Source organism: Bacillus sp. BF2-3, from assembly GCF_008368795.1.
GTDB classification, from domain to species: Bacteria; Bacillota; Bacilli; order Bacillales; family Bacillaceae_G; genus Bacillus_A; species Bacillus_A cereus.
Genome location: NZ_QOSA01000044.1, coordinates 1 through 106,308, shown reverse-complemented (window position 1 = coordinate 106,308; position 106,308 = coordinate 1). Strand labels below are relative to the sequence as shown.

The following is a 106,308-nucleotide window of genomic DNA, read 5'->3' as shown; positions in this document are numbered from 1 at the left end:
GGCTCGGTAGCTCAGTCGGTAGAGCAGAGGACTGAAAATCCTCGTGTCGGCGGTTCGATTCCGTCCCGAGCCACCATTTTTTTTATGCCGGCTTAGCTCAATTGGTAGAGCAACTGACTTGTAATCAGTAGGTTGGGGGTTCAAGTCCTCTAGCCGGCATCATTTAGGGGCATAGTTTAAAGGTAGAACTGAGGTCTCCAAAACCTCCAGTGTGGGTTCGATTCCTACTGCCCCTGTAAAGTATATGGGCCTATAGCTCAGCTGGTTAGAGCGCACGCCTGATAAGCGTGAGGTCGATGGTTCGAGTCCATTTAGGCCCACCATATATTATTCCGCAGTAGCTCAGTGGTAGAGCTATCGGCTGTTAACCGATCGGTCGTAGGTTCGAGTCCTACCTGCGGAGCCATGGCCCGTTGGTCAAGTGGTTAAGACACCGCCCTTTCACGGCGGTAACACGGGTTCGAATCCCGTACGGGTCATACAAAAAAGAGTCAGCATTATGCTGGCTCTTTTTTATTTTGTTAATCCTTTTTATTACGTTACTTTCCAGAAATAAATAAAGGAATTTTGGAAAAGCTATGGTATGTATAAAAAGGAGGAAATCATAATGACACGAGTGAGAGACTTAATGAGTACCCATATTGTACATTGTACACCGCTAGACAATGTATATGAGGCAGCTGTAAAAATGAAGGAAGAATCGATTGGATTAATTCCTGTTGTTGAAAATGAGCAAGTTGTTGGGCTTGTTACTGATCGTGATTTAGTCGTTCGAGGGATTGCTGAAAAACATCCTGGATCTAATAAGATTACAAATGTAATGACAACAAATATTATCTCAGTTTCTCCAAATGATTCTATTGAAAAAGCTACAGAGCTAATGGCACAGCATCAAATTAGACGATTACCAGTAGTTGATAGTGGTCAACTTATTGGCATGTTAGCACTAGGAGATTTAGCTATAAGGGAATCAGCAGATGATCAAGCTGGATTTGCCTTGAGCGAAATCTCAGAGCGTACAGAGTAAATTGAAACTTTCATTAACCGAGAGTTTAATGGTCACTCATAAAGAGCTAAATTATATATAAATTTCAGATACATTATTCTAGTATATATGGATTAAACTAATATGTTAGCGTGATGTATCTGAGACATTATATAATAAGTATGTGGTTAATAATTTCGACATTTTTTTAAAATTTGTTATTCTTAATTTTTAATAAGAGAAAAGATGATATACTGATAGATATAAGTATTATGAGAGATTTTGAATATAACAATATTAATTTTTAGTGGTGCGATAATAAATTAATATTTCCTACATAGATGAAAAGGGAAGGGGAATTATATGAAGGCTGTACAGGGCGATCCAAATTGGAATTTGGTTACAGATACATATATAGAACCAAATAATTTCGCTGAATTATTTTCTTTGCTTGTACCTTGTCACCCAAAAGGTGAGGGGAAAGAACGAACTATATTAGTATGGAAAGAGAAAGAATTTTATAAAGAAGAAAATTTAGCGGCATTTATCGTATATGGCATGAATAAAGCAAAGAAATTACCGCAGTTTCATAAAGATGAAATTCCAACTTTAGTGCGTATTCTTCGCTTATGCCAAGAGATTGGTTGGTATGAAGAGGCAAATGATTTTATGATAGCGCAAGGATTAGCTGAGTTTGTTCATACTTCATTGGAATATGAAACATGGGATCTTTTGACGCAATCAGTTGCTTTAAATTATTTAATTATTAAATATCGTATAGGTGAATTGACAGATAGGGATATTGAAATTTGGGATAGAGTTAAATTTAATGAGAAGTGTATAACCGATTGTAAACATTTATTATCTCATAAAGAAGTATTGGAATTTACATTCTTTTATATGTGCAAGAGAGCGAAATCATTATCAAAAGAGCAATTAAATAGTGATATGATGAGTTTAGCAATGTATTGTAATACTTTTGTATATGATTTGTATACACATGATTTATTACGGAAATATCGTAAGTGTACAGATTTCCTATCATATTATGGACCTAGTCAGGCAGTTTTAGCATGTCAAAGAGCTGTATTATCTCAAATTTCCGATCGCTTAGACCCATTAAAGACAACGCATGTAGATGATTATTTATATGTGATGAAAGAAATGATGGAGCATATGACGATAGGAGTAATGGATCGATATGGTCATTTTATTGGAAAGCTACTATCTTATGTGCCATTTTTCGAAATGATACAAGTTCCACAGCATGCATATTATTGTGAAGAATTACTGTATATTTGTAAGGGCATTGAATATAAAGAAGAAACACTACGCAATTATATATTTATACAATTACATGATTGTTTACCATCATTTTTTAGGCTATTTCTTAAAAATAAGCGTTACGCAACGATTCATGATATTCTTTTCTATTGGTGCGATGACGAACAACGAATGAGCTTAGAGAAAAAATATAATCTGAGCTTTATTTATGAAAAATATGCTTGTGGATAAACAATATTTTCGATATGAAAAATTAATATAAATTAAAAAGGATCTCCAGTTTATGTGAGATCCTTTTTTGTTAGTAAAACAAGGAGAAAGTGATTAAGACAAGAAACAACATTCCATATAGGAGAAGTTGTGCAGTATAACTTCCTTGTATACCAAAAAAAGTATTGGCTTTCTTATACAAATGCAATATGTATTTTATTGGAGCATCTTTGAAAGATTGGTACACAGGGTCTCCTCTTTCTAAGCTTCTTGTTTTTGTTTTTGGTTATAAGGGACATTAATATATCTAGCTACAAATAATAAAACAGCCATAAAGAATACTGGAAATACAGTAGATAAATAAAAGCCATTACTAATTATATTTGTTATGAGAGCACTCAAAAGAAAAATAGCATTATAAATATGGGCAATTTTTTGTTTTAGTTGCACTTGAAATGATTCCATCATAATTTCTAATGCAACAAAAGCAATAATAATAGATAAAAATACAATGTTTGTATTGTAAATGATTAAACAACAGATTAAACCTAAAAAGGCTACGTATTCAATTATAAGAGGTATATTGCGTGGCATACAATTTACCTAACTAAATATGGCAGTGGATTTACTGCATTTGTTTTTTCAAAATTCCATTCTCCATTATGTAATTCAAAATGAAGATGTTGCCCGTATGAATGACCTGTGTTTCCCATATGACCTATTAATTGTCCAGTTTGTACTTGATCACCAGCTTGTACAGTGCGATCCTTCATATGAGCATAAACAGTTGTATATAATTTCCCATTGATTTGATGCGCAATGAAAACAACATTGCCATAGCTAGCTGAATAATAAGATTTCACAACTTTACCTGCAGCAGCAGCTTGGATAGAGACGTTTCCTGGAGCGGCAATATCTATACCATAATGCATTTGTTCCCAGCGTATATCAAAGGTTGAGCTAATTCTTCCTTGAGCGGGGAATTTGAAAGCAGCTGGAATTGATGAAGGCTGATCTGTTTTAGCTTGTGGTTGATTTTGTACTACATAGTGTTTTGCTACATATCCGTATCCTGTGCCAAAACGAATTTTATACCAAGTACCTACAGTTTCTACTACTTGTACTTGAGTACCGTTTTGTAATGAACCGAGTAGAGCGCTACTTGTACTAGCGGTGCTACGTACATTTAGATTAGGTGTTGCAACAGTATATTTTGTATTATTTTGAACGGTGATTCCTTTTACTAAGGGTTGTGAACCATTAGAGATGAATGCTTTTTGTACGTAACCTGTTTGGCCATTATGTGATATTTTATACCATTCGCCTTGATCTTCTTGAACGGTAATAAACTTACCATTTGGTAATACATCTAAAATGGAAGATTCTAAATTAGGTTCAGAGCGAACGTTTAATGCATTAGCATTAACGATGTATTGATCATTAGATTGAAGTTTGTTTTTTAGTAAAATAGCATCTTTTTGTACATAACCTACTTTATTATGAACAGATACTTTATACCAACTATTAGTTGTTTCAATGATGTTCACTTTTGTATTAAAGCGAATTGTATCAATTGATGTGCTTTTTACGTTATCTTCTGTATGTAATGCTACTTGATCGACTTTGACATACCCAGTTTTAATATTAGATAATTGTTCAGCGTTTGCTTTTTGTACATTTGTTTCACCCATAGAAGGAAGTAAAGAAGCAATCGCTACAGTAGTTGCTGTTAAAGCAGTAGCTTTCATATTCATGGAATAGAGACCTCCTCTAGTTGTATAGTTGTAATTTTATTATAGTATAAAGATATAATATAGTGGGGGTATTCACATAAATGTAATATGAAATCAATATAAAAATAAATTTTTTGAGGATAATGATTCCTTTTTATACAATTAATTGGGGTTTTATTTTCTAAAATAGAATGTATGTATTGTATAATTTTGATATTATGTTGATAATTAAGAAAATTAAAAAAGTTGATGATGTCTTATTAGGGTGTTATACTGACAGTGATAATTTTATAGTTTGCTAGGAGAGCTGGTGTTGCCAGCTGAGAGTAGGCCGTAAGCCTTTGATCCTTTTTATTACCTGATCTAGATTATGCTAGCGTAGGGAAGCAATTCGGACACTAACAATGAGTCCCCGTTTCTTTACGTATAGAAACGGGGCTTTTTTATTTGAAAATTTCATATTGAAACCACTAGGGGTGCTTGACTTGCTGAGAGAGGAATAATCCTTAACCCTTACAACACCTGATCTAGGTAATACTAGCGAAGGGAAGTGGAACATCGAATAAATGTATAACTTTATTTGCTGTAACCACTTCTTATATATAGAAGTGGTTTTTTATTTAGATACATATATTGAAAGGGGATAGAGAAATGAAATTTTGCGATAGATTATTAGAAACTGTGCAACCGGTTTGGGAGATGAGTCATAATCATCCGTTTGTAGTGGGTATGGGAGATGGCACGTTAGAAAAAGATAAATTTCAGTATTATATTATTCAAGATTATTTATATCTGCTAGATTATGCAAAGTTATATGCGATTGGTGTTGTAAAAGCAACGAATCCACAAGTAATGGGAAAGTTCGCTGAACAAATTGATGGTATATTAAATGGCGAAATGACAATCCATAAACAATATGCAAAAAGACTTGGAATTTCTATAGAGGAGATAGAGTCTGCGAAACCATCTGCTAAAAATTTAGCTTATACAAATTACATGATGTCTGTATCTCAAAATGGCACACTTGCGGAATTAATAGCAGCGCTTCTTCCATGTATGTGGAGCTATTGGGAAATTGGAAAGCGTTTAAATGATATTCCTGGAGCAAGAGATCATGAGTTTTTTGGTGAGTGGATTCAAGGATATAGTTCGGAAGAATACGGTAATCTTTGTATTTGGTTAATAGATTTATTAAATGAAATGGCAGTTGGAAAGTCTGAGAAAGAACTAGAAAGATTAGAGGAGATCTTCTTATATTCCAGTCGATTTGAATATTTATTCTGGGATATGTCCTATCGTAAGGAGATGTGGGGATTTGAGGAGCAAGAACATACTACAGTTTCATAATGTTTCTTTTCATTACGATGAGAAACCAATCATCCATGAATTAAATGCTTCTATACATGAGAAAGAGTTTGTCAGTATTATCGGACCGAGTGGATGTGGAAAAAGTACTTTATTTCGCCTTATTACAGGTCTAGAAAAGGTAAGTACTGGACAGATAGAACTGACAGAAACAAAGAACCATCCTGTAGGATATATGCCGCAAAAAGATATGCTTTTGCCGTGGAGAACAATTATTGAGAATGCTGCCCTGCCGCTAGAGTGCCAAGGTGTACAGAAGAAAGAAGCAGAAGTAAAGGCAAAGGAACTGTTACATAAATTTGGTTTGCAAGGGTATGAGAAAAAATATCCGAAAGATTTATCTGGTGGTATGAGACAACGTGTATCTTTTATTCGAACTTTATTAACAGGCGGGGAGATATTGCTGTTAGATGAACCGTTTAGTGCGTTGGATGCTTTAACGAAGGCCTCTTTGCAAGAATGGTTGTTTGAACAATGGCAAGAGTGGGAAAAAACAATTTTATTCATTACTCATGATGTTGAAGAAGCGTTATTTCTTTCAAACAGAGTTTTAGTAGTGGAACAGCAGCCGATAACGACTTTGACTGAGCGGACTGTACCGCTTGATCATAACAGAACACGAAAAGATTTATATAAACCGGAAGTATTAGCGCTGAAAGATGAGCTTCTTAGTATGTTACAAAGGCAGGTACTTGTGTGATGAACCGATTGAAAGAATTAGTTCCTGCTATTACACTTTCTAGTATTTTACTAGCTGTGTGGGAAATAGGAGCAAGAATTGTAGATGAGATGTACATTTTACCGTCACCTTCTGCGATTTTAATGAAGATATGGAAACTAAAAGACATATTATTTACAGTTCATTTACCTGCAACGTTATACGTCGTTTTAATAGGTGTTGTTATCTCTATCGTATTAGGTGTAGGGCTAGCGATGTTAATGAATGCGAGTACATGGATGGAGAGAGCATTTTATCCATTATTAGTTGCTTCACAAACGATTCCGATTACTGCGCTTGCTCCGCTATTTGTTTTATGGTTTGGATATACAATTTGGAGTAAGGTTGTTGTCACAGTTTTAATTACGTTTTTCCCAATTGCGGTCAATACGTATGATGGACTGCGTAGTACGAAAAAAGAATGGGAGGAGCTCTTAGTTACATATGGAGCAACAAAAAGAGATATTTTTCTTAAATTAAAGTTGCCGTCTGCTCTTCCTTATTTTTTCTCAGCTTTAAAAATTGCAGTTCCGCTTAGTGTTATCGGAGCAGCAATTGGAGAATGGCTCGGTGCACAAGCTGGGCTTGGATATTTCAGTAAGAGAATGATGACGCAGTTAGATGGAGCTGGCGTATTTGCACCTATTGTATTGTTATCATTATTAGCTATTTTCTTCGTCGTAATTATTTCCATATTAGAAAAGAAATTCATTAGTTGGAGGAAGCATTCATGAAATTTTTAAAGCACATCTTTGTGTTTACATTATTAATTGCAATAATTGCAGGATGTTCGAGTAATTCAGCATCAGACAAAAGTAAAAAAGAGAAAGAAATAACAGTCATGTTAGATTGGTATCCAAATGCGGTACATAGCTTTATCTATGCAGCAATTGAAAAAGGATACTTTAAAGAAGAAGGTGTAAAGGTAAATATTAAATTCCCTTCTAATCCGACTGATCCATTAACGCTGGCAGCAGCAGGGAAGGTGACAGTTGGCTTGTATTATCAGCCAGATGTTGTTATGGCGAAAGCGAATGAGCAAATTCCAGTGAAATCAATTGGGGCTGTCGTACGTTCACCATTAAATCATGTTGTATCACTGAAATCAGCGGGCATTCAATCACCGAAAGATTTAGAAGGAAAAACAGTAGGATACTCTGGAACACCATTAAGTGAGATGTATTTAAAAACGATGGTAAAAGAAGCTGGTGGTAATCCTGATACAGTGAAAGTAGTAGATGTTGGCTTTGATTTAGTACCAGCATTAATTACGAAGAAAGTAGATGCGGTAACAGGGGCATACATTAACCATGAAGTACCTGTTATGCGTCATGAAGGCAATGAACCAGCGTACTTTAATCCAGCTGATTACGGAGTACCAAACTATCATGAGCTTGTGTTTGTAACAGGTGATAAAACGTTGAAAAAAGATAAAGAGGCGTTGCAAGCTTTCTTACGTGGTACGAAAAAAGGCTATGATTTCATGAAGAAAAACCCAGATGAAGCATTGAATATTTTATTAAATCATCAAGAAAAAGAAAACTTCCCACTTGTGCCAGAAGTTGAAAAGGAAAGTATGAAAATTTTATTAGAGAAGATGGAAACGAAAGATGAGCCATTCTTATCAGATTCAAAAGAATCTTGGGAGAAACAAAATAAGTGGCTGAAGGACAAAGGAATGACGAAAGAAACCGTCCCAGCCGATGAATTATTCGAAAATATTTTAAAGTAGGCGAATGAATATGAAAAATGAGCTCCACGTAATCTCAAATGGCCATATGCCATTCGAAGAGTTAGTGAATGTAGCGATGCAAATTGAGAGTGAGATTGATTATTTGCATATTCGTGAGCGTGAGAAGAGTACGAAGGAATTATATGAAGGTGTGGAAAGTCTATTAATGGAGGGCTTTCCAGCTTCTAAAATTGTCATAAACGATCGAATTGATATTGCAATTTTATTAAATATTCCTCGTGTTCAACTAGGATATCGAAGTACAGATGTAAAGTCAGTGAAAGAAAAGTTTTCGTATTTGCATGTCGGTTATTCTGTGCATTCGCTAGATGAAGCAATAGTAGCTTTTAAAAATGGAGCGGATTCACTCGTTTATGGCCATGTATTTCCGACAGATTGTAAAAAAGGTGTGCCAGCGAGAGGGCTTGAAGAAATTTCAGACATTGCAAGGTGTTTATCTATACCGATTACAGCAATTGGAGGAATTACCCCAGAAAACACAGTGGATGTTCTTACTAACGGTGTAAGCGGTATAGCAGTTATGTCTGGAATTGTAAGTAGTAGTAACCCGTATAGCAAAGCGAAATCTTATAAGGAATCAATAAGAAAGTGGGCGGAAAAACATGTGTGAGAAGTATGATGTAGCGATTATTGGTGGTGGTGTAATTGGTAGTTCAGTTGCACATTTTCTAGCAGAAAGAGGACATAAAGTAGCGATTGTGGAGAAGCAAAGTATTGCATCGGAAGCTTCAAAAGCAGCTGCTGGTTTACTTGGTGTTCAGGCAGAATGGGATGCGTATGATCCGCTATTTGAACTTGCTAGAGAAAGCCGAGCTATATTTCCACAACTTGCAGCAGTTTTACGTGAAAAGACGGGTGTTGATATTGGATATGAAGAAAAAGGAATTTATCGTATTGCTCAAAATGAAGATGAGAAGGAAAGAATTCTTCACATTATGGATTGGCAGCAGAAAACAGGTGAAGATTCTTATTTTCTAACGGGAGACCATGTGCGGGAAAAAGAGCCATATCTATCCGAATCTATTATAGGAGCAGTATATTATCCGAAAGACGGTCATGTTATTGCACCAGAGCTTACGAAAGCATTCGCACATTCTGCAGCGATTTCCGGTGCTGATATATATGAACAGACAGAAGTATTTGATATCCGTATTGAAAATAATAAAGTGACTGGAGTTATTACAAGTGAAGGTATTGTCACATGTGAGAAAGTCGTTATTGCAGGAGGTTCATGGAGCACGAAGTTACTCAGTTATTTTCACCGCGATTGGGGTACATATCCAGTTAAAGGAGAAGTGGTTGCGGTAAGAAGTAGAAAACAACTTTTAAAAGCACCTATTTTTCAAGAAAGATTTTACATTACTCCAAAGCGCGGTGGACGTTACGTAATTGGGGCAACAATGAAGCCACATACGTTCAATAAAACTGTGCAGCCAGAAAGTATAACTTCTATATTAGAGCGTGCTTATACAATATTGCCAGCTTTAAAAGAAGCAGAATGGGAAAGCACGTGGGCAGGATTAAGACCACAATCGAATCATGAAGCTCCTTATATGGGAGAGCATGAAGAAATAAAAGGTTTATATGCTTGCACGGGCCATTATCGAAACGGTATTTTATTAAGTCCTATTTCTGGCCAATATATGGCTGATTTAATAGAAGGAAAGCAAGAGAATCATTTGCTAGATTCATTGCTTTCTAGAAGAGTTTAGAAAGGGGATGGAAGTTTGAATTTAAAAATTAATGGTAACCAAATTGAAGTGCCAGCGAGTGTAAAAACAGTAGCTGAGCTACTTACACATTTAGAGCTAGATAACAGAATTGTTGTAGTAGAGCGTAATAAAGATATTTTACAAAAAGATAATCATACAGATACATCTGTTTTTGATGGAGACCAAATTGAGATTGTAACTTTCGTAGGAGGCGGTTGATTATGTTAAACATTGGACCATTTTCATTTCATTCTAGACTTTTATTAGGAACAGGTAAATTCCCTGATTTTGACGTACAGCAAAAGGCAATTGACGTTTCTGAAGCTGAAATTTTAACGTTTGCAGTACGTCGTATGGATATCTTTGATGCAAAGCAACCTAATTTATTAGAGAAACTTGATGTGAAAAAATATACGTTATTACCAAATACAGCAGGAGCAAAAAACGCTGAAGAGGCTGTTCGTATTGCAAAATTAGCAAAAGCTTCTGGGCTTTGTGACATGATAAAGGTAGAAGTTATTGGTGATGATAGAACGTTATTACCTGATCCGGTAGAAACATTAAAGGCATCTGAAATGTTACTGGAAGAAGGATTTATCGTACTTCCGTATACATCTGATGATGTTGTATTAGCACGTAAATTACAAGAGCTTGGCGTGCATGCGATTATGCCAGGAGCATCTCCAATCGGATCAGGACTTGGTATTGTAAATCCATTAAATTTGAGCTTCATTATTGAACAAGCGACAGTACCAGTTATCGTTGATGCCGGTATTGGTAGCCCAGCTGATGCGGCATTTGCAATGGGATTAGGAGCAGATGGCGTGTTATTAAATACAGCTGTATCAGGAGCAAAAGATCCTATTAAAATGGCACAAGCAATGAAATTAAGTATTGAAGCAGGCCGTTTAGGATTTGAAGCAGGTCGCATTGCACGTAAGCGTTGTGCAACTGCAAGTAGTCCTTTAGAAGGAATGAGCGTAGTTGAATAATCGATATTCTCGCCAAGAACTATTTTCTCCAATTGGAGAAGAAGGACAGCAAAAGATAAGAGAAAAGCATGTGCTTATTATCGGTGCAGGTGCATTAGGTAGTGCAAATGCAGAGATGTTTGTAAGAGCAGGTGTTGGCAAGATAACAATTGTTGACCGTGATTATGTAGATTGGAGTAATTTACAAAGACAACAATTGTATGCAGAGAGCGACGTAAAGAATAATCTTCCAAAAGCTATAGCGGCTAAAAAACGTTTAGAAGAGATTAATAGTGATGTAACAATAGAAGCTCTCGTTCAAGATGTAACAGCTGAAGAGCTAGAAGAACTTGTTATAAATGTTGATGTAATTATTGATGCGACTGATAATTTCGAAACGCGCTTTATTGTAAATGATATATCACAAAAATATTCTATTCCATGGATTTACGGTGCATGTGTAGGTAGTTACGGTCTTTCTTACACAATCCTTCCTAGTAAAACACCATGTTTATCATGTTTATTACAGTCGATTCCGCTTGGCGGGGCAACATGTGATACAGCGGGTATTATATCACCTGCTGTATCTCTTGTCGTTTCTCATCAAGTAACAGAAGCTCTTAAACTGTTAGTAGAAGATTACGAATCACTTCGAGATGGGCTTGTATCGTTTGATATGTGGAAGAATGAGTATTTATGTATGAATGTGCAAAAACTTCGCCAGCATAATTGTCCTTCATGCGGAGAGAATGCATTATATCCGTATTTAAATAAAGAAAACACATCAAAAACAGCAGTTTTATGCGGGCGAAATACAGTTCAAATTAGACCACCTCATAAAGATGAAATGAATTTTGAACAATATAAAGAGTTGTTGGAAGGTCGTGTAAATGATTTAAATATAAATCCATATTTACTATCATTTTCTGTTGAAGACAAGAGGTTAGTAGCCTTTAAAGATGGCCGTGTGCTCGTACATGGAACGAAAGATATAAGCGAAGCAAAAACAATTTATCATCGCTATTTTGGATAGAAAAGGATGAGTGGGATGAAAGTGAATAAAGCTTTAACAATTGCAGGGTCTGATAGCGGCGGCGGTGCTGGAATTCAGGCAGATTTAAAAACATTCCAAGAGCTTGGTGTATACGGAATGACGGCTATTACGGCAATTACTGCTCAAAACACGCTTGGCGTTCAAGGGGTATATCCTGTTCCGTTAGAAGGTATTACAGAACAGCTGAATTCAATTGGTACGGATTTAACACCAGATGCAGTGAAACTAGGAATGTTATTTAGTAGTGAAATAATTCAAATTGTTGCAGAACAAATTAAAAAATTTGGCTGGAATAATATTGTGCTAGATCCCGTTATGATCGCAAAAGGCGGTGCATCATTATTACAGCAAGAAGCAGTTCATGCATTAAAAGAATATTTATTACCAGTAGCAACCGTTATAACACCGAATGTTCCAGAAGCAGAAGTGTTAACTGGGGTGGAGATTCATAATGTTGAAGATAGTAAGGAAGCTGCAAAAGTATTGCACGAAGTAGGTGCTAAATATGTGCTTATGAAGGGCGGACATGCAGAATATCAAGGTAATGAAGTAATTGATTTCCTCTTTGATGGAGAAGAATTTATTGAGTTTAGAAGCGAGCGAATTCCTTCAAAGCAAACGCACGGAAGTGGGTGCACATTTGCTTCAGCGGTTACAGCAGGACTTGCGAAAGGATACTCAATTGAAGATGCTGTTCAAGAAGCAAAACGATTTATTAGTATAGCAATTGAAGAGCCATTGAATATTGGTAGTGGTCATGGACCAACGAATCATTTTGCGTATAAAGTGAATAGAACGCGTGTATAGATAAGTGAAAAGCCAGTTTTATAACTGGCTTTTTTTCTGTTTACTTTTTCAAAATACAGGAGTAATATATCAGCCAGAATATATTTTTTTGTAAACGCTGAGTCCAATTATATGGAGCGGAGGAACCAATTTGTGCAGTGTCACTAGGGGTGAATCTTTCAAATTTGAAAGTAGGGCTACTCTCAAAGCCCGAATCCGACAGCTAACTTCGTAAGCGTCTTGAGAGAGGACGGTGCCATGATGGATACATCACTTCATCGATCTGATTAGTATAGGGGAATATCAATCTATGTTTGATTTCTTTTATACTAAGGAGGATGAGGTACATGGAACTAACACTTATTTGTGTTGGAGAAGAAAGTAAGGTAAATAGTTTAAGAGATCTAGTTGCATTTCAACATGAGTTAGTTATTTTTACAGCAAATGAAGAGGTAGCGGCTGAAGTTAGGAATTGTGGGTTTGATTGGACTTATAGTTGTAGTAAGGAGCAGGATTTTACTAGTATTTGTGAGTGTATTAAGAAGGTCATTTTACTAGGGGATGAGCTTCCAATCGTTAGTTTCTTCACAGAACACATTCGTTTTTCTTTTCAAGCACCTATTACTGTTGTTACAAGGAATAAACGATATCCAGCGAGGCTCTATGAAACCATTGGAGCTAAGTTTGTCGTGTTTACAAATTGTGATAATATTTCTTTTTTATTTTTTGAATAGGGCGGGGGAAGAAATGATGAAGGTACTATTACTTGGAGATATAGCAAATCGTTGGGCAGTATCGGTAGAGCGAGTTCAAGAATTGGTCCAGATTGATCCCCTTTTTCCAGGGCCATATATTATATTACCATCAAAAGATGCTTTGTATTTAGAGATGGATATTACCGAGTATGAGCAGCTACATGCAGAATTGACACAAGTTTATATTCGTGGGAGAAATTTACGTGCATTTTTACGAGGAGAATAAAGGTTGAATAAAAAAGAGCGAATGCTGAGTGCAACAAGCTATGCACTTCATGTCATTCGCTCTTTTTATTTCATATTTAAAAGGTCATTTTTAAGAAAAGAAAAGAGAAATAAAGAAAATAGATGAAATAACAGTAATAATCTTCAATGTAAGCGTTTAAATGAATGTAAATATTATTATTTTCAGTAATTTACCCCTTTACAAGTGAAATATAGAGGAGTATATTTACTCTCATAAATCATTCATAAAATTTCCAAAAAAACCTAAAATCGCTGAGTTCCAGAAATGGAGCGGGGGAACCAATTTTGTGCATCGTCACTTGGGGTGAATCTTTCAGTTTTGAAAGTAGGGCTACTCTTTAGGCCCGAATCCGACAGCTAACCTCGTAAGCGTTTAGAGAGGAGGTTTACTTTTTGTTGTTCATTTTTTGAACACTGAGTAGAGCTCAGTGTTCTTTTTTAATATTTAAATGGTAAATTTTAACAAAAAGAGAGGGATAGTTATGTTAGATGTTGTAATGGTCGGGATTTTTATTTTATTAGTTGCATCGATGGCAAGTCTTGCAAGTTGGTCAGATAAAGTTGTGAAAGAAGGAAAGCAATCATGATGATTGTCTTATCGGTTATTGTCGCAGCAATTACAGTGTATTTAGTGTATGCATTATTAAATCCAGAGAAGTTTTAATTAGGGGGAATCATTCATTATGATTTGGGTTGCAGTCATTATTACAATGCTCTTGTTTATTTTAGTAGCAAAGCCAACGGGGATTTATTTAGAAAAAGCTTTTCAAGGTAGCAAAACGTTAGATAAAGTATTCGGGCCTTTTGAAAAACTTATTTTTAAAATTACGGGTGTAAAAGCATACAATCAAACGTGGAAACAGTACGCATTATCATTAGTTTTATTAAATGGATTTATGATCGTTGTCGTATACTTCATTTTCAGATTACAAGGTGTGCTGCCACTAAATCCAGCGCATATTGAAGGGATGGAGCCTACGCTCGCTTTTAATACAGCAATTAGTTTTATGGCTGATACAAACTTACAGCATTATAGCGGTGAAAATGGTTTATCTTATTTATCACAATTAATCGGAATTACATTTTTAATGTTTGCGGCACCAGCAACGACATTAGCGCTCGTTATGGCTTTTATAAGAGGACTTGCTGGAAAAGAACTTGGTAACTTTTTCGTTGATTTTACGAGAGCGTTAACGAGAGTGTTTCTTCCTATTGCATTTATTGCGGCACTAGTTTTTGTCGCACTTGGCGTACCACAAACGTTAGATGGGGCGGTTACAGCACAAACGATTGAAGGTGCAAAGCAAAGTATTTTACGTGGACCTGTTGCATCATTCGTTTCCATTAAGGAACTTGGAAATAACGGCGGTGGATTTTTCGGAGCAAACTCTACGCATCCTTTCGAAAATCCAGGACAAATGAGTAATATTTTGCAAATGATGCTTATGATGTTATTACCAACAGCACTTCCATTTACGTACGGACGAATGGTCGGAAATAAAAAACAAGGCCGCATCCTTTTCGTGTCACTATTTATGGTATTTTTACTAGGGTTTATAACGATTACGACATCTGAACTAAACGGGAACCCGGCATTAAATGGAATGGGTATCGAACATGTACAAGGAAGTACAGAAGGGAAAGAAGTACGATTTGGAACAGTATTTTCTTCACTATACGCAACGGTAACGACAGCTGCTGAAACAGGCGCTGTTAATACGATGCATGATACGTTAACACCAATTGGCGGTTTAGTTCCGCTTGTAAATATGATGTTAAATACTGTGTATGGCGGCGTTGGAGCAGGTTTTGTAAACATTATTATGTATGCAATTATCGCGGTGTTTATATCTGGGTTAATGGTTGGACGGACACCAGAGTTTTTAGGTAAAAAGATTGAAGGTAAGGAAATGAAATTAATCGCGGTCACGATTTTATTTCATCCATTGCTCATTTTAGGATTTTCGGCATTAGCTCTTTCAACAAATTTAGGGACGGATGCTATTTCTCATTCCGGTTTCCACGGTTTGACGCAAGTGGTATATGAATATACATCGTCAGCTGCGAATAACGGATCTGGATTTGAAGGATTAGGAGATAATACACCGTTTTGGAATATTACGACTGGTTTAGTTATGTTTTTAGGACGTTACTTCAGTTTAATTACGATGCTAGCTGTGGCAGCTTCATTGAAAGAAAAAACGGTAGTGCCAGAAACAGTCGGAACGTTCCGTACAGATAATAGTTTATTTGGTGGCATCTTCATCGGAACAATTGTAATTGTCGGTGCATTAACATTCTTCCCGATGTTAGTACTCGGTCCAATTGCAGAATTTCTTACATTGAAGTAATGGAGGGTAAATGATGAGACCGGTAGTAGTAAAAGAAAAACAATTAAATGAGTCACAAATACATGCTGTAGAAGATGAAGTTAGACAAGCGAAAACGATGGATCGTGATATCGTAACACATGCGATGAAGCAATCCGTTGCGAAATTGAATCCGAAAGTCATGATAAAGAATCCGATTATGTTCGTTGTGGAAATTGGATTTATCATTACGTTCATTTTATCTTTTCTTCCAAGTAGTTCTAGTAGTATACCAGGATGGTTTAATATAACAGTTTCTCTCATTCTATTATTTACAGTTTTATTTGCGAATTTTGCAGAAGCATTAGCAGAAGGTCGTGGTAAAGCGCAAGCCGATTCTTTAAAGCAGTCGAAGAAAGATGTGTTTGCAAATGTAGTAAAAGAAAATGGAGACATTGTCCAAGTTTCAGCAACTGATCTTAGAAAAGGTGACGTTGTTATCGTAAAACAAGGAGAAATGATTCCAAGTGATGGCGAAGTAATCAAAGGATTAGCATCTGTAGATGAATCTGCAATTACAGGTGAATCAGCTCCTGTTATAAAAGAAGCAGGCGGTGATTTTTGTTCCGTAACAGGTGGAACGATGGTCGTAAGTGATGAAATTACAATTGTCATTACGAGTAATCCTGGTGAATCATTTATCGATAAAATGATTTCTTTAGTAGAAGGAGCTGCTCGTCAAAAAACGCCGAATGAGATTGCTTTAAATACAGTATTAACGAGCTTAACTCTTATTTTCTTAATCGTCGTTGTGACGTTGCCGATTTTTACAAATTATTTAGGTTTTCAAATTGATACTGCTGTACTTGTAGCGTTGTTAGTATGTTTAATTCCAACGACAATTGGTGGTTTGCTATCAGCGATTGGTATTGCGGGGATGGATCGGGTGACAAAATTTAACGTGCTAGCGATGTCAGGGAAAGCAGTAGAAGCTGCGGGCGATATTAATACAATTATTTTAGATAAAACAGGTACAATTACTTTTGGGAACCGAATGGCTCATACATTATTGCCTGTAGGAAATGAAACGATTGAGCAAGTTGGAAAGTGGGCCGCTATTAGTTCTGTTTTAGATGAAACACCAGAAGGTCGATCTGTTATCGAGTATGTGCAGGGAAAATCTATATCATATAATAGAGAACTTGCAGAACAAGGTGAGTTTGTTCCGTTTAAAGCAGAAACGAGAATGAGTGGTGTTGATTTACAAGACGGAACGAAAGTGAGAAAAGGTGCTGTAGGTGCCGTTATTGAATGGGTTGAGTCACAAGGCGGAACAATTCCGAAAGATGTAAATCAAAAAGCAGACTTAATTTCAAAAGAGGGCGGAACACCACTTGTAGTTGCAGTAGATAATCGTATTTACGGTTTAATTTATTTAAAGGATACAGTAAAAACGGGTATGCGTGAGCGTTTTGAACAGTTACGCCAAATGGGGATTAAAACGGTTATGTGTACAGGTGATAATCCGTTAACAGCAGCAACCATTGCAAAAGAAGCTGGAGTAGATGAATTCGTTGCCGAGTGTAAACCGGAAGATAAAATTGCTGTCATTAAAGCAGAGCAAGATAAAGGGAAACTTGTAGCGATGACAGGTGATGGTACAAATGATGCTCCAGCATTAGCACAGGCGGACGTTGGATTAGCGATGAACAGTGGTACGACAGCAGCGAAAGAAGCGGCAAACATGATTGATCTAGACTCGAATCCAACGAAAATTATTGAGGTTGTAGGAATCGGTAAGCAATTGTTAATGACGCGAGGTGCTTTAACGACGTTTAGTATTGCGAATGATATAGCAAAATATTTTGCAATCATTCCAGCAATGTTTACACTTGCGATTCCGCAAATGGAGGCATTGAACATTATGAAATTAACATCACCACTGTCAGCGATTTTATCAGCATTAATATTTAACGCTGTTATTATTCCATTACTCATTCCGTTAGCGATGAAAGGTATTGCATATAAACCGATGAGTTCTAATGCATTGCTTAGCCGAAACTTACTTATTTATGGGCTTGGCGGAGTTATCGTTCCGTTCATTGGAATTAAAGTAATTGATATAATTGTCGGCTTGTTCATATAAGGAAGAGGGGAAAAAGATGGAGAAGAAACAAAGTATACTATCACCAATTATCCGTATTACTTTTACATTTCTAGTGTTGTGCGGACTTGTATACCCGCTTATTGTTACTGGTATTGCACAAGCCGTGATGAAGGATAATGCGGATGGAAGTCTAATATATAATGATAAAAATGAAGTGATTGGTTCTAAATTAATCGGGCAAAACTTCACGGATCCACGTTATTTTCAAGGGCGTGTTTCTAGTATTGAATATAAGGCTGAAGCATCTGGTTCAAATAACTATGCACCATCTAATCCAGATTTAGAGAAGCGAGTAGAGAAAAGTATTGAAGAGTGGAAGAAACAAAATCCGAGCGTTCCAGTTACAGAAGTACCGATTGATTTAGTGACAAATTCAGGTTCAGGGCTTGATCCTGATATTAGTCCGAAGGCAGCTTCTGTGCAGGTGGATCGCATATCGAAATTAACGAATATTCCGAAAGAAAAACTTAATCAATTGATTAAAGATCAAACAGAAGGTGCTGCGCTTGGTTTATTTGGAGAGACCCGCGTAAACGTCTTAAAGCTAAATTTGGCATTACAGGAATTAATGAAATAGTAACAGTGCTACCTCAATCTAACGGATTGAGGTAGCGTTGTTTCGAATGAAAGGTAGTGTTTATTTTGTATGCAGATGATTATGAACCGAAGTTTCAAAGGCGAACGCCAGAGGAATATTTAGAATATATTCGTCAGCAAAATCGCGGAAAGTTAAAGTTATATGTAGGAGCAGCTCCAGGCGTAGGAAAAAGTTATAAAATGCTCTTTGATGCAAGGGAAATGAAAAAAGATGGAATTGATATTGTAATTGGTTTAATTGAAACGCATGGAAGAAAAGAGACGGAAGAAGCAATTGCTGATTTAGAAAAAGTTCCTTTGAAAGAAATACAGTATAAAGGAAAGGTATTTTATGAGCTTGATGTGGAAGGAATAAAAAAACGCGCGCCGCAAGTAGTCGTAGTGGATGAACTTGCGCATAGTAATGTTCCTGGTTCTAAGCATAAAAAACGTTATATGGATGTGCAGGAATTGTTAGAGGCTGGTATATCGGTATTATCAGCTTTTAATATTCAACATTTAGAAAGTGTTCATGATATTGTAGCTCAAATTACGAATGTAAAAGTAAGAGAACGAGTTCCAGATTTTATTTTACAAAAAGCAAATGAAATTCAGCTCGTTGATGCAACACCGGAAGTACTTCGGAAGAGGTTAATAGACGGAAAGATATATAAAGAAGAAAAAATTCAGCAAAGCTTACAAAATTTCTTTACGCTTAATAATTTAGGAGCACTTAGGGAATTATCGCTTCGTGAAGTCGCTGACGATATGGACGAAAAGATTAGTCAAACAGTGATAGAACCAATCGGAGTGAAAGAAAAAATTCTCGTTTGTGTACAATACAGTTCAACAGCGGAGAAATTAATAAGACGGGGATGGCGCATGGCTGATCGGTTAAACGCTGAATTGTACGTATTAAACGTTGAGAGGGAAAATATAGATTCTATTTCAGCTGGAAAAAAGCAGACGATTGAAGAGTGGAAGTTGCTAACGAATCAATTTGATGCAAGTTTTGTATTAGAGGAAGCAAAGGGAAGAAAGCCAGCAGATGTTATTATTGAAGTGGCAAAAAGATTACAGGTGACGCAAATTTTACTTGGACAATCGGCTAGAACAAGGTGGGAAGAAATACGAAAAGGCTCTATTGTAAATGAAATTATGAGACAAACAAAGTATATTGATATTCATATTGTTGCGGATCAAAGAGGATAAATAGAGCCGACCTTTTTTGGGGCTCTATTTTGCTTTTTGTACAGAATGAAAACTTAGCATTTTCATTGTATATAAGATTACAAGTAAAAACATAATTGCACCTAGGAAGAAAATCCAAAAGTAATTTTGGTTAAATAAAAGAAATCCACCTATAAGTGGCCCTGTGCCCATACCAAGATAGCGGATGAAGTTGTACATACCGATAGCTGTTGCGCGTTCTTGTACGAATTCTTCTGTTAATAAAGTAGTGTGAGTTGGCATAGAAAGTCCCATACTAAAACCGTACAAAGATGTAACGATAATGATGAATGGGATATTGATGTTATATGTGAAAGAGAATAAAACGACACATATAACATTGAAGAAACTCGTAATAAATAAAGCTTGCTTTGTTGTGAGGCGTTTTTGCAAAAACTTGTAGCAAAAACTTCCTAGCATGATAGAAAGAGACATTGGTACAAACATAAGACCAATTTTATCTACAGTTAAATGAAATGAATTTGTTAAAATACTCGGTAAAAAAACGAGAAAGCAAAAGTAAATACAAAATTGAATGAAGCCAATAAGAGTAATAGAAAATCCAGTTTTATTTTTTAAGATAAGAGAGTAATTCTTTTGTGCTTTAGATTGTTTAATTATATTTGGCTTTGTTTCTGGGAGTAGTGAAATGTTTATAATTAATAAGATAATGCCAAGTGTAGATAAAAAGAGAAATACAGATAAGTGACCATTTATACTGCCAAGATAACCACCTATGAGAGGAGCCATTGCAGGTGCGAGGGCAAGTAACATTTGGTATAGGCTCATCGCTTCTCCGCGTTCTTTTCCTTCAAATAAATCGCCGATAATCGTTGCTGAAACTACAGGTATAGCCGCTATTCCTATAGCTTGAACAGCTCTAAAAAAGAGAAATAAATAAATGTTTGCCGAAAAGGCACATCCGATTGAACCAATTGTACTAATGACTAAACTAGGGATAAGGACAGATTTTCTCCCTTTTGTATCAATTAAAGGTCCATATACGAGCTGCATAATTGCAAGAACGAATGTGAAAAGTGAAACTGTTACATTTACAAGATAAAGAGAAGTGTGAAAAGAATTTTGAATCATCGGTAAGATAGGTGTGTAAATATTTTGAGCGAAGGAACCGAGTAAGGCACTAATACAGACAACATATAAAATGAAAGTTAGTTTAGATTTTTTCATCTTGTTAACCTCCTTGTATTTTGGTTTCCTTGGAAACTAAATTTATTTTAACATGATTTTCTCACTTGTAAAGATGAAAAAATAATTTTAAAATGGTATATAGTTAAATTGTTTCTTTGGAAACTTAGGAGGCGAACGGATTGAAGCATACAACGAAGCAAATGGAAATACTGTCGGACATTCGTACACTTTTGCATAAAAAAGAAGAACATTTAAAACGACAAAACGAGAAGTTTCTTCGTGAGACAGGTGTAAGTAGTATGTCTTTATCTGAGTTACATGTAATCGAATGTATCGGAAAAAATGGTTTGATGAATGTAACGGCAATTACGACAGAAATGGGCATGACGAAGGGAGCAATCTCTAAAATTTGTACAAAGTTGTTTCAAAAGCAATTCGTTGAGAAGCTGCAAATGTTAGATAATCAAAAAGAAATCTTCTTCAGCTTAACGGAGAGTGGGAATGAAATATATAAAGCTCATGAAAAATTGCATAAGCAAGCTGAAGAAAAGTGGTTGTTACTTTTAGATGGATATACGAAAGAAGAGCAAGACTTTATTCAAAGGTTTATAAAGGATGTCTCCGGTCATTTGGAAATATAATTGGAAGAAAAAACTCCTTTTTCTCAAGTCTTTTAAATATAATTTCTGAAAGAACTCATATATAATAGAAAAAGATACTTAACATGGTGAATAATTAAAGAGTCAATATATATAGAGGAGAGAGTAACATGCTTGAAAATACGGGGTTAGTATTAGAAGGCGGCGGTATGCGTGGTGTATACACGGGCGGGATATTAGAATACTTTATGGAACAAGATTTATATTTTCCATATGTAATCGGTGTATCAGCTGGTGCTTGTCATGCAGCGTCGTATCTTTCCAGACAAAGAAATAGAAATAAAACGGTCAATATTGATTATGCATCACATCCGAAATATTTATCGTATAAAAACTTATGGAGAAAACGTCAGCTATTTGATATGGATTTCATTTTCCACGAAATTCCAGAAAAGCATGTGCCGTTTGATTTTGAAACATACTTTAATAGCCCGGAACGTTTCCTTGTAGGAACGACGGATTGTGAAACAGGGCAATCTGTTTATTTTGAAAAAGAAGGAACGAATGATGATGCGCTAAATTTATTACAAGCGTCTAGTTCATTGCCTTTCATTGCACCAGTAGTAAATTACCGCGGTAAACAACTGTTAGATGGCGGGATTTCTGATCCAATTCCAGTTCGTAAAGCGCAAGAGGATGGATTTAAAAAATCAGTCGTTATTTTAACGAGAAATCATGGCTACGCGAAGAAAAAATCAAAGTTTGGATGGATTGCAGCGAAAGCTTATAAAAAATATCCGAACCTTGTTAACACGATGCTGAATCGTTATGAAGTGTATAATGAAACACTTCACTATATTGAAAAAGAAGAACAAGCTGGCAATTTATTTGTTATTCGCCCAGAAGTGCCGCTTCAAGTAGATCGTATGGAAAAAGATACAGCAAAACTACAAAATTTATACGAGCAAGGCTATGAAGATGCAAAGAGGCAATTTGCAGATTTGCAGGCGTTCTTGCAAAAATAATAATTAGGCTGTGGAGATGGAGTTCTCTGCAGTCTTTTTATATTGCTTTTAAAAAAGGAAAATAGAGCATCGAATTTCGATGCTCTACTTTTTATGTATAAAAAAATCCCTCTTTATGAGAGATTTTAATGTGGTAAGAATATCAATTGATAAGCAAACAAAATTCCAAATACATACACAAGTGGGTGAACAGCACGGAATTTACCTTTTGCCACTTTCATAAGTGGGTATGAAATAAATCCAAGTGCGATACCTGTTGCGATACTTGATGTAAGTGGCATGCTTAAGATTACTAAAAATGCTGGGAATGCTTCATCAAATGCGTCCCAATCGATGTGGCGAACTGAGCCCATCATAAGACTACCAACGATAATTAATGATGGAGCAGTAATAGCTGATACACCAGAAACAGCACTTACTAATGGTCCGAAGAATGCTGCTAATGCGAATAGAACAGCTACTGTAACAGTTGTTAAACCAGTACGACCACCAGCTGCAACACCAGCAGATGATTCAATGTAAGCTGTTGATGGTGTCGTTCCGAACATAGAACCAATAGTTGCTGAGAATGAGTCAGATAGAAGAGCTCGTCCTGCTTTTGGAAGCTTTCCGTCTTTCATAAATCCACCTTGTTGTGCAACGCCAAGTAATGTACCTGTTGTATCGAATAGTGTAACAAGGAAGAATGAGAATACAACGCCGTATAATCCGTAGTTAATTACGTCAGATACAGCAGTAATTGGATTTGAAACGATAATTCCTTCTGGTAAACCAGGCATTGATGTAACACCGTTTGAGAATGATAATTGTCCCGTGAAGAAAGCGATAATACCAGTTAATAGCATCCCGATAAATAGTGCGCCATTTACATTTAAAGACATAAGGACAATTGTAATTCCAAGTCCAGCTAATGCTAGTAGTACTGGAGCAGAGTGAAGATCACCAAGTCCAACTAAGTTTGCATCATTTTTTGTAACGATACCTGTTAAACGTAAACCGATAAAGGCGATAAATAGCCCGATACCAGCAGTAATTGCATGTTTTAAGTTTTCAGGAATTGCTTCCATTAATTTTGTACGGAAAGATGTAAATGATAGCAAAATTAAAATCATACCTGCTACGAATACAGCAGAGAATGCAATTGCGAAAGTCATGCCTTCATGCGCTTTTACAACAGAGTAAGAGAAGTAAGCATTTAATCCCATACCTGGCGCGATTGCGATTGGTAAGTTTGTAAAGATTGCCATAAATAATGTTCCGACAACAGCAGCGATAATTGTTGCTGTAAATGCTTGTTCAAATGGAACACCTGCATCTCCAAGGATAACAGGGTTTACGACAATGATATATGCCATTGTTAAGAAGGTAATAATACCTGCCATAATTTCAGTTTTAATAGAAGTTTTATGTTTTGAAAGGTTAAACATATAAACATCCTTTCTGTTTACGAATAATTTTCACAACAGTTATATATAATATTCGTTTTTTATCTATTTTGCAATAGTTTTGCATAAAAAGTTTATAACAATTCATATTTTGTGTCTTAAATTCGAATATTAATCGTAAAACGATGTGTGAATTTCAGCTTTTTATTGTGCACATGCTAAGGAAAAGGAGTTGAAAGCAGCTATGCCACAGCAAAAAAACTTTATAACAATGCCTGCGCAACATCAAAATAAGCAGCCAGGTATTGAATCATTAATGAGCCCCCTTCCGCAGTTTGAAGATGCAAACTATAAAGGAAGTGAAAAGTTAAAAGGGAAGAATGTGTTAATTACAGGAGGAGATAGCGGAATTGGACGAGCAGTTTCCATCGCTTTTGCAAAAGAGGGAGCAAATGTTGCGATTGCTTATTTAGATGAGGAAGAAGATGCAAATGAGACGAAACAACGTGTTGAAAAAGAAGGTGTAAAGTGTGTATTGTTGCCGGGGGATTTGAGTAATGAACAGCATTGTAAAGATATTGTGGAAGAAACCGCCCGGCAGTTAGGTAGTTTAAATATTTTAGTGAATAACGTTGCACAGCAATATCCGCAGCAAGGGCTAGAGTATATTACAGCAGAACAGCTAGAAAAAACATTTCGTATTAATATTTTTTCTTATTTTCACGTTACGAAAGCAGCCCTTTCTCATTTGAAGAAAGGGGATGTCATTATAAATACGGCATCTATCGTTGCATATGAAGGAAATGAAACGTTAATTGATTATTCCGCAACGAAAGGAGCAATCGTAGCTTTTACAAGATCACTTTCTCAATCGTTAGTGCAAAAAGGGATTCGGGTAAATGGTGTTGCACCAGGCCCGATTTGGACACCGCTTATTCCATCGAGCTTTGATGAGAAGAAAGTCTCTCAGTTTGGGAGCAATGTCCCGATGCAACGGCCTGGTCAACCATATGAATTAGCGCCGGCATACGTATACTTGGCATCTGGTGATTCATCCTATGTTACTGGGCAAATGATACATGTAAATGGGGGCGTTATTGTAAATGGATAGTTTTCATTTATAAGAGCAAAGTAATGTTAATTCCACTTATTATAGGGAGCGCTAGGGGGGATATAGCTGAAAAAGTTATGTTTCATCATACTATTATTTTTCATCCTACCGGTTAGTGCTTTTGCTAATACAGATCATTTAATATTAGTAAATCTTACGACGAACCAGTTGTCTTTTTTTGAAAATGGAAATTACACAAAAACATTTCCAGTAACGACTGGAAGAGATCGTACACCTACGCCTGAAGGTAATTTTTGTATTATAACTAAATTTAAAAATAAAGAATACCATCGAAAAAAAATACCTGGGGGTGCACCGAATAACCCTCTTGGTACGAGGTGGCTTGGACTAGATAAGAATGAATATGCAATTCACGGGACGAACCGGGAATGGACGATTGGAAGTAGGGAATCAAATGGCTGTATTCGTATGCATGACAGGGATATACAATGGTTATATGACCGAGTACAATTACAAACAAAAGTAATCATTTCTCGTTTTCATACGAGCCCCGAATATGAAGCGAATAAACTTGGTTATCGCGTTGTGAGCTGGAATGGTCGAAAAATAGAAAAAGAACAAATTGGAGTACTTACGTTAGTAGACCGCGCGGATATATATTGGCAAGAACCAAATGGACAGTTAACGAAAGTGAAAACGGTATTGCCAAATGAAAGATATCCAGTGTACTCAAAACGAAAAGATGGAATATATTATATAGGAAACAATTCGTATATTATAGATGAAACAGGAGAGAAAGTTCGTTACGAGCAAATTCCTTCTTCGATTTTAAGTAATATATATAAACGGAAATACAATGTTCCGTAATGGCTACCGTATTATAGACGGTAGCTTATTTATACTTGGAGTTTAACTGCAACTATTGTATTTTGCTGAATATAATACAGTACAGATAGGGGGCGGTTATATTATGAAAAGTGAATTTGCGTTTAAAGTTTTCTTAGTAACGACCTGTTTATTTATCGTGTATTTATATGCGTTTCTCGTCTTTTCTTTTTATGTTCCATATGTTGATTTAATATTATTCTTCGGATTTATTTGGGCGTTTGTGAAAGCGAGGGAAGGAGAGAAGAGTATATATCGGCGCATTACCCTATGCGGGACGGCCGTTCTCGTTATTTTGTACTTTTTTATTATGCATGATTTTTGGAGAGGAATGTAAAAAAAGCATACGATTAATCGTATGCTTTTATATCTGTTAATGATGGAAGAGAGGCAATTGCACCGTAATTTGTACATGTGATAGCGCCTACTTTATTTGCAAAGGAGATAAATGCTGTTAAGTCTTTGAAATGATACGAAAGTGTATGTTCACTTTGGGCAATCTGATATAACATTGCTCCAACGAAAGCGTCACCAGCACCAGTTGTATCGACTTGTTGAATGGAAATAGAAGAGACAATAGTTTGACCTTCATTTGTCGCAAGAAGGGTACCGTCTTTTCCAAGTGTAATAGCTACTACTTTTGCGCCATAATTTAATAATTTGAGTGCAGCTTGTTGTAAATCACTCTCTTTAGAGAGCATAGTAGCTTCCTCTTGACTTACTTTTACGAAGTGTGCATGTTTTATAAAGGTTAGACAATCTTGAGAGAATTGTTCTGTATTTGTAATGAGTGCACTTCGATAATTTGGATCAAAAGAAATGAAATGGCCTTTATCTTTCGCATATTGTAACAACTGAAAATACGTTTCTTTTAATGGGCTTGATAGTAAAGCTGTCGCTGAACCGAAATGTATTAAATCATTCGTTTGTATTTTTGTTAAATCAATGCTATTGAATTGATATTCACCATCTGCACCACGCATAAAAGTAAAATCACGTTCGCCATCTTGATCGATGGATACGAATGCAAGTGTTGTTTGTTTATCTTTTATGAGCATGGATGTATCGACTTGCGCACGCTGTAAAGTTTGTTCAAGAAACTCACCAAATGGGTCGTTTCCTACTTGCCCCATAAATGTAGCGTGTCCACCTAATTTTGTAATCGCAGCAGCAACGTTAGCGGGTGCTCCACCAGCTTTTTTTTCGAAATCTGAACCGTTTACTAAAGAAACATTAGTATTTCGGCACACAAAATCAATTAATAGTTCACCTATACAAAAGACATTTCTCATACAATCCCTCTTTTCAGCTTATATTGTGTGATGGTAAAGTTTAGTTTTGCATCTGAAAAGATTGCGATATGATGTTTCATGTCTTTTCGAGGAAAAACTCGGGACGTAAAGACTGTTGAACCATCGTATAAGAAAATTTCCACGATGCTTTTATCTACAAATATTTGTAGTTCTATCGTATCTTGAATATCGATTTTTTTACAGCGTTCAAATCCATATTCTCCGCCAAATTGATGGTAGAAGTTGCCCCTGTCTATAGAAATAGTACCTTGTTCCCGATTAAATGTAATGGGGAAACATTCCTCCTCATTGTGGAAGAGAGAAAGACCAAAACGTTTTGCATCTTCTGTTTTAAGTGTAACAATTAATTCATAGGAGTCTTCATCATCAAGCGTTGATAATACATTTAATCCAGCTGTTATATCTCCTGAAATGTCTTTTTTTGTTGTTCGTAGTTTTGTTAATTCTGAAACTGGTTTTTGTTTTAAGATGTTATCTTCTAATGTTAATTCACGTGGAAGTGTTAGGCAATGAGCCCACATATAATCATCAGAAGGATATGTGATTTCACTTGATCCTGCCCAAGCAAATAATAGGCGACGACTAGTAGAGTCTTCTAAAGTTTGAGGGGCATAAAAATCGAACCCTTTATCAGCTTCGTAATAGGAATCAACATGGAAATATAAATTTTTAATATCGAAATGGCCTATAGCATAAACGACATTGTATACATTGTGAAAGTTTTCTCCGTCTTTTTCAATTCCTTGCGGTGAAAAGAGAAGTACATCTTTCCCTGATAATTGGAAGTAATCGGGGCATTCCCACATAAATCCGAATTCTTTTAAGTTTGTTGTAATTTCGCCTTGGAAATGCCAATTGTATAGGTCTTGTGATTTGTATAGTAATAGAGTTCCTGTTTTATTTTCACGTTGGGCACCGAGTAACATATAGTACATATCATTATGTTTCCAGACTTTTGGATCACGTACATGTTTTGTATATCCGTCAGGAATTATATCAATAACAGGATTATTACTATATTTCGTCATCGTATATTGTGAATCCATTGTTGCCATACATTGTTTTGCATCACGGGAATCATCAGGCTTTTTTATATTCCCTGTATAAAGTAGATGAAGAAGGCCATCTTTTACGATAGCACTACCAGAATATGCACCGTGTGATTCATAGCTTTCAGTAGGGATGATGGCTACAGGCATACGCTCCCAGTTAATAAGGTCTTTTGACCTCACATGCCCCCAATGCTTCATTCCATGAATGGGACCAAATGGATACCACTGATAAAAAACGTGATATTCATCATTGTAGTATGATACACCGTTAGGATCATTAATTAATCCAAATGGTGGGTGGATATGATAAATTGGTTTCCATGAATCTTGGTTTGCAATTTCATATAAAGAATGTAATTCGTCTTTATTAGATTGCAGTATTGTTTTATATTTTGACATAGGTTTTCACCCCGTTATTATTTACTTTCTTTATATAAAATGAATGTGGCAACAAAAGCAGTGATAACTGCAATAGCGAAACCAATTATATAGTGAATCATGTTCATCATGCCAAGAGGTGCAACAATTGTAAGCATCGGAATACCTGTTAAACCGTATGCATTAGCCGCTACTTGCATCCAAACAACGTAAGCGCCTCCAATTGCGCCGCCAATAGCTGCTGCAATAAATGGTTTACCAAGTTTTAAATTGACACCAAAAATAGCTGGTTCTGTAATTCCTAAAAATGCTGAAGCTGCTGCTGGAATTGCAATTTCTTTCGTTTTTTTGTTTTTTGTTTTGAAATAGACAGCTAAAGTAGCACCGCCCTGTGCAACGTTCGCCATTGACCAAATAGGGAGTAAGAAATTGACACCGATATCTTTATTTGCGAGTAAGCCCGCTTCAATAGCGTGGAAGCTATGATGTAAGCCAGTAAGAACAATTGTTGAATACAACCCACCGAATATAAGTCCAGCTACTGGTCCTGCAAATTGATAAATTGTATTTAAAAGGTACGTAATGCCGTCACCGATTTTATATCCAATTGGTCCGATAATAATAAGTGATAAAAAGCCAGTTATAATAATTGTTAAGAATGGTGTAACTAATAAATCTAAAGAGTTCGGAACACGTTTTCGAAGTTCTTTTTCAATTGTACTCATAACATATACACATAATAAAATAGGTAAAACAGTACCTTGATAGCCAATCATATCAATATCCATACCAAGGAAATGTAAAACTGTGGGTTTTGCATTTGAAAGAGTCCAAGGATTTGTTAAGCTTGGGTGAGTTAATATACCACCAACAACTGCACCTAAGAAAATGTTTCCACCAAATTCTTTAGCGGCACTAACTCCAATTAAAATGGGTAAAATGATGAAAGCTGCACTTGAGAACATATCAAGTAATTGGATAAGTGAGTGATCTCCAGGAACTAATTTAAACGCTTTCAACATTCCGAGTAGACCCATAAGTAAACCGCTTGCAACGATAGCTGGAATAATTGGAACAAAAATATTAGATAGTGTCTTTGCTAGGCGGGCGATAGGATTCATTTTTTTCTTAGGTATATCGTTTGATGTTGTAGAATCTAGTTCGGCTATTCCAATTAGTTTTGAGAATTCATCATATACTTTGTTTACTATGCCAGTTCCAAAAATAATTTGATATTGCTCGGTCGTTGCAAAAGCACCTTTTACTCCATCGATGTTTTCGATTTCTGCAGCGTTTATTTTCGTATCATCCTTTAATATAAGACGAAGGCGAGTCGCGCAATGTGTGGCACGAACAATGTTTTCCTTTCCACCAATATTCTGTATTACTTGAGTTGCAATTTGTTTCATATCCATAAAAATTCCCCCTTACTATAAATTCTCTTTTATGGAACCGGTTCCGTAATAAGTTAAAATAAAAAACAGGGAAATGATGTTGAAAATCCTGTTTTTAAAATGTGGAACCGGTTTTAATTTTATTATAGAGTGCCTTTATATTTTGTCAACGCTTTCTTGGATTTTTAATGTATAACGGGAGTGTAATATTTTTGGTATAGTTTTGTTTTCAACAAGCTGTGAAAGAGAAGTGGCAGCAAGCTTTCCAGCATACTCATAGTCAAACGCAATTGTCGTTAAACTAGGGTGTACCATTTCTGAAATATCATATCCACCGAATCCTGTTACAGAAATATCACCTGGTACAGAAAGAGAGTGGGAGTGAATGACTTTCATTGCGCCAAGAGCGATGTTATCTGTAGCACATACGATAAGAGTTGGGCGATTATTATCTAAAATATGTTGTACTTGTTTCATGGCATCTTCTATGCGGAAAGTTGTTTCGTAATATGAAACGTTGCAAGTCGGTTCTAAATTTTCAATTGCTTTTTGAAAACCATTTTTTCGATTTATTCCAACAGAAATATCATCTTTTTCTATCCCTAAATAGGCAATATGTCGATGGCCTTGCGATAAAACGTATGCCCCTAACTCATAAGCTGCATCATAATCATCGTGAACGAGGCAATATTGATCTTTATATTCTTGCCCGACGAATAAAATAGGGATGTTTGAATTAGCCATAATTTTTTGATGTTCATTCGTCAATGTTTTTGTTAATAAAATAATGCCAGCTACCTTTTGTTTTATAAAGTTTTCAATTGCTTGTATTTCAGTTCCGGTTGTTTGATTTGCATTTGCTACAAGCATTTGATAGTTATTTTCCTGTAATGTTTTATCGATCCCGATAAGTGTTTTCATTGTAGCGAAGGAGTCTAATCGGGGGATGATGACACCAATTAAATTTGTTGTTTTTGCTTTTAAACTTTGAGCAAATGTATTGGGAGAGAAATTTGTTTCTTGAATAATACCTTCGATTTTAAGTTTTGTTTTATCACTTACATATCCGCCGTTTAAGTAACGAGAGACTGTGCTTTTTGCAACTCCAGCCAATTTGGCGATATCTGCAATTGTTTTAGCCATAGTATTTCACCTTCGTATTCATAAAAATGTTAACTTTATTATAGGGAGAATTAGAGATGACGTAAACAAGAAGAGGGAAAGAAAAAACCACCTCACGTATATGAGGTGGAATAATTGTTAATATCTAGGCTTAAATGTATGACAACAAGTCTCTACACTCGTTGCTACAGAACTTTCTAGCGTCTCGTTTGTTAAAACTGCAGCTGTATATGAATCATTTTCAGTTTGACCAGTTTCATCTGCATCAGGCTGAACGATGATCGCACTTGCTTGACAAAAGTTACCTTGTCCCCAAAAAGAACAGTTGGAAACAGAACATCTTACTTCTGGCATAAAACCCCCTCCTTATAGATTAGTGTGGGATTTTACGCCCATTTCATGTGTAGAAGGAGTTTCCTTTTCTAATTACTTTTTCGTTTGTTCAAGCCATTCTTTTAATTTGTCTTTCGGCTGTTCACCGCTAATACGGCTCACTTCTTTGCCATCTTTAAAATGAATGATTGTTGGTGTACCTTGAATTTTATATTCATCCCAAGGAGCATCTAATTTTTCAATATCCATAACTTTCATATCAACGTTCAAGTCTTTAGCCATTGGCACTACGACAGGAGATAATTTTTGGCAATGAACGCAAGATGTTTGATAAAAGTATACTGTTTCTTCTTTTTTCTCTTTTAAGTTCTTTTGAAGATCTGAAAGAGAAATTTTATTTGTGTAGTAGTCAGGACCATCTGTTTGACTACCAGTAGCATTATCAATTTTTTGGCTAGTTGAAGCGTTTTTTTCTTCCATTTGTGTTACAGCGAAAATTGCCGCAAACAAGGCGATAATAATACCACCAAATATAAGCATTTTTTTCATTCTTTCATCTCCTTATTTGTTTTTGATGACAATAAAGCTACAAACAGCGATTGTAATAAAGCCGATAAGTGCTAAAAACGGGATTGTCACAAAACCGAACCAGTTTATGTATTCTCCCGTACATGGTACACGTCCACAAGCTGCCCCAGCAGCTGAAAATGCTGCGACTTTTTGAATTGCATAGTGATATAAAGAAATACAAGCACCAATAGTTGCGATTGGTAAAGAATAACTTGCAATGCGATAATCTTTCTTTGCTACAGCGATACCAAGCCATAAAACGAATGGATACATAAAAATACGTTGATACCAACAAAGAACACAAGGCTCAAATTTCATGATTTCGGAAAAGTACAGACTTCCTAGTGTAGCGATAAAAGAAGCTCCCCATGCGGTAAGTAAAGCATATTCTTGCTTTTTTTCTCGTCCCATATTTTATACCTCTCTTATAATAGTTACATACTAAATTATAGTATGAAGTAGTATGGAAAAGAAAGAAAAAATATGTTTATCAATAAAAGTTTTATAAGGAGAAACTTTTATTGATATAAACATTTTAAAAAAGCGCCATTCTCCGGAAGAGAATAGCGCTATATTTTACATTTGAATTTGTTCTACTTCTTCTACATGCGACTTTTGGGATGCGTGGTCAATATATTGAAATAGGAGCTGCAATTGTTTATCAACTTCTGGAAGTTCTTTACTGTATTGATAAGCGTGTAAAAAATGCTCAATACGTTTAGAAAATAATTGATCGTTCGTTTGAACCATGAGAACGAGTAATTTATCCCAATTACAGCAATACGTGTAATAGAGAGCTTTATCATAGTCGTTATATGTTTGCACTGTGTACCCTCCTTACCGAGAGTTATATATAGTGTGTGATAAGTAAGGGGAAATACACTTGAAAGAATTTGTTAAGAAAAAAAGTGAATGAAAAGAAAAAACGAGGAGTTTCCTCGTTTTTTAAGCTTTTGGCATTGGCGTAGGTGTTGGTTTGCCATAGCCTTCTTTGTATTTATTATCGATATAGTTACGAATTTCAAGCGTTGATTTTCCTTTTTGTTTCATGGAAGCAGATTCAACTGCGATTTCTAGGCAATTGACGCAAGTCGTTGCATGGGAGTCCCAAACAACTTCACCATTCTTTTTAATTTCACGAATAAAGCAGTTTTTATTATTTTTATGTCCTACACTTTCACCGCAACCACAATAGCATGGAATCCAATCTAATAGTTCTGCATTTTGTCCAGCGACAGTGTAGATATCTTTCATTTGTGGATCAAGCTTGTCTAGGAAGGTAGGAAGTGTGTCGACTCCTTTTGTTTTCTCTTGAATGTCAGCTTGCTGAGTGTGCGATGCGTGGTCATGTTCTTCTTTTTTTGATTCAGAAGATTTTTGGTCATTTGTACTAGTACTTCCGCATCCAGCAAGAATTAAGCTTAGTACTGCAAGTAAAGAAAATACATACTTTTTCATTCGCTTGTCCCCTTTACAAATGTATTAATCAAATTGTATCAGACTAAGGGACACCTAGGGAGAAGTTTTTTTTGAACGATTTTTGAAGTACCATCTTAGTGAATGAAACAAAAATAAAATTGGGATATAAGCGTATACAATATATAAACCCGCTTGAGATAGTACGGTATTTAATGTGTTGATACTTTCACGGTTTGTGAAAAGTAGAGAAGCTGAAAATATGATGAAAATAAAAAACGGTAATGTAAATTTAAATGAAATATGAAAGGAACGCTTCATCGTTTGACATGATGACCAAATGGTTAAGCAGAGGTTTGGTAAAATAATTAAAAACCAAACGAAAATAATAATATATTCAAAGCGCTGGATAAAAGGAACTTTAATTATTTTTAACATCGTTAAAGTAGGCCAAATAGTACGGTTTAATTGTCCCTCGCTGTAATACATAAAAGATACGATAGCTAAAACTACATAAATTAAGGTGCTAAAAGCAATTCCAGCATGGGCCCATCGCTTTAAAGATTTTCCTTTTTCAATAAAGGGATAAAAGATAAGAATTGTTTCAAACCCCAGAAATTCCAATGCGGATTGTTTTGCAGATATAAGCATGTCAAAAGGTGAATGTGTAAAAATAGGTAAAATATTACGAAAATGAGCATATTTCATTGGATAGATTAAAAAGAATACAACGAAAATAGGAAGAACAATACCCCAAAAACATATCCCTGTCACAGAACGGAAGCCACCTTTTATAATGTAGTAAGTGACTAATAAAAACATAAGCGTAAGTTTCCATAACTTAATGGTAGGGAAAATCCAAACTTGTATCACTTCCATATACGTACGAAGAACCGTAAGGCAAAATAATAAGCAATAAAGAGTGAAAATTACAGAAAATATAGAGCCAACCCATTTTCCAAAGGTTGTTGTATGAATGCTAATTAAATCTCCGTCTTTTTCAAGCATTTTTAACATACAAAACAGCACAATATGAGTTGCAATTCCCGCAATAATAAGAGAAATCCAGGCATCATAACCAGCGTTTTTTAAAATTACACGTTGATATCCGAGAATTCCTATACCAATCTGGAGAGAATGCAATAAAATAAATGCAAAATATGGAGAGACTGTCTTTGTTTTATTCATTGTATTCATTGCTTATTTCACCTCACTATTCTCCGATTCCAGATTGTACAATATTAAGATCTAAATTTACATCCACCGCTACATTTTTATACATATTTCGAATTTGTGTTATATTCCATTTTCTCGTATGGCTTCTAATTTCATCTCGTATTCCTAAAGGATCAATTTCCTTTTCTTGAAATTGTTTTATTAGATCTTCACAGTCTTTTTCAACATTTCGTTCAATTTGTTTTTTTATATAGTTGATATTTGTTTCTTTTCTTAAATCAATCCAATTAGGAGAGTTTTTAATTAATCCATTTAATTTTAAATGGATTTTTACTTTTGGTATGTCGCCAGTTTGATCTATATTATACTTATTTTCCCCAGCTAAGTTTTGTATAACAACCATACCTTTATGTTTATCCTTTTTTATCGCTGCTTCGTAACGTCCATTTTTCGTAGGATTAATAAGTAATTTTGCTAAAACAGAATGTCTTTTATCCGTATACATGACGACTTTATCGCCTTTTAAAAAGGCAAGCCCTTTGACAGCGACAGAATGATTATCGTCCATTTTAATATAAGGAACATAGGCATCACATACGGAAGAGTAATAATTATATAAAAAAGTGTTTAATTCGGTTTGTGGAATGTTTTCATTTCTTATATTTTGTTCGAGTAAATCAGCAATATATAAAGACCCATTTTTTTTTCCGTAATTTAAAAGCTCTTCAGCTGATCCATCTACAATTGCTAGTTGTACATCACGCCCGATATTTGGGTCACGTTGTAAGTTAGTAATAATCTCTCCCATTCCGCGTTCTCCTAGAGCTTTTCCAAATAGGACGACACGCATTTGACCTACAACGACATTGTGAGGAGATTTTGCATTTAATCGTGAAGCGATTGTCTCAAGTGAACGGGCAGATGTTGATTGCGTTTCTGGTTTAGACTTTACACCATGTGTGTACTCTGGGAATAGAATAGTTCCTTGGAATCTTTTCTTTTTTGTGATGTCAAATCCAGCGATATGAATAATACGCTGCGTATCCACTATATAGGTTTGTGTACAGCCAGTTTGTAAAATGAAGAAGATAATGATAATAAGGTGCAATAAAAATTTTTTCATTCATTCTCACCATCACGTTTTTGCTTCGCTTTGTTTGGATTATAGCGCCATTTTGATTTTGGTCTAAGAAAAGAAGGTCTTTGAGCTGTTTGACTAAATGGTAATCGAAGAAAACCTTCTGCTGTACCTAAACCACGAAATGGATATAAAGGTAATAAATAAGGTGATCCAAGTGATTTTAATTTAATTAAATGAGCTAAAATAAATACAAATCCGACAATAAGACCTAATCCTCCGAATGCACCGGCTAAAAGAATAAGTGGAAAGCGTAATAACCGGATAGTAGAAGACATCTTTACGGTCGGTGTTGTGAAAGATGCAAGAGCGGATAAAGCAACTGCAATTAATAAAATTGTACTAGTCAAAGCTGCCTCCACGGATGCTTGGCCAATTACAATCCCCCCAACAATACCAATCGTTTGTCCGACTTTTGTCGGTAAACGCGCTCCAGCTTCACGAAGCAATTCAATTGTAATTTCTAAAAAGAGTGCTTCTAGAATGGGAGGGAAAGGTACGTTAGCTCTCGAGAAAATAATAGGACCTAGTAAATCAGCTGGAATCATTTGATAATGATATGTTAAAGCCGCTGTATAAATAGCGGAGGAAAAAAGAGAAAATATAGCTCCGAAAAAACGAATAATACGAAAGAACGATCCAATCATCCACGGTAAATAATAATCTTCTGGTGAAATGAAAAAATCCAGTAACGTTGTTGGTCCTGATAAAGCATATGGAGAGCCATCTGTTAAAATTAAAACTTCCCCGTTAATTAATGCAAATACAGCTCGATCTAATCGTTCTGTAGGTAATAGAACTGGAAAAGGTGAATTGCTATTATCACTAATAAATTGCTCAATCATAGTTGAATCAAACGGGACATCAAAGTCAATGTCTTCTAGCCGTTGTATTGCGGTGTTGATAAATTGTTCATTTGTAATTCCTTCTATATAAGCAACTGCTACTTTCGTTTTTGACATAGATCCGACGGTAACTTCTTTAAAAATGAGTTGCTCCGTTACGATATTTCGGCGTAATAAGTGGATATTTGTATCAAGGTTTTCAACGAAACCGATTTTAGGCCCGATTACGCTATACTCATTTTCTGTATCGTTATATAATCGTGTTCCTAAAACAGTACTTTCGGCACGAATTAAAGCATATTGATCAGGATTCGAATTGTTTTTTAAGCGTATTAAAATATATCCACCTAATAATTTCTCACGAATATCATCAATAGAAGGGGAGGTAATAATGTCTTCAATAGAGACGATATTACATAAATCAGAGATGTTTTGGATTTGTTCCGATTCCTTTTTTAGAGGAGTTAAAATGAATTGTTTAATAATAAGTGCTTCCACGACAGATTTATAATAAAACAAGCACAATGTTTCATTTTCAAGTACGTTATGAGAAACAAAGTCGCTTGATTCTTTCATGGTTTGTATAAATTCTGGAATAGAACAAAGTGTTTTTGTATTAGTCTTTTTTGATTTTTTAGATGATAAACCGAACATTTTCTCACCCCTAACTTACATCATTTACTTGTGTTAGTTTTTGGGAAAGACGGGAATTTATACTTAAAAATTGAAAGTTCATAAAGAAAAGGAAGAGTGGTGAATGCCTCTTCCTTTTTAGCATTTTAATTTGTTTTTTGTTCTTTAATAGACTTCACTAATTTCATCATTTCCGCTCGTATATCTTCTCTTTTTACATTTAATTTTTCGGCAATTTGTTTAATGTCCATTCCATCTTTTTTCATCTTTAATACATCATCAAGAGGAGTATTGCTTTTTTGAGAGATGATTGTTAACACAGTAAGATGACGCAATTTGATGTTATATTCTTTCGTTTTTTGCTTTAGCTGATCCGGTGTGGATTTTTGCATAGTTGCTAACTGTTGTAGCAGTGCTTGCTTTGTTTCTTTATTCATATGATGCTTTTTCAGCTTACTTGGATCTATACCGAAATGCTCGGCTGTTTTCTCCCAAGATTTATTTTGCTTATAGTAAGCTAAAACATCTTTTATTTCTTTATTACTAATTCTTGCAATATGAGCAGCTTTCCAAATTTCATGTTTGTTATAGCCGAGTTTTTCTAGCGATTGTATTTCTTCATCTGAAATTGGTTTATGGTGATGCATTGTTACTTCTTTTGGGGTGGCAGCGGAAGCGGGGAAGATAATTGCTCCGCATAATAATGCTGCCATAGTCATACTTACCGCGATTTTTTTGTACATGTAAACTCCTCCTAGATGGGTAATGTAGAAAACTGTACACATATCATTTCCATAAAATGTGAAATACTTGTGAACAAGTTAAGTTTTTTTATTCACAGCATGGAATGACGTTTTTAGAAGTTTTCCAACATAAAACATTGATTAATAGTAAAAAACTAAGGTATAATCGAAATTGAAAATCAATATCAATACTAATGATAAACTTATACATATAGATAAAAATAAGGGAGAGATAAATATGACTACATATACTTCCATCGCTAATGTGATTAAAGAAAGACGCTCTGTTCGTACATTTACAGACAAAGCAGTAGAAAAAGATTTATTAATTGAACTATTAAACGACGCAACATGGGCACCAAATCATAAGCGCCGTGAACCATGGAATTGTAAACTATACATCGGAGAAGGCCGCAAGAAATTAGTAGATGCGGTATTAAACTCTTTCACGGAAGAAGAAAGAGCGAAACGCGGTAAAATTTTATCAGATCGTTTCTTAAGCACGCCTGCACAAATCGTTGTATATATAAATGAAGATCCACGTCAAATTCAACGTGATGAAGATTACGCTGCAACATGTGCATTTATGCAAAACTTCCAACTTCTTGCTTGGGAACGTGGATTAGGTTGCGTTTGGAAATCAGGCGGATTAAACTACAATCCATTATTTATAGAAGGAATCGGTTTAACAAGAGGCCAACGTATCGTTGGAATTCTTCATATCGGCTATTTCGATAAAGCACCAGAAGGAAAAGCTCGTACTCCGATTACGGAGAAGATGGAGATTATTGAAGGTTAATAGATGAGACATTCTCGTTTTTGCGGGGGTGTCTTTTTATTATGCAATCAATCCTCATGAAAGCTTGTTCTTCATCATACACTTTCTTAAGGGAAAGTGTAAGGAGGGAAAATAATGAGAGCAAGTGACGATAAAGCACTGCAATATGCGATTGCGGAAATTACGGAAATTGCGACTGGATTTGGGCTTGATTTTTATCCGATGCGTTATGAAATATGTCCAGCAGAAATTATTTATACATTTGGTGCATATGGGATGCCGACAAGGTTTTCACATTGGAGTTTTGGAAAACAATTTTTCAGAATGAAATTACAATACGATTTAGGACTTAGTAAAATATACGAACTCGTTATTAACTCTGATCCATGTTACGCCTTTTTATTAGATACGAACTCTTTAATTCAAAACAAATTAATTGTAGCGCACGTTTTAGCACACTGTGATTTCTTCAAAAATAATATTCGTTTTTCAAATACGAAGCGAGATATGGTAGAGAGTATGGCGGCAACAGCGGACCGTGTGAAAGCGTATGAGCATAAGTACGGAAAGGCAGAGGTAGAAACATTTTTAGATGCCGTACTTGCCATTCAAGAGCATATTGATCCGTCGCTTATGCGTCCGAAGCTCGCATGGAGTATTGATGATTTAGAAGATGAAGAAGTAGAAAAGAAAAAGGTGTCGCAATACGATGATTTATGGAATTTAGATAATCGCAATAAAAAGCAGGAACGTTCTAATGTGCGTAAAAAGAAGAAAATTCCACCACAACCAGAGAAAGATTTACTGCTCTTTATTGAAGAATATAGCCGTGAGTTAGAAGATTGGCAGCGTGATATATTAACGATGATGCGCGAAGAAATGTTATATTTTTGGCCACAGCTTGAAACGAAAATCATGAACGAAGGCTGGGCATCCTACTGGCATCAACGCATACTTCGTGAAATGGACTTAACCTCTGATGAAGCTATTGAATTTGCGAAATTAAATGCAGGTGTTGTACAGCCATCAAAAACAAGTATTAATCCATACTACCTAGGTATTAAAATCTTTGAAGATATTGAAGAACGGTACAACAATCCAACAGAAGAAATGAAACGACGAGGCGTAAAACCAGGATCTGGTCGTGATAAAATGTTTGAAGTACGCGAAATTGAATGGGACGTATCGTTCCTAAGAAACTACTTAAATAAAGATCTTGTTATGCGAGAAGATATGTACTTATTCCAGCGCCAAGGAAAAGAATATAAAGTCATAGATAAAGAATGGGAAAATGTGCGTGATCAACTCGTAAATATGCGGACAAATGGTGGGTTCCCGTACTTAGTAGTAGAAGATGGAGACTACTTAAAGAATGGAGAATTATACATTAAACATAGTTATGAAGGAATCGAGCTCGATTTGAAATACTTAGAAAAGGTATTACCATATCTTCATCAACTATGGGGAAGAACGGTGCATATGGAGTCGATTGTGGAGAGTAAGGGCGTTGTGTTTTCTTATGATGGGAAGATGGTGCATCGGAAGTATGTGTGAGGGGAAGAACGGACATAGGATACTGTGTCCGTTCTTTTTTATTTAAAATAGGAAAAATATGCTATTCTTGAAAAAAGGGAGTTACATAGAGAAATGGAGAGATTCAAATGGGCAAAGTAGGGGTATGTAAGGTGGATATTACGCCGCCTATAGGTATTGATTTTGTCGGATACCATAGAGAGACAGGAATAAATAATATTGAAGAATGTATTTATGGAACGGTTTTTGTATTTGAAAAAGATGAAATGAAAACTGTGTTTATAAGTATTGATAATATTGGAATGTTAGTAGAAGATACGAATATGATTCGTGAGCGAGTAGCAAGTAGGCTTCATGTGCCATTTGAGCGAATAACTGTTGTTTATACACATACACACTCTGGGCCGGAAACAGTCGGTGATCATCCTTTAGTAAAGTCGTATAAAACGATTTTAGTAAATAATGTAGTGCATGGTGCTGTTACTGCGAATAACAACTTGAAGCTATGTGAAGTTGGCTGGGGTGTTACGACAAGTGATATTGGGGTAAATCGAAGAGAGAGAACATCTGATGGAAGAGCGAAGATGGGAACAAATATAGATGGTGTTGTAGATAAGCGAATTGGTATGTTAGCAATAAGAGATGCTGAAACGAAGGAGTTATCTGGAATTTTAGTATTTTGTACTGCGCATCCTAATGTTTTAAAAGGTGATAGTGATGAATTATCAGCTGATTATCCTGGAATGACGAGAGAGATTTTAGAGCAGATAGTGAACTGCCCTGTTATTATCGTTCAAGGTGCCGCTGGAAATGTGAATGCGAAGTACCGCGGTTCAAGTGAAGCGTTAAAACAAATGGCCTATTTACTTAGTGGACATGTATTAATGATGTTGCCAACAGTTACATATAGCTCAATTGTAAATTTAAGGACAGTTTCGAGTATGATGCAAATGAAGTTGAAGGATATTCCTGAATTTGATGAGATACGAAGCATGGCTCGATTAGCCGAGAAGCAGTGGGGCGTGAATACGGATGAATGGCTTACTATCGTTTTAGAGAAATATGAGCAAGGTATTCGGCGGTTAAGTATTGATTTAGAAGTGCAGTTATTTCAAGTTAATGATGGTATGTTTTCAGGTTTACCGATGGAACCTTTTTCGGAAACGGCATTAGAAGTGAAAGAGAATCTTCAAAATGAATTAGCTTTCTTTGGTGGATATACGAATGGATATATTGGTTATTTACCAACGAAGGAAGAATTCTTATATGGTGGGTATGAAGTGGAATTAAGCCCTGTTGTGTATGGACCGGTTACGAATTTATTGATACCACCGGGGGAGAATACTGCGGAGTTGGTTGTGAAGAGAGTTATGGAATTATATAACGCGTAAAAAATATATTCAGTAGAATAAAATTTAAAGAAATTAATGATTTTTAATACATCTGTAGAAAACGAATCCATTTTGAAGAAGATGAATCAAAATGGATTCGTTTTTTGTTTACCAGACAGGTCGTATATTTGATGATAATTTCTCTGTATTTTCTTTAGTAACGAATGTTGTTAAATCCTCTTTCAGTATTTGCATTCGTTCTATACCTATGTTTTCAATCCATCGCTGTTCTATTTCAGCTACTATTTCTTCTTTTGCTTTCATTACTGACAAACCACGTTCGGTTAAAACGATGATTTTACCTCTTTTATCAGTAGGGTGTGTTTTGCGTGTAACGTAGCCATTACTCTCAAGAGAATCCACCATTTTACTTACAGCTTGTTTGGAAATCCCCAAATACTCAGCTAGCTCTATACCAGTTGCCCCATTAGGAAGGATGCGTTTGAACATAAAACCATGTGCTGGCCTAATATCTTCAAATCCTAATTCACTTAATTTGTCATGTAGCTCATTGATTAATGTACTAAATGATAATGATAAAAGCGATGTAAGATCTAACTCGTTAAATGTTTGATCCATGTATATAACCTCCGCACTTGTAGTCAATTAAGTTGACTATATGTAATACCTATTGTACTATACATAATATAGTCAATCAAATTGACTATATTATGTCGGTAGAACAAATAATGATTTATATAATATAGAATCAATGGAGGTTTCACATGGTTAATATCGTGAAAATTAGAGGGAGTGTATTTGCACCGTATGCATCGCTGGAACCTATTAAGGACCCTGCAACAGGAAGAGTGTTTGAATATGCTGGAGATGCACGTGAGTTTACACCACAAGCTGTGAACACAAAGCGTTCAAGGTTAGAACAAGAAGTGAATATTGATTTTTATAAAAGAGAAATTTTCACATATGCAGATGCTTGTATCGTCACCGTGAAGATTACAAATTCAGATGGCTCAATTGAGTGTCAAAAGGGAGAAACAAGTACAGAAAACATTGTATGTACAAATATTGTATGGAGTGAAGATGAAGTTTCATTTGAAATGAGAGCAAGTGCAAGTAATCCTTTAAACGCAGCAGCACCTGCAGCTGATTATTTTTTGACTATACGAGCTAATGAAAGTGGCACTGTGAATATTGAAGGTGTACATGATGGTTTCCCTTGCTATGAATTTTATAAACAAGTAGATTTTGGTTCGTTTGAATTGATATACACACATGATTTCAGAAAAACGGATGATACCCCAGCAGCACTAGCTGGAGAGATGGAATATAGCTTTAAAACGACAGTCTAAACATAAATATAGCGCTATTTTTTAGAAGGAAATAGAAAAGTAAAAGAGAAATCTATTGGTTTTAGGATTGAAATTATGGTCTGTTTTATTTAATAAGCATTCAGCATCTAAAATAAAATTATAGAGGTGTTTCTTATGACTAATATCGTGAAAATTAGAGCCAGTGTATTTATTCCAATGTCTTGGACTGAGGCTAAGAAGGATATGGAAACAGAAAAAGTAATTCAATTCGAAGGTGATTCACGTGAATTCACACCGTATGCGGTAAATGCGATGCGCTCTAGAGTTGAGCAAGAGGTAGTAGTTGATTTCTATAAAGAAGAAGTGTTTTCATATGCGAACACGGGTATTACGACCGAGAAGATTACAAGTCCAGATGGTTCTGTGAGTAAAAGAACAGGGAAAGCAAGTACAGAAAATATTGTGTGCACTGATATCACATGGAATTCTGAGGGTGTGCAATTCAAAATGAGTGCGAGTGCAAGTAATCCATTAAATGTATATGCACCTCCTGTGGATTATGTATTAAATGTATGTGTGAAACAGGATGGTAGTATTGATATTCAAGGGGAGCATGATGGATTCCCTTGTTTTGAATTTTATAAGCAAGTAGATTTCGGTTCATTTGAAAAAATATATACACATGATTTTAGAGAAACTGGTGATACAGCGGCAGCCCTAGGCGGGAACATGGAGTATAGTTTTACAAAGAGATTATAGGAAGTATGATAATAGAACGATGGATTGATTCATTCGTAAAGAACTTGGAAATATCTAAGTTCTTTTTTTGTTTCAAATTTGTGAAAGACATATTGATTGAAATTAAATTTTTTATAATTTATTATATACCCGTACAGGTATATGTTTTGTATGTGTGATATATGAGGGAATTAAATAATAAATAGTATGGAGGTTTGACATATGTCCAGAAAAATAGTTGTAGTAGGCGGAGTTGCTGGCGGGGCATCAGTAGCTGCAAGGCTTCGTCGTTTAAGTGAGGAAGATGAAATTATTATGGTTGAACGCGGTGAATACATTTCGTTCGCAAACTGTGGATTGCCATATTATATTGGCGGTGTCATTACAGAAAGACAAAAGTTATTAGTACAAACTGTTGAAAGGATGTCAAAACGTTTTAATTTAGATATACGTGTATTGAGTGAAGTTGTAAAGATTAATAAAGAAGAGAAAACAATTACGATAAAGAATGTAACTACAGATGAAACATATAACGAGGAATATGATGTTTTGATTCTTTCACCAGGGGCGAAACCAATTGTTCCACCTATTCCGGGCATTGAAGAAGCGAAGGCGTTGTTTACGTTACGAAATGTACCTGATACAGATCGTATAAAAGCGTATATTGATGAGAAGAAACCACGTCATGCGACGGTTATTGGTGGAGGATTTATTGGAGTGGAAATGGTTGAGAATTTAAGAGAACGCGGGATTGAGGTTACTCTTGTAGAGATGGCAAATCAAGTGATGCCACCAATTGATTACGAAATGGCGGCATATGTACATGAGCATATGAAGGTGCACAATGTTGAGCTTGTTTTTGAAGATGGTGTAGATGCGTTAGAAGAGAATGGGACTGTTGTACGTTTAAAAAGTGGCTCAGTTATAAAAACAGATATGATTATTTTAGCAATTGGTGTACAACCAGAGAGTAGTTTAGCGAAAGATGCAGGATTAGCATTGGGAGTTAGAGGAACGATAAAGGTAAATGAGAAATTTCAAACATCTGACCCATATGTATATGCAATTGGTGATGCGATTGAAGTGAAAGATTTTGTTACAGAAACAGAAACGATGATTCCTTTAGCGTGGCCCGCTAATCGTCAAGGTCGCATGTTAGCAGATATTATTCATGGCCATACAGATTCTTTATATAAAGGTACAATGGGAACTTCTGTGGCTAAAGTTTTTGATTTAACAGTTGCTTCGACTGGGGTAAATGAGAAAATATTAAAACGATTAAATATACCCTATGAGGTAGTACATGTACAGGCAAATTCTCATGCAGGATACTATCCAAATGCTACGCCAGTGCTAATAAAATTAATTTTTAATAAAGATAGCGGAAAAATTTACGGAGCACAGGCTTTAGGGCGTGATGGAGTAGATAAGCGTATCGATGTTATTGCAACGGCAATGAAGGCAAATTTAACTGTAATCGATTTACCAGATTTAGAATTATCATATGCCCCGCCGTATTCTTCTGCAAAAGATCCAGTAAACATGGTGGGGTATGCCGCAAGTAATATAGTAGATGGCTTTGTGGACACAGTGCAATGGCATGAAATAGATCACATTGTTGAAAATGGTGGGTACCTTATTGATGTTCGAGAGCCTAATGAACTAAAACAAGGAATGATTAAAGGCTCTATTAATATTCCGTTAGATGAATTACGTGATCGATTGGATGAAGTGCCAATGGACAAAGAAATATATATCACTTGTCAACTTGGTATGAGAGGGTATGTTGCAGCGCGTATGTTAATGGAAAAAGGATATAAGGTAAAGAATGTAGATGGTGGTTTTAAATTGTATGGGACAGTATTGCCAGAACGTGTTGTATATTGATATTTTTCATTTTCTATTTCAAGATTTAGTGGAAGATGAAAACTTATAGATTAAGGTTTTACTTTTTGTTTTGCGAACATATAAGGCGAAAAATAAAAATAGGGGTTTACAAAATACCCTATAGGGTATAATATATTGTCATAGGTTATAAATAGTGACATAATGGTAATGAGGTGATTATAGGATGGAATATAATCAAGATATGAAAAATAGATTGAAACGTATTGAAGGTCAAGTTCGTGGTGTGCTTCGTATGATGGAAGAAGGAAAAGATTGCCGAGAGGTTATTACACAGTTAACGGCATCTCGTTCTGCCCTTGATCGTACAATTGGGCTCGTTGTTGGAACGAATTTAGAGCAATGTTTGCGTGAACAGTTTGAAAGTGGAAATGGTTCAAATGAAGAGTTAATTAAAGAAGCTGTTCAATTACTTGTAAAAAGCCGATAATCTGTCAAACGTAAGTGTTGACAGATTTTCAAAAACGTTTTAATATACCCATACAGGTATATGTATATGAATTGTGGAGGAATCGATTATGAGTATAAAAGTGGATATGAGTTTAGATTGTAAAGGTTTGGCTTGTCCGATGCCTATTGTGAAAACGAAGAAGGCGATAGAAGGATTGGCACCAGGGCAAGTGATTGAAGTTAAGGCAACAGATAAAGGATCTACGGTAGATATAAAAAGTTGGGCGAGTAAAGTAGGACATCAATATATCGGGACGAAACACGAGGGTGATGTATTGGTGCATTATGTTAGGAAAGCAAACGAGCATGAAGTGAATGAAGTTGTGAAATATCCACATACAATTACGAATGCAGAATTACAGTCTATATTGTCTCATGGAGAAGAGAGCATTGTATTAGATGTTCGCGAAGCAGCGGAATTTGCTTTTGGCCATATTCCATCTGCCATTTCGATACCATTAGGTGAATTAGACAGCGCAGTGTTAGATGAGACGAAGCAAATTTATGTTATTTGTCGAACTGGTAACCGCAGTGATGTGGCTTGCCAAATGTTGAAAGAGAAAGGTTATGCAAATGTGAAAAATGTCATTCCTGGTATGTTAGGGTGGCAAGGAAATGTGGAGAAATAAAATTTTTTAAACAAAAATATACCTATGGGGGTAATTGAATGGACATTAAGATGTTACAAGCAAAAGATGTTGCAGAGAAAGTTTTATTCGGAGAGTTATTCATTTTAGATGTTCGTAATGAGACGGATTATGAAGATTGGAAAATTGAAGGGAAGCAAGTTTCTTCTATTAATAAACCTTATTTTGATTTGTTAGATGGTGTAGATCATATTGTCAGTGAACTACCTAAAGATAAAGATGTTTTAGTAGTATGTGCAAAAGAAGGGTCTTCTATATTTGTGGCAGAGCAATTAACAGAGGCTGGATTAGAAAATATTTATTATTTAGCTGGTGGCATGAAGGCTTGGAGTGAATATGTAAAGCCTATAAAAGTTGGAGATTTAAAAAATGGTGGAAGTATGTATCAGTTTAACCGCCTAGGAAAAGGCTGTTTATCTTATATGGTCGTTTCAAATGGTGAAGCAGCAGTTATTGATGCAGTAAGAACAGCCGAGGCATATGAAGAATTTGCGAAAGAGCATGGCGTTACGATTACGAATGTAATGGATACACATTTACATGCAGACCATATTTCCGGAGGACGTAAGTTAGCGGAAAAGGTAGGTGGTACGTATTGGTTACCACCAAAAGATGCAGAGGAAGTTGTTTTCTCATACGAATCGCTTGTTGAAGGATCTGTTATTACGGTGGGGGGTACTAAAATTGTAATTGACGCATTATACTCACCAGGGCATACGATTGGAAGTACGTCATTCATTGTAGATGATTCTTATTTATTATCAGGCGATATTTTATTTGTAGATTCAATTGGGCGTCCTGATCTTGCTGGTAAGGCTGAAGATTGGGTGAGTGATTTACGTAATACTTTGTATAGCCGATATAAAGAGCTATCTCAAAATTTAGTTGTGTTACCGGCTCATTATTCAAAAATAAGTGAAATGAACGAAAGTGGTATTGTTAGTGCAAAATTAAAAGATTTATTTGAGCATAATGCAGGATTAAATATTGAGGATGAGGGAGAGTTCCGTAAAGTTGTAACAGAAAACTTACCACCTCAGCCAAATGCATATGAAGAAATTCGTCAAACCAATATGGGTAAAATTCACCCAAGCGTGGATAAAGAGCGTGAAATGGAGATTGGTCCAAATCGTTGTGCAGTGCACGAATAATGAAATAAATAAAAAATGGAGGAATTGATGATGAATATAAAACAAGTATTAGATGCGAAAGGTTTAGCATGTCCAATGCCGATTGTAAGAACAAAGAGAGCAATGGATACTTTGCAAACTGGAGAAGTGTTAGAAATACATGTAACGGATAAAGGGTCAGTTAAGGATATTCCAGCGTGGGCAAATAAATGTGGCCATGACATCGTAAAGCTTGAAGAAGAAGGCGATGTGCTGAAGTTTTGGATTAGGAAGGCGTAGTGAAGCAATAGTTTTGTAAATATAGAGAGGTTGGTTATATGAACACAATATTAAGTACGCTTTTCATTGTACTTGCTGCATGGTTTGTTATTTCACGATTTTTACCAGTGAAAGGTGTTCAAAATATAAATGGCAAAGAATTGAAAAGTATAGTGGGGAAAAAGGGGAAGTATTTTATTGATGTCCGTACAGTAGGTGAATATAGAGGGAATCATATGAAAGGCTTTCAAAATATCCCCCTAAATGATCTAGCAAGTAAGGCGAATCAATTAGATAAGAATAAGGAAGTAATCGTTATTTGCCAAAGTGGAATGAGAAGTAAGCAAGCAGCAATGGTATTGAAAAAACTAGGGTTTCAGCAAGTAATAAATGTTTCAGGCGGGATGAATAGTTTGTGAGGAGGAAATTTAAAATGAAAGAAATGACTACAAAAGAATTAGAAGAAAAATTGTTGCGTAAAGAAGTGGTAAATATTGTGGATGTACGTGAAGTAGAAGAAGTAGCTGAAGGGAAAATTCCAGAAGCATGTAATATTCCACTAGGACTATTAGAGTTTCGTATGCATGAATTAAATAAAAATCAGGAATATATTATCGTTTGTCGTTCAGGCGGGAGAAGTGCAAGAGCTGTTCAATTTTTAGAAAGTTACGGTTTTCAAGTAATCAATGTGGTAGGTGGTATGTTAGCTTGGGAAGGAAAAGTAGAATAGGGAGAAACAATTTTTTATAAATAAAAAAATACCCCTGTAGGTAATTGGAGGGAGAACAATATGGAACAACAGAAGAAAACAACAATCGTTTTATTTAGCGGAGATTATGATAAAGCAATGGCTGCTTATATTATTGCAAATGGTGCAGCGGCGTATGATCAAGAGGTAACTATTTTTCATACTTTCTGGGGATTAAATGCTTTAAGGAAAGATGAATATGTGAATGTAAAGAAAACATTTATAGAAAAAGTATTTGGAAGAATGATGCCACGCGGTGCTGATAAGATGGGGTTATCCAAAATGAATTTTGCTGGTATGGGACCAAAGATGATTAAAGGCATTATGAAAAAACATAATGCAATGCCTTTGCCAGATTTAATTGATTTGGCAAAAGAACAGGGGATTAAACTTGTAGCTTGTCAAATGACAGTAGATTTATTAGGGTTAAAAGAGGAAGAGATTATGGAAGGGGTAGAGTTTGCAGGTGTAGGGGCATATTTAGCAGATGCTTCGGATGGGAATGTAAACTTATTCATTTAATCACCTTCTTTTTAGAAGGAGGGGGATGTAAGGTGAGTGGAGTATTATTACTTTTTATAATTGGGTTTATAGGATCGTTTATATCAGGAATGGTTGGAATTGGCGGTGCAATTATTAATTATCCGATGATCTTATATATTCCAGTATTGTTAGGATTTACTGGCTATACGTCACATGAAGTGAGCGGTATTACAGCAGTACAAGTATTCTTTGCAACTTTTGCAGGTGCCTGGGCATATCGGAAAAGTACTGATATGAATAAAATGTTAGTTGTGTATATGGGAGCTAGTATATTAATAGGAAGTTTTATAGGAAGTTTTAGTGCAAATCTATTAGATGAACACGCTGTAAATGTTGTTTATACAGTATTGGCGACCATTGCAGCTATGATGATGTTTGTACCGAAGAAAAATAATAGTGGAGCAGTTAAGTATAATAAATGGTTAGCAAGTGTGTTAGCGTTTATTGTAGGAGGTGTTTCGGGCATTATTGGAGCTGGAGGTGCGTTTCTTTTAGTTCCTATTATGCTAGTTATTTTAAAATTACCATTGCGCATGACGATAGCGACATCTATCGCTATTACGTTTATTTCCTCAGTAGGGATTACGACTGGAAAAGTGATTACTGGACAAGTAGTTATCATTCCAGCTCTAATTATTGCGGTTGCAAGTATATTTGCTGCGCCACTTGGAGCGCGAGTCGGGAAGAGGATAAATCAAAAAGTACTACAATATATGTTATCGATTTTAATTGTCGGCACTGCTATTAAGATGTGGATTGATATGATATCGAAATAAAAGGATGGGCTGCTTGCAGCCCATCCTTTTATTTATGCCCAAATAACTTTCATTAAGTTTTTATATTCGTCATTTGCTAATTTATATAGCATTCTCGTATGTTCAAAGACAAGTGCTGGATTAAAGTTTGGTTCTGAGAATGCAAGAGATGTTGAAATATCAATTGCATTTTGCTTATTTAATGTGAATTTTGCAAAGCGATAAGATGTATTTAATTCATTGATGACATGTAAAATATCATTTGTTGATGTTGCATCAGGTACGTGAGCAACATTGAAGCAGTATATATCCACCGTAGGATGTTCGTTTTGGAAAGCAGCGATAAGTTGAATTTTTGCGCCAGCTTCAGTCTCTAATCCTACTGAAAAATGAACAGAGCCATCATTTTCATCTATATTTTCTTCCATGTATATATCGTTGGATTTTAAGTAGTCTTTAAAATCTGAGATGTTATGTTTTACTGCAGCTTTCATATGTATGAGCCCCCTGATAATTGGAATAGATTGCTACTATTTATTATAATTTAAAAATATTAAAAAAGATAGTTAGAAAGTTCTGATTTTTAATTCTGAAGAAATAAAAAGAAGCCGTACTCTACCTCCATAGAGTACGGCTTCTTTACTATTCATTGTCGTTAGACGATGTTTCTGTATCTTCACTGCTATTTTTGTTCTTATTTTTCACTTCATTGTTACTTGATTCGCGTTCACTTGAATTTTCAGACTTAGATTCTTTTGTCTTTTTCGAATCAGAGTCTGAGTCAGACTTTGTATATGCAGGTAGCCCAAGATGAGTACGAAGTTCATTTGTAACATTAGCTAATTCTTTTTTATCTGGATTGTAGTAGTAAGTTCGACCACCACCAGCAGATTTGCTACAAGTATCGTCACCTTTTGCCATATAGCAATCATCACCTTGGATTTGTAATTTCTCAATTTCCGAATCCGATCCATATTTATAGAATGAAAGCATATCATCAAATGTTAAGTTTGTAACGAATTGGCCGTTAATATCATCAATGATGTTGCCAACTTTTGTTACAGAACCAACACTTGTTAGTTTCTTTAAAATAGCCTCGATAACGAGTTGTTGACGTTGTCCACGCATTGCATCACTATCGATGTGTCTTGTTCTAGCAAGAGCAAGAGCTTCTTCGCCATTTAGCTTTTGAACACCTTTTTCTAGGTGAATAGCCTCAGCATTATCATTGCTATCTTGCTCAGTAAATTCAACTGGTACATCAACTTCAACACCGCCCAAGTCATCGACGATTTTTATAAATGATTTAAAGTTGAATTTTACAAAATAATCGACAGGAACATTCATTAATTTTTCAACTGCATCAATGCTTGCTTGTGGTCCACCATTTTTTCCGTTTTTAGCAGAACCGAATGCATGAGCATGTGTAATTTTATCTTTTTTCTTTTCTATTGGAATATAAGTATATGTGTCACGTGGGATACTTAATAGTTTAACAGTTTTGCTATCTTTATTAAATGTTGCAAGTAAAAGCGCGTCTGTTCTTATAGCTTCACCATATTCTTTTCCACGGACATCGCTTTCATCAACACCCATTATTAAAACAGAGACATTGTTTGTAATAGGTTTTACAGCCTTATCACGTAAATCAGATTTATCACCGCGTGCTAAATCGTGTGCGGCATTTCGAACAGCAGAAGATGCTTTATTTACTAAAAACCAAGTATAACCGCCGCCTATTAATAAAACGAATAGTATAGCGCTTATAATAATTTTTATTTTTTTCTTATTTTTTTTCGGTTTATTGCGTGTATTTTCTTGCAAAGATGGGTTTTGCTCCATTTCCTGTACTCCTTCATTTGGATTGAAATACGACACTCATATCCACTTATTATAATGAAATTTAGCGAAAAAAAACATTACAAAACATTTACATTTCGTAAAAATTCAATATATTTATAAAAAGTCAGATTTTCTATATTATATTTTTGAGATGTAGAATAAGTATAAGTTGTTTTAGTAGAAATGAAAATATATATTGTGAGAAAGTGATAGAGAAGTAAGATTTGTTGAAATATAGCCAAGAAGAGATGAGTAAGCTTACTTATTTCTTCTATATAATAAAGAAGAATTTGACGGATAAAGGAGAGAGCATAATGAATCATACATCATTCCGAGCAATCGTTGTGAACGAAAAGGAAAATCATCAGTTTGTAAGAAAAGTTGTTGAGAGAGAAGTAAGTAGTTTACCTGAGGGAGACGTATTCATACAAGTTCATTATTCTTCATTAAATTATAAAGATGCTCTTTCAGCTACTGGTAATAAGGGTGTTACGAGAACATATCCTCATACGCCAGGAATTGATGCTGCAGGAGTGGTTGTGAGTAGTGAAGATGCTACCATTAAAGCAGGAGATCAAGTTATTGTAACGGGATATGACTTAGGTATGAATACCTCTGGTGGTTTCGGAGAATATATTTGCGTGCCATCATCTTGGGTCGTGCCTTTACCAGAAGGAATGTCATTAAAGGAAAGTATGATGTATGGGACAGCAGGTTTTACTGCGGCTTTGTCGGTATATAAGCTTATTGGAGCAGGAGTCAAGCCTAGTATGGGAGATGTTTTAGTAACGGGTGCTACAGGCGGCGTAGGGAGTGTAGCTGTTAGTATATTAAGTAAGCTAGGGTTTAACGTAGTAGGAGCGACAGGAAAAATGGAAGAGGAAGATATGCTACTACGTCTAGGAGCGAAAAAGGTGATTCATCGCGCGGAATTGAATGATGAATCAGGAAGACCGATGTTAAAAGGGATATACGCGGGAGTTATCGATACTGTAGGTGGACATATGCTAGAAACAGCTTTAAAAACAGTAAAGTATGGTGGTTGTGTAACGACATGCGGTAATGTGGCAGGCCAGGAACTACAAACAACGGTATATCCGTTTATTTTACGAGGTATAAGCCTTTTAGGGATAGATTCCGTGCAATGCCCAGTAGATGTGAGAAGAGATGTTTGGACGCTTTTAGCGAAAGAATGGGGAAATAAAGAGTTACTATCTTATACAGAAGAATGTACATTAGAAGAATTAGAGAAGAAGTTTGCACTTATATTGCAAGGAAAGTTAAAAGGAAGAACAGTTGTTAAAATATAATGAAAAAAGAGACGCTTAAGTTAGCGTCTCTTTCTTATTATAATGATTGTTTTAGATTGATTTTTCCTTGTTCACCTAAAACACCGTCAGCGATATTTACAGCGTGATCGCCAATGCGTTCTAAGTTACTTACCATATCGACGAAGATGATACTTGCATCACCTGAACAGCTGCGTTCGTTTAGACGTAATACGTGACGTTTACGAAGAACACGTTCCATTTGGTCGATTTTGCGTTCTTTGGCAATAACAGTTTGAGCTAGTTCAGTATCGAAGTTTGTTAAAGCTTCAACTGAGTCTTGCAGTGTTGAAATTGTTAACTCAAGCATTTCGTTTAATTCAGCTAATGCTTCATCTGATAGTGAAACACGGTTTGAAATTTGGAAATCTACAAGTTCTACAAGGTTTTCTACATGATCACCGACACGTTCAATATCTCCAACAACACCTGCTAAAACAGAATGTTTTTCAGAATCCGTAGGTGAAAGTGGCTTTTCTGATAGTAAAACTAAATACTCGGTAATTTTTTTATCTAAATTGTTAATAGCTCCTTCTAATTGAGTAGCCATGTTTGCGTGTTTTTTGTCTTGTGTATTTAAAAATTGATTTGCTTCTTTTAATCCATGTAATGAGAACTCAGCCATACGGATAATCTCTTTTTGAGCTTCAGTTAAAGCGATGGCTGGAGATTGTTCAATAAAGATTGGATTTAAATGTTGTGGTTTGAAGTCAATCGCTGCATCTTCACCACGAATAATTTTTGTTACGATCCATGCTAACACTGCAATGAACGGGAATTGAATGATTGTATTTGTTACGTTAAATGTTCCGTGTGCAAATGCAATAGTCATTTCTGGATTCAAGTTTAATGATGTTTGGAAATATTGAATTAAACTTGTAAATGGTATTAATAAAATTGTAAAGATAATTGTACCGATAATATTAAAGATAACGTGAACTAATGCTGCACGTCTTGCTGCAATTGAAGTACCGATTGCTGCTAATACAGCTGTAATTGTTGTACCGATGTTATCACCGAATAATACAGGAAGAGCTGCTTGTAAATCGATTGCACCTTGACCGAATAGTTCTTGTAAAATACCGATTGTTGCACTTGAACTTTGTACAATTAAAGTAAAGACTGTACCGACAACAATTCCTAAAATTGGATTATCACTCATGCTCACTGTTAATTCTTGGAATGATTCTAAAGAACGAAGAGGTTTCATACCTGCGCTCATTAATTCTAAACCGAAGAATAACATACCAAAACCGAATACAACTTGACCTACAGAATGTACTTTTTTATTTTTAAAGAAGAATAGTAAGATTGCTCCAACTGCCATAACTGGGAGAGCATATTCTCCGATTTTAATTCCGATAATAAATGCAGTAACTGTCGTACCGATGTTTGCACCCATAATAACACCGATTGCTTGTCTTAATGTCATAAATCCGGCACTTACAAGTCCGACTGTTAAAGCGGTTGTTCCTGAACTGGATTGGATTAATACAGTAACTAACATACCTGCTAGTACACCCATAAGTGGGTTTGTTGTAAAACGATCTAGAATATCGCGAAGACGATCTCCAGCTGCTTGTTGCAGTCCATCGCCCATGTATTTAATCCCGAATAAGAAAATACCTAATCCACCAATGAACTGGAAGATCATATCTTGAACATTATATTCCACGCATTCCACTCCTTAAATTTCATGTACGATGTAATTATTAACTGAACCTTGAGTCACTGTAAACGGTTTGCTAGTAAAATTTACACTAAATTTACAAAGGGAATAAAAGTTTACAATCCCTTAAAGAAACAACTGCATTTCATTGGTTTTTATCTTGTATAAATCTTAATTTTGTAAAGAAATCACACTTTTTAGAATAATGTTGTTCAGTCGAATATCAAGGAAAGCGTCTGCAAGTTCATCGTATATTTTTTGATGAACGTTAAAAAAATATGTAGGGAAATGCATGTAGTTTTAGAACAGCAAAATGAGGGAAAACAATTCTTTTAACATGATAAAAAAGCCACTGAATTATCCAGCAGCTTTTTCCGTGTTTTTATCGCCATGCTTTTGTTTTCTTATGCTTGTAATGTAAATGAAGAGAAAAGCAATAAGTAATAGAGAGGAGTAACGATATACAGTTGCATAGTTTGTAAAATGAGCAATAAATCCAAATATAATCGCTCCAGCGCCGATTCCAAGGTCAAATGCGGAGAAGAATGTAGCCGTTGCTACGCCGCGTCGATGCGGTGCTACGCGGTCAATCATCCATGCTTGTAGTGCAGGTTGGATCGCTCCAAAACCACTTCCGTAACATGCTGCAGCAATAATTAAGCTCGGAATTGTCGTCGTATACGACAATAAAATAATACCTGTAAACGTTATAATAACTCCCGGAATAATGACGAATGTATGGCCTTTTGCATCATATAGCTTTCCAGAGAATGGACGAGTTACAGCGATTGCTAGTGCGTTACATAAAAAGAAGAGGCTAATATCAGCTATGCCGACTTCTGTAGCAAATAGTGTGATAAAACTTCCGATTCCTCCGTACATTAATGTAATACATAATATTAATAATGAAGGAAGTAAAGCTTTACGCTCAATAAATCCATCGAGAAAAGTACTAGATGATTGTTGTGGAGGCTGTTTCGTTTTTTGGATTTGAAGTAGTTTCGTTAATATTAATGAAACAATTGTGCACGATAATGCACATAAAAAAAGAATTGTGAAGTTATATGTTTGCATAAGCCATAGTCCGATAAGTGGACCGAGGGCCATTGCAATTGTTCCAGAAAGGCCAAAATATCCCATGCCTTCTCCGCGGCGAGCTGAGGGAATTAAATCAGAAACGACAGTTCCATATGTAGTCGTTGTAATACCGAAACCAGCTCCGTGCAAAATACGAACAGCAAGCAAGAGAAAAATAGTTGAGGCGAAAAGGTAACTGCCCATAGCGAGTAAACAGATAGCAGTACCGATCATTAAAATGATTTTTTTATTGAATTTTTGCAAGGCGTTCCCAGTTAGCGGTCTAACAAAAAGTGCCGCAACGGTAAACATGCCGACAACAAATCCGATATTTGAACTTGTGCCACCAATTTCTTTCACATAAACAGGTAAGGTTGGAATTAACATTTGAAACCCTAAAAACATACATAAGTTTGCAAAAATTAAAGCAACAAACTCTTTTGTCCATAACGGTTCTCGTTTTACGAGTATTGCTTCTCCCATATATTCATCCCCTATATAAAATTTTCTCTTTTCTTTCGAGTATATGTATTGGCCAATGCAACAGTCAAGGAAGGTGTCTTGAAAACGGATAACAATTTTTAAGGTGAAAAACTGACAAATTTGTGTAAAGGCTACACAACTATGAAAAAAAGATGTAAAGTATAGATGTATAGACTTGTAGGTGTTAAGAATGATAGAAATTGTTTTTTCTTTAAAGAAAGCGGATTCAAAGGAGTAGTGAACAAGAAGGGGATATATACTTTTTCACTACATATATTTGAAAAGGTTTACAATATGATGAAGAAAGAGGCGTGTACATATGAGACGATTAGGTATTTCTATTTATCCAGAACATTCAACAGTAGAGAAAGATAAGGAGTATTTAACATTAGCAAGTAAATATGGGTTTACACGTGTGTTCACATGTTTATTATCTGTGGATGGAGAAAAAGAGAAAATTATTGAAGAATTTAAAGAAACGATCTCACATGCGAATGCATTAGGGTTCCAAGTATTAGTGGATATTAGTCCATCTGTTTTTGAACAATTAGGTATTTCGTATAATGATTTATCATTCTTCCATGAATTGGGTGCGTACGGTATTCGTTTAGATGTTGGTTTTTCAGGATTAGAAGAATCAATTATGACTTATAATCCGTATGGTTTGAAAATTGAGATTAATATGAGCAATGGTACGAAGTATGTAGATAACATTATGAGTCATAGACCAAATCGTGAAAATTTAATTGGTTGTCATAATTTTTATCCGCATCGTTATTCAGGGTTATCATACGATCATTTCATTAAATGCTCGAAACAATTTAAAGATTACGGTATGAGAACGGCTGCTTTTATTTCATCATTTGATGCAACATATGGACCTTGGCCAGTAACAGAAGGGTTATGTACATTAGAGCAGCATCGTGAATTACCGATGACAACACAGGCGAAACATTTATTCGCGACGGAATTAATTGATGATGTTATTATTGCAAACGCATATGCGTCAGAAGAAGAATTACAAGCACTAGGTGCATTAAATAAAGAGAAACAAACATTTGATATAGAAATATATGATACAACGACAGAACTAGAAAGAATTATCGTATTAAACGAACCACATTTTTATCGCGGAGATGTATCTGAATATATGATTCGTTCTACACAAAGTCGTGTGAAATATAAAAAAGAAGAGTTTAAACCTCATAATACGCGTGAAATTAAGCGTGGGGATTTATTAATTGATAATGAACAATATGGTCAGTATAAAGGCGAATTACAAATTGCATTAAAAGATATGGTGAATACAGGAAAAACAAATGTAGTTGGTCGAATTGTAGAAGAAGAGATTTTCTTACTAGACTATTTACAAGCATGGGATAAATTCGGATTTACATTAAAGAAATAGAGAGAATATAAAGGGGAAAAACTACTGATTTCAGCAGCTTTTCCCCCTTTATATATAAAGAGCGAGAGGAAGAGCTATGACAAAGGTGCATCAGCGATTAATTTCCATTTTAGAGGAATTTTTAGAAGAGAAATCGATGTTAAATCGAGCTTTTTTAGCGGGCCGTTTACATGTATCGACGAAGACGATTCAAAAGGATATAAAATTATTAAATGATATATTGGAAGAAAATGGAGCGAAAATCGAATCGCAAAGAGGGACTGGGTACGAATTAGAAATTATACAAAAGAAGAAATTTGAAGACTTTTGTGTGAGTCTATTTCAAAAACAGACGGAAAAGATCCCAACTTCTTATGAAGAAAGAATAGCGTACATTCTGCAGCGTGTTTTAATGACAGAGGGATATGTGAAGCTTTCAGAATTAGCGGAAGAGATGTATGTGAGCAAATCAACGGTCAATTTAATTATGAAAGATGTTACAGATATATGTGGTCGCTATAAATTACAAATTGAGAAGAGACCGTATTATGGTATACGTATTGTTGGAGAGGAATTTAATATTCGTTCTTGTTTATCACAATATGGTTTACCGCGTTATGACCATACTCCGTTTCATGAGCAATTTGAGCAGACGGAGACATATTTATCGCTACCGCATATATCACTCATTCGTTCAATTATATTAAAGTATATTGAAGGCGGAACAATATATTTATCTGATATAGAAATTGATAATTTAGTCATTCATATTGCAATCGCATTAAAGCGTTGTCAAAGTCAACATTATATGAAAGGACTGCATGCGGAGCAATCAGAACTTATAATAAAGAAAGAATATACAATTGCGAAGCAGATTTTAGGAGATTTAGAGAAAGCGTTAAAATTTTCATTTCCAGAAGAAGAAGTATTATATGTGACGATGCATTTATTAAGTACTGCTGTTACAACGAGAAATCGCTATGAAAATATAGAAGAGCTATTAGGGAAAGATATATATGCATTTATGCAACATATTCTTTTTAAAGTAGCGGAAGAACGGAATCTTATTTTTTATTATGATGAAGAATTATTATTTGGATTTGGTATTCATTTAAAAACGTTATTAAATCGTTTGAAGTATAAGTTAAATACGAGAAATCCTCTTTTGGCAGAAGTGAAAAAGAATTATCCGTATGCTTTTGAAATTGCGGTTCTCGTTGGAGATATCATTGGTGAATATACGGGTGAATCGATCCCTGAAAGTGAAATTGGTTATATTGCAATTCACTTCGGTGGAGCTATGAGCCGTTTGCAGGAGCAAAATCAAAAGAAAAGATGCTTATTAGTTTGTGCGACTGGTCAAGGAAGTGCCCAACTATTAAAATATAAAATTTTATCACAGTTCCGAGATAAATTAGAGATTGTAGGTATTACAGGCTATTATCAATTGAAAGTAGAAGATCTTTATAAAGAAAAAATAGAGTGTATTATTAGTACGATTCATATACCGAGTGGCTTGCCTGTTCCAGTTATAAAAGTGAATTCAATATTTGATGATAAAGAGATTAAATCGATTGGTCAGCGGTTGTTTACGCATGTGAATACTAGTGTGCAGCCTTATATTAAGGAAGATTTAATCTTTTTAAATTATAGTGCTTCTACGAAAGAGGATGTTATTCAGTTTTTATGTGAGAAAGCTGCTGAGAAACGCTATGTACCAGAAAACTTTTATGCTTCTGTTATGGAAAGAGAAAATACGTCTCCGACAGCGGTTGGGAATTCAGTTGCAATCCCGCATCCGATGCAGTTATTAAGTGAGGAAACTTTTTTGATGTTTTGCACACTTGAAAAGGCTGTTGATTGGGGAGATAAAAAAGTACAAGTAATTATTTTATTTAGTGTAAAGCGCAATAATAATGAAGATTTGCAAAGGCTTTATGATTTTTTATATGATATTATGTCTAGTCAAACTACGATAGAGAAACTTACTCAGACCGAGGTAATTGAAGATTTTCAAGAGATTTTATTATCATTTTGAAAAAGTATATAAAAACTTCCGTTACATAACGGAAGTTTTTTATGTTTAATTGTATGCGTTTTCATAATAAGATGGAAATATAGAAAACATATAGCTTGGGGGAATTTAAAATGGCTGATATGCAAACTCCATTTGCGTTAATTTTACATGGTGGCAATGCGAGAAGTGCGGCGCTTGAAGCAATTGCTTTTGCAAGACAAGGAGATTTCGGGAATGCCGGTGAAAAGATGAAACTTGCTAGTGAGGAAATTTCAGCAGCGCATCGTATTCAAACGGATTTAATTCAAGAAGAGGCAAGAGGAAATCATGCAGAAATTAGTTTACTGTTGGTGCACGCACAAGATCATTTAATGAATGCAATTACAGTGAAAGAACTGGCTGAAGAATTTATTGCTCTTCATAAACGAGTAGAAGAGAAAGTGACCGTATAAGATGTACATTTTATTATGTTGTGCAGCAGGTATGTCAACGAGTATGGTCGTAAGAAAAATGCAAGAAGAGGCAAAGAAACAGGGGAAGAATTATAAAATTAAGGCAGTTGATTCAGAACTAGTGAAGCTTGAAATTAAGGAAGCCGATGTCGTTTTAATTGGCCCACAGGTGAAATATTTATTTCCAGCTGTAGAGTTTCTTGCAAATTCATACAATATACCAGTTGCGATTATAGACCAACGAGATTATGGCATGTGTGATGGTTTGAAGGTGCTTAAGCAAGCAGAACAATTAGCTTTAGCATAATTATATCTTTTTAAATATAAACATTATAATGTTATAAAGTTTATTTCGTTCTTTTATAGTAGAGAGAAAGAGGAGGGCTATTGATGAATGGGTTTATGAGTTTTATGGAACAAAAGATTATGCCAACAACGCAAAAGATTGCAGGACAACGACATTTATTAGCAATTCGAAACGGGGTTATTTCTACATTACCGTTAACGATCGTCGGATCATTTTTTGTTATCTTTTTAAATTTACCAATTGATGCATATATGGAATGGATCGCACCGTTTCGCCATATTTTAGATATTCCATTCCGATTTACAGTAGGACTAATGGCGTTATACGCAGCGTTTGGTGTAGGGGCTTCGCTCGCGAACTTTTATCAGCTCAATCAGTTAAGTGCAGGGTTATTATCTGTACTCGCCTTTTTACTAGCATCAGTTGAACCAATTCAAATTACGAAAGCTGTACCAGGTGTTATTGATGCAGGGAGATATATTTCAGTAGGAACATTAAGTGCAACGTCTTTATTCGGCGCAATTGTTACAGCATTAATTGCAGTAGAAATTTATCATTTTATGATTAAGCATAATATCTCGATTAAATTACCAGATAGTGTACCACCAGCAGTTTCAAATTCGTTTGCAGCATTAATTCCAACATTAGCAGTTATTCTTTTATTCTGGGGCATTCGCTACGGTTTGAAATTTGATGTGAATACAACGATCACATATTTAATCGCACCATTAAAATCAGTATTAGTAGGAAATAATTTATTCGGTGGTTTATTAACAGTATTCTTAATCGTGTTTTTCTGGTCATTCGGTATACATGGACCAGCGATTTTAGGACCAATTATTCGTCCGATGTGGGATTCAGCAATTCTTGAAAATATGGAAGTATTCACGGCTACAGGAAATGCACATCAGTTACCAAACTTATTTACAGAGCAATTTATTCAATGGTTCGTATGGATTGGCGGATCAGGCTCAACGTTAGCTTTAGTAATTATGTTTATGTTCTCTAAATCTAAGTTCCTAAAAGAGTTAGGTAGATTATCATTCGTACCAGGTTTATTCAATATTAACGAACCAATTATTTTTGGGGCACCGATTGTAATGAACCCAATTCTAATTATTCCGTTCGTTATTACACCGTTAGTGACAACGACAGTATCATATTTTGCAGTTGTTTCAGGTATGATTCCACTTATGATGGCGAAACTGCCATTTACGATGTTAGCACCAATTGCAGCGGTAATTAGTACGGACTGGACAATTATGGCTGGTGTACTGGTACTTGTTAACTTTGTCATCTCATTCGTTATTTACTATCCATTCTTCAAAATGTATGAGAAACAACAATTAGCAGGAGAGGAGAAAACAGAATGCTCGGAGCAATTATCATCTTAATTACATTCGTGGTCGGACAGTGTATTGCCCATTATTCGAAATGGGTACAAAGTAAATCTTTATTAGTGTTACTACTAGTATCAGTTTTATTTATCGGTTGTTCAATGGGTGCATATGTAATGTTAGGATTGCAATCACCGTACGTAATTATTGTACCGACAATTTTATGTGCAACGTGTTTATCTGCAAAATATAGATTTACGAGCATGGCATTAATACAACGTGTGAAGGAGATGCAAAAGCATGGAGCGTAAATTAGGAATTTCACTTTATCCAGAACATTCAACGAAAGAAAAAGATATGGCTTATATTTCCGCAGCGGCACGACACGGTTTCTCAAGAATATTTACTTGTTTGTTATCTGTGAATCGTCCGAAAGAAGAAATTGTAGCTGAATTTAAAGAGATTATCAATCACGCAAAAGATAACAATATGGAAGTTATTTTAGATGTAGCTCCAGCTGTGTTTGATCAGCTTGGTATTAGTTATAGCGATCTATCATTTTTCGCAGAATTAGGCGCAGACGGTATTCGTTTAGATGTAGGTTTTGACGGATTAACGGAAGCGAAAATGACGAATAATCCGTACGGTTTAAAAATTGAGTTAAATGTAAGTAACGATATTGCGTACTTAGAAAATATTCTTTCGCATCAAGCGAATAAATCAGCTTTAATTGGTTGCCATAATTTTTATCCGCAAAAATTCACTGGTCTTCCATACGATTATTTCATTCACTGTAGTGAACGCTTTAAAAAGCATGGTATTCGCAGTGCAGCCTTTATTACATCACATGTCGCAAACATCGGTCCATGGGATATTAACGATGGATTATGTACATTAGAAGAGCATCGTAATTTACCAATTGAAGTACAAGCGAAGCATTTATGGGCAACAGGGTTAATTGATGATGTGATTATCGGAAATGCTTATGCGAGTGAGGAAGAGTTAGAGAAACTAGGAAACTTAAATCGCTACATGTTACAGCTAAAAGTGCACTTTGTAGACGAAGCGACTGAAGTAGAGAAGAGAGCTACGCTGCAAGAATTACACGTAAGGCGCGGCGACATAACAGAGTATATGGTACGTTCTACAGAAGTACGTAAAAAGTACAAAGATTATGACTTCCCAGTGCGTGAAAGTGTGCTGCAGGAAAGAGGGCAAGTTGTAATTGGAAACAATTCATTTGGTAAGTATAAAGGTGAACTGCAAATCATTCTGAAAGAAATGCCGATAGATGAACGGAAAAATATTGTCGGTACAATTGCAGAAGAGGAGTTATTCTTACTAGATTATGTAGGAGCTTGGACGCAGTTTACTTGTGTGGAATAGGGAAGATAGGGGGCGTTCCAAATTTTGGACCGCCTTTTTAATATTAAAGTACTTTTAACGTCAAAATTTGTCGGTAAATCGATATCTCTTGTCGAATCGTTGATATATTATAAGTTACGATAGATATATTCGAAAAATCGTTGATATATTGTAGGTTACGATAGATATATTTGAAAAATCGTTGATATAATTTCATTTACTATGTCATTTTTCAGTAGTTTAATAGAGTAAAAAAAGAGCCAGTCTCATCGTTGAGACTGGCTCTTTTTTTACTAACTAGTTTAATACTTTAACTGTAACTGTTTTACGTCCCCAGCTACTTGATGAACCTTTATCTGGCATTAAAACGTCGATTTTATTACCTTTAATAGCTCCACCAGTATCACCAGCGATTGCTACTCCGTAACCTTCAACCCATACTTTTGAACCTAATGGAATGACACTTGGATCAACTGCAATTAGTTTCATGTTTGGATTAGCTGTTAAGTTGTGGCCTAAAGCTGATTTTACTTGGTCGCCTGCTTTATAACCATTTTCAAGTGGATCTGCTGTGTAAGCTGTTGCTACAACACGTAACTCACGAGAAGATGATGGTGCACTTGTTTCAGTTTCTTTTGCAACAGGTTGTTGTGTAGCTGGTTTTTGAGCTTTAGCCGCTTCTTGAGCCTTAGCCGCTTCACGAGCTTCAGCTGCTTCTTGAGCCTTAGCTGCTTCACGAGCTTCAGCTGCCTCTTGAGCTTTAGCTGCTTCACGAGCTTTAGCTGCTTCTTGAGCCTTAGCCGCTGCTTGAGCTTCAGCATCTGCTTGAGCTTTAGCTGCTTCACGAGCTTTAGCTGCCTCTTGAGCTTTAACTTCTGCTTGAGCTTCAGCATCTGCCTGAGCTTTAGCTGCTTCTTGAGCCTTAGCTGCTTCACGAGCTTTAGCCGCTTCTTGAGCTTTAACTTCTGCTTGAGCTTCAGCTGCTTCGCGAGCTTTAGTTGCTTCCACTGCTTTAGCTTTTGCTTGAGTTTCAGCTACTTCCTGAGCTTTAGCTGCTTCACGAACTTTAGCTGTATCTTGAACTGTAGTCGTTTTTTCAACTTTAGCTACTGGTTGAACTTTAACTGGTGCTTTACCTGTTAAGTAAGGAACATGAACATAAGCTGTTTTTCCGTTATATTCAAATTGAATCCAATCATTTTGTACTTGGTGTGTTGTTTCAATTACATCATCTTTTTTCAACTTACCAAGAATCTCTGAGTCTGTGTTTGCCCCAGCACGTACGTTTAATACGTTTGCTGTTACGTAGTAAGTGTCTTTTGTATAGTCAGCGCTTATGAAAGCTTCTTTACCGCTATTCAATTGAACTTTTGACCAACCATTTTCTGTATGTAAAACATTTACTTTATATCCATCTAATAATTTTCCTACAACTTTTGATTCAGTAGTTGGGTTTTCTCGTACGTTTAGTACGTCAGTCGATACGATTGTTTCTGCTTTAGCAGATGTTGTGAAAATCCCAAGACCAAAAACCGCTGCTGTTGCTATACCCATAAATTTTTTCATAATAGCCTCCATTGCATTTGTTTTCGTTGACCTCATTATAGCAACCATTATTTTCTTATTTGCGAAAAACATAAAATTACAAAGCTTTCGTAACGGGGCATTAATATTCTGTAACAATTCCATAAATATCCTGATAGCGCTTCCTTGTTGTTTTTTGGCGTATTAGGGCATATGAAACACAAAATGAGTAGTATTTCAATTACTGTAACGTTAATAGTGTTACAGTAATATTTCTTGATGATATCTATAGCGTTACAAAAATAGCTTATTTTACTGTTTGAATGGAAATTTAGTTATGAAACGATAATCTTTTTAGGCGTGAAAATATATAAATGAGGTGAAATTTAATAAAATATCGATATAATTGTTACAAAATCAGTCGAAGTATGGAAAAAATTACGCCTTGATTTTCGTCTGTTACATAGTATTTTTGCAATAATAGAATTAGATAATAGCCTTAGTACCTATAAATAATGAAGAGTATTAGAATGGTAGTTGTAACGTGAAACATATATAATAGAAGAAACTCAATTTAGTAGATAAATAAAAAACGCAGGAGTGTAAACTCCTACGTTTTTGTTTATTCATATCGTAAACATTCAATTGGATCCAGTTTGGCAGCTTTGTTAGCTGGTAGTAAACCGAATAGTATACCGATTAACATAGATAGGGCAACGGAGATAAGTCCTAGTTTTAGTGAAACGACAAGTGGCCATCCTGCAAACATTGCGACAATCCATGCGAAGAAGATTCCAAGCATAAATCCGACAAAACCACCAAGTGCTGTTAAAATACAAGCTTCGATTAAGAATTGCATTAATACTTTACCACGTGTTGCACCTAATGCTTTACGGATACCAATTTCACGTGTACGCTCTGTTACAGATACTAGCATAATGTTCATTACACCAATACCACCTACAAGTAAGGAAATAGCAGCAATACCACCGAATACACTTTTTAATATACCTGTGAAGCTATCAATTTCTTTTAAGAATTCTTGTGGATCTGGTACTTCAAATTTACCTGAATGCTCTGGTTTTTTTGCTTCATTTAATGATTTTACAACTGCTTCTTGAACAGTTTCCTTATCTTGACCAGGAGCAATTTTTACCGTTACAGAATCGTAGTTGTTTTTCCCGAATAGTACAGGCCAGTTTTCTGCTGAAATGACACCTTCTTTAAATGTCATGCCACCCATCATTGCTTTTATTGAATATACGCCAACTACTTTGTATGGTGTACCTTTTATATCTACATATAAGTTTGGTTCCCATGAAGAATATAATTTATCAAAAGCATCTGTATTTAATACAATTGTGTGTTCAGGTCTGTCTAAATCAGCTGCTGTTAAAAATCTGCCGTGCTCAAGTTTGAATTTAGATGTATCTTCAAAATAATCACCTTTTGCACCGGTAATATCAAGATCTAATTCTTTTTTTCCTGCATATACTTTTTCTTTTCCTTTTACATCTGGATAAACTTCTTGCACACCAGAAATTTTGGATATACTTTCATACATGCTTGAGGAAATTTTGCCGTCCATATCTGAGTAATCTTCTGTCTTATAATTTACAGAAAACTGATCTTTTTTTTCATTCCCGATTTGTTCGCGGAACTTTGCGTTTGTTCCATCCCCAATCGAGATAATAGTAATGATGGCACTAACCCCAATAATAATACCTAACATCGTTAAGATAGAACGCATTTTATGAGCAAAGATAGAGGAAAGGGCCATGCGTATATTTTCACTCGTATTCAAAATTAACCTCTCCAATCTTGGACGATATTTCCGTCACGAATTACAATTTGACGTGCTGCAGCTTCCCCGATTTCACGGTCATGGGTAATCATAATGATTGTTGAGCCTTGTTTATTTAATTCGTAAAAGAGGTCCATAATTTGTGTACTTGTTTTCGTATCAAGTGCTCCCGTCGGTTCATCGGCTAAAATGAATTTCGGGTTATTTACGATTGCGCGGGCAACGGCGACACGTTGCTTTTGACCACCGGATAATTCGTTCGGTAAGTGAGTAGCGCGATCAGCTAAACCGACTTTTGTTAAAGCGGCTAATGAGCGCTCGCGTCTTTCTTTTTTATCGACTCCAGCGTAAATAAGAGGTAGTTCTACATTTTGAAGCGCTGTAAGTCTCGGTAATAACATGAAGTTTTGGAATACGAATCCGATCTCTTTATTACGTACGTGTGCAAGTTCTGTTTCAGTCATGTTTGAAATATTTTGACCGGCTAGTTCGTACGTACCTGTCGTCGGTTTATCTAAGCAACCGATAATGTTCATTAGTGTTGATTTACCAGAACCAGAAGGTCCCATAATTGAAGTGAATTCTCCTTGGTTCAGTGTTACGTCAATTCCGTGTAATATTTGAACGGACTCTGCACCATTTTGGAAGGATTTCGTGATGCCTTTTAAGTTAATCACTGGGCGACAACCTCCATACCATCTTTTAAGTCTTTTTCAGGTTTAGAGATAATTTCCTCTCCTTTTTTCACTCCAGAAACTTTTGCTTCGCTATCAGTCTCGAATTCAACAGTAACTGCTTGTTCTTTCGCCTTACCGTCTTTTACAACGAAGACAACATTTTTGTCACCTTTTTTCACGATACTGCTTTTCGGAACAATTGTACCAGTTGCTTCGCCAGATTTACTTGTTACGTAAACGTGGAAGCCGTTTTGTAATTCGTCACTATTATCTAATGTGACAGCGAATTGATAGTTAGAAACAGTTTTATTTTCATCCATGCTCTTTAATGGTGTAGAACCGATTTCTGTTACTTTTCCTGTCCAAGTCTTACCAGCGACAGTTTTTGATGAAACAGTTACTTCTTGCCCAACTTTCATACTAGCAAGCTCATATTCAGAAATTTGACCTTTTACTTTAAATTGACCAGCGTGACGAAGAGTAATTCCGCTCATACCTGTTTTTTCGTCAGCAGTTTTTACGATATCATCAATTACGCCATCAGCAGGACTTGTTACAGAAAGATTGTTTACTTTCTCTTTTGCTGCTTTAATCATTTCATCAGCTTTTTCAACTTCAAACTTTTTCATTTCAATTTGTGATTCTAATTGCCCAACTTCGGCTTCTGATGCTTTTAATGCTTCAGCAGGAAGGCCTGCATTTTTATCTTTTTGTAATTTTTGTTTCGCTACATCAATTTGTTTTTGGAGCAACGTTACTTCTTTTTGTGCGATTTTCTTTTGCATTTCTGCTTCTGTTACACCTTGTTTCGCAGTCGGATCATTGTATTTAAATAGAAGCTGACCTTTTTTCACTTCATCGCCTTTTTTCACAGCTAATTCATATGTTCCTTTTGTTGGATCGAATGAAATAGTTTCAATTCCATTTGGAATAACTTCGCCACCAAATTTTTGCGCGTTTTGGATTTGTTTTTCGGTTACTTTATATCCGCTATATGCCATTGCTACATCTGAACCGCCACCAGCAAATGCAAAGTATGATCCAGCTGCAATTCCGATTGCTACTACACTAGTAATTAACACTTTATTTTTCTTCTTCATCTATTTATCACCTTTTCGTTCGTTTTAGTATCTACATTAAGTATAGAAGAGGTAAAGAATCTGACAAATCGTTTTAGCTTACAATAACCTTACAGTTTTGTAAGGTATGAATATGTAAATGTAAGGTAGAGGTTGTCCTAGTGTAAGCAAATGAATTGACTCGTCGTTTCTTTCTTACAATAATATTGTATGGAGGAAAGGAGGAAGGAAGATGGAAGCTTATTTTAGCGCACACCCATTAAAACCATTTATTCCATACTCAAGGCAACATGCCCTTATATTATTTATTATGTTGGTGGGGATATTTTTTCTGTATCAATACCAAGATGTATTACGTCAAAGTGAGTGGAATATAACGGTTCGATATGCAATTGCATTTTTATTTATAGGTAGTGAAATTGGGCTTCATATGTGGGAGTGGAAAGCGGGGATTTTTGAGCTAGCTACTTCATTACCGTTTGAATTATGTACGATTAGTTTATTATTAGCGTCGATTATGATCGTAACGAAAAGTTACCGCATATATGAGATTGTATTTTTCACGGGAATTATTGGTGCATCACAAGCTATTTTAACGCCAAACTTGCAGTATGCTTTTCCGCATTTTCGTTTCATTGAATATTTTATCGCGCATATATTGCTCATTTGGGCACCACTCTTTATGACTTGGGTGGAAGGCTATAGACCGACCTTGCAATCTATTAAGCGTACGATGATATTTTTAAACATATTGATTCCGCTTGTTTCGTTTGTGAATTATAAAACAGGCGGTAATTATATGTTTTTAGCTCATAAGCCAGAAACAGCTTCATTACTCGATATGTTAGGACCGCATCCTTACTATATTATTTCATTAGAACTCGCAGTGCTTATTGGGTGTTTTATTTTGTATATGCCGTTTGCAAAAAGAGAAAGGCATGCGCATAAAGAATCACTAGGATCATAACCTAGTGATTTTTTATGTTTGAATATTTACAATTCAGAAAATTAAGAATAAAATTAGAGAGTAAAATATAAAGAGAGAGAAGGGAAAACGTGGTCAAAAAAGTTTTTCTGAATGGGATGGAAGTGACAATTCAATTTATTATTTCGATTTTGGGGATTATTATGTTAGGGGCTCTGCCGAAATTGTTTTATGGATTTAAGCTGGATGTATCAAAGTACATACAGAGTTTAAAAGAAGTGTTTGTGAACTTAATGGATATTTCAAATTTGCAATATGTGAAAGGTAAATTTTTATTTCCGCAACTGTTCGTCCATTATAAAGAAACGATTATTATTTTTTTAGCTGCTTTTTTTATTTCATTATTTGTAGCATTTTGTATTGTTTATGTAATTATGAGTAGTTCACCGCGTATACAACATCGAATTAAATCATTTCTTATCTTCCTAGAATCTATTCCAGATATCCTTCTTATTTTAGTATCACAAATTTTAGTTATATGGTTTTTTAAACAAACAGGTTTTTTACCTTTTCAAATTGCTTCAATTGGAGGCGAGTCAATTAGAGGATTGCCGATACTTTGTTTGAGCATCCCGACTACGATTATGTTTGTAAAAATGGTCGTGCTTCGTTTTGAAAATGAACTAGAAAAAGATTATGTACTATTTGCTAAGGCGAAAGGGCTGGGGCGCTTTCATATTTTAAATCGTCATATTTTACGAAATGTGTTGCTTAGTACATTATTCTTTGCGAAAACGAATATCTTTTTTATGTTATCTAATTTATATATTATAGAATGGATTTTTAATACGGGTGGTATTTTTATGTTTTTGAAATCTTATTTTGGTATTAGAGTTGAGGTTTTCATCGTTAGTGTGCTTCTTATATATATTCCGATTTTTATTTTATTTAAATTGTTTCATTATCTCATTCCGGCTGCGATGAAGGAGAGATTATAATATGTGGACGTATATAAAACGTGATAAAAGATTTTGGATAAGCATTGGGTTTCTTCTCCTATTAGTTCTTTTGAGCATCGGAAATACGTTATGGAATGATGGACATATTAGACAAGTTACATTGCAATATGATGCGGATGAAAATCCACAAGTGCCACCGTTTTCACCTTCATTCCAATTTTTACTCGGGACAGATCGGAAAGGATACGACCTTTTACATTTAGTTATTGAAGGCGCGAAGTGGACGATTGGTATATCTATTTTAATTGCGGCACTTAGAATGGTAATAGGTGTGTTTTTCGGTGTCGTACTCGGAACGTATATAAAAAGAGGATTTTCAAAAATTGAGGCTTTCTTTGATAGTTTTACAGTTATTCCGACAGTTATGATTGCGTATTTTTTTCTTCAATTTGCAAATGCATTTGGAAGCGGGGAGGAAACAACAACCTTTTTTGAAAGGGCTTCGTTTCAAGTTGTCTTACTTGTAATGCTTGTAATGCCAGTTATTGCACTGTATGTTGCGAAGGAAGTTCGTAAATTGCGAACGGAGGAATTTGTTGATGCCGCACGCATATTAGGTGGATCGAGAAGACATATTGTTATAAAGCATCTTTTCCCGCACCTTTATATGACGTTTATACTTGTATTTTTTCAGCAGTTTACGCAGACTCTTACTATTTTACTGCACTTAGGGTTACTAGAAATATTCTTTGGCGGAACGGTTAAGTTTTTAGGACCGATAGAAGAAATAGAATCTTACACACATGAATGGTCAGGGCTAATTGGAGTCTATTTTAGATCTTTAACAGTGCATCCATGGATTCCTCTCGTCCCAATTACATTTTTCGGGCTTACCATTTTTTCAGGAAATATGATTGTAAAAAGTCTAGAAGAGGCGATGTTGAAAGTTCGATTAGGGGGAGAGATAAAGAAGGAAGTTGTAGAAGAGGAACAATCTGCTGTACAGTCAAAGGAAGAGTTGTTTACGTTTAAACATACGATGTGAAGAGAAAAAGAAGCAAGCATGGATTTCATGCTTGCTTCTTTTTACTTTGCAGAAACTTCACCTTCAGCTTCTGTTTGCGGAATAAAGTATCCGATTATACCACCAATTATTGCTGGAACGATCCAGCCGATTCCTAAGTTATAAAAAGGAATCGTGTGTACGATATTAGCGATAAAACTTGGTATCATTCCCACATTATCAAGTGCATGAATACAGCTAATAATGAATGCTGCGATCATTGCTCCGATGTAGACAGAAGGTTTACGTTTCGTATATTTATCGATAAATGATACGAAAATTAAAATGATTGTAATTGGGTACAAAATAATTAATACAGGTAGTGTGATTTTAATTAATAAGCTTAATCCTAAGTTTGAAATAACGAAACTAAAGATACAAACGTATAGTACGAGCTTTTTGTAAGAAACATTTGTTAATACTGTTGCGAAATAGTTGGCGAATGCACTTACAACACCAATTGCTGTTGTTAAACAAGCGAAGATAATGGCGATACTTAATAAAACATTACCGCTTGTCCCAAAGAATTGGTACATAACAGTTGCTAATAGTTGACCACCGTTCTCGAATTGTCCCAAGTTTCCGTTTGAAGCTCCGATATAACCGAGTAAGAAGTAAACAATTGTTAAGAATAGAGCAGCGATACTTCCGCAAATGATTGTATATTTCGCGATAGATTTCTTCTCTTGTATACCGTTTTGACGAATTGCATTTACAACAATTGTTGATAGTACGAGAGCGCCAATTGCATCTAACGTTAAAAATCCTTCAAGAAATCCTTTGAAAAACGGGATGTCTTTATAGTCACCGATAGGCTCTGCAAACGTTCCTGGTGAAAGAATCGCTTTTGTTGCCATAATTGCAATAATTACAAGTAAAATTGGCGTTAATATTTTACCAATATGATCTACTAGCTTGGATGGATTTAATGATAAGAAGTAAACGACTGTAAAGAAAATCGCACTAAAAACTAACATAGAATACCATTGATCTGGGAAAAGTGGTGCAATCCCAATTTCATAAGATACAGATCCAGTTCGTGGAATAACAAATAGTGGGCCGATTGAAAGATAAATAATGATAGCGAATACTGCTGCGAATTTTGGATGAACACGGCTCGCTAAAGTGTTAAAACTACCACCAGCAAGGGCAACAGCAACGATAGCAAGTAAAGATAAACCGACGTCTGTAATAATAAACCCTGTAATGGAAACCCACATATTTTCTCCGGAAGAAAGGCCAAGAAGGGGCGGGAAAATCATATTACCAGCACCGAAGAAAACTGCGAAGAGTAATAAACTAATCGAAAGTATTTGCGCTGGTTTCAAAGTTGTACGCATATAAAGAAAATCCTCCTAATGAGTATTTTTGTCGAAAATTCAAATAATTTGTCGAGTAACTGTTATTATTTTAAAGGTCTGATGACTAGAAAGCAATAGGGAATTTTGAAAAAATTAAAAAATAATGCATTAAATCGAATAAATATACTATTTGTATGTTTAATAGGAAGGATTTAACTTTTAACGTAAAAAAAACACATATCGCTAGGATACGTGTATTAAAAATATATTTTTCTATCGCGTTCTTCTTTTAAAATTTCAACCGCTTCTCGGAAACGTTGTGAATGGACAATTTCTCGTTCGCGTAAAAAGCGTAAACTGTCATTTATGTCGGGATCGTCAGATTGGTTGATAAGCCATTGATATGTGGCACGCGCTTTTTCTTCAGCCGCAATATCTTCGTATAGGTCGGCAATTGGATCACCTTTAGCTTGTATATAGGTTGCAGTAAATGGAACACCAGCTGCGTTATGGTAATGAAGTGCGCTGTCATGATCGACGTAATGAGGGTCGAGACCAGCTGCCTTCATCTGTTCAGGAGTCGCATCTTTTGTCAGCTTATAAACCATTGTAGCAATCATTTCAAGATGCGCAAATTCTTCTGTACCAATATCGGTAAGGAGGCCAATGACTTTATCCGGGATTGTATAACGCTGATTTAAGTAACGTAGTGCAGCAGCTAATTCTCCATCTGCACCACCGTATTGCTCAATTAATAATTTTGCAAGTGCTGGATTACAAGTTCCTACTTTAACAGGGTATTGTAATTTTTTTTCATAAATCCACATAGTTTCTCTCCTTTATATTTGCCATGGCCAAGGACCTTTGCTCCATTCCCAAGGGGCATTAGAATAGCTATTTCCATACTGTTGAAGCGGTCCATATTTTTCTTCCATCTGTTGTTTTAATACTCTTCGTTTATAGGAAAAATCATTAAATTGGTTAATAGCTGCTGTATCGTCTGGGTGGGTGTCTAAGTAAAGGGTTAGTTCAACTAATACAAAGTCTAATTCTTGGAGATTCTCTAAAAGTCGATAATACTCTTCTGGTAGTGGCTGGTTCACGTCAGTAGTCACCGCCCTTTTTTATAAGGATTTTCGTAATAATCATAAAAGATAGGCCATAAGGTTCCTTTTTGTAGTGCTTCTTTCGGTGAGAATTGTGGTAAATTTGGCGGTTGAAAACCTAAATATAAATTAGGAGGGGTAGAGTAATATTTTTTACCAATAGGAGGACAAGGATCTTGAGGACTATGATATGGCACATATGATTTCATATATTTATCCATTAATAAACCTCCCTATATTCTTCATCACTACGTATTGTATTCAGACATAATAGGCCTTTATGACACATATAAAAAAGTAATAGGTACGGGGGGAATGAATGTGGAGAATGTGAAACAATTCATTGTATTGGAAGTGAAAAACTTAAAGGAAACTTTGTATTTTTATGAAGGGATTTTAGGAATCAAGCCTAGTTTAGAAAGACCCCAATTAGATGTAACAGGGGTTTGGTATGATGCTGATTCAATGAGAGTTAGTTTTGTAATGAATCGTAGTTTGGGTGGGCGTGAGAAGAGTGTTACGGATTCGGTTGATGTACTAATGTTTTCAATTTCTAACATAGAGAACTTAAAGAAGAGGTTAGTGTTTTATAAAATTGCATATACAGAAAACAAAAGTGAGAAGAGTATTGTAGTACAAGACCCAGATGGATATAAAATTCAAGTGATAGAGAAGGACGAATAAACGGAGGGGATTTAGTGGAGAGGAATTATGAAGAAAGTGCATTGTTTGAGCATCAATTTTGGCTAAAGGTGCTTACTGATCATTCGCAATTTTTACTTGATGCATTAGCTCCGAAGGAAAAAGAGGATATAAAAAAGGCCACTTATTTTGTTGAAACATTTACGAATCTGTTAAATAAAGTTCGTAATGTGAATCTCATTGCGTTTTCAAAAGAGGCAGAACGAGCCGCAAAGGAAATACGAACGTTTAAATTAAGTATTATACAGAAACAACTCGAGGGAAAAATCACTATTCATTTTACGCCAACTTTCATCAATCATATGGTAAACGAAGTAGAAGAGTATATAACAGTGTTAGAATTTTTAAATAAAGGAGAAGTTCCGCCTGTTTTTCATGAATTACATTATCATCTCGTTTGGTTAACGGATGCGGCTGGCCATGCAGGGTCTATTTCTGGTGGATTAGATCTTGTTGAAAAAAGATTAAAAGAGAAAAGCGAAGAATTTACGAAGCACTTTGAACAATTTTATTTAAAGGCAGTTGAAATGACGGGGTATTTACGGACAGAGCTTCATCATTTTCCTGCATTAAAGAAGTTTACAAAAGATGTTTCACTTGAGTTAAAATTATTTTCGCATTTTCTCCATGAGGTCGAAGAGCTGGAGTTATCGAATGAAATATTAAGTGCATTATCTGCTAGAATGGCGGATCATATGGCAAGAGAAGAATGTTATTACTTATTAAAATTAGCACAATCGTCTGGACTTGAGATGCCAAAATGTAATCCGCTTTAAAGAAAAAAGAGGTCAATTTTATTTGGCCTCTTTTTCTGCTTTATTTTCTCTTTTTATTTTTGCTTGTTCAATACTTGCCTGTAATGTCTCCATAATATTGATGATGTTTGGAGTTGGAGAGATTGTTTCGGTTTTTTCCTGTTGTTCAATTTTGTTTTCGATTAGTTCGGTAAGGGCTTCTTTATACTCATCTGTATACATCTCTTGTTCAAAAGGATTTGTAAGATGGTGGATTAAATTGATTGCTGCTGTGAGTTCTTGTTTTTGAATCGGATAATTTTCGTTACTTGGTAAGTTAGGTGTATTTGTTATATCGCGAATTTCATTAGGGTAGTGAATAGTTTGTAATATAAGCCCATCTTCAAAGTTACGGATAATAGCTAAATGTTGTTTTTTTCTAATGGAAATATGGATAAGACCAAGTTTATTCGTACGTTCAAGTGCTTCTTTTAATAATAAATATGATTTTTCATGTCCTGAGGTAGGGCCTATAAAATAAGAACGATCGTAGAGAACAGAATCAATTTCGTTATTTTGGACAAAAGATATAATACGAATAGATCTTGGTTCGTGAGCTTTTTGCAACTCAGCTAATTCTTTTTCATCCATAATAATGTACTTATGAGGTGCGTATTCATAGGCTTTTACAATATCTTTATCATCAATTTCTTCATCCGTACAATCAGGAGCAAATTTTTTATATTTAATAGGTGTTAAGCATTCTTTATGAAGACTTAAAAATTTTATATCGTTTTCTTCTACGGCACTGTATAGTTTGATTCCTATATTTAATAGTCCAAGTGAAAGGGCACCTTTCCATACGGTATGCAAATGAAGCCTCTCCTTTCATTCAAAAATGATTATGTATATTATGAGATAGTAAGAAATTTCCTATACGTTTTTTGTTTTTACGGAATGTTAAGCAGGAGGATGTGGGATATAAAATATATTGACAAGCCCTCCAAAATATTTTAATGTGATTGTATAAAATTGTGTATATAAAGGGGAGTAACTTATTACAGTAAAGTCGTCATTACAGGGAGAAACCCTCGGCTTTATTGGCAACGTTTCGTTGTTAGTGAGACCTTTACCAGCAATGGTAAAGGCCCCTTATTGTCTTTTTTAGGACCCTTACCATGTTTGGTAGGGGCCTTTTTGTATACAAAGAGAGGAGATATAAAAATGAAAAAACTTATTAGTAGATTAAGAGTTGTATTTCATGTTCGCCGATTTGTTCCATTCCTATTTGACTTTTTCACTTCAAAAGAGGTTTCAATAAAGAAGAAAATTTTATCTATTGCGTTTTTAGTTGGTTATGTTGCGATGCCGCTCGATTTAATTCCAGACTTCTTACCGTTTATCGGTATTTTAGATGATATTGGAATTGTATTATTTATTTTGAACCGAATTGTAAAAATGGCGCCAGTTCAATTACAAGAAAAGCATAACGTAAACGTAGGATAGGAGTTGGGGTAGAAAATATGGAGCAAATTATTTTAGATATAATCGAGTTTTTAAAGCAATTTTCTTATTTTGGAGTTGTGTTAGCATTAACGTTTGAATTTATTCCAGCAGAAGTAGTTTTGCCCATGGTTGGTTATTGGGTGTACGAGGGAGATATGAATTTTTGGCTTGCTGTATTAGCCGGAACCCTCGGCGGAACGACAGGACCTTTAACGTTATATGCACTCGGTTATTACGGTGGTCGTCCTCTATTAATAAAATACGGGAAATACTTCTTCATTAAAGAAGAACAAATTCAAAAAGCAGATGATTTCTTTGAGAAATATGGACCGGTTGTAGCATTTGTTGGACGCTTTGTGCCAGGAGTTCGAACGCTTATTTCTGTTCCATGTGGTATGGCGAAAATGAACATATGGAAATTTAGCATATATACATTTGTAGCAATGTTCCCGTTAACGACTTTGTATGTTTATTTTGGAATGAAATTAGGTCCACATTGGGAAAAAGCAGCGGATGTTGTTGGGCAATATATGTTACCGATATTAGGAGGCGTTATTCTTATCGTTGCTAGTATCTTTGTCTATAAATATATGAAAAAAAGAAACAAAACAGAATCTATCTAGTCACATGAATATTTTTTGAAAATAGATGAATAGTACAGGCAAAAGACTCTGGGGGACATACACATATAGGGAATATAAAAGAGAGAGGGGAAACAACTATGTCTTGTGAGTGCTCAGGGTCAGCATTAACTTGTTGTCCAGATAAAAATTATGTGCAAGATAAAGTGTGTAGTCCGTGGTCTGCTACTGTAGTTGCAACAGCAATTGATAATGTTCTCTATACAAATAATATTAACCAAAACGTAATTGGTACTGGCTTTGTTAAATATGATGTTGGACCAGGCCCAATTACTGTAGAGGTACTTGATTCTGCTGGGGGTACAATTGATACACAAACATTAAATCCAGGAACGAGTATTGCTTTTACGTATCGCCGCTTTGATAGTATACAAGTTGTGTTACCTGCAACACCTGCTGGAACGTATCAGGGAGAATTTTGTATTACAACACGTTATCCACTTTCATAGCAGAATAGGAGAGGATCGAAATGGGAATGAGAAGTTCCAGTTTGTCTTGTTGTTCTAATAAAACACTTGTGCAAGACCAAGTATGTACAGACTGGTCTATTACAGGTGCTGGTACTCAAATTGTATATACAAATAATATCACGCAAGAAGTATATGGTTCAGGCTACGTGAAGTATGATGTAGGTGCCAACCCGATTACAGTTGATTTTTTAGTAGGTGCAACAGTGGTTGATACAATTACTGTACAACCACAAAGTAGTGGTACTTTCACTGTCCGATATTTTACTACTGTCCGAATTACTACGACAGGAACGACTGTTAATCAAGGAGAGTTTTGTATTACAGTACGTTATCCAATCTCATAAAAAGCATACCGTGACGGTATGCTTTTTATATTAAGGAAATAATGAAATTGGTATTCTATAAGCAACATGTAAATTCGCAACAGTACTTGCCTTCTAAATATAGTGAAGGATTACTTGTTATATTGATAATATTGATCGACTGTAGGTCTTTTCCTGTGTACGATATTGTATTACCAGGAAACACAGTGAAAATATTGGTTACTGTTCCAACGATTTGAATTGTAATTGCTTCGTTGCTGCTAGTACTATTGTAAACCGAGACAGTACCTGATATAAGTAGTATCCCATCACTTTGCCATAGTATCATTAATTGTGATGCATCTTTGGCAGAGGAGATGGTGTTATTAGTTATGAGGAAATTCCCTGCAAATTCATTTGTTACTCGCTCGCAATTTGGATTTGGAGGAGGGGGCGGTGGACAAGGGTCTGGACAAATAATAGATAAAGGAGCGAAACAGCCGATATTTTTTTTATTCTTCAATACAACCCCTCCTTTTAAGTTGTCTTTTATTACTATTAAATGTAAAAGCATGGCCGATGTGTTAAAAAAAGAAGGAAATATTAAAAATTAAGATTGTCTAATAGGCTTAAACCTTAACTTATCATTAGTGTTATAGAAAAGATTATATGTGAATAGTCATAGGAAAAGAATGATCAGACTCTTTTAGACAAAAGGTGGTTTTATACAATAGTACGAGTAATGTTGGACTTAATTTCTAATTAACTGTATATTTACAAAAATCTAATAAAGTTCATTTGTTATTTAAACGACATTAACATGTATTAGATAAAATAGCCCTTGTAATGAATCAATTATTATGAGGAGGATTCACGTGGACAGAAATGCTTTAAGAAAAGTAAAAGGCCTTATTGGATTATTAATGTTTTTTGTATTAGCATTCGTATCATTTCCATGGAGTACATCAGTCAAGGCGGAAGAGAAAAAGCAAGAAAAGGCATCAAGTGAGAAGAAGATAGTTTTTCCAGTTGTAAGTGATGTGCATATTAAAAACAGTGGAACAGATGATACGTTTCGCTGGAAAAGAGCGATTGAACAGTTTAATACACTAGCACCAAAGCAAGATGCATTTGTTATTGTAGGTGATTTCACAGATACAGGATCAGTGCAGCAATATGATCGTTTCATGCAAGTGTATAATGAAAATGCAAATAAAGATGCCGTGAGAATGAATTCTCTTGGTAACCATGATTATTGGAACGGTTTATCTGTAGAGGGCGCACAGAAGCGTTTCTTAGAAAAAACAGGTATGGAATCAATTTATTATCATAAAGTGGTAAAAGGTTATCACTTCCTTGTTATGTCTCCAGAGAATGGAACAACTCATGGCTATTATTCGGACAAGCAAATTAATTGGTTAAAAGAAGAAATGGCAAAAGCGCAAAAAGATGATCCAGAAAAACCGATTTTTGTATTTTTACATCAACACATTAAAGAGACAGTATACGGTAGTCATGAATGGGGAACACAAGATAGCGCAAAAATTAATGCAGTATTAAAAGAATACCCACAAGTTATTACGTTTTCAGGTCATTCACATTATCCATTAGATGATCCGAGATCGATACATCAAAAAGACTTTACATCAGTTGGTACATCTTCAGTAAGTTATATGGAAGTTGAAGGTGGTAAAGTACAAGGGAATATCCCGCCAGGAGCTAGTACGTTAAGCCAAGGTTTATTAGTAGAAGTAGATGATAAAGAAGTAACGATTAATCGTCGTGATTTCCATACGAATTCTTGGACAGGCGAGCCTTGGAAAATTAAATTACCAGCAAAGAAAGAAACATTTACACATGTAGAAGATCGTGATAAAGAAAAGCCATACTTTGCTAAGGATGTAAAGCTTGCTGTATCAAATGTAACAGAAAATGCGGCAACAGTAACATTCCCACAAGCGTTGGACAACCTCCTTGTTCACTCTTACCGTGTGCAGGCTAGAGATAAGCAAACGGGTGAAATGAAAAATAAATTGTTAGCATTCTCAGAGTTTTATCGTGATCCAGTGCCGAAAGATCTTACGTTTACACTGGCAGGGTTAGATGGCGGGAAAACATATACACTTGAAGTTGTTGCAATTGATTCGTTTGGTAATGAAAGTGCGCAGCCTTTAACGGCAGAAATTACTACGAAAAAAGATGATATTGATCCGAATGTAAAAGTGCCAAAGGCTGATGTTTTTGATGTGAATTTTGCAGATGGTACATTTAAAGACAATTCACCATTTGGTACAAAAGGTGATGTGAAGGGCAATGTGACTATTGAATATGATAAAGCATTGAAAAAGAATGTTATGAAGTTAAACGGACAATCTAATACATTTGGATACCTTCCATTTTCAGCAGCACAAAAAGAGAAAGTAGCAAATACATTTACGTTAGAAACGGTATTTTCAATGAATCAAATCCGTGGCCAAGGTATTTTGCAAAATACAGAGAGCGGCGGAATTGGATTTGAGTCTACAGGAAGTGGATATGTTGAATTATGGGCTCACATTGGTGGCAGCTATAAACGTGTTGGAGTTCAATTAGAAGCGAACAAAACGTATCATTTAACAGGAACGTATAACGGAAGTGAAGTAGCTATTTATGTCGATGGTAAAAAAGTAAATAGCCAACCAGCTACAGGGAAAGTGTATCATCCAAATGTACCATTTGCACTTGGAGCGGATCCTGATAGCAATGGAAATGGTGGCATTCCGTTAAATGGACAAATCGCGCTTGCGAAATTATATAGTAAAGCGTTAAGTTCTTCAGAAGTATTAGCAGCGTACAATGAGTTTTCTAACCGTACGAAATTAGAGCAAGTGAACGCGTTATATGAAGAGCTTGGAAAAGGGAAAGAAGTGTTAGCTGGTACGTATGAGTTTGGTGATAAGCCAGGTCAATATTCAAAGGAAGCATTTCAAGAACTAGAGAAAAGCTATAATAATGCAAAACAAGTGTTTGAAAATGTAGGGAGCACGGGAGAGCAAATCGTTCAAACATATAACGAATTAAAAACAGCTAATGTAACATTTGTACAATCTAAAGTAGTAGAACAACCGAAAACACCGAAAGAAAAATTACAAATCAATATTGAATCTGCAAAAGTAGTAGTGAAAAAAGCGCAAGATGCAAATGTAACGGACGGTTCAGTGAAAGCACTGAGTCAAAAAATTACAGTGGCCGAAGCTGTAGTGAAAGATGTAAAAGTAAAAGATACACAGGTAGAAACAATGAATCGTACATTAGAGTATACGATTTCACTTGTTGAAAAAAGCATAAACAAATAAGAGAGAAGAAAAGAAGCTTATCATGATAGGCTTCTTTTTTGTTATACTAAAATTAGTATAGAATGAAGGAGCGAATAATTTGGAACAGAAAAAGCTAAAAAGAATTCTTGAATATGTATGGATCGCGGTTGTGCTCCTTGTAGGATATTATTTCTTAAAAGAAAAAAGTATATGGGTTTTATTTTTAATGACGTTTTTATTAGCGGGTTTAGGCACGTTATTTATTAATTTCTTCTTTGATAGTTTAAATGCCTGGAAGAATAAAAAGAAGGGAACGAAGTAAAGGAGGGAATATATGCAAAAGTGGAAGCTCATATATCAGGTGATTATTTTCCTATTGCTTGTAGGTATTGGAATTGTGAAATACGCAACGCCAATAGGAAATTGGGCATGGTTTACAGCTTGCATCGGCATATTTTTCATTTTACAGTCGTTAACGAAAAAATATAATAGTACAGAAAAATAGCTCGCCGCTAAAACGGCGAGCTATTTTGTTATGCTTTTTTCTTTTCATCATTTGTTTTTTCAATAGCTAAATGACTATGTTTCCTAGAGTAGAAGAAATAGAAGCATAAGCCGACTATAAGCCAAACTGCAAAGCTAATCCATGTTGTTTTAGACAAATTGATCATTAAATATAAGCAGCAAAGAATCGCGACAACTGGTAATACAGGTACGAAAGGTGTACGGAATCCACGTTTTAAATCAGGGTGTGTTTTTCGTAAAATAAGTACTGCGCAGCAAACGAATGTAAAGGCTGTTAACGTACCGATGTTTACTAAATTCGCTAGCAAATGTAAGTCTAAAAGGCCTGCTAATAAAGCAGCAACAACGCCAGTAATCCACGTATTTAATAAAGGGATTTTTACTTTTTTATTTACACGTGCTAACGCTTTTGGAAGTAAACCGTCACGGCTCATCGCATACGAAACGCGAACTTGTCCATACATAACGACTAAGAGAACGGTTGTCATTCCAGTCATCGCTCCAACAGCGAGTAGTCCTGCAATTGTATCCTCACCAACGAAATGCAATGCAAATGCAACTGGATCAGAAACGTCTAATTGCGTATAAGGAACCATACCTGTTAAAACGAAAGATACGATCATATATAAAACAGTACAAATAAGAAGAGAACCGATAATACCAATTGGTAAGTCACGCTGCGGTTTTTTCGTTTCTTCTGCAGCTGTTGCGATTGCATCAAATCCTAAGAAGGCGAAGAACACAGTGGCAGCCCCAGTAATAATACCGTCGTATCCGAATGGGATGAACGGTGTCCAGTTTTCAGGTTTTACATATTTTGCACCTGCTACGATAAAAGCGATAATAACGGCTAACTTAATAAGAACCATAATATTATTAATGCGTGCGCTTTCGCGTATACCAAAACTTAAAAGGCCCGTAATAAGAAGTAAAATACAGACAGCAGGTAAATCGATGAGACCACCTTTTCCTACGCCGGGGGCCGAGGCGATTATGGCGGGCAGGTGTATATTGAACCCTTGTAGTAATGATTGCAAATAACCAGACCAACCGACAGCTACTGCTGCAACGGCAAGTAAATATTCGAGCATTAAACACCATCCGACGATGAAGGCGACGACTTCTCCGACTGTCATGTATGCGTAAGTATACACACTTCCTGAGACAGGAATAGAAGAAGCAAATTCAGCGTAACAAAAGGCTACACAAGCACAAGTAAATGCAGCAATAAGGAATGATAGCATAATACCAGGACCAGAATGTTTTGCTGCAACAATACCTGTTAATACAAAGATCCCTGTCCCAATTACGGCGCCGATTCCTAAAAATGTTAAATCGAGTGCAGTTAATGTTCTAGCTAGCTGCTTTGGTGATTCAGTACTAAGCGCTTTTTTTCGTAATAATGACTTCACTTTGGACTCTCCCCCCGTTTTTTCATTTCCATAACTGCGACTATAGTATGAGTCCATTAAAAAAGAGTAAGTAAGGAAGTGGAGGTGCAGTTATGGTATGTAGTTTTTTAAAATTGCTGGATTAATCTTAATATAATTCAGAATATTTTGTCAAATAAAAATATGACAAATAAAATGCGGATCAATAGGGGAAACTACTTGCAGAAATGGACGGGGGTTAACGACCCACTGATTAAAGTTAAAGTAGGAGCAGATGCTATGTTATTTTATTTTGAACTTGTCGTCATTTTACTTTGTACGAAATTAGCTGGTGACATTAGTGTAAGACTTGGTCAGCCTTCTGTACTTGGTAAGTTAATTGTCGGTATTATTATCGGTCCGGCTGTACTTGGTATTATTAATAGTTCTGAACTGATTGATGAATTGAGTGAGATTGGTGTTTTGTTACTTATGTTTATGGCGGGACTTGAAACAGATTTAGAAGAGTTAAATCGGAATTTGAAATCGTCGTTTGCAGTAGCGGCCGGTGGAATTATTTTTCCTTTCATTGGTGGTTATGTAACAGGATTGCTGTTTGGATTAATACAATCCCATGCCATTTTTTTAGGGTTATTACTTTGCGCAACATCGGTTAGTATTACGGTGCAGACGCTACGTGATCTAGGAAAAATGAATACGAGAGAAAGTACAACCATTTTAGGTGCTGCCGTATTTGATGATGTCATTGTCGTTATTTTATTAGCATTTGTAATGAGTTTTTTAGGAACGCAAGATGTGAATATAACACTGGTCATTGTAAAGAAAATTATTTTCTTTGTAAGTATTGTTTTTATTGCTTGGAAAGTCGTTCCTTGGATTATGAAAATGCTTGTCCCGCTTCGTGTAACAGAAGCGTTAATTAGTGCAGCTCTTATTATTTGCTTCTCTTTTTCTTATTACAGTGAAATGATGGGAATTGCAGGCATTATTGGAGCATTCGCAGCAGGAATTGCTATTTCTCAAACAGAGTATAAGCATGAAGTGGAACATAAAATTGAACCGATTGCTTATGCAATATTTGTTCCAGTATTCTTCGTAAGTATCGGAATGGAAATTACATTTCAAGGCATTGGAAGTCAGCTTTGGTTCATTATTATTATGACTCTCGTTGCGATTTTCACAAAGTTAATCGGATCCGGCTTAGGCGCAAGACTGACAGGATTTAATCGCCAATCTTCTATCAGTATTGGTGTGGGGATGGTATCACGTGGTGAAGTAGCGCTTATCATCGCAGCAAATGGACTTACGGCGAATTTATTAGCGAAAGAAAATTTCACAGCGATTGTTATTGTTGTTATATTGACGACAATTATCACACCGCCACTTTTGAAGAAATATTTTGTATAGACAGGAAGGGCTTATCTGATGTAGGTAAGCTCTTTTTTTATTCCCAAAAGCAATGATCATATAGCATGAAGGGTTTGTAATTATGGTAAAATCTATGTATGTGATATGACAAGGAGAGGGAAGTGTGAAGATTACGAAGGAGAAGGTTATCGGTGTAATCGTACTTATTGCAGTATGTATACCATTTACTGCATGGAAAGAATCAAAAGTGAAAGATTTTCCGGTTTCTATTTTTTCGGAAGAAGCAGATGGTGAGTACGGTCAGAAGCTGAAATATACTGCTTTTTTACCTGATGTTGCGATTTGGATGAACGGTTGGGAAAAGAAGTGGACAGAGGGGGAAAGAACTGTTTATCAAAAAGGGAATCGCATTGTAAATGTGTTTCATCCTCCTGGCGATGATGGTTATTACCTTCTTGAAGCAAGAGAAAATAAGTGAACGCAACCGTAAGAAGTGGAGGTTAAATAGTGAAAGCTTCAACATTACTATTTAAAATTGAAAGTAATATGGATCAATTTTCACCAGCTGAGAAGAAGGTTGCCATGTACATAATGGAGAATGCAGAGATTGTACCGAATTTAACGACGAAAGAAGTGTCAACGAATGCAGGCGCAAGTGAAGCGAGTGTCGTTCGCTTTTGTAAATCGATTGGAATCGGAAGTTTTAAAGCATTTAAGATAGCACTCGTTCGTGAATTAACGATTGCTGATTATAATATTAACGATTTTTCAGTGATGAATACAGAAGATGGACCGTATGATTTATTTAATAAAGTTACTTATGTGAATAAAGCTGCAATTGAGGCGAGTGTTACTGCGATAGATAAGAAGGAACTTGAGAAAGCAGCGGATCGTATCGTCAATGCGGGCAAAATTATATTTTACGGCGTAGGTGGATCAGCTACGCCAGCGATGGATGGGGCGTATAAATTTACACGGCTCGGATTTACAGCGATGATGCTATCTGATTTTCATATGATGTTGCCGCTTGTGACGAATTTAAAAGAAGGCGATATATTTGTTGCGATTTCAACATCTGGTCGAACGAGAGATGTGCTTGAAATGGCGCAGTATGCAAAGAGACAAGGTGCAACTGTTATTGGAATTACGAAATTAGATCAATCATCCCCCCTATATAAAGAAGCGGATATTCGCCTTTGTATGCCAGATGTAGAACAAGATCATCGTATTGCGAGTATTGCTTCGAGAATGACACAATTGAATATGATCGATGCTTTATATGTGATTACTTTCAATCGAATTGGTAATAAAGTATTGGATCAATTTATGGAGACGCGAGAAGAAGCGTTGCGGTTACGGAAGTTAAAGTAGAAGAAAAGATGAGGAGACTCATCTTTTTTATTATCTTTGACACAAATATGTCATGTTGTGAAATTTTATTTCATAAAATAAGAAAGGGTTATTGATTTTTAGTTTCTTAAAGTTATAATAAAAGTGTGAAATATAATTTCAAAGAGGGTGGAAATATGTTAGAAAATTTATCGACAGAACATCGTAATGAGAAAACAATGAATCTGGATGAAATGAGCATAAAAGAAGTATTGCAAAGTATGAATGAAGAAGATCGAACTGTTGCGTTAGCAGTTGAAAAAGAGATAGAACAAATTGAAAAGGTTGTACAGACTGTTATTAAATCTTTTGAAGAAGAGGGACGCTTAATTTACATTGGTGCTGGTACGAGTGGTCGTTTAGGTATCCTAGATGCAGTGGAGTGTCCGCCGACATTTGGCACGGATGATAAAATGGTGCAAGGATTTATAGCAGGTGGATTGAAAGCGTTTACTAAGGCGGTGGAAGGTGCCGAAGATCGCGAAGAGTTAGCAGAAGAAGATTTAAAAAGTATTGGATTAAATGAGAAAGATACAGTGATTGGAATTGCTGCCAGTGGCAGAACTCCTTACGTAATTGGCGGCTTGAAATACGCACAGAGCGTAGGAGCGAGTACAGCGAGTATTTCTTGTAATAAAAATGCTGAAATAAGTAAATATGCAAATTTAAATGTGGAAGTAGAAACAGGTGCAGAAATATTAACAGGATCAACGCGTTTAAAAGCTGGTACAGCACAAAAATTAGTGCTGAATATGATTTCAACAGCTTCGATGATTGGTGTAGGAAAAGTATATAAAAACTTAATGGTAGATGTTCAATCCACAAATGAAAAGTTAGTAGAACGGTCAAAACGAATTATTGTGGAAGCAACAGGTGCTAGTTATGAAGTAGCGGCAGAGTATTATGAAAAGGCAGAACGTAACGTAAAAGCTGCCATTGTTATGGTGTTGTTGCAGTGTGAGTATGGGGAAGCACTGGAGAAACTAAAATACGCAAAAGGGTTTGTGAAGAAAGCACTATAAAGTAATAGGGAGGGGGATTCTATTATGAAGAAAGAAGAGAGAATGGCCAAGGAAATTTCGGAGCAACTTGGTGGAATAAAAAATATTCGTAGTATTGCTCATTGTATGACGAGACTACGTTTAACGCTTCATGATGAAAGTAAAGTAAATATGGACCTTTTGAAAAAAGTTGAAGGCGTTATGGGTGTTATAGAAGATGAGACGCTTCAAGTTGTCGTTGGTCCAGGAACAGTAAATAAAGTAGCAGCTGAAATGGAAGGTTTGACAGGACTACGAATTGGTGAGGTAGCAGATCATCACCTTGAAGATATTGGGCAAGAGATGAAATCAGAGATTAAGAAGAAAAATAATACACCGGTGAAAAACTTTTTACGAAAAATAGGAAGTATTTTCATCCCATTAATTCCGGGGCTTGTTGCGTCAGGAATTATAAACGGGGTTGCTAACTTTGCGAAAAATGCTGGTGCTGATCCAAATGCAACGTGGTTACAAATGTTACTACTCATTGGCGGCGGTATCTTTACATTCTTAGGAATTTTAGTCGGCTGGAATACAGCGAAAGAATTTGGCGGGACACCGGTTCTTGGGGCAATTGCTGGTATTTTAATTTTCAACCCGGCGATGGCAAACGTAAAATTGTTTGGTGAAGCATTAGTGCCCGGACGGGGCGGATTGTTTGCAGTTATTTTTGCAGCATGGCTTATGGTTGTAGTGGAAAGACAAGTTCGAAAAGCAGTGCCAAACGCAGTTGATATTATCGTGACACCACTCATTACTGTATTAGTTGTAAGTATCGTAACGATGTTAGCCATTCAGCCATTAGCAGGTTTCTTATCAGATGGTATTACGAGCGGAATTAATGCTATTTTAAATATTGGCGGAGCATTTGCTGGCGCAGTACTTGCGGGAACATTTTTACCTCTCGTTATGGTCGGATTGCATCACGGTTTAACACCAATTCATATGGAATTTATTAATCAAACACACGTAACACCGTTATTACCAGTGCTCGCAATGGCTGGTGCTGGCCAAGTGGGCGCAGCAATTGCGATTTATGTGAAAACAAAAAACAAACGACTTCGAAATGTAATTAAAGGTGGATTGCCAGTTGGCTTTTTAGGAATTGGTGAGCCGTTATTATACGGGGTGACATTACCACTTGGGAAACCGTTTATTACTGCTTGTTTAGGAGCGGCTGTCGGTGGTGCATTCCAAGCAGTTATGCAAACAGCTTCTCTTGGAATTGGCGTATCAGGGCTATCTTTAATTCCGTTAATTGCTGACAATAAATATTTACTCTATTTCTTAGGTTTAGTAATTGCATATGCTTTCGGATTTATCTTTACGTATTTCTTCGGATTTAAAGAAGAAATGGCAGAAAACATATAGAGAAAGGGATTCCTTTCTCTTTTTCTATTAATAGAAAGGGAGATTTATATGATCGGAGTTTCCATTTATCTTTCAAAAGAACGAGTAGAGAAACAAGAAGAGTGGCTAAAAGTAGCGAAGGAAAATGGGTTTACATCTATTTTTACATCACTGCACATTCCAGAAGATGATCCAAATACGTATAAAGAGTTAATTCAAATATTAGGGAAACAAGCTCTTGCACATGAAATGGAGTTAATGGTTGATGTTTCTCCAAAATCGTTACATCATTTAGGGCTAACATATGAAAATGTGGAAGAACTATTGGACTGGGGCATTACCGGTTTAAGAATGGATTACGGCATTGCGCCAAAAGAAATTGCAAGCGTATCTCATAAGATGAAAGTAGCTTTAAATGCGAGTACGATTACAAAGCCATTTTGGAAAGAATTACTTGCAGAACATATAAGAGTAGAGAATGTAGAAGCGTGGCATAATTTTTATCCACGTCCAGAGACGGGACTAGCAAAGTCCTTCTTACAAAAACAAAATCAATATTTACAGGAGTGCGGAATAAAAACGATGGCATTTATTCCAGGAGATGCGGAAAAACGTGGTCCGTTATATGAAGGGTTACCAACGTTAGAAAAACATCGCAATATGCGCCCGCTTGAAGCGTACTTAGAACTTGTTCAAGATTGTGGTGTTGATAAAGTATTGATTGGAGATATAAGCGCAAGTTTGGAAAGTATGCAAGAAGTAGCTAGTGCGAGTAGAGGGATTATTCCATTGCGTTACAAATCATTTATAACTGATAAAGAAGTATTAAAAGTGGTGGAGCAAGTGCATAAAAATAGACTAGATCCGGCTCGTGATGTTATTCGATCTGTAGAATCAAGGGAAGGAAATAGAGTGGTTTTACAGCCGATGCATACAATTGTAAGAAAGAAAGGCAGCATTACAATTGATAATGAATTGTACGGTAGATATGCAGGGGAGATGCAAGTTGCTACACATGATTTACCTGTAGATGAGAAAGTGAATGTTGTTGGAATAGTTGTGGAAGAGGACGTTTCTTTACTGCCTTATATTGGCGCTGGAAAAATGTTTCAACTTTTTCTATGCGATAGAATAAAAGCTTGAATTAGCGCTATTTTGTAGGAAAACATTATCCGTAAAACGGATAATGTTTTTTGTTTTCTTTAAAAAAGTATTTGACGAATGAAATAAAATACCGTATTGTTTTGACTTGTAAATAAAAGTTCACCATAACAAAACAAAAAGGAGAGTTCAAAATGAATCAATATATTGGGAATTTAATTATTCGTATCGTGTTAGGAGTTACGTTCTTTGCACACGGTTTAGCAAAGTTTCAATCAGGTATCGATAATGTAGCAGGATGGTTTACAAGCATCGGTTTACCAGGTGGCCTTGCATACGGCGTAGCAACTGTAGAATTAGTTGGTGGTATATTATTAATTATCGGTTTAGGTGTACGATATGTAGGATTGTTATTCGCTCTTATTTTAGCTGGAGCTATCGTAAAGGTAAATGGAGCAGCAGGTTTATTAGGAGATGGAAAGAATCCAGGATATGAATTAGATCTTGCATTATTATCAATGGGTGCGTATTTATTCGTAGTAAAAGCAGAAGGATATGTAGATCGTTTCTTAAAAGAGAAAGTAATGAAAACGAAGTAAATTTTATTTATAAATGTTGACTTGAAGAAGTATTGTAACTATAATGATTACAACAAATAGATTAAGAGTAAAACAATTTAAATATTTTTTTACACAAGATGTAACTGTATAGGTTACATCTTGTGTAAAAATAAATAAACGGGAGGAAGTAATATGCCTAAATCAAATTTAGAAATTATTCAAAGCACGTATGAAGGATCAGCGTCTTCGAATGCAAAGCATTTAGCAGAAGCCTTCTCTGAAAAAGTGGAATGGACAGAGGCAGAAGGTTTCCCGTACGGCGGAACATATAAAGGCGTAGAAGCTATAATGGAAAATGTATTTAGCCGTTTAGGATCAGACTGGGATGATTATAAAGCAAGTGTAAATACATATCATGAAGTAAACGGAAAAGATGTAATTGTTGCTGAAGGTATGTATTCTGGAGTTTATAAAGAAACAGGAAAATCATTTGAAGCAGAATTTGTTCATGTATGGCAGCTTGAAAATGGAAAAATCGTGAAGTTTAAGCAGTATGTAGATAGTCATATTGTTAGGGAAGCGATGAAGAGCTAATGCTTTTTAAATGGATTGTAGGTATATGTATTACCATTATGGTAATCATCTCTTCTATAGTTGGCGGAAAGAAATTGCTTGCATATGTGGAAAAAGAAAATACAAATATTCAAACCGAGCGAGCGGCAAACGAAAAAGAGAAAAAAGCTGCAGAAGAAGCCCCGCAAATTAGTGAAGGTGAAATTATTTCTACTATGCATAAAATGGTGCACCAAAAGGTAAAATCCTCTGAAAAATGGGGATTTGTAGAGATGACAAAAAAGGAAATTTCTAATGTAAAAAGAGATATTGAAAATAGTACAGGTTTTCAATATAAAATGAAGTTATTTTCTATTATAAATAGATGGGAAAAAGGAGATTTTTCTCAAACTGTTGAGGAGCATAACTTTTTATGGAGCCTTCAAGGTGGAGATACTGGCAAGGCGACGGAACGTTTATCGCCAGAAGAGGAAAAGCAGTATATAAAAGAAATGAAGAGAAAATAAAAACATCGCCAACCCAGATGACGATGTTTTTTCATTAAGAATGTTTTCGCATTAAAGGTCTAACAGGCTGAACGGCAACAGTTTTAAAATGAGAAAATAAATAACATCCTGTTACAACGACAATTGTCCCTAAAATTTGTATCCACGTTAATTCTTCTCCGAGGAATATGAATGCTAAAATGGCTGTGAAAATTGGATTGAAGTTTAGAAAAATACCTGATGTAGTTGCGCCTAATTTTTGTACGCCAATATTCCAAAATACCATACAAAGAACTGTCGAAATAAGCCCAGTATATAAAAGTGATGTGATGAAAGAAGTATTTATATTTGAAACAGTGAAGCTACCTATGTTAAACGGTAGTAATAAAATAACGCCGAAAATACCAGAGTACAACGTTGCCATAAGTGGTGTAGTTGTTTTTGTTGCCCATTTACTACAAACAGAATAGATTCCCCAAATACAAACTGCTGCAATCATCCATAAATCGCCGCTATTAAAATGTAGTGAAAATAAAAGCGAGAAATCACCTTTTAATAGGACGAGGATAACCCCGAAGAATGAAAGAATCATGGATAGGATTTGAAGTGTATTTACTTTTTCTTTTAGAAATAATACTGAAAATAATGCGATTGAAATTGCATTCAATGTAGAGATAAGACCTACATTCGTAGCGGATGTTTTTTCTAATGCTAAAAATTGAAAGATGTTAAAAAGAGCGACCCCTGAAATTCCCATCAATATTAAAGGAAGTATTGCGGTACGTGGTGGAAGGATTTTCTTTTCTTTAAACCATACCATCGGTAATAAACAAACAATCGCAATCATCCATCTTAAATTTGTCAATGTCATCGGCGATGCATGATCGACGAGTGATTTTCCAACGACAAAATTTCCTCCCCATAATAAGCTCGTTAGTAATAGTAAAAAGACGTAAAAATAAGGCATGCTAAAATCCCCTTTTTTGTAATCAATACGAATTGTAAATAATTTTAGCATTTTTCTTTATTATGTAATATATTCTTTTGTATAATGGTGAAAACTCGATAAAATATTTAGTTGCGAATGATATTTACGGAATGATATTCAGTTTTTTGTAAGGTATAAGGTGTTTTTTCGAATAATCATCGGTAAGAAAAAAGGGGGAATTGTAATGGAGTCGTCTGTTATTAAAGTGTTGGATGATTTGGATGTACAAATTTTAGATATATTGCAGAAGGAGTCACAAGTAAGTAATGCAGAGCTGGCACGTCGCGTTAATTTATCACCGGCTGCGATGCATGCAAGAATAAAAAGATTGGATGGGGAAGGTTTCATCGATAAGCAAGTTGCGATTTTAAATCAAGAAAAGCTTGGGTTTGATTTATTATGTTTTATTTTTATGAGTACGAATATTCATCAATTTGACAAGTTGGAAGTGTTGGAGAAAGAATTAGAATCGATGCCGGAAGTGTTAGAATGTCACTGTTTAACAGGAGAGTACGATTATTTATTAAAGGTTGCAAATCGTGATCGTAAAGAACTAGAGCAGTTTATTAGAAAGTTGAATAAGCTTGGTATTACAAGGATACAGACAAGTTTAGCACTTCGTGAAATTAAATATTCGACGGTATTGCCGATACGAAATGAGGAACCGAGCATCGATTAGATTGCTTGGTTTTTGTTTGTATAAATTGATTGACGAGGAGAAAAGAGAGATGTATTATTATATAAAATTATGAATTAAAATTCATTTTAAGTTATAAATATTAATATTGAGGGGCAAGGGGATGTAATATGAAAATCTGTAATGCAGTGACGAGTGATGTGAAAGAAATTTATAGTCTTATTGAGGTTTATGCAAAAGAGGGAGTTGTTTTACCACGTTCTCTTTTGTCTCTTTATCAATATTTGCAATGTTTATATGTTATGAAAGAAGATGAGAGAATTGTTGGAGTTGCTGGATTGCATGTATTAGGAGAAGATCTTGCAGAAATACGATCGTTAGTAGTTTCGCATACATATGCAGGGAAAGGGATAGGGCGTATGCTTGTAAATCATGTAATGGAGGAAGCTACGAAAATAAATGTAAGAAGAGTAATTTCCTTAACATATGAAACAGTATTTTTTCAAAAGTGTGGATTTGATTTTATAAATAAAGAAGCGTTGCCAGAGAAAGTATGGATTGATTGTAGACATTGTCCAAAGGTGGATTATTGTGATGAAGTGGCGATGGTGCGGTATGTTGGATGAAAATTTTATAGAGAAAAAGTTCCCACTATTATTTACATATATAGTGGGAACATATATTTCCATAAGAAATGGACAGGTTATTAAGAATTTGAATTCTTTTGTCTCACGGCAAAATTATAAAGTGGATCTTTAAGTTCATAGTTATACGTTAAACCGTCGACAATTCCTACAACTTTATCATTATCATAAAGGTCGAGCATAAATTGTGCCATTTGTTTTGCAGTGTGGAATTTTGGTACAACATTATCATATTGGAATTCATCAATATCAAATGAACGCTTCGCAAATTCTGTTTCAGTTGCAGCAGGAGCTAAAACTTTTGCTTGCAGTTTTGCGCCTTGTTCTTTCAGTTCGTGAGACAGCCCTTCTGTAAATGCACTTACATAGAATTTCGTAGCGCAATACGTAACAGCATCAGCAACAATTGTGTATCCGCCGCCCGATGAAATGTTAATAAGCTGTGTTCCATCAATCATTGAATAATCTCGAACGAAAAGAGAAGAGAGTATTGTTAGTGCTTCTATATTGACATGCAACATCGTCTCTATTTTATTTAAATTTTGTTCAGCAATTGAGGCGAAATTACCAAAACCTGCGTTGTTAATCCACGTTTCAATTTGAAAAGCTTGTAGGCTTTCATAAAGTTTATAAACATCTTCAGTCACAGATAAATCAGTTTTTCGAATGACAACATCCAACTCAGGGTGCATTTCGTTAATTTTCAATTTTAATCCGTTTAATTCTTCTTGTCTTCGAGCTACAAGTACTAAATTTTTTCCGCGAGATGCAAATGCTAAAGCTGCTGCATAACCAATTCCGGAACTTGCGCCAGTAATAACCGTGTATTTCATATAAAATCCCCCTAAATTCAAATTCATTTATGGTTAGATTGTATTTGTTAGAGTATACTCTAAGTCAAACGTTTTTTATAAATTTGATACGGTTATAAAATATATGAGGGTAAGCATGTGAAGGGAGTTTTAGTATGTACACAATTAGCGAGGTAGCAAAATTATTAGGCGTGAGCACACATACACTACGTTATTATGAAAAGGAAAATATATTAATTGCAAATCGTGATACAAATGGAAATCGACTTTACGAAGAGTCACATATAAAGTGGTTGCAGTTTGTAATGAAATTAAAACAAACGCAAATGCCAATAGCGAAAATAAGAGAATACGCTAGATTATATACAGAAGGGGAGCATACAACAGAAGCTCGTTTACAGCTCCTAGAAGATCATAGGAAATCTATTCAGATTCAAAGAGAAAACTTAGAGGTTACAGAGAAGATGCTTGAGAATAAAATTCGTGCATACAAAAACTTATTGGAAAATAAATAGATGGTTGTTATGTGATGAAAAATGGATTTGATCTATGAGTATTTCATCATAAGTGTGCGGACAAATAAAAAAGAGCAGCTAGCAAAAGCTAACTGCTCCATTCAAGGGATCTCTCCAAGGGGGAGTGGAGAAAATATTATGTTACTAGCAGTATTGACAGATTATTGAGAAATATACAAATCAGATGAAAGAAATTTTAAATAAACTTTCGGCATTGACAGTTTTTAAAATGTTCATGTACAATATATATGAATGACATTCAGTCATTTTTATGTGCCAGGATGCAGTTAGCTTAGAAGTGGAACAAATACAATGGTAAATGAGGATGATAGTTGTTTTTATATAGTATTGATGAAAGAGTATATTTTTTTAAAACAAAATGACTGATAGTCAGTCATAAGAGGTGAGAGGTATGAAAAATAGAGCTTGGTTATATGTCATATTAACATGTATCTTTGAAATTTTTTGGGTGTTTGGTTTTAATACGGCTAATACTTGGTGGCATTGGATTATTATTTTAGGAGTTATCGCTGTTGATTTTCACTTCCTTTCTAAAGCGTGTGAACATCTTGCAACAGGGACTGTATATGCTGTTTTCGCCGGAGCTGGTACGGTAGGTACTTTCTTAATGGATGTATTTCTTTTCGGCGGAAGTTTCAGTGTAGGGAAGTTATTTTTTATCGTGATGGTTGTAGCTGGCGTTATCGGTTTAAAGCTAGCTGATAATAAAGAAGAAACTGTGGAAGGAGCTGCTTAAAAATGGGTTGGTTTTTCGTATTTTGTGCTGCAATTAGTGAAATAGTCGGTGTGATAGGACTTAAAATGTATAGTAAAGATAAGACATTAGCCAATGGTGCGATTTATATCGGTGGGTTTGCTACATCCTTCGCATTTTTGTATACTTCCTTCTTATTTTTACAAGTAAGTGTCGCATATGCGGTTTGGATTGGTATCGGAACAGCAGGTGCAGTTTTGTTAAACATGTTCTTGTTTGGTGAGTCGAAAAGTAAAGCGCGTATCATTAGTGTGTTTCTTATTGTATGTGGAGTGACAGGATTAAAGGCACTTTCTTAAAGATATATTGCATTTTTATCTCCTAATTGTTTATTAGGAGATTTTATTATAAAAAAATGAGTTCCTCTTAGAGTTCACTATCATTGACAGTACAATCGATTATCTTATAAAATGAGTGACAGTCATTCAATATGCGTGTGAAAGGGTTTAGATGATGAATAAAAAAGAGAAAATTGTCTATGCAGCTATTGAAGTGTTTCAGGAAAAGGGCGTCGAAAAAACGAAGATTTCTGATATCGTGAAATTAGCTGGCATTGCGCAAGGAACTTTCTATTTATATTTTCCTTCTAAGCTATCTGTTATGCCTGCAATAGCAGAAGTGATGGTTGAAAAGATGATACTTGCAGTGAAAGAAAAAGTACAAAAAGATGTACCTTTTTCAAATAAAGTGGCACAAGTAATCGATGCGGTGTTTCACTTTATAGAGGAATACCGTGAAATACAAGCTTTAATGTATGCAGGTCTTGCATCTACTGAACATATAAAAGAGTGGGAAGCTGTGTATGAGCCTCTTTATATGTGGTTAAGCGAATTTTTAAGTGAGGCGAAAGAAGCCGGTGAAATTCGTGATTCGGTTCACGCAGAGCGAACAGCGAAGTTATTTATCGCTCTTGTTGAATCAGCAGCGGAACAAGTTTATTTATATGATCATAAAGATGATGAGCAAGTGGATTTGCAAAAGGCAGAAGTACTAGATTTTTTAACACATGCACTACATATAAAGAAGTAGTAAGATGAACCTGTCTGAAAAGGTAGGTTCATTTTTGAGGAAAACTGAATGATAGTCATTCACCTAATACTTATGTATGTGTAGAAGGATAGAGTGAAATTCTAATGAGTGGAGGCATCCTCACTCATTACTAGCCCGCAAAGAGCAGGATAAAGAAAAAGCTTCTTGGGTATTATTTTTTGAGAGGAACTTATGGGAAGAGGTGTTAAAAAGTGAAGAAACCGATAAAAGAACAAAAGATGGTATTGGTTATTCTTTTGAGTAATATATTTATCGCTTTTTTAGGGATTGGATTAATCATTCCGGTTATGCCGTCCTTTATGAATGATATGCATTTAACAGGGAAGACGATGGGATATCTCGTTGCAGTGTTTGCAATGGCACAGCTCATTACTTCACCTATTACAGGCCGATGGGTTGATCTTTACGGTAGGAAGAAAATGATAATCATTGGATTATTTATTTTTGGTGTTTCAGAGCTTCTTTTTGGATTAGGAAAAGATGTGTGGATGCTTTATGTGGCAAGGGTATTAGGCGGAATTAGTGCTGCTTTTATTATGCCTGGTGTTACGGCATATGTTGCGGATATTACATCTATTCAGGAACGTCCAAAGGCGATGGGATACTTATCTGCGGCTATTAGTACTGGATTCATTATAGGGCCTGGAATCGGCGGATTTATTGCAGAATACGGTATACGTGTGCCGTTTTTCGTTGCAGCAGCAATTGCTTTTATAGCATGTGTGATTTCAATCTTTATTTTAAAAGAACCGTTAACGAAAGAAGAACTTGCAGAGATTTCTTCTAGTACGAAAGAATCAAGTTTTATTGGTGATTTAAAGAAATCATTACATCCAATGTATGCAATTGCATTTATTATCGTATTTGTACTCGCATTCGGATTATCGGCGTATGAAACTGTGTTTAGCTTATTCTCAGATCATAAATTTGGTTTCTCGCCGAAAGATATTGCAGCAATTATTACAATCAGTTCAATCTTTGGGGTAGTTGTGCAAGTATTTATGTTTGGCAAATTGGTAGACATGTTCGGTGAGAAAGTATTAATTCAAATATGTTTAATTGTAGGTGCAGTATTAGCATTCGTCTCAACTGTAGTCTTTAATTATTGGATTGTACTTCTCGTTACTTGCTTCATTTTCTTAGCATTTGATTTACTTCGTCCAGCTTTAACGACGTTTTTATCAAAAGCAGCTGGAAAAGAGCAAGGATTCGTTGCTGGAATGAACTCGACTTATACGAGTTTAGGAAATATCGCAGGACCAGCGATGGGCGGAATATTATTTGATATGAATATTCATTATCCATATGCATTTTCAGGAGTTGTTTTAATAGTTGGTCTCGGCATTACATTTATGTGGAGAGAGAAACAGTTGGCTGAGAGTTTTGCGAAGTAATAAAACCCCTTACGACGGTAAGGGGTTTTTGTTTTATAAACTTAATCCAAACCGTTTTAATTCAATAAAAATCCCCTCTAATTGCTTTCCTTTATCCGTTAATGTGTACTCTACACGAGGCGGAACTTCTGGATATACTTTTCTCGTTATAATGCCTTGAGATTCTAATTCCTTTAGTCGAAGCGATAATGTTTTTGGACTAATCCCATCCATTGATTTTTGTAAATCACTAAAGCGTAATGTTCCTTCGATAAGAAGATCACGAATGATTAAAAATGTCCATTTTGTACTAATTACATCAAGCGTTTTAGCGATAGGACAAGGTATGCCAGGTAAACCTTTCGTTAATTCAACTGGATCTATATTGTTCATGGAACAAGCCTCCATAAAATTTTTTTGGATGAATTTGCTTTATAGTATCACAAAACTATACTTTTGGTAACTATATGAAAAAAATATCACTACTTCCATAAAGGAAGTTAGTGCATATACAATAGTAATACGAAACATAAAGGATTTATATGAGGAGGTGGTGATTTCCATGGGGATAAAAAAGTTATTTGGATTCCTTAGTTTGTTTGTTATTTGTATTGTGCTTGTAGCATGCGGCGCGGAACAAAAAGGTGAAGTTCAGTTATTAAAAGAAATGCCAAGGCCAAAAGCAATGACAATTGATCCCTCACTAAGTAAAAAAGAAGCGACAGAAATGGTTCATGCGGCGCAGCGTTTTTATGCATTTTGGGATACAGGTAAGGAGGAACTTATTCCGCAGACTGTTACTAAAGATTTCTTCGATAATACATTGCCGAAAGGGCGACCACAAGGCATTGAAGGATTAAAGTTTGCAGCGCAAAATTTTCGTAAAGTTGTGCCTGATATACATTGCGAGATTGAAGACTTATTGGTTGTTGGTGATAAAGTAACAGCCCGTCTTTCTTTTACAGGAACGCATAATGGTAAGAAAATTAATTTTTTTGCAATTGATATTTTACATGTGAAAGACAGAAAGATAACGGAGGATTGGCATTTAGAAGATAATCTTACACTACAGCAGCAACTCGGCTTAATAGCTGAAGAGTAGATCATATAAGGGAGAGGAAAGCGATGAAAAATATATTTATTATAAATGGTCATGAAAAATACGGTACAAAGGAAGGACGATTAAATAAAACGTTAGTAGATTATATGGTTACTCTATTAGGCGAGAATCATTATGTGAAAACAACAACGATTCAAGATGGTTACAATATTAAAGAAGAACAGGATAAATTTTTATGGGCCGATGTTGTTATTTATCAAACACCGATTTATTGGTTTAGTGTTCCAGGCTTATTTAAAACGTATATGGATGAAGTATATGAATATGGTTTGTTCTTTAAAGGTGCAGATGAATATGGAACAGGTGGTTTATTAAAAGAGAAAGAGTATATGTTCTCTACAACTTGGAATGCACCTGAAAAAGCATTTGGAGATAAGACGAAGTTCTTTGAAGGAGAAAGTTTAGAATCAGCGCTTAGTCATTTACACCGCGTGCAAAAGTTTCTCGGTATGAGTCCGTTAAAGAGTTTTGCTTGTTATGATGTGGTGAAGAATCCGGATATTGAGAAGTTTTTAGTAGACGTGAAGAATCATTTGGAAGAAGTCATTCAATAATAGTTTACATCCCTGCACATTTGTGTGGGGATATTTTTTTACGAGAATTAAATTTTAACTTTAGTATTATTTTGAAAAGTAGCACTTGAATTTTAGATAGTTAAATAATAACTAATACTTCATTTCAAAAGTCGAATGATTTTGTTGTTTTTGTATTTTCTGTAAATACACCTTTTTTAAAATTTTATTTAATGATATATTATTTTTAGATGATAATGTGGTAAAAAAATGAATATATAACAGTATTTTCAAAAAAAGTTATTGAACATATGCTCGTCATACCGTCCACTAAAATTAGTATCACTTATGACGAAAATAATTTAGAGCGTGAAGATAGAGTTTATGAACTTATTGATAAAAAATTAGAACAAAGAGGAATATTTTCTAAGTCTAAATTGCAAACATTGGGTAAAGGGTAAATATACTATCTAATAGATCAAGAATTTGATAGATACTTACTTTTATTTAAGAATGAGAAAGTGAGGAACAAAATGAAATTAGCAATTCAAACAAAAAATTTAACAAAGTCTTTTGACAATCAATCCATTGTAAGGGATTTAAACTTATCTGTTCCTGAAGGAAGTTTATATGCTTTTATTGGACCAAATGGTGCAGGAAAAACAACAACAATGCGAATGTTATTAGGATTAATTCCATTAGATAAAGGAACGATATTATTTAATGATAAAGATATCAAAGAATGGAAAGAAGAATTATTTGAAAATGTGGGGTGTTTTATTGATTCACCTACCTATTATCCTAATTTAACAGCATATGAAAATTTAGCCTATGTACAAAAAATGATTAATGAACCTTTAGATGAAATAGATAGAGTATTAAAAACTACAGGAATATATAAAGCAAAGGATAAAAAAGTGAAAGATTTTTCTTTAGGAATGAAACAAAGGCTAGGTATTTCCTTTGCTATTCTTAATAATCCTAAAATATTAATTCTGGATGAGCCGACAAATGGATTAGACCCAGAGGGAGTACACGAGATTAGACGTTTATTACTTCATTTAGTAAAAAATGAGGGGAAGACTATATTTATTTCTAGTCATAATTTAGCTGAAATTGAAATGATAGCAGATCACATAGCATTACTACATAAGGGTGGCTTACTCTATGAAGGGAAGTTAAACAGTATTATTACTTCTGGAGAATATATTGTTCATGTTGATGATACTGCTGCCACAGAAAGGGTTTTAAATACAGAGGGTATGCCTTATAGCATAGAAAAAGAAGGGGTATTCAAAGTAATAATAAATCAAGATAGTGTTCCTAGTTTAACAAGAATATTAATTAAAAATGATATAGATATTTTTGAAGTTAGTCCTAAAAAGCCAACATTAGAGGAAGTATTTTTATCTTTAACTAAACAAAAGGAGTTACTATAATAATGCAATTTATCTTTAAAAGTGTAAATAGTGAGATGAGGAAAATTGGTGGGAGAAAATTATTATTATTTTCTTTGTTTTTTTCATTATTATCAAGCTTTTTGTGTATAAGTTATTTTATTTTTAACAAGAATAATCCTGACATGTTTCAATCTACAAATCTTATAGCAATTACAGTAAACTTTAATACACTAACATTAAGCATTTTTTCTGCTTGTATGTGGTATTTTATCATTTCTTCTGAAAATAAATATGGTACTTGGGCTATTATTTATACAAAACCCATTTCAAAATTTAAGTTATTGATAGCTAAAAATATATTGTTTATACTGTTCTATTTGATCTTTGATATTTTAAATTTTTTGGTAATAGGTATCTATGCTTTTATAAATGGTTATGAAATATCCATACTGTATTTTTTAAAAATGTTGATACTTTGTACCGTTTTATCTTTAGCAATACCATATTCTCAATTGCTTTTACATTTAATAATAAAAAAGGGAGTCTTAGCGGCATCCTTGTCAGTTATTTGGATTTTCTTTAGCGTAACATATGGATTATTCCCTGCAATATTCACAAAGACATTTCCAATATTTTATGCATTGAATATAGTAAGTGACATAATGATTAAAAAAACAACTATTTTAATATATCTTGCAAGTTCTTTAATATATCTTGCAAGTTCTTTAATATATATTTTAGGAATTATGTTATTAACTGTGAATTTTAAATATTATACATATGAATAATAAAGGGTGAAATAAGTGGGTATATTAGGTGAGTATAAAAAAAGTCTTCATAATGGATTGTATATCCTGTTACTAGTATTTTTGTTGATACCAATAAGTTTTCAAGTTTTTCTAACTGTAGCGTCTCAATTAAAAGATGGCGTTGTCATGCATATAGCGATTCTGAGCCTTTTTTGTAGGTTGTTTTTACCTATTGCGATAGGTCTATTAGTGTCGTTTTCTTTTGTAAACGAATTTAGAAGAAAAGGATATATGTCTGCTATTTATCATGGAATCACTTTAAAAACTATATTAAGTAATAAGTTTTTGTTTTGCTTAATAATTACTTTTAGTTATTTAATATGTGCTTTAGTCATAACTAGTATACCTATAGTATTAACGGTTGATAATCTTGGGACTGTTTATCAAAGATTAATTTTTTCTATACTTTTTATGGTGATTAGTTCTTTAACTATTGTGAATCTACATTTTTTAATAAATATAATATTTTATAAAATCCCGTTACTTTCATTATTAGTAGGGGTTATAGGCGGATTGGGTAGCTTTTTTATCTCTCATACAAACTATTGGATACTATTCCCTTGGTCATATCCAATTATGAGTCTTTATTTTGAAAGCATTGAAATAAAACAATTGTCTATTGTTCTAGTTGTATATTTATTATCATTAATGATTTGCATATTTATGTTGTCAACTTTCTATAATAAAAAAACAATGAGATGGAATTAAATTTACAATGAGGCAAGGGGTTCTTATATGGCGATTAACGGGATGGTCTTTCAAGTTGCAAAAATGAACGGGGCATTAGATGTTATGCTAGGTTCATTTATTGCATCTTGGGGCATGAGTGCTCTGTACTTTATCGTTGGTATGAGCAGTATTTTATTATTTATGAAGGCGATAGGGAAAGAGAAGTATGAGGATGAGAGAAATGTTTCTCAAATTGGATGAAACTATATAAAAGCGAACCAGTTATACTGGGACTCGCTTTTTATATAATTTTTAGAACGGATCAACTTCAGCTAAATCAGGGTTAGCATTCGGATTTGTTAATAAGGTTTTCAGCTCACCTACTTCTGAGAGAGCAACGAGGATATAACCACTAATAAGAACGATGAGTCCAATGACCCGTAATGTTTGCAGTGTAATATCACGGCTATTGTTTTCGGAGTTGTCTTGGGGCGGAGAAGGTGGATTATTGTTCATAGTTAGGCTCCCATCTTTTGTATTTATATATGTGCGAAATCATTATTTAACTTATGGATAGGAATTATATAGTCATTTTCACTATATGAGAACTGCCTATGAAAAGTGATAAGGAATTTTTGGGCGAGAAAAGGGGGGGATCCAAAAGATTATTAAAACTGAACTTTTGGATTCCCCTCTTTTTATTTATCTTGCTATTTGTGGTGGTCGGATTGCCTGTAAACGACCAGTTGGTGAGGGCTAATTAATCAGTGGGGGATGAATAAAACCCCACTGATTAACTATTTTCATGTAAATAAAAGGAGGTTAGTTATCCTAATATACGCAACGATTCTTCAATAAACGCTGGGATGTCCTCTGGCTGTCTACTTGTTACTAGCTGATTTTGACATACGACAACCTCTTTGTCATGAAAGTTCCCGCCGGCATTTTTCAAATCGACTTCAATAGATTTATATCCAGTGACATCACGTCCTTCAAGTGTTTGTGCAGTGATGAGTAGCTGAGGTCCGTGACAAATAGCGAAAACAGGTTTTTCCGCATCCATAAATGCTTTACTAAAGCGAACAAAACGTTCATCTGCACGAAGTATATCTGGAGAAAATCCACCCGGTATGAAGAGGGCATCAAAGTTCTCTGGAGAAACATCATCAATACTTTTATCAATTACGACTTCACTTTTTCCTTGCTTACCGTGTACTGTTTTCCCTTTTTCCATTTCAATAGTTGTTAATTCATATTCCTTTTGATTAAAAGCTGCTACTGGCTCTGTGTATTCTGTGTCCTCGAAATAATCCGTTATTAAAATAGCAATTTTTTTACTCATTCTAATCCGCTCCTTATATTATATTATATTATATTATATTATCGGTTCCAGAATCTTCCTTGGGCAATACCTTCTATAAATGATTCAATTGAAGTGTTTGTTAGGTTATAAACTCCTGCTCCATCCAGTTTAATCTTACTATTGTCCAAAGCATGAGGATTACTAAGGACATGAGCTATCGGTTTAAAATGTTTAAAAGTAGTTTCTGTAAATTCTAAAACAGGGGGGTGAATGACAGACTCACTACTAAACACTAATACTGCATCAAAAAGCGAAGAGTCTGTTGTTGTATAAGTATCAGTTACTTTAATGGAATCATTGAAATGATAAATTTTATTATCTATGATGCTATAGTTCATTCGGTGCTGTGCAAAAGCTTGAATCCATTCGGACAGAAGGGAGACGCTTGGGTCACCATTTAATAGAATTGCGACATTTTTAGAATCAGATTTAAAAATAGTATTGGACATACTTAGTGCAGGTGATTTTGCATCTGAATTTACTTCGTGATTTTCTTTAGGTAAAGGAGCTCCAACAATGTTAGCGACTTCTTGTGCTAATTGACGATCGACGTGGTTTAGGAGAGCAATTACATTTGCCTTCACCATGTCTGATTTACACTTCCCAACTTCAAAGCAAAAAGCTTCTTTTATGTGCTGCTTTTCAATAGGGCTCATACTATTGTAGAAAAGTTTAGCCTGAGAATAAAAGTTAAGAAAGCTTTTACTACGACCTCTAATTTTATGCCCATCAATCTTTTCTTGATAATGTTCATATCCTCCTTGTTCGGCTTGGACGGTTGCAGGTTGATTGTTATTTAATCCGTTAGGATGATAGCTTGTTTGACCGCGATGAATCTGCATTTGATGCATACCATCACGTTGATTATTATGAAAAGGACATACGGGTTGATTGATAGGGATTTGATGGAAATTAGGGCCCCCTAAACGAGATAATTGTGTATCTGTATAGGAGAATAATCTTCCTTGCAGAAGAGGGTCATTTGAAAAATCAATACCTGGTACGACATGACCAGGGTGAAAAGCTACCTGCTCTGTTTCAGCAAAGAAGTTATCAACATTTTTGTTCAATGTCATTTTACCAACTAATTTTACGGGAACTTCTTCTTCTGGCCATAATTTCGTTGGATCTAAAATATCAAAATCAAATTTATGTTCATCTTCTTCTGGAATTAACTGTAATCCAAGCTCCCATTCAGGATAATCCCCTTTTTCAATTGCTTCGTATAAATCTTGACGATGAAAATCAGGATTTTTCCCAGCAATCCTTTGAGCTTCATCCCATACTAATGAATGAACCCCAAGGGTAGGTTTCCAGTGAAACTTTACGAAATGGGCTTTTCCTGCTGTGTTAATGAGTCGAAATGTGTGAACTCCAAAACCTTCCATCATTCGTAAACTACGCGGAATAGCTCGGTCGCTCATTTGCCACATGACCATATGAGTGGACTCAGGATTATGCGCAACAAAGTCCCAAAAGGTATCATGAGCGCTAGCTCCTTGAGGAATATCATTATGTGGTTCTGGTTTAACTGCATGGACAAAATCAGGAAATTTAATAGCATCTTGGATAAAGAATACGGGCATATTATTACCCACTAAATCATAGTTTCCTTCATCTGTATAAAATTTTGTGGCGAATCCGCGTACATCTCTTACTGTGTCGTTGGATCCTTTAGAACCTTGAACGGTTGAGAACCGTACAAATACAGGTGTTTTCTTTGAAGGATTAGTAAGAAAATCTGCTTTCGTATATGCTTCTAACGATTCATAAAGCTGAAAATAACCATGAGCGCCAACTCCGCGTGCATGAACAATCCTTTCAGGAATTCGTTCATGATCAAAGTGGGTCATTTTCTCGCGAAAGTGGAAATCCTCCATTAAGGTTGGGCCTCTTAAGCCCATCTTTAAAGAAAATTCATCCTCGGCTATTTTTACTCCTTGGTTTGTTGTTAAAGCATGTTTGCGTTGATTATCCGTAACATGGTGCTTCAATTGCTCCATTTTTTTATTCACAATATAGGCCCCTCCTTTACTTTGTTAATTTAATAGATACCCTTTTTATTAGGACGTAAACATGTATTATGATTTTTGTATGTAAAAATCATAATTAAAACCTAAAACATGAAGGGGAAGAAAGGGAGTTTGTATAGCACTCTAAGCTTAAGAAAAACAGGAGTAACATACCTAAAGTTTTTAATTAAGTATGAACGATAGGTTTAACATTAAAAAATAAAAAGGCCAAGGAGATCATTTATTTTTGAAGTGACCCCTAAAA

The 106,308-nt window shown here is 35.3% G+C and carries 121 protein-coding genes, 6 tRNA genes, 1 pseudogene and 4 riboswitches; of the genes and pseudogenes, 89 read left to right on the top strand and 39 right to left on the bottom strand.

Annotated features, from left to right (window positions below; all coding sequences use genetic code 11):
* From DN401_RS25750 to DN401_RS25715, 8 genes are all read left to right on the top strand, one after another.
* Positions 1-76: transfer RNA gene (locus DN401_RS25750), tRNA-Phe, on the top strand.
* A gap of 10 nt (positions 77-86) precedes the next feature.
* Positions 87-159 (top strand) — tRNA-Thr (locus DN401_RS25745).
* 6 nt (positions 160-165) lie between these two features.
* Positions 166-236, top strand: a tRNA-Trp gene (locus DN401_RS25740).
* A 10-nt stretch (positions 237-246) separates the two neighbouring features.
* Positions 247-323 (top strand) — tRNA-Ile (locus tag DN401_RS25735).
* A gap of 8 nt (positions 324-331) precedes the next feature.
* Positions 332-406 (top strand) — tRNA-Asn (locus DN401_RS25730).
* 1 nt (position 407) lies between these two features.
* Positions 408-479 (top strand) — tRNA-Glu (locus DN401_RS25725).
* 128 nt (positions 480-607) lie between these two features.
* Positions 608-1,027: a CBS domain-containing protein gene (locus DN401_RS25720; RefSeq protein ID WP_000199006.1), complete on the top strand. Its 420-nt coding sequence runs from the start codon at positions 608-610 to the stop codon at positions 1,025-1,027.
* Between the two features lie 321 nt (positions 1,028-1,348).
* A complete protein-coding gene (locus tag DN401_RS25715; protein WP_000648912.1) occupies positions 1,349-2,500 on the top strand; it encodes a DUF3965 domain-containing protein in 1,152 nt (383 codons plus the stop codon).
* A gap of 240 nt (positions 2,501-2,740) precedes the next feature.
* Here DN401_RS25715 and DN401_RS25710 read toward each other — a convergent pair whose 3' ends face one another.
* Positions 2,741-3,073 (bottom strand): hypothetical protein, encoded by a 333-nt coding sequence (locus DN401_RS25710; RefSeq protein ID WP_001137823.1) that lies wholly within the window; start codon positions 3,071-3,073, stop codon positions 2,741-2,743.
* 5 nt (positions 3,074-3,078) lie between these two features.
* On the bottom strand, positions 3,079-4,233 hold the full coding sequence (locus DN401_RS25705; protein ID WP_100654985.1) for an SH3 domain-containing protein: 1,155 nt from the start codon (positions 4,231-4,233) through the stop codon (positions 3,079-3,081).
* Between the two features lie 269 nt (positions 4,234-4,502).
* Positions 4,503-4,614: riboswitch (TPP riboswitch) on the top strand.
* 60 nt (positions 4,615-4,674) lie between these two features.
* A riboswitch (TPP riboswitch) is annotated at positions 4,675-4,778 on the top strand.
* Positions 4,779-4,863: 85 nt separating this feature from the next.
* Here DN401_RS25705 and tenA point away from each other — a divergent pair.
* The 19 genes from tenA (at position 4,864) to kdpDN (ending at position 19,836) form a co-directional block, all read left to right on the top strand.
* Positions 4,864-5,559, top strand: a complete 696-nt coding sequence (gene tenA, locus DN401_RS25700; RefSeq protein ID WP_000666827.1) for a thiaminase II — start codon at positions 4,864-4,866, stop codon at positions 5,557-5,559.
* Entirely contained in the window at positions 5,528-6,277 is a 750-nt protein-coding gene (locus DN401_RS25695; RefSeq protein WP_001256795.1) for an ABC transporter ATP-binding protein, read from the top strand. The genes tenA and DN401_RS25695 overlap by 32 nt, the downstream gene beginning before the upstream one ends.
* Positions 6,277-7,029 (top strand): ABC transporter permease, encoded by a 753-nt coding sequence (locus DN401_RS25690; RefSeq protein WP_001080853.1) that lies wholly within the window; start codon positions 6,277-6,279, stop codon positions 7,027-7,029. The genes DN401_RS25695 and DN401_RS25690 overlap by 1 nt, the downstream gene beginning before the upstream one ends.
* Positions 7,026-8,027 (top strand): ABC transporter substrate-binding protein, encoded by a 1,002-nt coding sequence (locus DN401_RS25685; protein WP_100654984.1) that lies wholly within the window; start codon positions 7,026-7,028, stop codon positions 8,025-8,027. The genes DN401_RS25690 and DN401_RS25685 overlap by 4 nt, the downstream gene beginning before the upstream one ends.
* Positions 8,028-8,037: 10 nt before the next feature.
* Positions 8,038-8,658, top strand: a complete 621-nt coding sequence (gene tenI / locus DN401_RS25680; RefSeq protein ID WP_000787170.1) for a thiazole tautomerase TenI — start codon at positions 8,038-8,040, stop codon at positions 8,656-8,658.
* The gene (gene thiO / locus DN401_RS25675; RefSeq protein ID WP_000333313.1) at positions 8,651-9,760 is read left to right on the top strand and encodes a glycine oxidase ThiO; all 1,110 of its coding nucleotides are present in this window, start codon (positions 8,651-8,653) and stop codon (positions 9,758-9,760) included. The genes tenI and thiO overlap by 8 nt, the downstream gene beginning before the upstream one ends.
* 15 nt (positions 9,761-9,775) lie before the next feature.
* Positions 9,776-9,979 carry a sulfur carrier protein ThiS gene (gene thiS / locus DN401_RS25670; protein WP_071740630.1) on the top strand — a complete coding sequence of 68 codons (204 nt, stop codon included), beginning with the start codon at positions 9,776-9,778 and terminating at the stop codon, positions 9,977-9,979.
* A gap of 2 nt (positions 9,980-9,981) precedes the next feature.
* Positions 9,982-10,752: a thiazole synthase gene (gene thiG, locus DN401_RS25665; RefSeq protein ID WP_000931983.1), complete on the top strand. Its 771-nt coding sequence runs from the start codon at positions 9,982-9,984 to the stop codon at positions 10,750-10,752.
* Positions 10,745-11,764, top strand: a complete 1,020-nt coding sequence (gene thiF, locus DN401_RS25660) for a thiazole biosynthesis adenylyltransferase ThiF (protein WP_100654983.1) — start codon at positions 10,745-10,747, stop codon at positions 11,762-11,764. Before thiG ends, thiF begins: the two co-directional genes overlap by 8 nt.
* A 15-nt stretch (positions 11,765-11,779) precedes the next feature.
* Positions 11,780-12,592, top strand: a complete 813-nt coding sequence (gene thiD / locus DN401_RS25655) for a bifunctional hydroxymethylpyrimidine kinase/phosphomethylpyrimidine kinase (RefSeq protein ID WP_100654982.1) — start codon at positions 11,780-11,782, stop codon at positions 12,590-12,592.
* An 85-nt stretch (positions 12,593-12,677) separates the two neighbouring features.
* A riboswitch (cyclic di-AMP (ydaO/yuaA leader) is annotated at positions 12,678-12,825 on the top strand.
* A 93-nt stretch (positions 12,826-12,918) separates the two neighbouring features.
* A complete protein-coding gene (locus DN401_RS25650; RefSeq protein WP_000424087.1) occupies positions 12,919-13,305 on the top strand; it encodes a hypothetical protein in 387 nt (128 codons plus the stop codon).
* 13 nt (positions 13,306-13,318) lie between these two features.
* The gene (locus DN401_RS25645) at positions 13,319-13,552 is read left to right on the top strand and encodes a hypothetical protein (protein ID WP_002025339.1); all 234 of its coding nucleotides are present in this window, start codon (positions 13,319-13,321) and stop codon (positions 13,550-13,552) included.
* Between the two features lie 3 nt (positions 13,553-13,555).
* Positions 13,556-13,678: a hypothetical protein gene (locus tag DN401_RS30345; RefSeq protein ID WP_001034421.1), complete on the top strand. Its 123-nt coding sequence runs from the start codon at positions 13,556-13,558 to the stop codon at positions 13,676-13,678.
* A gap of 134 nt (positions 13,679-13,812) precedes the next feature.
* Positions 13,813-13,958: riboswitch (cyclic di-AMP (ydaO/yuaA leader) on the top strand.
* Positions 13,959-14,054: 96 nt separating this feature from the next.
* Entirely contained in the window at positions 14,055-14,159 is a 105-nt protein-coding gene (locus tag DN401_RS25640; protein WP_000887894.1) for a SipW-dependent-type signal peptide-containing protein, read from the top strand.
* The gene (gene kdpF, locus DN401_RS25635; RefSeq protein WP_000973728.1) at positions 14,156-14,236 is read left to right on the top strand and encodes a K(+)-transporting ATPase subunit F; all 81 of its coding nucleotides are present in this window, start codon (positions 14,156-14,158) and stop codon (positions 14,234-14,236) included. Before DN401_RS25640 ends, kdpF begins: the two co-directional genes overlap by 4 nt.
* Positions 14,237-14,255: 19 nt before the next feature.
* Entirely contained in the window at positions 14,256-15,923 is a 1,668-nt protein-coding gene (kdpA, locus tag DN401_RS25630; RefSeq protein WP_000638330.1) for a potassium-transporting ATPase subunit KdpA, read from the top strand.
* Positions 15,924-15,936: 13 nt separating this feature from the next.
* Positions 15,937-18,027 carry a potassium-transporting ATPase subunit KdpB gene (kdpB, locus tag DN401_RS25625; protein WP_127063818.1) on the top strand — a complete coding sequence of 697 codons (2,091 nt, stop codon included), beginning with the start codon at positions 15,937-15,939 and terminating at the stop codon, positions 18,025-18,027.
* Positions 18,028-18,043: 16 nt separating this feature from the next.
* Positions 18,044-18,625: a K(+)-transporting ATPase subunit C gene (gene kdpC / locus DN401_RS25620; protein WP_000412608.1), complete on the top strand. Its 582-nt coding sequence runs from the start codon at positions 18,044-18,046 to the stop codon at positions 18,623-18,625.
* Positions 18,626-18,681: 56 nt separating this feature from the next.
* The gene (kdpDN, locus tag DN401_RS25615) at positions 18,682-19,836 is read left to right on the top strand and encodes a KdpD-like non-kinase potassium sensor (protein WP_074047467.1); all 1,155 of its coding nucleotides are present in this window, start codon (positions 18,682-18,684) and stop codon (positions 19,834-19,836) included.
* 24 nt (positions 19,837-19,860) lie between these two features.
* Here the strand turns inward: kdpDN and DN401_RS25610 are convergent, their stop codons facing one another.
* Positions 19,861-21,042 (bottom strand): MFS transporter, encoded by a 1,182-nt coding sequence (locus DN401_RS25610; RefSeq protein WP_000748726.1) that lies wholly within the window; start codon positions 21,040-21,042, stop codon positions 19,861-19,863.
* Between the two features lie 140 nt (positions 21,043-21,182).
* On the opposite strand from DN401_RS25610, the gene DN401_RS25605 reads away from it, so the two are divergent.
* Positions 21,183-21,644 (top strand): MarR family transcriptional regulator, encoded by a 462-nt coding sequence (locus DN401_RS25605; RefSeq protein WP_000683326.1) that lies wholly within the window; start codon positions 21,183-21,185, stop codon positions 21,642-21,644.
* Between the two features lie 128 nt (positions 21,645-21,772).
* A complete protein-coding gene (locus tag DN401_RS25600) occupies positions 21,773-22,627 on the top strand; it encodes a patatin-like phospholipase family protein (protein ID WP_000892675.1) in 855 nt (284 codons plus the stop codon).
* A gap of 125 nt (positions 22,628-22,752) precedes the next feature.
* On the opposite strand, the gene DN401_RS25595 is transcribed toward DN401_RS25600, so the two are convergent.
* Positions 22,753-24,054 (bottom strand): NCS2 family permease, encoded by a 1,302-nt coding sequence (locus DN401_RS25595; protein WP_000482713.1) that lies wholly within the window; start codon positions 24,052-24,054, stop codon positions 22,753-22,755.
* A gap of 202 nt (positions 24,055-24,256) precedes the next feature.
* On the opposite strand from DN401_RS25595, the gene DN401_RS25590 reads away from it, so the two are divergent.
* The 3 genes from DN401_RS25590 to DN401_RS25580 all read left to right on the top strand — a co-directional run bounded on the left by DN401_RS25590 (position 24,257) and on the right by DN401_RS25580 (position 26,306).
* Positions 24,257-25,123 (top strand): SDR family oxidoreductase, encoded by an 867-nt coding sequence (locus DN401_RS25590; RefSeq protein ID WP_001136261.1) that lies wholly within the window; start codon positions 24,257-24,259, stop codon positions 25,121-25,123.
* Between the two features lie 66 nt (positions 25,124-25,189).
* Positions 25,190-25,951 (top strand): L,D-transpeptidase, encoded by a 762-nt coding sequence (locus DN401_RS25585; RefSeq protein ID WP_025921749.1) that lies wholly within the window; start codon positions 25,190-25,192, stop codon positions 25,949-25,951.
* A gap of 103 nt (positions 25,952-26,054) precedes the next feature.
* Positions 26,055-26,306, top strand: a complete 252-nt coding sequence (locus DN401_RS25580; protein WP_000834195.1) for a hypothetical protein — start codon at positions 26,055-26,057, stop codon at positions 26,304-26,306.
* A gap of 13 nt (positions 26,307-26,319) precedes the next feature.
* Here the strand turns inward: DN401_RS25580 and DN401_RS25575 are convergent, their stop codons facing one another.
* The 13 genes from DN401_RS25575 to DN401_RS25515 all read right to left on the bottom strand — a co-directional run bounded on the left by DN401_RS25575 (position 26,320) and on the right by DN401_RS25515 (position 38,082).
* Positions 26,320-27,261 carry a carbohydrate kinase family protein gene (locus tag DN401_RS25575; protein ID WP_001246643.1) on the bottom strand — a complete coding sequence of 314 codons (942 nt, stop codon included), beginning with the start codon at positions 27,259-27,261 and terminating at the stop codon, positions 26,320-26,322.
* A complete protein-coding gene (gene scrB, locus DN401_RS25570; RefSeq protein ID WP_149288028.1) occupies positions 27,258-28,733 on the bottom strand; it encodes a beta-fructofuranosidase in 1,476 nt (491 codons plus the stop codon). Before scrB ends, DN401_RS25575 begins: the two co-directional genes overlap by 4 nt.
* A gap of 17 nt (positions 28,734-28,750) precedes the next feature.
* Positions 28,751-30,127 (bottom strand): sucrose-specific PTS transporter subunit IIBC, encoded by a 1,377-nt coding sequence (locus tag DN401_RS25565; protein WP_000367320.1) that lies wholly within the window; start codon positions 30,125-30,127, stop codon positions 28,751-28,753.
* Between the two features lie 135 nt (positions 30,128-30,262).
* Positions 30,263-31,249, bottom strand: coding sequence for a LacI family DNA-binding transcriptional regulator (locus tag DN401_RS25560; protein ID WP_001140402.1), 987 nt, complete (start codon positions 31,247-31,249; stop codon positions 30,263-30,265).
* 117 nt (positions 31,250-31,366) lie between these two features.
* Complete coding sequence (locus DN401_RS25555) at positions 31,367-31,582, bottom strand: DUF1540 domain-containing protein (protein WP_001115482.1); 216 nt, start codon at positions 31,580-31,582, stop codon at positions 31,367-31,369.
* Between the two features lie 72 nt (positions 31,583-31,654).
* Positions 31,655-32,110: a thioredoxin family protein gene (locus DN401_RS25550; RefSeq protein WP_000738435.1), complete on the bottom strand. Its 456-nt coding sequence runs from the start codon at positions 32,108-32,110 to the stop codon at positions 31,655-31,657.
* Positions 32,111-32,122: 12 nt separating this feature from the next.
* Positions 32,123-32,542 (bottom strand): disulfide formation protein C, encoded by a 420-nt coding sequence (locus DN401_RS25545; protein ID WP_000532265.1) that lies wholly within the window; start codon positions 32,540-32,542, stop codon positions 32,123-32,125.
* Positions 32,543-32,707: 165 nt separating this feature from the next.
* Entirely contained in the window at positions 32,708-32,956 is a 249-nt protein-coding gene (locus DN401_RS25540) for a YhdB family protein (protein ID WP_001195459.1), read from the bottom strand.
* A gap of 120 nt (positions 32,957-33,076) precedes the next feature.
* Entirely contained in the window at positions 33,077-33,589 is a 513-nt protein-coding gene (locus DN401_RS25535) for a PCYCGC domain-containing protein (protein ID WP_000761036.1), read from the bottom strand.
* Positions 33,590-33,643: 54 nt separating this feature from the next.
* Positions 33,644-34,744 carry a GerAB/ArcD/ProY family transporter gene (locus DN401_RS25530; RefSeq protein WP_001095038.1) on the bottom strand — a complete coding sequence of 367 codons (1,101 nt, stop codon included), beginning with the start codon at positions 34,742-34,744 and terminating at the stop codon, positions 33,644-33,646.
* Between the two features lie 16 nt (positions 34,745-34,760).
* Positions 34,761-35,846, bottom strand: coding sequence for a Ger(x)C family spore germination protein (locus DN401_RS25525; RefSeq protein ID WP_000714133.1), 1,086 nt, complete (start codon positions 35,844-35,846; stop codon positions 34,761-34,763).
* Complete coding sequence (locus DN401_RS25520) at positions 35,843-37,360, bottom strand: spore germination protein (protein ID WP_000467483.1); 1,518 nt, start codon at positions 37,358-37,360, stop codon at positions 35,843-35,845. The genes DN401_RS25525 and DN401_RS25520 overlap by 4 nt, the downstream gene beginning before the upstream one ends.
* 125 nt (positions 37,361-37,485) lie before the next feature.
* On the bottom strand, positions 37,486-38,082 hold the full coding sequence (locus DN401_RS25515; protein ID WP_149288027.1) for a hypothetical protein: 597 nt from the start codon (positions 38,080-38,082) through the stop codon (positions 37,486-37,488).
* Positions 38,083-38,320: 238 nt separating this feature from the next.
* Here DN401_RS25515 and DN401_RS25510 point away from each other — a divergent pair, with 238 nt between their 5' ends.
* The 3 genes from DN401_RS25510 to DN401_RS25500 all read left to right on the top strand — a co-directional run bounded on the left by DN401_RS25510 (position 38,321) and on the right by DN401_RS25500 (position 41,784).
* Positions 38,321-38,881, top strand: coding sequence for a nitroreductase family protein (locus DN401_RS25510; RefSeq protein ID WP_149288026.1), 561 nt, complete (start codon positions 38,321-38,323; stop codon positions 38,879-38,881).
* A 114-nt stretch (positions 38,882-38,995) separates the two neighbouring features.
* Entirely contained in the window at positions 38,996-40,414 is a 1,419-nt protein-coding gene (gene spoVR, locus DN401_RS25505; RefSeq protein WP_001202693.1) for a stage V sporulation protein SpoVR, read from the top strand.
* A gap of 107 nt (positions 40,415-40,521) precedes the next feature.
* Positions 40,522-41,784: a neutral/alkaline non-lysosomal ceramidase N-terminal domain-containing protein gene (locus DN401_RS25500; RefSeq protein WP_149288025.1), complete on the top strand. Its 1,263-nt coding sequence runs from the start codon at positions 40,522-40,524 to the stop codon at positions 41,782-41,784.
* Positions 41,785-41,892: 108 nt separating this feature from the next.
* Here DN401_RS25500 and DN401_RS25495 read toward each other — a convergent pair whose 3' ends face one another.
* Positions 41,893-42,363, bottom strand: a complete 471-nt coding sequence (locus DN401_RS25495; protein WP_000372888.1) for a MarR family winged helix-turn-helix transcriptional regulator — start codon at positions 42,361-42,363, stop codon at positions 41,893-41,895.
* A 146-nt stretch (positions 42,364-42,509) separates the two neighbouring features.
* On the opposite strand from DN401_RS25495, the gene DN401_RS25490 reads away from it, so the two are divergent.
* The 11 genes from DN401_RS25490 to DN401_RS25440 all read left to right on the top strand — a co-directional run bounded on the left by DN401_RS25490 (position 42,510) and on the right by DN401_RS25440 (position 50,250).
* A complete protein-coding gene (locus DN401_RS25490; protein ID WP_000247263.1) occupies positions 42,510-43,094 on the top strand; it encodes a DUF3238 domain-containing protein in 585 nt (194 codons plus the stop codon).
* A gap of 135 nt (positions 43,095-43,229) precedes the next feature.
* On the top strand, positions 43,230-43,814 hold the full coding sequence (locus DN401_RS25485; RefSeq protein ID WP_000182101.1) for a DUF3238 domain-containing protein: 585 nt from the start codon (positions 43,230-43,232) through the stop codon (positions 43,812-43,814).
* 201 nt (positions 43,815-44,015) lie between these two features.
* Positions 44,016-45,680: a CoA-disulfide reductase gene (gene cdr / locus DN401_RS25480; RefSeq protein ID WP_000087584.1), complete on the top strand. Its 1,665-nt coding sequence runs from the start codon at positions 44,016-44,018 to the stop codon at positions 45,678-45,680.
* Positions 45,681-45,864: 184 nt separating this feature from the next.
* The gene (locus tag DN401_RS25475; protein WP_000456206.1) at positions 45,865-46,128 is read left to right on the top strand and encodes a metal-sensitive transcriptional regulator; all 264 of its coding nucleotides are present in this window, start codon (positions 45,865-45,867) and stop codon (positions 46,126-46,128) included.
* Between the two features lie 88 nt (positions 46,129-46,216).
* Entirely contained in the window at positions 46,217-46,777 is a 561-nt protein-coding gene (locus tag DN401_RS25470; RefSeq protein WP_149288024.1) for a sulfurtransferase TusA family protein, read from the top strand.
* Positions 46,778-46,815: 38 nt separating this feature from the next.
* The gene (locus DN401_RS25465; protein WP_000351929.1) at positions 46,816-47,946 is read left to right on the top strand and encodes an MBL fold metallo-hydrolase; all 1,131 of its coding nucleotides are present in this window, start codon (positions 46,816-46,818) and stop codon (positions 47,944-47,946) included.
* Between the two features lie 27 nt (positions 47,947-47,973).
* Positions 47,974-48,204, top strand: coding sequence for a sulfurtransferase TusA family protein (locus DN401_RS25460; protein WP_002182462.1), 231 nt, complete (start codon positions 47,974-47,976; stop codon positions 48,202-48,204).
* Positions 48,205-48,242: 38 nt separating this feature from the next.
* Positions 48,243-48,602 (top strand): rhodanese-like domain-containing protein, encoded by a 360-nt coding sequence (locus DN401_RS25455; RefSeq protein ID WP_149288023.1) that lies wholly within the window; start codon positions 48,243-48,245, stop codon positions 48,600-48,602.
* A gap of 14 nt (positions 48,603-48,616) precedes the next feature.
* Positions 48,617-48,913, top strand: a complete 297-nt coding sequence (locus tag DN401_RS25450) for a rhodanese-like domain-containing protein (protein ID WP_000661811.1) — start codon at positions 48,617-48,619, stop codon at positions 48,911-48,913.
* Between the two features lie 60 nt (positions 48,914-48,973).
* Positions 48,974-49,453 carry a DsrE/DsrF/DrsH-like family protein gene (locus DN401_RS25445; RefSeq protein WP_000437746.1) on the top strand — a complete coding sequence of 160 codons (480 nt, stop codon included), beginning with the start codon at positions 48,974-48,976 and terminating at the stop codon, positions 49,451-49,453.
* Positions 49,454-49,485: 32 nt separating this feature from the next.
* The gene (locus DN401_RS25440) at positions 49,486-50,250 is read left to right on the top strand and encodes a sulfite exporter TauE/SafE family protein (protein ID WP_000017249.1); all 765 of its coding nucleotides are present in this window, start codon (positions 49,486-49,488) and stop codon (positions 50,248-50,250) included.
* Between the two features lie 32 nt (positions 50,251-50,282).
* On the opposite strand, the gene DN401_RS25435 is transcribed toward DN401_RS25440, so the two are convergent.
* Both DN401_RS25435 and DN401_RS25430 read right to left on the bottom strand, forming a co-directional pair.
* Positions 50,283-50,723, bottom strand: a complete 441-nt coding sequence (locus DN401_RS25435; RefSeq protein WP_000642362.1) for a hypothetical protein — start codon at positions 50,721-50,723, stop codon at positions 50,283-50,285.
* 148 nt (positions 50,724-50,871) lie between these two features.
* Positions 50,872-52,071, bottom strand: coding sequence for an LCP family protein (locus DN401_RS25430; protein ID WP_000437391.1), 1,200 nt, complete (start codon positions 52,069-52,071; stop codon positions 50,872-50,874).
* 314 nt (positions 52,072-52,385) lie between these two features.
* On the opposite strand from DN401_RS25430, the gene DN401_RS25425 reads away from it, so the two are divergent.
* Entirely contained in the window at positions 52,386-53,381 is a 996-nt protein-coding gene (locus tag DN401_RS25425; protein ID WP_001016956.1) for a YhdH/YhfP family quinone oxidoreductase, read from the top strand.
* 37 nt (positions 53,382-53,418) lie between these two features.
* On the opposite strand, the gene DN401_RS25420 is transcribed toward DN401_RS25425, so the two are convergent.
* Both DN401_RS25420 and DN401_RS25415 read right to left on the bottom strand, forming a co-directional pair.
* Complete coding sequence (locus DN401_RS25420) at positions 53,419-55,074, bottom strand: Na/Pi cotransporter family protein (RefSeq protein ID WP_000456278.1); 1,656 nt, start codon at positions 55,072-55,074, stop codon at positions 53,419-53,421.
* A 351-nt stretch (positions 55,075-55,425) separates the two neighbouring features.
* Positions 55,426-56,628 (bottom strand): MFS transporter, encoded by a 1,203-nt coding sequence (locus DN401_RS25415; RefSeq protein WP_000503239.1) that lies wholly within the window; start codon positions 56,626-56,628, stop codon positions 55,426-55,428.
* Positions 56,629-56,947: 319 nt separating this feature from the next.
* On the opposite strand from DN401_RS25415, the gene DN401_RS25405 reads away from it, so the two are divergent.
* The 7 genes from DN401_RS25405 to DN401_RS25375 all read left to right on the top strand — a co-directional run bounded on the left by DN401_RS25405 (position 56,948) and on the right by DN401_RS25375 (position 63,514).
* Positions 56,948-58,036, top strand: coding sequence for a DUF871 domain-containing protein (locus DN401_RS25405; RefSeq protein WP_001253349.1), 1,089 nt, complete (start codon positions 56,948-56,950; stop codon positions 58,034-58,036).
* Between the two features lie 76 nt (positions 58,037-58,112).
* Positions 58,113-60,053: a BglG family transcription antiterminator gene (locus DN401_RS25400; protein ID WP_000169797.1), complete on the top strand. Its 1,941-nt coding sequence runs from the start codon at positions 58,113-58,115 to the stop codon at positions 60,051-60,053.
* Between the two features lie 110 nt (positions 60,054-60,163).
* Positions 60,164-60,484, top strand: coding sequence for a PTS lactose/cellobiose transporter subunit IIA (locus DN401_RS25395; protein WP_000774631.1), 321 nt, complete (start codon positions 60,164-60,166; stop codon positions 60,482-60,484).
* 1 nt (position 60,485) lies between these two features.
* Positions 60,486-60,791, top strand: coding sequence for a PTS sugar transporter subunit IIB (locus tag DN401_RS25390; RefSeq protein WP_000275641.1), 306 nt, complete (start codon positions 60,486-60,488; stop codon positions 60,789-60,791).
* An 83-nt stretch (positions 60,792-60,874) separates the two neighbouring features.
* A complete protein-coding gene (locus DN401_RS25385; RefSeq protein ID WP_001013053.1) occupies positions 60,875-62,185 on the top strand; it encodes a PTS sugar transporter subunit IIC in 1,311 nt (436 codons plus the stop codon).
* Positions 62,161-62,439, top strand: a complete 279-nt coding sequence (locus tag DN401_RS25380) for a hypothetical protein (RefSeq protein ID WP_000900048.1) — start codon at positions 62,161-62,163, stop codon at positions 62,437-62,439. The genes DN401_RS25385 and DN401_RS25380 overlap by 25 nt, the downstream gene beginning before the upstream one ends.
* The gene (locus DN401_RS25375) at positions 62,429-63,514 is read left to right on the top strand and encodes a DUF871 domain-containing protein (RefSeq protein WP_000440046.1); all 1,086 of its coding nucleotides are present in this window, start codon (positions 62,429-62,431) and stop codon (positions 63,512-63,514) included. Before DN401_RS25380 ends, DN401_RS25375 begins: the two co-directional genes overlap by 11 nt.
* Positions 63,515-63,790: 276 nt before the next feature.
* Here the strand turns inward: DN401_RS25375 and entC are convergent, their stop codons facing one another.
* The 4 genes from entC to DN401_RS25355 all read right to left on the bottom strand — a co-directional run bounded on the left by entC (position 63,791) and on the right by DN401_RS25355 (position 68,598).
* Positions 63,791-65,182, bottom strand: a complete 1,392-nt coding sequence (gene entC, locus DN401_RS25370; protein ID WP_000421950.1) for a cell wall-binding protein EntC — start codon at positions 65,180-65,182, stop codon at positions 63,791-63,793.
* Positions 65,183-65,639: 457 nt separating this feature from the next.
* Positions 65,640-66,797, bottom strand: a complete 1,158-nt coding sequence (locus DN401_RS25365) for an ABC transporter permease (RefSeq protein ID WP_002197439.1) — start codon at positions 66,795-66,797, stop codon at positions 65,640-65,642.
* A 26-nt stretch (positions 66,798-66,823) separates the two neighbouring features.
* On the bottom strand, positions 66,824-67,498 hold the full coding sequence (locus tag DN401_RS25360) for an ABC transporter ATP-binding protein (RefSeq protein ID WP_000609104.1): 675 nt from the start codon (positions 67,496-67,498) through the stop codon (positions 66,824-66,826).
* Entirely contained in the window at positions 67,495-68,598 is a 1,104-nt protein-coding gene (locus DN401_RS25355; protein ID WP_000728806.1) for an efflux RND transporter periplasmic adaptor subunit, read from the bottom strand. Before DN401_RS25355 ends, DN401_RS25360 begins: the two co-directional genes overlap by 4 nt.
* Positions 68,599-68,809: 211 nt before the next feature.
* Here DN401_RS25355 and DN401_RS25350 point away from each other — a divergent pair, with 211 nt between their 5' ends.
* The 3 genes from DN401_RS25350 (at position 68,810) to DN401_RS25340 (ending at position 71,506) form a co-directional block, all read left to right on the top strand.
* Complete coding sequence (locus DN401_RS25350) at positions 68,810-69,544, top strand: YwaF family protein (protein WP_000388699.1); 735 nt, start codon at positions 68,810-68,812, stop codon at positions 69,542-69,544.
* Positions 69,545-69,633: 89 nt separating this feature from the next.
* Entirely contained in the window at positions 69,634-70,500 is an 867-nt protein-coding gene (locus DN401_RS25345; RefSeq protein WP_000239670.1) for an ABC transporter permease subunit, read from the top strand.
* Between the two features lies 1 nt (position 70,501).
* A complete protein-coding gene (locus DN401_RS25340; RefSeq protein WP_086404835.1) occupies positions 70,502-71,506 on the top strand; it encodes an ABC transporter permease in 1,005 nt (334 codons plus the stop codon).
* 41 nt (positions 71,507-71,547) lie between these two features.
* Here DN401_RS25340 and brnQ2 read toward each other — a convergent pair whose 3' ends face one another.
* The 4 genes from brnQ2 to DN401_RS25320 all read right to left on the bottom strand — a co-directional run bounded on the left by brnQ2 (position 71,548) and on the right by DN401_RS25320 (position 74,152).
* Entirely contained in the window at positions 71,548-72,864 is a 1,317-nt protein-coding gene (gene brnQ2, locus DN401_RS25335; RefSeq protein WP_001260934.1) for a branched-chain amino acid transport system II carrier protein BrnQ2, read from the bottom strand.
* A gap of 218 nt (positions 72,865-73,082) precedes the next feature.
* Complete coding sequence (gene cotJC / locus DN401_RS25330; protein ID WP_000265278.1) at positions 73,083-73,652, bottom strand: spore coat protein CotJC; 570 nt, start codon at positions 73,650-73,652, stop codon at positions 73,083-73,085.
* A gap of 12 nt (positions 73,653-73,664) precedes the next feature.
* Positions 73,665-73,928, bottom strand: coding sequence for a spore coat protein CotJB (gene cotJB / locus DN401_RS25325; RefSeq protein ID WP_001075543.1), 264 nt, complete (start codon positions 73,926-73,928; stop codon positions 73,665-73,667).
* A gap of 8 nt (positions 73,929-73,936) precedes the next feature.
* Positions 73,937-74,152, bottom strand: a complete 216-nt coding sequence (locus DN401_RS25320) for a spore coat associated protein CotJA (RefSeq protein WP_000362187.1) — start codon at positions 74,150-74,152, stop codon at positions 73,937-73,939.
* 34 nt (positions 74,153-74,186) lie between these two features.
* Between DN401_RS25320 and DN401_RS25315 the strand changes: the two genes are divergently transcribed.
* Together DN401_RS25315 and DN401_RS25310 are read left to right on the top strand one after the other, a co-directional pair.
* On the top strand, positions 74,187-74,615 hold the full coding sequence (locus DN401_RS25315; protein ID WP_162837398.1) for a VOC family protein: 429 nt from the start codon (positions 74,187-74,189) through the stop codon (positions 74,613-74,615).
* 14 nt (positions 74,616-74,629) lie between these two features.
* The gene (locus DN401_RS25310) at positions 74,630-75,409 is read left to right on the top strand and encodes a DUF2935 domain-containing protein (RefSeq protein WP_000440988.1); all 780 of its coding nucleotides are present in this window, start codon (positions 74,630-74,632) and stop codon (positions 75,407-75,409) included.
* Positions 75,410-75,427: 18 nt separating this feature from the next.
* Here the strand turns inward: DN401_RS25310 and ku are convergent, their stop codons facing one another.
* Positions 75,428-76,240 (bottom strand): non-homologous end joining protein Ku, encoded by an 813-nt coding sequence (gene ku / locus DN401_RS25305; protein ID WP_000557740.1) that lies wholly within the window; start codon positions 76,238-76,240, stop codon positions 75,428-75,430.
* A gap of 351 nt (positions 76,241-76,591) precedes the next feature.
* On the opposite strand from ku, the gene DN401_RS25300 reads away from it, so the two are divergent.
* The 4 genes from DN401_RS25300 (at position 76,592) to DN401_RS25285 (ending at position 78,328) form a co-directional block, all read left to right on the top strand.
* Positions 76,592-76,873 (top strand): YkvA family protein, encoded by a 282-nt coding sequence (locus DN401_RS25300; RefSeq protein WP_000733844.1) that lies wholly within the window; start codon positions 76,592-76,594, stop codon positions 76,871-76,873.
* A gap of 17 nt (positions 76,874-76,890) precedes the next feature.
* Positions 76,891-77,496, top strand: a complete 606-nt coding sequence (locus DN401_RS25295; protein WP_000435017.1) for a DedA family protein — start codon at positions 76,891-76,893, stop codon at positions 77,494-77,496.
* 98 nt (positions 77,497-77,594) lie between these two features.
* Positions 77,595-77,963, top strand: coding sequence for a DUF3992 domain-containing protein (locus tag DN401_RS25290; protein ID WP_001277537.1), 369 nt, complete (start codon positions 77,595-77,597; stop codon positions 77,961-77,963).
* Between the two features lie 20 nt (positions 77,964-77,983).
* The gene (locus DN401_RS25285) at positions 77,984-78,328 is read left to right on the top strand and encodes a DUF3992 domain-containing protein (protein WP_000525819.1); all 345 of its coding nucleotides are present in this window, start codon (positions 77,984-77,986) and stop codon (positions 78,326-78,328) included.
* Positions 78,329-78,383: 55 nt separating this feature from the next.
* Here the strand turns inward: DN401_RS25285 and DN401_RS25280 are convergent, their stop codons facing one another.
* A complete protein-coding gene (locus DN401_RS25280) occupies positions 78,384-78,764 on the bottom strand; it encodes an S-Ena type endospore appendage (RefSeq protein ID WP_224201637.1) in 381 nt (126 codons plus the stop codon).
* On the opposite strand from DN401_RS25280, the gene DN401_RS30340 reads away from it, so the two are divergent.
* From DN401_RS30340 to DN401_RS29960, 4 genes are all read left to right on the top strand, one after another.
* Entirely contained in the window at positions 78,652-78,900 is a 249-nt protein-coding gene (locus tag DN401_RS30340; protein WP_002025365.1) for a hypothetical protein, read from the top strand. The two genes, DN401_RS25280 and DN401_RS30340, sit on opposite strands and share 113 nt — an antisense overlap.
* 261 nt (positions 78,901-79,161) lie before the next feature.
* On the top strand, positions 79,162-81,621 hold the full coding sequence (locus DN401_RS25275; RefSeq protein ID WP_000375659.1) for a LamG-like jellyroll fold domain-containing protein: 2,460 nt from the start codon (positions 79,162-79,164) through the stop codon (positions 81,619-81,621).
* A gap of 79 nt (positions 81,622-81,700) precedes the next feature.
* Positions 81,701-81,904, top strand: coding sequence for a hypothetical protein (locus DN401_RS25270; RefSeq protein ID WP_000435797.1), 204 nt, complete (start codon positions 81,701-81,703; stop codon positions 81,902-81,904).
* 12 nt (positions 81,905-81,916) lie between these two features.
* Positions 81,917-82,087: a hypothetical protein gene (locus tag DN401_RS29960; protein WP_001174838.1), complete on the top strand. Its 171-nt coding sequence runs from the start codon at positions 81,917-81,919 to the stop codon at positions 82,085-82,087.
* A gap of 28 nt (positions 82,088-82,115) precedes the next feature.
* On the opposite strand, the gene DN401_RS25265 is transcribed toward DN401_RS29960, so the two are convergent.
* Positions 82,116-83,576 carry a branched-chain amino acid transporter BcaP gene (locus tag DN401_RS25265; protein WP_002040681.1) on the bottom strand — a complete coding sequence of 487 codons (1,461 nt, stop codon included), beginning with the start codon at positions 83,574-83,576 and terminating at the stop codon, positions 82,116-82,118.
* Positions 83,577-83,681: 105 nt separating this feature from the next.
* On the opposite strand from DN401_RS25265, the gene DN401_RS25260 reads away from it, so the two are divergent.
* From DN401_RS25260 to DN401_RS25220, 9 genes are all read left to right on the top strand, one after another.
* Complete coding sequence (locus DN401_RS25260) at positions 83,682-84,905, top strand: cation:proton antiporter (RefSeq protein WP_370512997.1); 1,224 nt, start codon at positions 83,682-83,684, stop codon at positions 84,903-84,905.
* A 124-nt stretch (positions 84,906-85,029) separates the two neighbouring features.
* Positions 85,030-85,344: a hypothetical protein gene (locus DN401_RS25255; protein ID WP_000704958.1), complete on the top strand. Its 315-nt coding sequence runs from the start codon at positions 85,030-85,032 to the stop codon at positions 85,342-85,344.
* 29 nt (positions 85,345-85,373) lie between these two features.
* Positions 85,374-86,237, top strand: a complete 864-nt coding sequence (locus tag DN401_RS25250) for a MurR/RpiR family transcriptional regulator (protein WP_000648168.1) — start codon at positions 85,374-85,376, stop codon at positions 86,235-86,237.
* Positions 86,238-86,392: 155 nt separating this feature from the next.
* Positions 86,393-87,277 (top strand): N-acetylmuramic acid 6-phosphate etherase, encoded by an 885-nt coding sequence (gene murQ / locus DN401_RS25245; RefSeq protein WP_000892350.1) that lies wholly within the window; start codon positions 86,393-86,395, stop codon positions 87,275-87,277.
* 24 nt (positions 87,278-87,301) lie between these two features.
* Positions 87,302-88,666: a PTS transporter subunit EIIC gene (locus DN401_RS25240; protein WP_000711293.1), complete on the top strand. Its 1,365-nt coding sequence runs from the start codon at positions 87,302-87,304 to the stop codon at positions 88,664-88,666.
* 48 nt (positions 88,667-88,714) lie between these two features.
* On the top strand, positions 88,715-89,788 hold the full coding sequence (locus tag DN401_RS25235) for a DUF871 domain-containing protein (protein ID WP_000580626.1): 1,074 nt from the start codon (positions 88,715-88,717) through the stop codon (positions 89,786-89,788).
* A 152-nt stretch (positions 89,789-89,940) separates the two neighbouring features.
* A complete protein-coding gene (locus tag DN401_RS25230; protein ID WP_001077751.1) occupies positions 89,941-90,345 on the top strand; it encodes a DoxX family protein in 405 nt (134 codons plus the stop codon).
* A 153-nt stretch (positions 90,346-90,498) separates the two neighbouring features.
* Positions 90,499-90,900 carry a nuclear transport factor 2 family protein gene (locus tag DN401_RS25225; protein ID WP_001126699.1) on the top strand — a complete coding sequence of 134 codons (402 nt, stop codon included), beginning with the start codon at positions 90,499-90,501 and terminating at the stop codon, positions 90,898-90,900.
* Entirely contained in the window at positions 90,900-91,385 is a 486-nt protein-coding gene (locus tag DN401_RS25220; protein ID WP_000897995.1) for a PRK06770 family protein, read from the top strand. The genes DN401_RS25225 and DN401_RS25220 overlap by 1 nt, the downstream gene beginning before the upstream one ends.
* A 34-nt stretch (positions 91,386-91,419) precedes the next feature.
* On the opposite strand, the gene DN401_RS25215 is transcribed toward DN401_RS25220, so the two are convergent.
* Entirely contained in the window at positions 91,420-92,331 is a 912-nt protein-coding gene (locus tag DN401_RS25215) for a DMT family transporter (RefSeq protein ID WP_001146242.1), read from the bottom strand.
* A gap of 205 nt (positions 92,332-92,536) precedes the next feature.
* Here DN401_RS25215 and DN401_RS25210 point away from each other — a divergent pair, with 205 nt between their 5' ends.
* On the top strand, positions 92,537-93,031 hold the full coding sequence (locus DN401_RS25210) for an Lrp/AsnC family transcriptional regulator (protein ID WP_000446097.1): 495 nt from the start codon (positions 92,537-92,539) through the stop codon (positions 93,029-93,031).
* Positions 93,032-93,159: 128 nt separating this feature from the next.
* Positions 93,160-93,615: an N-acetyltransferase gene (locus DN401_RS25205; protein ID WP_000686663.1), complete on the top strand. Its 456-nt coding sequence runs from the start codon at positions 93,160-93,162 to the stop codon at positions 93,613-93,615.
* An 80-nt stretch (positions 93,616-93,695) separates the two neighbouring features.
* On the opposite strand, the gene DN401_RS25200 is transcribed toward DN401_RS25205, so the two are convergent.
* Positions 93,696-94,466 carry an SDR family NAD(P)-dependent oxidoreductase gene (locus DN401_RS25200; RefSeq protein ID WP_071740644.1) on the bottom strand — a complete coding sequence of 257 codons (771 nt, stop codon included), beginning with the start codon at positions 94,464-94,466 and terminating at the stop codon, positions 93,696-93,698.
* Between the two features lie 134 nt (positions 94,467-94,600).
* On the opposite strand from DN401_RS25200, the gene DN401_RS25195 reads away from it, so the two are divergent.
* The 5 genes from DN401_RS25195 to DN401_RS25175 all read left to right on the top strand — a co-directional run bounded on the left by DN401_RS25195 (position 94,601) and on the right by DN401_RS25175 (position 98,179).
* Entirely contained in the window at positions 94,601-94,960 is a 360-nt protein-coding gene (locus DN401_RS25195) for a MerR family transcriptional regulator (protein WP_000288065.1), read from the top strand.
* Between the two features lie 412 nt (positions 94,961-95,372).
* Entirely contained in the window at positions 95,373-95,717 is a 345-nt protein-coding gene (locus DN401_RS25190; protein WP_000796022.1) for a DMT family transporter, read from the top strand.
* A 2-nt stretch (positions 95,718-95,719) separates the two neighbouring features.
* On the top strand, positions 95,720-96,034 hold the full coding sequence (locus DN401_RS25185; RefSeq protein ID WP_000539671.1) for a DMT family transporter: 315 nt from the start codon (positions 95,720-95,722) through the stop codon (positions 96,032-96,034).
* Between the two features lie 151 nt (positions 96,035-96,185).
* Positions 96,186-96,764, top strand: a complete 579-nt coding sequence (locus DN401_RS25180) for a TetR/AcrR family transcriptional regulator (protein WP_002025356.1) — start codon at positions 96,186-96,188, stop codon at positions 96,762-96,764.
* Positions 96,765-96,976: 212 nt separating this feature from the next.
* A complete protein-coding gene (locus DN401_RS25175) occupies positions 96,977-98,179 on the top strand; it encodes an MFS transporter (protein ID WP_149288022.1) in 1,203 nt (400 codons plus the stop codon).
* A gap of 33 nt (positions 98,180-98,212) precedes the next feature.
* Here the strand turns inward: DN401_RS25175 and DN401_RS25170 are convergent, their stop codons facing one another.
* Positions 98,213-98,551 carry a winged helix-turn-helix transcriptional regulator gene (locus DN401_RS25170; RefSeq protein ID WP_001059470.1) on the bottom strand — a complete coding sequence of 113 codons (339 nt, stop codon included), beginning with the start codon at positions 98,549-98,551 and terminating at the stop codon, positions 98,213-98,215.
* Between the two features lie 169 nt (positions 98,552-98,720).
* Between DN401_RS25170 and DN401_RS25165 the strand changes: the two genes are divergently transcribed.
* From DN401_RS25165 to DN401_RS25140, 6 genes and pseudogenes are all read left to right on the top strand, one after another.
* Positions 98,721-99,260 carry an ester cyclase gene (locus DN401_RS25165; protein WP_000511552.1) on the top strand — a complete coding sequence of 180 codons (540 nt, stop codon included), beginning with the start codon at positions 98,721-98,723 and terminating at the stop codon, positions 99,258-99,260.
* Positions 99,261-99,283: 23 nt separating this feature from the next.
* Positions 99,284-99,832, top strand: coding sequence for an NAD(P)H-dependent oxidoreductase (locus DN401_RS25160; RefSeq protein ID WP_059304112.1), 549 nt, complete (start codon positions 99,284-99,286; stop codon positions 99,830-99,832).
* 491 nt (positions 99,833-100,323) lie between these two features.
* A complete protein-coding gene (locus DN401_RS25155; protein WP_000761417.1) occupies positions 100,324-101,229 on the top strand; it encodes an ABC transporter ATP-binding protein in 906 nt (301 codons plus the stop codon).
* A gap of 2 nt (positions 101,230-101,231) precedes the next feature.
* Positions 101,232-101,978, top strand: coding sequence for an ABC transporter permease (locus tag DN401_RS25150; RefSeq protein WP_149288021.1), 747 nt, complete (start codon positions 101,232-101,234; stop codon positions 101,976-101,978).
* Between the two features lie 15 nt (positions 101,979-101,993).
* Positions 101,994-102,707 (top strand): ABC-2 family transporter permease, encoded by a 714-nt coding sequence (locus DN401_RS25145; RefSeq protein WP_000511803.1) that lies wholly within the window; start codon positions 101,994-101,996, stop codon positions 102,705-102,707.
* 6 nt (positions 102,708-102,713) lie between these two features.
* Positions 102,714-102,929 (top strand): annotated as a pseudogene (locus tag DN401_RS25140) (MDR family MFS transporter); the annotation flags it as partial.
* Positions 102,930-102,980: 51 nt separating this feature from the next.
* Here DN401_RS25140 and DN401_RS25135 read toward each other — a convergent pair.
* From DN401_RS25135 to DN401_RS25125, 3 genes are all read right to left on the bottom strand, one after another.
* Positions 102,981-103,184 (bottom strand): hypothetical protein, encoded by a 204-nt coding sequence (locus tag DN401_RS25135; RefSeq protein WP_001063856.1) that lies wholly within the window; start codon positions 103,182-103,184, stop codon positions 102,981-102,983.
* Between the two features lie 310 nt (positions 103,185-103,494).
* Positions 103,495-104,010 carry a type 1 glutamine amidotransferase domain-containing protein gene (locus DN401_RS25130; protein WP_000037531.1) on the bottom strand — a complete coding sequence of 172 codons (516 nt, stop codon included), beginning with the start codon at positions 104,008-104,010 and terminating at the stop codon, positions 103,495-103,497.
* 38 nt (positions 104,011-104,048) lie between these two features.
* Positions 104,049-106,046 (bottom strand): catalase, encoded by a 1,998-nt coding sequence (locus DN401_RS25125; RefSeq protein WP_001035774.1) that lies wholly within the window; start codon positions 106,044-106,046, stop codon positions 104,049-104,051.
* Positions 106,047-106,308: the final 262 nt, after the last annotated feature.

Excerpts from the sequence above, each read along its gene's own strand:
- DN401_RS25450 (WP_000661811.1), top strand. The coding sequence starts at position 48,617 with ATGAAAGAAATGACTACAAAAGAATTAGAAGAAAAATTGTTGCGTAAA.
- DN401_RS25720 (WP_000199006.1), top strand. The coding sequence starts at position 608 with ATGACACGAGTGAGAGACTTAATGAGTACCCATATTGTACATTGTACA.
- DN401_RS25710 (WP_001137823.1), bottom strand. The coding sequence starts at position 3,073 with ATGCCACGCAATATACCTCTTATAATTGAATACGTAGCCTTTTTAGGT.
- kdpC (WP_000412608.1), top strand. The coding sequence starts at position 18,044 with ATGGAGAAGAAACAAAGTATACTATCACCAATTATCCGTATTACTTTT.
- DN401_RS25395 (WP_000774631.1), top strand. The coding sequence starts at position 60,164 with ATGGCTGATATGCAAACTCCATTTGCGTTAATTTTACATGGTGGCAAT.
- cdr (WP_000087584.1), top strand. The coding sequence starts at position 44,016 with ATGTCCAGAAAAATAGTTGTAGTAGGCGGAGTTGCTGGCGGGGCATCA.
- DN401_RS25685 (WP_100654984.1), top strand. The coding sequence starts at position 7,026 with ATGAAATTTTTAAAGCACATCTTTGTGTTTACATTATTAATTGCAATA.
- DN401_RS25560 (WP_001140402.1), bottom strand. The coding sequence starts at position 31,249 with ATGGCTAAAACAATTGCAGATATCGCCAAATTGGCTGGAGTTGCAAAA.
- DN401_RS25350 (WP_000388699.1), top strand. The coding sequence starts at position 68,810 with ATGGAAGCTTATTTTAGCGCACACCCATTAAAACCATTTATTCCATAC.
- DN401_RS25290 (WP_001277537.1), top strand. The coding sequence starts at position 77,595 with ATGTCTTGTGAGTGCTCAGGGTCAGCATTAACTTGTTGTCCAGATAAA.
- murQ (WP_000892350.1), top strand. The coding sequence starts at position 86,393 with ATGTTAGAAAATTTATCGACAGAACATCGTAATGAGAAAACAATGAAT.
- DN401_RS25555 (WP_001115482.1), bottom strand. The coding sequence starts at position 31,582 with ATGCCAGAAGTAAGATGTTCTGTTTCCAACTGTTCTTTTTGGGGACAA.
- DN401_RS25135 (WP_001063856.1), bottom strand. The coding sequence starts at position 103,184 with ATGAACAATAATCCACCTTCTCCGCCCCAAGACAACTCCGAAAACAAT.
- DN401_RS25380 (WP_000900048.1), top strand. The coding sequence starts at position 62,161 with ATGCTCGGAGCAATTATCATCTTAATTACATTCGTGGTCGGACAGTGT.
- DN401_RS25500 (WP_149288025.1), top strand. The coding sequence starts at position 40,522 with ATGGGCAAAGTAGGGGTATGTAAGGTGGATATTACGCCGCCTATAGGT.
- tenA (WP_000666827.1), top strand. The coding sequence starts at position 4,864 with ATGAAATTTTGCGATAGATTATTAGAAACTGTGCAACCGGTTTGGGAG.
- DN401_RS25210 (WP_000446097.1), top strand. The coding sequence starts at position 92,537 with ATGGAGTCGTCTGTTATTAAAGTGTTGGATGATTTGGATGTACAAATT.
- DN401_RS25155 (WP_000761417.1), top strand. The coding sequence starts at position 100,324 with ATGAAATTAGCAATTCAAACAAAAAATTTAACAAAGTCTTTTGACAAT.
- DN401_RS25690 (WP_001080853.1), top strand. The coding sequence starts at position 6,277 with ATGAACCGATTGAAAGAATTAGTTCCTGCTATTACACTTTCTAGTATT.
- DN401_RS25515 (WP_149288027.1), bottom strand. The coding sequence starts at position 38,082 with ATGTACAAAAAAATCGCGGTAAGTATGACTATGGCAGCATTATTATGC.
- kdpB (WP_127063818.1), top strand. The coding sequence starts at position 15,937 with ATGAGACCGGTAGTAGTAAAAGAAAAACAATTAAATGAGTCACAAATA.
- DN401_RS25260 (WP_370512997.1), top strand. The coding sequence starts at position 83,682 with ATGACAAATAAAATGCGGATCAATAGGGGAAACTACTTGCAGAAATGG.
- DN401_RS25535 (WP_000761036.1), bottom strand. The coding sequence starts at position 33,589 with ATGAAAAAGTATGTATTTTCTTTACTTGCAGTACTAAGCTTAATTCTT.
- DN401_RS25205 (WP_000686663.1), top strand. The coding sequence starts at position 93,160 with ATGAAAATCTGTAATGCAGTGACGAGTGATGTGAAAGAAATTTATAGT.
- DN401_RS25295 (WP_000435017.1), top strand. The coding sequence starts at position 76,891 with ATGGAGCAAATTATTTTAGATATAATCGAGTTTTTAAAGCAATTTTCT.
- DN401_RS25470 (WP_149288024.1), top strand. The coding sequence starts at position 46,217 with ATGAGTATAAAAGTGGATATGAGTTTAGATTGTAAAGGTTTGGCTTGT.
- DN401_RS25170 (WP_001059470.1), bottom strand. The coding sequence starts at position 98,551 with ATGAACAATATAGATCCAGTTGAATTAACGAAAGGTTTACCTGGCATA.
- scrB (WP_149288028.1), bottom strand. The coding sequence starts at position 28,733 with ATGTCAAAATATAAAACAATACTGCAATCTAATAAAGACGAATTACAT.
- thiD (WP_100654982.1), top strand. The coding sequence starts at position 11,780 with ATGAAAGTGAATAAAGCTTTAACAATTGCAGGGTCTGATAGCGGCGGC.
- DN401_RS25375 (WP_000440046.1), top strand. The coding sequence starts at position 62,429 with ATGGAGCGTAAATTAGGAATTTCACTTTATCCAGAACATTCAACGAAA.
- DN401_RS25705 (WP_100654985.1), bottom strand. The coding sequence starts at position 4,233 with ATGAATATGAAAGCTACTGCTTTAACAGCAACTACTGTAGCGATTGCT.
- DN401_RS25320 (WP_000362187.1), bottom strand. The coding sequence starts at position 74,152 with ATGGATAAATATATGAAATCATATGTGCCATATCATAGTCCTCAAGAT.
- DN401_RS25265 (WP_002040681.1), bottom strand. The coding sequence starts at position 83,576 with ATGGACTCATACTATAGTCGCAGTTATGGAAATGAAAAAACGGGGGGA.
- DN401_RS25390 (WP_000275641.1), top strand. The coding sequence starts at position 60,486 with ATGTACATTTTATTATGTTGTGCAGCAGGTATGTCAACGAGTATGGTC.
- DN401_RS25715 (WP_000648912.1), top strand. The coding sequence starts at position 1,349 with ATGAAGGCTGTACAGGGCGATCCAAATTGGAATTTGGTTACAGATACA.
- DN401_RS25520 (WP_000467483.1), bottom strand. The coding sequence starts at position 37,360 with ATGTTCGGTTTATCATCTAAAAAATCAAAAAAGACTAATACAAAAACA.
- DN401_RS25225 (WP_001126699.1), top strand. The coding sequence starts at position 90,499 with ATGCCTAAATCAAATTTAGAAATTATTCAAAGCACGTATGAAGGATCA.
- DN401_RS25590 (WP_001136261.1), top strand. The coding sequence starts at position 24,257 with ATGCCACAGCAAAAAAACTTTATAACAATGCCTGCGCAACATCAAAAT.
- DN401_RS25650 (WP_000424087.1), top strand. The coding sequence starts at position 12,919 with ATGGAACTAACACTTATTTGTGTTGGAGAAGAAAGTAAGGTAAATAGT.
- DN401_RS25415 (WP_000503239.1), bottom strand. The coding sequence starts at position 56,628 with ATGGGAGAAGCAATACTCGTAAAACGAGAACCGTTATGGACAAAAGAG.
- brnQ2 (WP_001260934.1), bottom strand. The coding sequence starts at position 72,864 with ATGCGTACAACTTTGAAACCAGCGCAAATACTTTCGATTAGTTTATTA.
- DN401_RS25485 (WP_000182101.1), top strand. The coding sequence starts at position 43,230 with ATGACTAATATCGTGAAAATTAGAGCCAGTGTATTTATTCCAATGTCT.
- DN401_RS25355 (WP_000728806.1), bottom strand. The coding sequence starts at position 68,598 with ATGAAGAAGAAAAATAAAGTGTTAATTACTAGTGTAGTAGCAATCGGA.
- DN401_RS25130 (WP_000037531.1), bottom strand. The coding sequence starts at position 104,010 with ATGAGTAAAAAAATTGCTATTTTAATAACGGATTATTTCGAGGACACA.
- DN401_RS25230 (WP_001077751.1), top strand. The coding sequence starts at position 89,941 with ATGAATCAATATATTGGGAATTTAATTATTCGTATCGTGTTAGGAGTT.
- DN401_RS25455 (WP_149288023.1), top strand. The coding sequence starts at position 48,243 with ATGAACACAATATTAAGTACGCTTTTCATTGTACTTGCTGCATGGTTT.
- tenI (WP_000787170.1), top strand. The coding sequence starts at position 8,038 with ATGAAAAATGAGCTCCACGTAATCTCAAATGGCCATATGCCATTCGAA.
- DN401_RS25445 (WP_000437746.1), top strand. The coding sequence starts at position 48,974 with ATGGAACAACAGAAGAAAACAACAATCGTTTTATTTAGCGGAGATTAT.
- DN401_RS25200 (WP_071740644.1), bottom strand. The coding sequence starts at position 94,466 with ATGAAATACACGGTTATTACTGGCGCAAGTTCCGGAATTGGTTATGCA.
- cotJC (WP_000265278.1), bottom strand. The coding sequence starts at position 73,652 with ATGTGGATTTATGAAAAAAAATTACAATACCCTGTTAAAGTAGGAACT.
- DN401_RS29960 (WP_001174838.1), top strand. The coding sequence starts at position 81,917 with ATGCAAAAGTGGAAGCTCATATATCAGGTGATTATTTTCCTATTGCTT.
- DN401_RS25600 (WP_000892675.1), top strand. The coding sequence starts at position 21,773 with ATGCTTGAAAATACGGGGTTAGTATTAGAAGGCGGCGGTATGCGTGGT.
- DN401_RS25460 (WP_002182462.1), top strand. The coding sequence starts at position 47,974 with ATGATGAATATAAAACAAGTATTAGATGCGAAAGGTTTAGCATGTCCA.
- kdpA (WP_000638330.1), top strand. The coding sequence starts at position 14,256 with ATGATTTGGGTTGCAGTCATTATTACAATGCTCTTGTTTATTTTAGTA.
- DN401_RS25405 (WP_001253349.1), top strand. The coding sequence starts at position 56,948 with ATGAGACGATTAGGTATTTCTATTTATCCAGAACATTCAACAGTAGAG.
- DN401_RS25235 (WP_000580626.1), top strand. The coding sequence starts at position 88,715 with ATGATCGGAGTTTCCATTTATCTTTCAAAAGAACGAGTAGAGAAACAA.
- DN401_RS25430 (WP_000437391.1), bottom strand. The coding sequence starts at position 52,071 with ATGGAGCAAAACCCATCTTTGCAAGAAAATACACGCAATAAACCGAAA.
- DN401_RS25645 (WP_002025339.1), top strand. The coding sequence starts at position 13,319 with ATGATGAAGGTACTATTACTTGGAGATATAGCAAATCGTTGGGCAGTA.
- DN401_RS25220 (WP_000897995.1), top strand. The coding sequence starts at position 90,900 with ATGCTTTTTAAATGGATTGTAGGTATATGTATTACCATTATGGTAATC.
- DN401_RS25545 (WP_000532265.1), bottom strand. The coding sequence starts at position 32,542 with ATGGGACGAGAAAAAAAGCAAGAATATGCTTTACTTACCGCATGGGGA.
- DN401_RS25215 (WP_001146242.1), bottom strand. The coding sequence starts at position 92,331 with ATGCCTTATTTTTACGTCTTTTTACTATTACTAACGAGCTTATTATGG.
- DN401_RS25525 (WP_000714133.1), bottom strand. The coding sequence starts at position 35,846 with ATGAAAAAATTTTTATTGCACCTTATTATCATTATCTTCTTCATTTTA.
- kdpF (WP_000973728.1), top strand. The coding sequence starts at position 14,156 with ATGATGATTGTCTTATCGGTTATTGTCGCAGCAATTACAGTGTATTTA.
- DN401_RS25550 (WP_000738435.1), bottom strand. The coding sequence starts at position 32,110 with ATGAAAAAAATGCTTATATTTGGTGGTATTATTATCGCCTTGTTTGCG.
- DN401_RS25510 (WP_149288026.1), top strand. The coding sequence starts at position 38,321 with ATGACTACATATACTTCCATCGCTAATGTGATTAAAGAAAGACGCTCT.
- DN401_RS25340 (WP_086404835.1), top strand. The coding sequence starts at position 70,502 with ATGTGGACGTATATAAAACGTGATAAAAGATTTTGGATAAGCATTGGG.
- DN401_RS25185 (WP_000539671.1), top strand. The coding sequence starts at position 95,720 with ATGGGTTGGTTTTTCGTATTTTGTGCTGCAATTAGTGAAATAGTCGGT.
- DN401_RS25190 (WP_000796022.1), top strand. The coding sequence starts at position 95,373 with ATGAAAAATAGAGCTTGGTTATATGTCATATTAACATGTATCTTTGAA.
- DN401_RS25165 (WP_000511552.1), top strand. The coding sequence starts at position 98,721 with ATGGGGATAAAAAAGTTATTTGGATTCCTTAGTTTGTTTGTTATTTGT.
- DN401_RS25180 (WP_002025356.1), top strand. The coding sequence starts at position 96,186 with ATGATGAATAAAAAAGAGAAAATTGTCTATGCAGCTATTGAAGTGTTT.
- DN401_RS25195 (WP_000288065.1), top strand. The coding sequence starts at position 94,601 with ATGTACACAATTAGCGAGGTAGCAAAATTATTAGGCGTGAGCACACAT.
- DN401_RS25575 (WP_001246643.1), bottom strand. The coding sequence starts at position 27,261 with ATGAGAAATGTCTTTTGTATAGGTGAACTATTAATTGATTTTGTGTGC.
- DN401_RS25400 (WP_000169797.1), top strand. The coding sequence starts at position 58,113 with ATGACAAAGGTGCATCAGCGATTAATTTCCATTTTAGAGGAATTTTTA.
- DN401_RS25640 (WP_000887894.1), top strand. The coding sequence starts at position 14,055 with ATGTTAGATGTTGTAATGGTCGGGATTTTTATTTTATTAGTTGCATCG.
- DN401_RS25425 (WP_001016956.1), top strand. The coding sequence starts at position 52,386 with ATGAATCATACATCATTCCGAGCAATCGTTGTGAACGAAAAGGAAAAT.
- DN401_RS25365 (WP_002197439.1), bottom strand. The coding sequence starts at position 66,797 with ATGGCCCTTTCCTCTATCTTTGCTCATAAAATGCGTTCTATCTTAACG.
- DN401_RS25285 (WP_000525819.1), top strand. The coding sequence starts at position 77,984 with ATGGGAATGAGAAGTTCCAGTTTGTCTTGTTGTTCTAATAAAACACTT.
- DN401_RS25385 (WP_001013053.1), top strand. The coding sequence starts at position 60,875 with ATGAATGGGTTTATGAGTTTTATGGAACAAAAGATTATGCCAACAACG.
- DN401_RS25490 (WP_000247263.1), top strand. The coding sequence starts at position 42,510 with ATGGTTAATATCGTGAAAATTAGAGGGAGTGTATTTGCACCGTATGCA.
- thiO (WP_000333313.1), top strand. The coding sequence starts at position 8,651 with ATGTGTGAGAAGTATGATGTAGCGATTATTGGTGGTGGTGTAATTGGT.
- entC (WP_000421950.1), bottom strand. The coding sequence starts at position 65,182 with ATGGAATTGTTACAGAATATTAATGCCCCGTTACGAAAGCTTTGTAAT.
- DN401_RS25160 (WP_059304112.1), top strand. The coding sequence starts at position 99,284 with ATGAAAAATATATTTATTATAAATGGTCATGAAAAATACGGTACAAAG.
- DN401_RS25435 (WP_000642362.1), bottom strand. The coding sequence starts at position 50,723 with ATGAAAGCTGCAGTAAAACATAACATCTCAGATTTTAAAGACTACTTA.
- DN401_RS25150 (WP_149288021.1), top strand. The coding sequence starts at position 101,232 with ATGCAATTTATCTTTAAAAGTGTAAATAGTGAGATGAGGAAAATTGGT.
- DN401_RS25475 (WP_000456206.1), top strand. The coding sequence starts at position 45,865 with ATGGAATATAATCAAGATATGAAAAATAGATTGAAACGTATTGAAGGT.
- DN401_RS25610 (WP_000748726.1), bottom strand. The coding sequence starts at position 21,042 with ATGAAAAAATCTAAACTAACTTTCATTTTATATGTTGTCTGTATTAGT.
- DN401_RS25595 (WP_000482713.1), bottom strand. The coding sequence starts at position 24,054 with ATGTTTAACCTTTCAAAACATAAAACTTCTATTAAAACTGAAATTATG.
- DN401_RS25465 (WP_000351929.1), top strand. The coding sequence starts at position 46,816 with ATGGACATTAAGATGTTACAAGCAAAAGATGTTGCAGAGAAAGTTTTA.
- spoVR (WP_001202693.1), top strand. The coding sequence starts at position 38,996 with ATGAGAGCAAGTGACGATAAAGCACTGCAATATGCGATTGCGGAAATT.
- DN401_RS25530 (WP_001095038.1), bottom strand. The coding sequence starts at position 34,744 with ATGAATACAATGAATAAAACAAAGACAGTCTCTCCATATTTTGCATTT.
- DN401_RS25300 (WP_000733844.1), top strand. The coding sequence starts at position 76,592 with ATGAAAAAACTTATTAGTAGATTAAGAGTTGTATTTCATGTTCGCCGA.
- DN401_RS25495 (WP_000372888.1), bottom strand. The coding sequence starts at position 42,363 with ATGGATCAAACATTTAACGAGTTAGATCTTACATCGCTTTTATCATTA.
- DN401_RS25565 (WP_000367320.1), bottom strand. The coding sequence starts at position 30,127 with ATGGATATGAAACAAATTGCAACTCAAGTAATACAGAATATTGGTGGA.
- thiG (WP_000931983.1), top strand. The coding sequence starts at position 9,982 with ATGTTAAACATTGGACCATTTTCATTTCATTCTAGACTTTTATTAGGA.
- DN401_RS25580 (WP_000834195.1), top strand. The coding sequence starts at position 26,055 with ATGAAAAGTGAATTTGCGTTTAAAGTTTTCTTAGTAACGACCTGTTTA.
- DN401_RS25240 (WP_000711293.1), top strand. The coding sequence starts at position 87,302 with ATGAAGAAAGAAGAGAGAATGGCCAAGGAAATTTCGGAGCAACTTGGT.